Raw genomic sequence first — 115,343 nt, 5'->3', positions numbered from 1 at the left:
AAAGTATCTGCTCGCAGGCCGAATCGATACGACGAACCGATACGCTTATCCAAAGCTCAGGGCAACCATGACCAGACCGACTGCCGCCGCACCCGCCGCCACCGCCTACACCGCCCACCTCGACCATTTCGCGCGCGAGCATTTGCCGCCGCCCGGGCAATGGCCGCAGATCCGCTTCGACCTGCCGTCGCTGCAGTACCCGGCGCGGCTGAACTGCGTCGGCGCGCTGCTCGACGCCGCCGTGGCCGACGGCGGCGGCGGGCGCGTCGCCATCTACGCCGACGCCGAGCAGTGGAGCTACGCCACCTTGCAGCGCAAGGTCAACCAGATCGCCCAGGTGCTGCGCGACGAGCTCGGCCTGGTGCCGGGCAACCGCGTGCTGCTGCGCGGCGCCAACAACCCGATGATGGCGGCCTGCCTGCTGGCGGTGCTGAAAAGCGGTTGCGTCGCGGTGCCGACCATGCCGCTGCTGCGCGCCAAGGAACTCGCCGCGATCATCGGCAAGGCGCGGGTCGACGCGGTGCTGTGCGCGGCCGGCCTGCGCGCCGAGATCGACGCCCTCGACGCCGCCCCGCCGACCGTCTGGTTCAACGACGCCGGCGCGGACGCGCTGGAGGCGCGCATGGCGGCGCACGACGGCCGCTTCGAGGCGCTCGACACCGCCGCCGACGACGTTTGCCTGATCAGCTTCACCTCCGGCACCACCGGCGTGCCCAAGGGCACCATGCACTTCCACCGCGACGTGCTGGCCATCTGCGACTGCTTTCCGCGCTCGACGCTGGAGTCGCAGGCCGACGACGTCTTCATCGGCACGCCGCCGCTGGCCTTCACCTTCGGCCTGGGCGGCCTGCTGCTGTTCCCGCTGCGCGTCGGCGCCGCCGCCGTGCTGCTGGAAAAGCTGACGCCGGAGACGCTGCTGCGGGCGATCGCGCGCTACCGCGCCACCATCTGCTTCACCGCGCCGACGTTTTACCGCCAGATGGCGCCGCTGGCGGCCAACTATGACCTGGCCAGCCTGCGCAAGAGCGTCTCGGCCGGCGAGGCGCTGCCGCTGGCCACGCGCGACAGCTGGCAGGGCGCCACCGGCCTGGCCATGATCGACGGCATCGGCGCCACCGAGCTGCTGCACATCTTCATTTCCGCCGCCGGCGCGCAAATCCGCCGCGGCGCCACCGGCAAACCGATCCCCGGCTACCAGGCCTGCATCCTCGACGCCGACGGCAAGCCGGTCGGCCCGGGCGTGGTCGGACGGCTCGCGGTCAAGGGCCCGACCGGCTGCCGCTACCTCGACGACGCGCGCCAGAACGACTATGTGCTGGACGGCTGGAACCTGACCGGCGACGCCTACGAGATGGACGCCGACGGCTATTTTTTCTACCGCTCGCGCACCGACGACATGATCATCTCGGCCGGCTACAACATCGCCGGGCCGGAGGTCGAGGAGGCCTTGCTGCGCCACCCGGCGGTGGCCGAATGCGGCGTCATCGGACGCGCCGACGAGGAGCGCGGCCAGGTCGTCGAGGCGCACGTGGTGCTGAAAAGCGGCTTCGACGCCTCCGAGCAGCAGGCCAGGGCGCTGCAGGAATTCGTCAAACAGCAGATCGCGCCGTACAAATACCCGCGCTCGATCAAATTCCAGGCGGCCCTGCCGCGCACCGAAACCGGCAAGCTGCAGCGCTTCAAGCTGCGCGCCGAATGAAAATGAGTCCAATATGAATATCGTTTGCATAGGCGGCGGCCCGGCCGGCCTGTATTTCAGCCTGCTGATGAAGAAGCAGAACCCGGCCCACCGCATCGTCGTCGTCGAGCGCAACCGCCCCTACGACACCTTTGGCTGGGGCGTGGTGTTCTCCGACCAGACGCTGGGCAACCTGGTTGGCGCCGACGAGCAGAGCGCCCGCGCGATCTTGCAATCGTTCAACCACTGGGACGACATCGACGTGCATGTCAAGGGCGCCAAGGTGCGTTCCGGCGGCCACGGCTTCTGCGGCATCGGCCGCAAGCGCCTGCTCAACATCCTGCAACAGCGCTGCGAGGAACTCGGCGTCGAACTGGTGTTCGAGACCGAGGTCCAGGACGACCAGGACATCGCCAAGGCCTACGGCGCCGACCTGGTGATCGCCTCGGACGGCTTGAACAGCCGCATCCGCACCCGCTACGCGGCCAGCTACCAGCCCGACATCGAGGCGCGCCAATGCCGCTTCGTCTGGCTCGGCACACGCAAGAAGTTCGACGCCTTCACCTTCGCCTTCAAGGAAACCGCGCACGGCTGGTTCCAGGCGCATATTTATCAATACGACGGCGACACCTCGACCTTCATCGTCGAGGCGCCGGAAGCCGTGTGGCGCGGCGCCGGCCTGGCCGACATGAGCGCCGAGCAGAGCGTCGCCTTCTGCGAGCAGTTGTTCGCCGACCAGCTCGACGGCCACGCGTTGATGTCGAATTCGCCGCACCTGCGCGGTTCGGCCATGTGGATCACCTTCCCGCGCATCGTCTGCGGCCAGTGGGTGCACTGGAACGGCGCCGTGCCGGTGGTGCTGATGGGCGACGCCGCCCACACCGCGCACTATTCGATCGGCTCCGGCACCAAGCTGGCGCTGGAGGACGCCATCGAGCTGGCGCGCTGCTTCGGCCGGCACGCCGGCGCGGCGCAGGCGCCAACCTTGGCGCTGGCCGACTACCAGGCGGCGCGGGCGATCGAGGTCATCAAGATCCAGAGCGCGGCGCGCAATTCGATGGAGTGGTTCGAGAACGTCGCGCGCTACAGCGCCATGGAGGCGCCGCAGTTCGCCTATTCGATGCTGACGCGCAGCCAGCGCCTGTCGCACGAAAACCTGCGCCTGCGCGACCCGGACTACGTCGCCGGCTACGAGCTGTGGCTGGCCGGGCGCGCCTGCGCCCAGGCCGGCGTGGCGCTGCCGGCCGGCGCGCGCGTGCCGCCGATGTTCACTCCCTTCAAGGCGCGCGGCCTGACGCTGAAAAACCGCATCGTGGTCTCGCCGATGGCGCAGTACAGCGCCGTCGACGGCGTCGCCGGCGACTACCACCTGGTGCACCTGGGCGCGCGCGCGCTGGGCGGCGCCGCCATGGTGTTCGCCGAAATGACCTGCGTCTCGGCCGACGCGCGCATCACGCCGGCCTGTCCCGGCATGTACGCGCCCGCGCACACCCAGGCCTGGAAGCGCATCGTCGACTTCGTCCACGCCGGCAGCGACGCGAAGATCGCCATCCAGCTGGGCCACGCCGGCGCCAAGGGTTCGACCCGCGCCATGTGGGACGGCATCGACCAGCCCCTGGAAGAGGGCAACTGGCCGCTGCTGGCGGCGTCCGAGCAGCAATACCTGGCCGGCGTGTCGCAGACCGCGCGCGCCGCCGACAGCGCCGACATGGCGCGCATCGAGGCCGACTTCGTGCGCGCCACGCTGGCCTCGGACCTGGCCGGCTTCGACTGGCTCGAACTGCACTGCGCGCACGGCTACCTGCTGTCGAGCTTTATCTCGCCGCTGACCAACTTGCGCGGCGACGAATACGGCGGCAGCCTGGAAAACCGCTGCCGCTTCCCGCTGCGGGTGTTCGCCGCGATGCGCGCGGCGTGGCCGCGGCACAAGCCGATGAGCGTGCGCATTTCGGCGCACGACTGGGTCGAAGGCGGCATCACGCCGGACGACGCGGTGCGCATCGCGCGCCTGTTCAAGGCGGCCGGCGCGGACCTGATCGACTGCTCGTCGGGCCAGGTCAGCAAGGCCGAGCGGCCGCTGTACGGGCGCATGTTCCAGACCCCGTTCGCCGACCGCGTGCGCAACGAGGCCGGCGTGGCGACGATGGCGGTCGGCTCGATCTTCGAGGCCGACCACGCCAACAGCATCATCGCCGCCGGCCGCGCCGACCTGTGCGCGGTGGGCCGGCCGCATCTGGCCAACCCGGCCTGGACCCTGAGCGAGGCGGCGAAAATCGGCTTCCACGCGCTGCCGTGGCCGAAGCAGTACCAGCCGGGCAAGCTACAGCTCGAGCGCAACCTCGAACGCGAGCGCCAGCTGGCCGCCGCCAACACCGGCTTGAGCCCGCAGCAAGTCGCGGCCAAGCTGCTGGAGGGTTGACATGGCGCCCCTCGCATTGGCCGGCAAGCACGCGCTGGTGACCGGGGCCGGGCGCGGCATCGGCCTGGCCTGCGCCCGCGCGCTGCTGGAACGCGGCGCCCGCGTCACGCTGGCCGGGCGCGACGGCGCCACACTGGCGGCCGCCGCGGCCGAACTGGCACCCCTGGGCGAGCTCGCCTGCGAGCGGCTCGACATCACCGACGAGGACGCGGTGCGGGCCGCCTTCGGGCGCGCCGCCGCGCGCTTCGGCCGCATCGACATCCTGGTCAACAACGCCGGCCAGGCCAGCTCCGCGCCGTTCGGCAAGACCGACGCGGCGCTGTGGCAGCAGATGTTGGCGGTGAACCTGACCGGCGCCTTCCACTGCATGCAGGCGGCGCTGCCGGGCATGCTGGAGGCGCGCTGGGGCCGCATCGTCAACGTCGCCTCGACCGCCGGCCTGGTCGGCTACCGCTACGTGAGCGCTTACGTCGCCGCCAAGCACGGCCTGGTGGGGCTGACGCGGGCGCTGGCGTTGGAGGTGGCGGCCAAGGGCGTGACGGTGAACGCGGTTTGCCCCGGTTACACCGACACCGACATCGTGCAGCAGGCGCTGGCCAACATCAGCGGCAAAACCGGCCGCAGCGAGGCCGAGGCGCTGGCCGAACTGGCCGCCGGCAATCCGCAAAAACGCCTGGTGCAAAGCGTTGAAGTGGCCGCCGCGGTGGCGTGGTTGTGCCTGCCCGAGTCGGCCGCCATGAACGGCCAATCGATCGCCGTCGCCGGCGGCGAAGTCATGTGAATAGATGAAGGTAAGCGCCCTTATGCCAGCCACACCCAACGACAATGAAGTGAGCGCCGGCTTACCCGACGACGACGGCGGCGCCGTGCTCGACCTGGCCAGCCGCCTGACGCAGGACCACCACCAGTCGCTCAAGCTGTGGCTGCGCATGCTCTCTTGCACGGTGAAGATTGAAAACGAGATCCGCAGCCGGCTGCGCTCGAGCTTCGACATCACGCTGCCGCGTTTTGATTTGATGGCGCAGCTGGAGCGCCACCCGGACGGGCTGCGCATGGGCGAGCTGTCGAAGCGCATGATGGTCACAGGCGGCAACATCACCGGCATCACCGACCAGCTTGAGACGGAGGGGCTGGTGCTGCGCGTGCCCGCCCCGAAGGACCGGCGCGTCTACAGCGTCAAGCTGACGGCGGCCGGGCGCGCCGCCTTCGCCACGATGGCCCAGGTGCACGAAGGCTGGATCGCCGAGCTGCTGCACGGCGTCTCGCCGCAGGACAAAACCCAGTTGATCGGGCTGCTGTCGCAGATGAAGCGCCAGCTCGACGACAACTAAGCAACATACATAAAGGACCACACCATGCGCTACCTCCCTGGCCAAGCCCAGCAACTGCCCGGCAACCGCGCCAGCGTGGCCGACTACCAGGCCGGCCATTTCCGCTTCGAGGTGGCCGGCGGCGTCGCTACGCTGACCTTGAACCGGCCCGAACGCAAGAACCCGTTGACCTTCGACTCCTACGCCGAGCTGCGCGAGCTGTTCCGCGCGCTGGCCTACGCCGACGACGTCAAGGCCGTCGTCGTCACCGGCTCCGGCGAGAACTTTTGCTCCGGCGGCGACGTGCACGACATCATCGGCCCGCTGACCACACTGGACATGCCGGGCCTGCTGGCCTTCACGCGCATGACCGGCGACCTGGTCAAGGCCATGCGCGCCTGTCCGCAACCGATCGTCGCGGCCATCGACGGCATCTGCGCCGGCGCCGGGGCGATGCTGGCGCTGGCCTCCGACATCCGCCTGGGCAGCGCGCGCAGCAAGACCGCCTTCCTGTTTACCCGGGTCGGCCTGGCCGGCTGCGACATGGGCGCCTGCGCGCTGCTGCCGCGGGTGATCGGCCAGGGCCGCGCCGCCGAGCTGCTCTACACCGGCCGCTCGATGTCGGGCGTGGAAGGGGAGCGCTGGGGCTTTTTCAACAGCCTGCACGAGCCCGGGGCGCTGCTGGCCGCGGCCCGGGCCTTCGCCGCCGGACTGGCCAACGGCCCCACCTTCGCCCACGGCATGACCAAGAAAATGCTGCAGCAGGAGTGGAACATGGGCATCGACGAGGCGATCGAGGCGGAAGCCCAGGCGCAGGCCATTTGCATGGCGACCAACGACTTCCACCGCGCCTACCACGCTTTCGTGGCGAAGGAAAAACCGCAATTCGAGGGGGATTGAGCATGAGCGATAAAACTTATCTGGACTGGCCGTTTTTCGAGCCGAAGCACGCCCAGCTCGAACGCGAGTTGGACGCCTGGGCCGCGCGGCACATCCACGACGTCCACGGCGCCGACGTCGACGCCGCCTGCCGCGCGCTGGTGCGCCAGCTGGGCCAGGCCGGCTGGCTCAAGCACGCCATCGGCGAGATCGACACGCGCGCCATTTGCCTGATCCGCGAAACGCTGGCGCGCCACGCCGGCCTGGCCGACTTCAGCTTCGCCATGCAGGGGCTGGGCTCGTGCGCCATCAGCCTGTTCGGCAGCGCCGCCAACAAAGACGCCTACCTGCCGCGGGTTGAACGCGGCGAGGCCATCGCCGCGTTCGCGCTGTCGGAGCCGCAGGCCGGCTCCGACGTCGCCGCGATGGCGTGCGCGGCGGTGGCCGACGGCGACGACTACGTGCTCAACGGCGAGAAGACCTGGATTTCCAACGGCGGTATCGCCGACTTCTACGTGGTGTTCGCGCGCACCGGCGAGGCGCCGGGCGCGCGCGGCATCAGCGCCTTCATCGTCGACGCCGCCACGCCCGGCTGCGAAGTGGCGGAGCGCATCCACCTGATCGCGCCGCATCCGCTGGCGCGGCTGCGCTTCGACCATTGCCGGATCCCGGCCAGCGCCCGCCTGGGCGCGCCGGGGCAGGGCTTCAAGGTGGCGATGGCGACGCTGGACGTGTTCCGCACCTCGGTGGCGGCGGCCGCGCTGGGCTTCGCCCGGCGCGCCTTCGACGCGGCGCTGGCGCACGCGACGCAGCGCAAGATGTTCGGCCAGACGCTGGCCGACTTCCAGCTGACCCAGGCCAAGCTGGCGCAGATGGCGACCGGCATCGACGCCGCCGCGCTGCTGACCTACCGCGCCGCCTGGCAGCGCGACCAGGGCCGCAAAGTCACCAAGGAGGCGGCGATGGCGAAGATGACGGCGACCGAGACGGCGCAACAGGTGATCGACGCGGCGGTGCAGCTGTTCGGCGGCCTGGGCGTGGTCAGCGGCCACCCGGTCGAATGCCTGTACCGCGAAATCCGCGCGCTGCGCATCTACGAGGGCGCCACCGAGGTGCAGCAACTGATCATCGCGCGCGAACTGCTGCGCGAGGCGCCGGCCAGCGAGCCGTCGTAGCGCCGGCGTGTGTCAGCGCCGCGCCGCGGTAGGAAAAGCGCCGGCTCTGCGCCGCTGGTTTAAGCTAGCGCGCAACATCCATATATAAGTAACACTGGAAAGGTTTGACATGGAATTTTTACAACCGCCCGGATGGGCCAGGCCGCGCGGCTACTCGAACGGCGTCGCCGCCAGCGGGCGCACGGTGTGCGTCAGCGGCATGATAGGCTGGGACGGGCAGGGCGTGTTCCACACCGACGACTTCGCCGGCCAGGTGCGCCAGGCGCTGCAGAACGTGGTCGAGGTGCTGGCCGAGGCCGGCGCCAAGCCGTCCGATATTGTGCGCATGACCTGGTACGTCGTCGACAAGCGCGAATACGTGGCCGCCTACCGCGACATCGGCGTCGCCTACCGCGAGTTGATCGGCCTGCATTTCCCGGCCATGACGGCGGTGCAGGTGGTGGCGCTGGTGGAGGACCGGGCCAAGGTGGAGATCGAAGTCACCGCCGTGGTGCCCGACCGGGCGGCGAAACGGCAAAACCGCGCGCCGTTTCCCCCTTGAGTAAATGTCAATGCCGGCGCCGCGCCACGCACTCTGTTGGCATTTTTCGTTAGCCTGTACAATAGCGACTCTTCAAGTGTGCCGCCATCGCACAATGGATAGTGCAACCCCCTCCTAAGGGGTAGATGTGGGTTCGATTCCCGCTGGCGGTACCACCGTTGTCCGCGGCCGCGATGCCGATATATGGCGCAGCAGGCGCGAGTGTCGGTACAATGCTCGCTTCATTCAACTAATCGGCCGGTATTTCGTCCCCAACGGAACGCGCCCGAGCACCTCTCACTTACTATGGCTGTCATCTCTCTTTCATCGGCGCAACTCGCGTTCGGTCATGTCGCGCTGCTCGATCACGCGGAATTCTCACTGGAAACGACCGAGCGCGTCGGCCTGATCGGGCGCAACGGCACCGGCAAGTCCTCGCTGCTGAAGGTCATCTCGGGCACGTTCAAGCTCGACGACGGTTTGTTGGTTATGCAGCAGGGCATCAAAATCGCCTATGTCGAGCAAGAACCGCAATTCGACCAGGAAATGTCGGTGTACAACGCCGTCGCCTCCGGCATGGGCGAGTTGCCGGCGCTGTTGCAGGAATACGACGCGTTGACCGGCCAGTTCGGCCAGGGCGACGACGAGGCGCTGATGGAGCGCATGCACGACATCCAGGTCAAGCTCGACGCCGGCGACGGCTGGAGCCTGCCGAACAAGGTCGAGACCGTGCTGGGCCGCCTGAACCTGCGCGGCGACATGCTGATGAAAACCCTGTCCGGCGGCATGCAGAAGCGCGTCGCGCTGGCGCGCGCGCTGGTGTCGGCGCCGGACGTGTTGCTGCTGGACGAGCCGACCAACCATCTGGATTTCACCTCGATCCTGTGGCTCGAAGGCTTGTTGCGCGACTACAAGGGCAGCGTGCTGTTCATTACCCACGACCGCAGCTTCCTCGACAACGTGGCGACCCGCATCATCGAACTCGACCGCGGCCGCCTGCTGTCGTACCCGGGCAACTTCACCGCCTACCAGGTGCGTAAGAGCGAGCAACTGGAGATCGAGGAAGTCGAGAACGCCAAGTTCGACAAGTTCCTGGCGCAGGAAGAGGTGTGGATACGCAAGGGCGTCAAGGCGCGCCGGGTGCGCGACGAGGGCCGCGTGCGGCGCCTGGAAGCCTTGCGCGTGACGCGCAGCGTGCGCCGCGAGCAGCAGGGCCAGGTCAAGCTGGACGTGTCGGCCGGCGAACGCTCCGGCAAGATCGTGGCGGAACTGGAAAACGTCTCGAAGTCCTACGGCGACAAGGTTATCGTCAAGGAATTCACCGGTACCATCCTGCGCGGCGACAAGGTCGGCCTGATCGGCGCCAACGGCGCCGGCAAGACCACGCTGCTGAAAATGATCCTCGGCCAGGAAGAGGCCGACAGCGGCACGATCCGCCTGGGCACCAAGCTGCAGGTGGCGTATTTCGACCAGATGCGCACCCAGCTCAACGAGGAGGCGAACCTGATGGAAACGATCGCCCCGGGCAGCGACTGGGTCGAAATCAACGGCCAGCGCAAGCATGTGATGACCTATCTGAACGATTTCCTGTTCGCGCCGGAGCGCGCCCGCTCGCCGGTGAAGTCGCTGTCCGGCGGCGAGCGCAACCGCCTGCTGCTGGCGCGCCTGTTCGCCAAGCCGGCCAACGTGCTGGTGCTCGACGAGCCGACCAACGACCTCGACATCGACACGCTGGAATTGCTCGAGGAATTGCTGGAAGACTACACCGGCACCGTCTTCCTGGTCAGCCATGACCGCACCTTCCTCGACAACGTCGTGACCCAGGTGGTGGTCTCGGAGGGCGAGGGCAAGTGGCGCGAATTCGTCGGCGGCTACACCGACTGGGAGCGCGTGCGCACCATCGCGCCGGCCGCGCCGGCCAAGGCCGCCGCCAAGGCCGAGCCGGCCGCGACCCAGCCGGCCGCCGCCAAGCAGAAAAAGCTCAGCTACAAGGAGCAGCGCGAACTTGACGAGCTGCCGCTGCTGATCGCCAAGCTGGAAGACGAGCAGGCCGTCATCGCCGGCCAGCTGGCGCATCCGGATTTCTACAAGAAGACCCCGGCCGAGGGCAAGCGCTTGAACGCGCGCGTCGCCGAAATCGACGCCGCGCTGCTGGAAGCGCTGGAAAAGTGGGAAGTGATCGAGGCCCGCGCCAAGGGCTGAGGCGTGGGCGGGCTGCGCGCACGCCGTCCCATGATTGGCGGAAATATATATGCCGTGCGGGCTTGATTGAGTTTGTTGTATCAATCACAATGGCGCTTTCATGTTGAAAGAGACCGCCATGCCTGTACCATACCGCGCCGACGCCGGGCGCCTGCGCTGGGCGCAGCGCGCCACCACCCCCGGCGGGGACGCCGATGTTTGACCGCGACGCCTTGCCACGGGTGTTGCCCTTCCTCGTCTACATCGCCTTCATTTTCATCGCCGACATGCTGGTGCGCAGCGGATTCGCCGCGCACGAGCTGCGTTGGTTGTACGCCGTCAAGATCGGCGCCGTGCTGGCGGTGCTGCTGGCGTTCCGCCGCCGCTACACCGAGTTGGCCTGGACCCGCATGGGCGCGCGCACGCTGGCTGCCGCGCTGGCCACCGGCGTGGTGGTGCTGGTGTTGTGGATTAACCTCAACGCTGGCTGGATGACGGTTGGCACGCCGCTCGGCTTCGATCCGCGCACCAACGGCGAGGTCGACTGGCTGATGGTGGCCGTGCGCATCGGCGGCGCCGCCCTGGTGGTGCCGGTGATGGAGGAATTGTTTTGGCGCTCCTTCCTGATGCGCTGGATCGAGTCGCCGAAATTTCTTGAAATTAAGCCCGCGCGCGTTAAAACCAAGGCTCTTGTTGTCACGGTGATATTATTCGGGTTTGAACATAACTTGTGGCTTGCCGGCATGGTCGCCGGCGCCGCCTACAGTATCCTTTATATGCGCAGCCAAAACCTCTGGTCGCCCATTCTCGCGCACGGCGTGACCAATGGTTTACTGGGGGTATGGATAATTTCTACTGGTCACTGGACTTACTGGTAATATTGCCCGTCAGTGGTTTGATCTTTCAAAAGACGAATAAAAATGTTGAGCTCCTCGCGAAAAAACATCGATTCCCGCCCGAATCGCCCATCTCTACCGCGCCGCGCCGCGCCCGGTGCGCTCGGCGCGCTGGCCGGTCTGTTCGGGGTGCTGTGCTGCGGTCCGGCCGCGGCCGCCGTCAGCGATACCGTGCACCCCTTCGTGGCGGTGGTGTATACCCACGACGACAACTTGTTGCGCCGCGGCGACGAGCCGTCGGGCGCCGACCCGCGCGGCGACAACCTCAAGCAAGTCCAGGCCGGCCTGTTGTTCGAGCGGCCGATCGGCCGGCAGATCTTGACCGGCCAGGCGAAGGTGTCGAAAGTCACCTTCGACCACTACGACCAGTTCAACTACAACGGCAAAGATTTCCTCGCCGCGCTGGAATGGCATGTCGCCAACCATCTCGAGGGTCATCTCGGCGCCAGCTACAACCAGACGCTGACGCCGTTTGCCGACTCGCAGGAAACCGAACGCAACCTGCGCGTGCAGCACCGCGCATACTTCGACGGCGGCTGGCGCTTCCATCCGAGCTGGCGGGTGCGCGGCGGCGTCAGCCGCGACCGCACCAGTTACGACCTGTCGTCGCAGCGCTTCAATGAGCGCACCGAGCTGGCCACCGAAGCCGGGCTCGACTACCTGGCCGCCAGCGGCAGCCGGGTCGGCCTGCAGTTGCGCAAGGTCAAGGGCACCTATCCGAACCGCCGCACCGTCGGCTCGCTGCTGGTCGACAACGATTACGATCAAAACGAAATCAAGGCCAACGTCTACTGGAACTACAGCGGCGCCACCCAGTTCCAGTTGCTGGGCGGATGGGTCGAGCGCAAGCACGCCTTTTTTACGCTGCGCGACGCCACCGGCGTCAACGGCCGGGCCATCGCCTACTGGGCGCCGACCGGCAAGCTGCGCTTCACCGCCACCGGCTGGCGCGAATTCGGCGTGGTCGAGAGCGCGCTGGTGAACAACAGCCTGAACAAGGGCGCCAGCCTGGCCGCCGTCTACGCCGCCAGCGCCAAGACCAGCGTTAACGCCTCGCTGCGGCGCGAGCGGCGCGACTTCTCCGGCCTCAACGGCGTGGTGCTGCCCGACGACTCCAGCGACTCGACGCGCTCCTCCTCGCTCGGTCTGAGCTATCAGCCGCACCGCGTCCTCACGCTCGGCGCCTCGCTGTCGCATGACGTGCGCGGCGGCTCCGCCATCATCGGCAGCGGCGGCTATAGCGCCAACGTCGTGTCGTTCAACGCCAGTGCACAGTTTTAAAGCAAAACATGACGGTCAATGATATCCCCTTAATTTCGTTTTTCCAGCGCATCCTCGATCCGATCATCATCATGGGGACGCTGTACCTGTTCTCGCTGGTGTTCGCCGAACCCTTCACCGGCTATTCGCTGGTGCTGATGATACTGGCGTTCTTCGTTTCCTCGTCGGTCTACCAGCGGGTCGACCCGTACCGCGCCTGGCGCAGCGGGCGCATGCTGGCCTACGCCTGCGACATCTTCATCGGCTGGGCCATCACCGCCGTGATCCTGGTGTTCCTCGGCTCGGCCAGCGGCCTGTCCTACCACTACGACGACACGGTGGTGCTGACCTGGTTCGCGGCGACGCCGTTCGCGCTGCTGCTGAGCCACCTGGCCGCGCGCAAGCTCGGCGCGGACCCGGCCCACGACAGCGAAATGCGCTCGGTGGTGATCATCGGCGCCAACGACGCCAGCCTGAAGTTCGCCGCCACCATCGGCCGCAACCCCAACCTGTTCATGGCCGTGCGCGGCTTTTTCGACGACCGCACCGACGACCGCTGGCCGGCCGAGATGCGCGAACCGATGCTGGGGCGGATGGCCGACATCGCCTCCTACGTGCGCGAGCACAGCATCAAGATGATCTTTATCAGCCAGCCGATCTCGGCCCAGCCGCGCATCCGCAAGCTGCTCGACGAACTGCAGGACACCACCGCGTCGGTGTATTTCCTGCCCGACATCTACGTCTTCGACCTGATGCAGGCGCGCTTCGACAACGTCGGCGGCATGCCCGTCATCGCCATTTGCGAGTCGCCGTTTACCGGCTTTAACAGCATGATCAAGCGCGGCAGCGACATCATCCTGGGCGGCTTGATCCAGGTCATGCTGCTGCCGGTCATGCTGGTGATCGCCATCGCGGTCAAGGCGACCTCCAGCGGCCCGGTGATTTTCCGCCAGCGCCGCTACGGCCTGTACGGCGAGGAAATCATCGTCTACAAGTTCCGCTCGATGACGGTGGCCGAGGACGGCGCCAAGGTGGTGCAGGCAACCAAGAACGACCAGCGCGTCACGCGCATCGGCGCCTTCCTGCGGCGCAGCTCGCTCGACGAATTGCCGCAGTTTATCAACGTGCTGCAGGGGCGCATGAGCATTGTCGGGCCGCGCCCACACGCGGTGGCGCACAACGAGCAATACCGCAAGCTGATCAAGGGTTACATGCTGCGCCACAAGGTCAAGCCCGGCATCACCGGCTGGGCCCAGGTCAACGGCCTGCGCGGCGAAACCGAAACGCTCGACAAGATGGAGGCGCGCGTCGAATACGACCTCGACTACCTGCGCAACTGGTCGCTGTGGCTGGACATCCGCATCATCGTGCGCACCGTCAAAGTGGTGTTGAAGCGTGACAACGCGCACTAGAATATTGCTTCATGGCAAAATAATAACTAAAAAACTGCTCGGCTTGATAATCCGGGCTAAAATAAGTCATGCTGGGGGCGGGGAGCGGGGGCGGACGCCGCCGCCGCCCCCGGTCGCCGGCCTGTGTTCCCGCCCGCCTGTCGTTCTCTACAGAACGGGCGCTTCGGGGCGCGTTGGTTTATGATGCCGCTCCGCCGCTCCGCCGCTCCGCGCCGGCCCGCTTTTTGCGCCCGCGCAAGGGGGCGTGGCGGTTTTTTGTCAAGCCGTTTAAGGTTGTTCTAATGTAATCTGACTTGTCATTCTTTATAATGTTGACAGGCATGCGGGGCGGGTTGCATACTCGCCACGCGCAGGATCCCGCCTCGCCCTTGTCGCCCAGCCGCGGCGCGGGCGGCGGTTTGGCCATCGGGGCGCGGCGGCGAAGCGCCGCGTACTTAACGTGAATCATGAAGGAACTATTTTGAACCATTTCGACCTTGCAGCTTTGATCAGGAATTCCAAGAAAAACGCGCCGGTGCGCCTGGCGTGCGCGGGCTTGGTGGTGCTCGTGGCGGCCGGGTTGAGCGCGTGCGGCGGCGAAAAGGCGAAGAAGCCGGGCCAGGCCCTGGCCAGCGTCAACGGCGAAGAGGTGACGATTCTGCAGTTGAACGAGGAGTTGCAGCGCTCCGGCGCGCAGCCGGCGCAGCAGGCCACCGCCAGCAAGCAGTTGCTCGAGGCGCTGATCGACCGCCAGTTGCTGCAAAGCGAGGCGGCCAAGGATAAAACCGACCGCGACCCGAAAGTGATGCAGGCGATAGAAAGGGCCAAGGCGCTGATCGTCGCCCAGGCCTATATGCAGAAGCGGGTCGGCAACGTGGCCAAGCCGGCCGCCGCCGAAGTCGAGGATTATTTCAACAAGAACCCGGGCTTTTTCAGCCAGCGCAAGCAATTCGACATGCGCGAGCTGATCGTCGGTAGCGCCGACGTGAACGACGAGCTGAAGGCGGCGATGGACGCCGCCAAGTCGCTAGAGGAAGTGGCGGCCTGGCTCGACGCGCACAAGGTCAAGTTCACCCGCACCCAGCTCTCGCGCACCAGCGCCGACCTGGCCCCGGAGCTGAGCGGCAAACTGCTGGCGATGCCGAAGGGGCAGTTGTTCATCATCAAGGAGGGCGAGCGCAGCATGTTAATCTCGATCGCCGAGATCAAGGACGCGCCGGTGACGCTGGAAGTGGCCAAGGGCCAGATCGAACAGTTCCTGTTCAACAAGCGCAACAAGGAAGCGGCCGACGCCGAACTGGCGCGCCTGCGCGCCGCCGCCAAGATCGAGTACTTCAACAAGGGCGAAGCGGCGCCGGCGCCGGCCGCTGCGGCCGCCAAGCCGGCCGCCCCGGCGGCCGACAGCAACGCCCGCGGCGTGGCCGGCTTGAAGTGAAGCCCCGGCGTTTTTTATTGATATTCACACATTACTGACAGGATTGAGCCCATCATGAAACGACTCGTACTTTGGATAGCGTCCGCGCTGTGTGCTTTTACCCTGGGCAACGCGGTCGCGGCCGACGTGCTGATCGGCGCCGGCGATGTGCTCAAACTGACCGTCTACGGCAATCCCGACCTGGCCACCGAAACCCGCGTCAGCGAAGCGGGCACCATCACCTTCCCGCTGCTGGGCCAGGTGCCGCTGGCCGGGCTGTCGGTGCCGGCCGCCGAGAAGAAGGTCGGCGCCGCCCTCGAGACGGGCGGCTTCCTGCGCCGCGCCCAGGTTAACATCATCGTCACCGTGCTGCAAAGCCAGCAGGTGTCGGTGCTGGGCCAGGTTAACCGCCCGGGCCGCTATCCGATCGACGGCCGGCGCAGCGTGCTGGACCTGCTGGCGCTGGCCGGCGGCATTTCCGGCGAAGGCGGCGACACGCTCAGCCTGATCCGCAAGCGCGACGGCAAGACCACCAAGGAAGTCGTCGACATCATTGAAATGGTGCGCAGCGGCGACCTGAACCGCGACATGGACGTCATCAGCAACGATGTCATCTACGTCGAGCGCGCGCCCCGCTTCTACATCTACGGCGAAGTGCAGCGCCCCGGCCCCTTGCGCCTCGAGCGCAGCATGACGGTGCTGCAGGCCTTGTCGGCCGGCGGCGGCCTGACCGCCCGCGGTACCGAGCGTAGCATCCGCATCAAGCGCCGCGACGCCGGCGGCGTGTTGCGCATCCTCGACGCCAAGCACGACGACATGGTGCAGGTCGACGATGTGGTGTACGTCAAGGAAAGCTGGTTCTGAGGCCGATCTCCTTGCTACACGGCCGGCGCGAGCCGGCCTCCCTCAGTCGTGATATGAAAGACCGTTTATGAATTTCTCCCAATTCCTGCTCATTTTGCGCGCGCGCAAGTGGATCATCCTGAGCGTCATGTTCGGCATCGTCGTGCTGACGCTGGCGGTGAACCTGATGCTGCCGAAGAGCTACAAGGCCACCACCTCGATACTGCTGAACTACAAGGGCGTCGACCCGTTGACCGGCCTGACCATGCCGGGGCAACTGCTGCCGGGCTATATGGCCACGCAGATCGACATCATCAGCAGCAAGAACGTCGCCCTGCGCGTCGTCGACGAACTCAAGCTGGCCACCGACCCGGCCGTGATCGCCCAGTTCAACGAAGCCACCCAGGGCCGCGGCACGGTGCGCGACTGGCTCGCCGACCTGCTGCTGAAAAAACTCGACATCGCGCCTTCGCGCGAGAGCAGCGTGATCGACATCAGCTTCAAGGGCGCCGACCCGGCGTTTACCGCCCTGGTCGCCAACTCCTTCGCCAACCAATACCAGCAGATCAGCATCCAGTTGCGCACCGATCCGCTGCGCAAGGCCTCCGGCTTCTTCGACGAGCAGACCAAGCTGCTGCGCGACAGCGTCGAGGCGGCCCAGAGCCGGCTCTCGAAATATCAGCAGGATAAGGGCATTGTCAGCATCGACAACCGCCTCGACGTCGAGTCGAACCGCCTCAACGACCTGTCCGGGCAACTGGTGCTGGCCGAAGGGCAGTTGATGGAGGCCAGCTCACGCCAGCGCATGGCGCAGGGCGGCTCCTCGGCCGAATCGCCGGACGTCGCCTCGAACCCGCTGATCCAGAGCCTGAAACTGGCGCTGGGCGCGGCCGAGGCGCACTTCGCCGACGTCTCGCAGCGGCTCGAGAAGAACCATCCGCAATACCAGAGCGCCAAGGCGGAACTCGACAAGCTGCGCTCGCAGTTCAACGAGCAGATCAAGCTGATTTCCAATAGCGTCGGCAACAACGCCCAGATCTTGCAGCAGCGTACCGAGTCGGTGCGCGCGGCCTTGTTGGCGCAGAAGAACAAGGTCCTCGAGCTGAACCGCACCCGCGACGAAATGAACGTGCTCAACAAGGACGTCGAAGGGGCCCAGCGCGCCTTCGACGCCGCCTCGCAGCGTTTTTCGCAAACCAAGATCGAAGGCCACGCCGAACAGTCCGACATCGCCGTGCTCAACCCCGCGGTGGCGCCGACCGAGACGGCCGGACCGCGGGTGGTCATCAACACGCTGCTGGCGGTGTTCCTGGGCGCGCTGTTGGGGGTGGCGGTCGGCATGTTGGCCGAGCGTATGAACCGGCGCGTGCGTTCGGAAACCGATTTGTACGATATGTTGCAAATTCCAGTGTTCGGCGCGATCGACTGGAACGCCTCCCGGAGCGGCCGCGGCCGCGCGGCGGACATGTTCTTGCCGCGCCGTTTGAAACTGAAATAATCGATGGAACAGACCATGAATCATCCAGCAATTGCCACCGCCACCGCCAGCGCGCGCCGGGGCGAATCGAGCATCGGCGCTCTTCTGCTCGAGTCCGGTAAAATCACGCCCGAAAGCGCCGAGCGCGTCTTGCGCATGCAAAAGGAATTGGGCATCCGCTTCGGCGAGGCGGCGGTGCGCCTGGGCCTGATTACCGAGGCCGACATCCAGCAGGTGCTGGCGCGCCAGTTCGACTACCCTTATCTGCAGCACGGCGAGGCCGGCTACTCGAAACAACTGGTGGCCGCCTACGAACCGTTCAGCCCGCAGGTGGAAACCCTGCGCGCCATCCGCAGCCAGTTGATGCTGCGCTGGTTCGCCCGCGGCCACAAGGCCTTGGCGATCGTCGGCATGAACCCCGGCGACGGCGCCAGCATGTTCGCCGCCAACCTGGCCGTGGTGTTTTCCCAGTTGGGCGAGCAGACCCTGCTGGTCGACGCCAATTTGCGCAAGCCCGGCCAGCACGCGATCTTCGACTTGAAGGGCGCGCAGGGCCTGTCGGACCTGCTGGCCGGACGCGCCGAGCTCGACGCCGTCGCCAGGATCGCCTCCTTCGTCGACCTGTCGGTGTTGCCGGCCGGTACGTTGCCGCCGAATCCGCAGGAATTGCTGAGCCGTGAATCGTTCGGCGCCCTCAACACCCAGTTCGCCTCGCGCTACGACGTCGTGCTCTACGACGTGCCGGCCGCCGTCACCGCCTCCGACATGTACGCGGTGGCGGCGCGCGCCGGCGGCGTGTTCGTCGTGGCGCGCAAGGACAAAACCGTGGTCGCCGACGTCCACGCCATGCAGGAGCAACTGCGCCAGAGCGGCGCCGAAATCGTCGGCTCCGTCATGGTCGACTTTTAATCGGATTGACCGTGATGACCACCATTTCACCCAAATTGCGCCAGTTCCAAGCCTCGCTGCCGGAGTGGGGCGCGATCCTCTTCGGCATGCTGGTGCTGTTCGTGCCGACGCTGTATGACTTGATGACGGGCTTGTGGGCCAAGGAAGAGCAGGCCCACGGACCAATCATCCTGGCCTTGTCGCTGTGGCTGCTGGCGCGGCGCTGGAGCGAAATGCGCGCGAAAAGCGCCGCGCCGCGGCACTGCGGCTGGGGCTGGCCGGTGCTGGCGGCGGCGCTGTTGTTTTACGTCGTCGGCCGGGCCATCAAAATCGCGCCGCTGGAAATCGGCTCCTTCATTTTGCTGATGGCGGCGATCTTGCTGCTGAAGTACGGGGTGGACGGCTTGAAGTTGCAATGGTTTCCATTTTTCTTCATGCTCTTCATGATTCCCTTGCCGGGGCCGCTGGTGGCGGCCGTGACGCTGCCGATGAAGCAGGCGGTGTCGTATGTCGCCGAACACCTGCTGTTCCTGTTCGACTATCCGGTCGCCCGCTCCGGCGTGACGTTGCAGATCGGCCAGTACCAGTTGCTCGTCGCCGACGCCTGCGCCGGCTTGCAGACGCTGCTGACGCTGGAAGCGCTGGGCCTGTTTTATTTGAACGTGGTGCGCCACACCTCGGCCTTCCGCAACATTGCGCTGGCGCTGCTGATCGTTCCCATTTCGTTTACCGCGAACGTGATACGGGTGTGCGTGCTGACCCTGGTGACCTATTACCTGGGCGACGCCGCCGGGCAGGGCTTCTTGCACGGCTTCGCCGGCATGGTGCTGTTCCTGAGCGCGCTGACCCTGATCCTCGGGGTGGACACGCTGTTGCAGTTCATTGTCAACTTCGGCGGCCGCAAGGCGGCGCCGCCACATCGTTCGGGGAACGCAGCATGATGAAGAAAATAACCTTGAGCCTGGTGCTGGGGGCGCTGATGGTGTCGTCGGCGCTGGCCACCCACGTCTTGAGCCCGACCCAAAAAGTGGTGGACCTGCATGACCGCATCGATCTCGCAAGCATGATCCCGGCCGCTTTCGGCGAATGGAAAATCGACAGTTCTATCATGCCGGTGCAAGTCGATCCGGAACTGCAGCGCCGTCTGGACGCGATTTATAACCAAACGCTGTCGCGCACCTACATCAACCCCCAGGGGCAGCGGGTGATGCTGTCGATGGCCTACGGCGGCGACCAGACCGGCAGCCTGGAGATGCACAGGCCGGACCAGTGTTACGGCGCCCAGGGCTTCGAGATCAGCAATATCAGGCGCGACAAGATGGCTTCGCCGTTCGGCAGTTTTGCCCTGACCCGGCTGATCGCCGCCACCGACGGCCGCCACGAACCGATTTCCTACTGGATGACGGTGGGCGACCGGGCGGTTAAAGACGGCCTGGAGCAAAAAATCCAGAAATTCCGCTATATGCTGACCGGCAAGATCCCCGATGGCATGCTGGTGCGCGTGTCGACCATCAATCAAGACGACGCCGAGGCGTTTCGCCAACAAGACCGGTTTGTCAACGACTTGCTGGGCGTACTCGGCGCCAAGGACAGGGTCCGGCTCATCGGTTCCGTCGACGCGGCGCAAGATAAACATTGAGCAATATTGATATCATGGACATGACGGCGATACCAGCCGAGGCCATCGACGCCGGCGCCGGCGCGGCCAAGTTGTCCATCCTTTACCTGGGACCGGCAAGCGGCACCTGTCAGGACCGCGCCGACGCCTTGCGCCGCCTCGGCCACCAAGTCACGCACGTCGATCCGCGCGCCCTGTTGCCGCGATCGGTCTGGGTCGACCGCCTGACGTGGCGGCTGGGCGGCGGCCTGTTCAGCGGCATGCTGCGCGGCGCGCTGGCGCGCACCTTGGACGGCGCGCGCTTCGACTTGTGCTACGTCGACGGCGGCGTCTGGGTGACGCCGAAGGTCGTGGCGGCCCTGCGCCGGTACGCCGCGCGCGTTATCAACTACAACATCGACGATCCTCTGGGGCCGCGCGACGGCCGCCGCTTCAGCGCCTATCGCCAGAGCCTGGCGCATTACGACCTCAGCGTCGTGATGCGCGCCCACAACGTGGCCGAGGCCGAGGCGCGCGGCGCCCGCGCCGTGCTGCGCGTGTTCATGTCGGCCGACGAGGTGTCCCACGCGCCGCGCCCGCTCAGCGCCGAGGACCATGCGCGCTGGGATTGCGAGGTGCTGTTCCTGGGCACCTGGATGCCGGAGCGCGGCCCCTTCCTGCTTGAGTTGGTGCGCCGCGGCGTGCCGCTGGCGATACGCGGCCCGAACTGGCAGAAGGCGCCGGAATGGGCCGCGCTGCGGCCGTACTGGCGCGGCGGCGCGGTGAAGGGCGACGACTACGCCAAAGCCATCCAGTGCGCCAAGGTCAACCTTGGTTTGCTGTCGAAGGGCAACCGCGACGAACACACCACGCGCTCGCTTGAAATCCCCGCGCTGGGCGCGCTGCTGTGCGCCCAGCGCACCCCGGAACACCTGGCCATGTATGTGGAAAAACAGGAAGCGCTGTTCTGGGACGACCCCGTCGAATGCGCGGCGATGTGCCGCTTCGCCCTGCTCGACGAGGAGCGGCGCCTGGCGTTGGCGCGCGCCGGACAGGCGCGCCTGCGCCGCAACGGGCATATGAACCAGTCGGTGCTGGCGCAGATCCTGCGCCAGGCCGTGCTGTAGCAGTGTTGTATGCCATTCAAGCAATATTTACCCGGGTAGACCAGTATGCGTAACAAGGCGGTGTTAACTAGTTCGTCGGCGATTAATTCGTTGCTGGTACTGATGGTGCTGGCGGCGTCGGTGGCGCAACTGTTGATCGATATCGACACCGTCAATATCGCCTGCGTCTGCGTGTTGGCCTGGATCTCGCTGGTCACGCTGCTGTATGTGCGCTGGACCGATTCCTGGCGTACCCATCCGCTGTCGACGTTCTCGCTGTTCGGGCTGTGCATGACGACCCAGTGCGGCGCCTTGCTGATCCAGACGGCCGCCTGGACCCCGGTCGCCTACGCGCTGCGCCAGCCGTTCACCACCTTCGCCACGCTGGCGCTGTTTCAACTGGTGGCCCTGGGCGCGCACGCGACCTACCGCTTCATCCCGGCGCTGCAGTTCGGCGACCGCTCGAGCGTGCGCGCGCTGCTCAAGCGCACTGCCATCTATGCGCTGCCCAGCGTGGGCATGCTGTGGATTTTCGGCGCCATCGGTTTCATCTGCCATTTCGGCGGCGGCGGCGTCGACGGCGACCCCGGCAGCAAAGTCATCGTCGGCTTCCGCTTCCTGATTTTCGCGCCCTTCCTGATCCCCCTGTATGTGCAGGACGAGGGGGCGGCGTATTGCCGCTTCCCGCGCAAGCACTATTTGTGGCTGGTGCTGTACGCCATCATGGTGGCGCTACTGGGGGTGGCGGCCAACACGCGCGGCCTGATGCTCACCGGTATCGTCACGGTCGGGCTGGTGGTGGTGCTGTGGCTGATGCGCAACCCGGTCGGCATCACCAGCGCCCATCTCTACAAGGCGGGCGGCACCGTCGCCGTGCTGGCGACGCTGATGCTGCCGCTGTCCTACCTGTCGACGGCCATGGTCGTGGCGCGGCAATACAACGGCCCGATCGGCGCGGCGCGGATGACGCCGGTGGAGATGATCGGTAAAACCTACCAGGTGATGCAGCAGCCGGCCTTGATCGCGGCCTACCGCCTGCGCGCCAAACTGGCCACCGCCAGCAGCCGTTACGACGAGAACTACATCGCCAACCCGATGCTCGCGCGCTTCGTCGAAACCAAGTTCCACGACAACGCCCTGTTTTTCGCCTCCAACCTGTCGGCCCGCTCCGAGGACAGCCTGGAACGGATGACGGTCAACTTCATGTGGGGCATCCTGCCCGAGCCGCTGTTGAAGGGCATGGGCGTGAAGGTGAAGAAGGCCGACTTGAATTTTTCCATGGGCGACTACCTGCTGTACTTGAACAATGGCTACGCGCTGGGCGGCAGGAAAACCGGCTCCGTCTTCGCCCAAGGCTTGGCCCTGTTCGGCGTGCTCTTTCCGGTGGTATATTTTTTCATCGCCATCATCCTGTTCGCGCTGCTTGACTTGTTGGCGTTCAAGAACGCCTACGGCAGAATCGTGCTGACGGTGCCGGCCATGATCAATATGTTCCGCTACTTCATCGCCGGCATCACCGGGGAGTCGCTGCACCAAGTGGTGACGACGGCCACCCGCGGCCTGCTGCAAACGGTGTTGATTTATTTGCTGGTGTACTACGTCGCCAAAGGCTTGTTGCGTCTGTTTTCCGGCAATTCCGCCAAACCCGCCGCCGCCCCGGCCTGAGGCGGCGCCAATCCGGCCGCGCGCAGGGCGCGGCCACAGCGCGGCGCGCGCTTTTCCGCGTCTGTCGATTTTAATAGGTGGTTTATGTCTTGTGAGTTAGTCGGAACTGGTTGGTATTCATCGAACGCGGCAAGAAACTACATCGCCTTCGGCGACGACGCGATCCGCGGCGTCGAGTTCCGCCCGCTGTGGTGGCGCTCGCTCGATACCTTCGTCAAACCGCAGCACGTGCTGGTGGTCGATTCCGCCTCGCCGCTGAAGCCGGACGACCAGGCCCACACCGCCACCAGGTTCAGCCGTCTTGAATTGTTGGTCAATCCGGGCCACGCCCAGAACGGCGCGACCCATTACTGCGGGGCGATGGCGGCGATCATCATGGGGCTCGAGTTCGCGCTGCACAACGATGTCGACATGTTCGTCTACGTCGAGCAGGACGCGCTGGTGTTCGGCGACAGGATCGTCGAACGGACCAAGAACGCGCTGCGCCGCCACGACCTGGTGTTCGGCGCCCACGGCCGCGGCGGCCAGATCATCCAGCACAGTTATTTCGCCGCCAACAAGCGCGGCATCCGCCAGTTCCTGCGCGGCCTGCACGCGATGCAGTGCAGCGACCGGCAGATCGCGCCCGAACACAAGTTCATGTTCGCCGCGTCGACCTACTTTCCCGAGTTCCTCAGCAGGGCCATTTCCTTCGACAACCCGGCGCTGGTGCGGCGCGCCTGCGTGCGACTGTTTACCGCCATCATGAGTATGTCGAAGAATTACGCGCTGCTACCGTTCGGTTATGGACGCGACCGGCCGATCAATTTCAGCGACGACGCCTTCTATTTCCAGCAGGCCAGCGCCGACGAAATCGCCCAATATACCAAACGCGCCGGCTTTTAAGCCGGCCCGCCGCGCCGGCGCCCGCCGCCGGCGCCCGCTGCCCCCCCATCGCCATCCTCCGAGTCCCCGCCGTCCTATGAGTGTCTTACATCGTTTCCTGTCCGCCAGCGCGGCGTCTTGGGTGAAAATCCTGCTTACCGTGGTCAGCCAGGTGTTGCTGGTGCCGGTCTTCCTGAGCCACTGGACGGTCGAGCAGTACGGCTGCTGGCTGATCGTCCAGACCATCGTCGGCATCTCCTCCATCCTCAGCGTCGGCTACCAGAACTACGTCGGCTTCGAATTCCTCAAGGCCGGCAGCGGCGCGCCGCTGCTGATCCGCCGCCTGTTTTATTCGGCCTTGCCGGTGGTGCTGTTAATTTCCCTGTTCGAGCTGCTGCTGGTGGCGCTGCTGGCCTACTGGGGCGTGCTGGCGCTGGCCTTCGATGCCGACGGTAGCATGCCGCCGGCGCTGTTGCGCGAGGCGATGTGGTCGCTGGTGCTGTATTCGCTGTCCTGGCTGGTGAGCAGCAGCGCCGGCGGCATGGCCGGGCGGGTGGTGGCGCCCTACGGCCAGTTTCCGCGCATGGCCTGGTGGAACACCATCCTGGCGCTGGGCGTGGCGCTGACCTCGGGCATCGCGGTGGCGCTGGGCGCCGGCCTGCTCGGCACGGTCGCCTGCATCGCCGCCGCCAACCTGCTGGTCAACCTGCCGCTGCACCTGGACATGTGGAGCATGTTCCGCCGCTACGGCCTGTTCCCCGTCGCGCCGGACTGGCGCCTGGGCTGGCGCGGCGCCTGGCAGTCGCTGGCCATCTCGCTGAGCACGGTGCTCGACCTGTCGCGCCAGCAGGGCGTGCGCATCTTCCTGGGCGCCATCATCGGCGTGGCGCCGATGACCGCCTTTTCCACCATGCGCACGATGAGCAACATCTCGCTGCAGGGCATCGGCACCATCACCAATCCGATCATGCCGGAAATTATGCGCTTCCTGCGCGAGCGCGACGCCGAGCGCACCGACGCCACCATGGGCTTCGTCTGGTTCTTTTCCGTCATGCTGCTGGTGCCGGTGCTGATCGCCTTCCAATGGGTCATGCCGGCGCTGTTCGCTATCTGGACCCGCGGCAAGATCGCCTTCGACCCGGCCCTGTTCGGCCTGTTCTCGATCGCCCTGCTGGTGTTTGCCATCGCCAGGCCGGCGATGGCCGTCTTGCAGGGCAATAACCTGCTGCGCGTCCAGCTGTATATTTCCATCGCCGTCAGCGCGCTGGCGGTGGCCGGCATCGTCCTGCTGACCGGGCGCTTCGGCGTGGTCGGCGCCGGCGCCGTGCTGCTGCTGGCCGAATGCGGCGGCAGCGTGCTGGCGGTGTTTTTCGCCGCCCGCTGGCTGCGCGAAAACGGTATGGTGTTTCCGTGGCAACTGTTGCGCATCGCGGCGGCCGCCATCGGCGTGGCCGGCGCCGGCATCGGCGCCATGGTGCTGTGGCCAACGGCGGCGGCGGCGGCGGCGGCGCTGTCGGCCGCCTGCGCCGTGCTGTGCTGCGTCTGGTTCGTGCGGCGCCTGCCGGCGCCGGCGCTCGAGAAGGTGGCGGCGATGGCGCGCCGCCTGCCGGGCCTGCGCCGCGCCGGCTAGGGCGCGGCGGAGCCGCGTCCGCTTGGATTGCACGGATGAAATATCGTTCGTGTTATGATTAAGTCATGAATCGCGCCGGCGCCCGCCGGCGCCGCCATTTGACAACCATGGCGCGCCGCCGGAACCTCCGGCGCGCGCATCAATTATTTTACAGATGATAACTATGCCGATTTCTCCCTCCCCATTCCCGGCGCCGCGCGCGCGCCGCGCCGGGCGCGCCCGTCCGAGCTTCCGGCGGGGGGCGCGCGCGTGAGGATATTGCACATTCTGCCCACGATCGACCCCAAGGCCGGCGGCCCGATGACCGGCGTCGGCAACTACGGCGTGCGCGCGGTGCAGGCCGGCCACACCATCGAAGTGGTCACGCTGGACCCGCCGGACGCCCCCTACCTGGCGCAATTCCCGCTGCCCTCGCACGCGCTGGGGCCGGCCGCCGGCCACTACCGCTACAGCGCCCGGCTCACGCCGTGGCTGCTGCGCCACGCCGCCGAATACGACCTGGTGGTCATCAACGGCTTGTGGCAATACCATTCCTTCGGCGCCTGGCGCGCGCTGCGCCGCCTGAAGGTGCCCTATGTGGTGTTTACCCACGGCATGCTGGACCCGTGGTTCAAGCACACCTATCCCTTGAAGCACCTGAAAAAATGGCTGGCCTGGCCGTGGTCCGACTACCGCGTGCTGCGCGACGCCGCCGCCGTGCTGTTTACCTGCGAGGAGGAGCGCCTGCTGGCGCCGCAGTCGTTCTGGTTGTACCGCGCCAACGGCCGGGTCGTCAACTACGGCGCGGCCAGCGCGCCGACCGGGCGGGCGCAGTTGCAGGAAGTGTTTTTCGAGCGCTATCCCGAGCTGCGCGGCAAGCGCCTGCTGGTGTTCCTCAGCCGCATCCAGGAAAAGAAGGGCTGCGACATGCTGCTGACCGCCTTCGCCGAGGCGGCCGCGCGCGAGCCCGAGCTGCACCTGGTCATGGCCGGGCCGGACCAGAGCGGCCTGGTGGCCGGCCTGCAGGCGCAGGCGCAGGCGCTGGGCGTGGCCGGGCGCGTCACCTGGACCGGCATGCTCACGGGCGACATGAAATGGGGCGCCTTCTACGCCGGCGAAGCCTTCGTGCTGCCCTCGCACCAGGAGAACTTCGGCATCGCCGTGGCCGAGGCGCTGGCCTGCGGCTTGCCGGTGCTGATCTCGGACAAGGTCAACATCTGGCGCGAGCTCGACGCCGACGGCGCCGCCTTCGTTGCCCCCGACACGGTGGTCGGCACCCGCGCCACGCTGCAGCGCTGGCTGGCCCTGGACGCCGGCGCGCGCCAGCGCATGGCGCGCCAGGCCCGCGCCACGTTCGAGCGGCGCTACACGGTGGAGGCGATGACCACCAGCCTGCTCGACGAATTCCGGCGCGCGGCGGCCTGATTCGTTTGGCGCCGGGTTCCGGCGTTGTGCTTTGATTATCAAGTAAAATTGATGTCTGACACTGTTTCCGGCCGGCCCGGCGCTGGCCGGCGCCGTCGGCCATATTTATAGGTTCCCCGATCCCGCTCTATGAAGATTATTCTTTTTTGCCACCCGCGCTTCCTGCCGTCGCAGAGCATGCCGCGCTTCGCCAATATGCTCAAGGCGGCCTACGACGCGCGCGGCCACCAGGTCGAGATGTGGTCGCCGCAGCCGCGCGCCTACCACTGGGTGCCGCGCGGGCGCCTGTCGAAGTGGGCCGGCTACATCGACCAGTTCATTTTTTTCCCGCGCTGGGTGGCCGCCGCGCTCAAGGGCCAGCCGGACGACGTGCTGTACGTGTTTTGCGACCAGGCGCTGGGCCCCTGGGTGCCGCTGGTCAAGGACCGGCCGCACGTGGTGCACTGCCACGACCTGCTGGCGCTGCGTTCGGCGCTGGGCCTGATCCCGGAAAACCCGACCGGCTGGAGCGGCCGGCTGTACCAGCGCTACATCCGCCGCGGCTTCCGCCAGGCGCGCCACTTCATCTCGGTGTCGACCAAGAGCAAGGTCGACCTGCGCGAGATCGGCGGCGCCGCGCCGCTGACCTCGGAGGTGGTGTACAACGGCCTGAGCTTCCCGTTCGCCCGGCAAGGCCGGGAGGACGCGGCGGCGCTGCTGCGCGCGCGCGGCCTGCCGGTCGAAGCCGGCGGCATGTTGTTCCACGTCGGCGGCGGCCAGTGGTATAAGAACCGCGCCGGCATGATCCGCATGTACGCCAGTTACGCCGCCTCGGTGGCCGAGCCGCTGCCGCTGTGGTGCCTGAGCCCCGAGCCGAACGAGGCGGTGCGGGCGGCGCTGGCCGAGGTGCCGCCGCGCGGCAAGGTGCTGTTCTTCCAGGGCTTCGACAACGAGACGCTGCAGGCGGCCTATTCGTACGCGCGGGCGTTCCTGTTCCCCAGCCACGCCGAGGGCTTCGGCTGGCCGCTGGTGGAGGCGCAGGCTTGCGGCTGCCCGGTGTTGACCACCGACGACGCGCCGATGAACGAGGTGGCCGGCCCGCATTCGCACTATGTGCCGCCGCTGCGCGGCGACGCCGACGTCGCGGCCTGGGCCGCGCACAGCGGCGCGGTGCTGCGGGCGATGCTCGAGCTGGCGCCGGCGGCGCGCGCGCGCGACGTCGCGCTCGGCCTGGACTGGGCGGCGCGCTTTAGCGCCGAGCTGGCCATCGACGGCTACCTGCGGGTCTACCAGGACGTGCTGGCGCGCCCGCACGCCGCCGCCAGCGCCGCCGCGCCGGCGCTGGCGGGCGCCGCCAAATGAGTTTCCACCCTTTTTTTTTGCCAGACTGCACACTGATATATGACCACACACATGACTGACGCCAACCGCTACCTTGTCACCGGGGGCTCCGGCTTCATCGGCACCAACCTGGTCGAACGCCTGCTGCAGGACGGTTGCACCGTGCTCAGCGTCGACGCCAAGGCGCCGGCCAACCCGGCCCACGGCGCGGTGTTCCGCAACGTCGACCTGCTCGACTACCCGGCCATGGAGGCGGTGTTGCGCGAATTCCAGCCGACCCACGTCTACCACCTGGGCGCGCGCACCGACCTGCTGGGCGCCACGCTGGCCGACTACGCCGCCAACACCGACGGCGTGGCCAACGTGATCCGTGCCACGCGCGCCTGCCCGAGCGTGCGGCGGGTGCTGTTCTGCTCGTCCCGGCTGGTCTGCAAGATCGGCTACCCGCCGTCCGGGCCGCTCGATTTCTGCCCCACCACGCCCTACGGCGAAAGCAAGGTCAAGGGCGAAATGCTGGTGCGCGAAGCCGGCATCACCGAATACAGCTGGGCGCTGGTGCGCCCGACCTCGCTGTGGGGGCCGTGGTTCGGCGTGCCCTACCGCACCTTTTTCGAGCAGGTCAAGCGCCGCCGCTACGTCCACCCGGCCGGCAAGGTGGTGCGCAAGTCGTTCGGCTACGTCGGCAACTCGGTGTTCCAGCTGCGCGCCCTGATGGCCGGCGCCGCCGCCGTCGTGCAGGGCCAGGTGTTCTACATCGGCGACTACGAGCCGATCGAGGTGAACACCTTCGCCAACGCCATTTCGGCCGCCTTCGACGGCCCCGCCGTGCGCCAGGTGCCGCCGCTGCTGCTGTCGGGCGCGGCGCTGCTGGGCGACGCGCTGGCCAAGTGCGGGTATACCCACCCGCCCTTGACGACTTTCCGCCTGAACAACATCCTCACCGAAATGATCCACGATTTCGACAACCTGAAGGCGATCACCGGGCCGCTGCCGTTCTCCAACGGCGAGGCGATCCGCACCACGGTGGCGTGGATCAAGGCGCACGGCTGATGGGCGCGGCGGGTAAGCGTTACCAGGACCTGTCGCGCTTTTCGGTGCCGCCGGGCTTTCGCGGGCGCAACGCGCTGTGGGTGCAACTGTGGTGGGTGGTGCAGGATACGCTGTTCGCCTGGTCGCCGCAGATCTGCTACCGTTTCCGGGTCGCGTTGCTGCGCCTGTTCGGCGCGAAGATCGGCAAGAACGTGCTGATACGCGCCTCGGCCCGCGTCACCTATCCGTGGAAGCTGGAGATCGGCGACCATGTCTGGGTCGGCGACGACACCGTGCTCTACAACCTGGCAGAGATCCACATCGGCGACCACGTCGCGCTGGCGCACCGGGTCTACCTGTGCACCGGCCTGCACGACATCGGCCGCGCCAGCTTCGACATCGGCGCCAAGCCGATCCGACTGGAAGAGCAGGTCTGGTTGCCCAACGACGTGTTCGTCGCGCCGGGCGTGACGATAGGCGCCGGCAGCGTCATCGGCGCGCGCAGTTCGGTGTTCCACGATATGCCGGCCGGCATGATCTGCCACGGTTCGCCGTGCCGCCCGGTCAAGCCGCGCCCCTGCCAAGACGGTCAATAAGGGCGGCGCGGCCGCGAGCCGCGCCCCCGCCCCACACTGCGACACCATGAAAATACTACTGTATAGCGCGAACTTCGCGCCCGAACCGACCGGTATCGGCAAATATTCCGGCGAGATGGCCAGCTGGCTGGCCTCCCAGGGGCACGAGGTGCGGGTGGTCGCCGCGCCGCCGTACTACCCGGCCTGGAAGCTGGCCGAGGGCTACGCCTGGCCGCCCTACCGGCGCGAACAATGGCAGGGCGTGAGCGTATTCCGCGCGCCGCTGTGGGTGCCGGCCAGCCCCGGCGGCCTGGCGCGCGTGCTGCACCTACTGACGTTCGCGGCGGCGTCGCTGCCGTCGATGCTGCGCCAGGCGTTCTGGCGCCCGGACGTCGTCTTCACGGTGGCGCCGGCCTTCGTCTGCGCCCCGGCCGGCTGGTTGACGGCGCGCCTGTGCGGCGCCCAGGCCTGGTTGCACATCCAGGACTTCGAGGTCGACGTGGCCTTCCAGATGGGCCTGTTGAAAGGCAAGCTGTTGCGCCGCCTGGTGTTCGGCTGCGAGAGTTGGATGCTGCGCCGCTTCGACCGGGTCTCGTCGATTTCGGGACGCATGCTCGAGCTGTTGCGCAACAAGGGCGTGGCGCCGAAGGCGGTGACCTTTTTTCCGAACTGGGTCGACATCGCCCACGTCAGCCCGCTGGCCGCACCGAGCAGCTACCGCGCCGAGCTGGACATCGCCGACGACGCCGTGGTGGCGCTGTTTTCGGGCACGCTGAGCAACAAGCAGGGCTTGATGATCATCCCGGATGCCGCCAAGCGCCTGCTGGCGCGGCCCGACATCGTCTTCGTCGTCTGCGGCGACGGCGTGATGAAGCCGCAGCTGGAGGCGGCCCGGGCCAGCCTGCCCAACTTGCGTCTGCTGCCGCTGCAGCCGTTCGAACGCCTCGGCGAGCTGCTCGGCCTGGCCGACATCCACCTGCTGCCGCAAAGCCCGGAGGCCGAGGACCTGGTGCTGCCGTCCAAGCTGACCGGCATGCTGGCGAGCGGGCGGCCGGTGATCGCCACCTGCCGCGCCGAATCGGAGATCGCTGCGGTGGTGTCGGGCTGCGGCATGATCGTGCCGCCGGAGGACGGCGCCGCGCTGGCTGCGGCGATCGCCGCGCTGGCCGACGACGCCTCCGGCCGCGCCCGGCTGGGCCTGCTGGCGCGCGCCTACGCGCTGGAAAACCTGGCGCGCGACGCCGTGCTCGGCCGGGTCGCCGAGCAGATGGCCGGCGCCGACTAGGCGCCGCCCTACTTGCCGTTGATCTGGTAGCCGACCGCCGTTTCCACCGTCCGGACCCGGTAAAACAGCACGTCCGTGGCGCCCGCCGGCACCTGCAACGGGGTCCGGTCCCAGGTCTGGCTGCGCGCCTGCGCCAGGCCGGCCAGCAGCGCCGCCTTGTCGGTGGCGCCGAAGTTGCCTTGCTGGACGGTGCGGTTGGTTTTCATCATGGAGAAACCGACCGCCGCCGTGGAGGCGCTGTTGTTGTTGCTGCGCTTGTAGTAAAAATCAATCGGATTGCCCGACACGCCGACGAACAGCGCCTTGGTGCCGGACGCCTCGTTTTTCACCACGATGCCCTGGTCCGCATGCTTCATGTTGTAGGACAGCCCCATCACGGTGAACTGGCCGGCGAAGTTGTCGACGATGATGGACGGGCCGGCCGTGAACCCCTGGGCGTCGATGTCGGGCGGGGCGATGTGGCCGCCCAGGTAGGTGAAGGTGCCGGAGTCGCCCTTGATCATCGGATCGCTCTTGGTGCCCTCGTACCAGGAATCCATCATCAACACGTTGCTGTTGGCGTTGATGGCGACCGGGCCGATGACGCCCGAGCCGACCAGCAGCACGCTGGCGGCGGCGTTGGCGTTGAGTTTCTTGATGTTGGTGGTGAGCTGGAACTCGACCCTGGTGCCGCCCAGGTTGTTGATGTTGGTCACGCCGTTCATGGCGCCGTCGAAGAGGATGCGCCCGCCGGACTGGTCGGCCTTGTCGAGCGCCACAGCGGTGGTGCTGTAGTCGGTCGAGTACAGGCGCATCTCGCGCACCGTCGCCAGGCTGGGCCCGTTCAATTGCAGCAGCGGCTTGGCGCCCATGTTCACCCCGGCCTTGAGGATGGTGGCGATACCGTCGCCTGCCAGTTGGATGCGCCGCCGGGCCGGTATCACCAGGGAGGCGTTCAGCGTGAAGGTGCCGCGCGGAAAGTGCACGACCGGGTTCGGGTCGGCGCTGGCGGCGGCCTGGTTGATGACGGCCTGGATCGTGTCGGTGCTGGTCACGTTGAACAGCGTCACCGGGTCGGTGTTCACCGGCACCTCGAAGACCTTGCGCGCCAGGTTCCTGGGCGTCGCCGGCAGCGTCGGCAGCGCCGCCGGGATGATGTTGCGCGCCACCGTCGTGGTGTCGTAGAGCAGGAAGCGGTTCAGCGGGTTGTTGCCGGTGACGTGGTTGGGGATGGTGAACTGGTTGCCCACCAATACCATGTCGCTGCCGGGGACGTCGCTATTGTTAAATTGCTGGATCAGCGGTCCGGTGCTGCCGGCGGCGCTGAGGATCTGGTTGTCGATCATGATCAGCGGCCCCAGGTTGCCCATGTAGATCGGGGTCGGGTTGGTCGGTTCGATGATGCGGTTGTTCTTCAGGATCAGGGCGCGGCCGTTGTTGCCGGCCAGCGTGGCCTCGAGGAAGCGGCGCGAGCCGACCGAGACGTTGCCGTGCATCGCGTGCCACTGCACGTAGTTGACGTGGACGTCGGCGAACTGCGAGCGCTGGAACAGGTTGCGGTAGGTTTGCACATTGCCCGCGCCGAGCGCGTTGGTGACGCCGCGGTAGCAATCGATGAAATGCGAATCGATCACCCACCAGTCGAGCGCGTTGGCGCTTTCGGTGCTGACGCCGGCCACCGTGTTGCGGATGAACTTGGTGCGCCGCACCGCGCCCTCGGAATCCATGTTGCCGTAATCGGCGGCCAGCCAGTCGCTGCCGGGATGGCTGGCCTTGGTGTTGCTGGCGCCGCAGCAGCCGGCGACGATGCCCACGCCCATGTCGACGAAGACCTCGTCGACGTGCTCGGGGCTGGCGCCGTACTGCGGGGTGTTCTTGTTCCACCAGTGGGCCACGCCGATGCCTGCTTTGCGCTTGCCGTCCCAGGTCAGGCGGGCGAACTTGCCGCCGTAGACGCCGTCGGCGATCAGCATGGTGCCGCCGGCCACGCCGTCCCAGACGATCCTGGTGTTGGCCGGGTCGGCGCCGACCATGCCGGCGCCGAACTGGTTCTTCGACACCAGCGTGCGGGTGATGCGGTAGGTGCCGGCCGGGAAGTACAGCACCGCCGGCGATCCGGGCTTCTCGATTTTCGAGCCGTGCTTGTTGACCACCCGCAGGTTCATGTCGTCGAGGGCGCGCTGCAGCGCCGCCGTGTCGTCGGCGATGCCGTCGCCGACGGCGCCGTACTTGCTCTGCACGTTGCCCCAGCTGGGGAAGGGGCCGATCGATTCCTCGACCGCGATGCTGGCGGCCAGGGGTGGCTTCCAGGGGGCGAGGGAGGTGGCGGCGCCGGCGGCGCCGGCGAGCCACGTTGACGCCAGCGTCAAGCAGACAAATGGTGTGAATTTCATGCTCAAATTCCCGGAAAAATAAACTCGATAAAACACCCGCGGGCACGCGCCCGCGCCACCCGGAACAGCCGGCGCCGCGGCGCCAACGGCCCGGGCCGAACGGATCGGGCCGGGGCCGCCGCCTGGCGCCGCGGCAAAGGGGTAAGGGGGTGATGGGCCAGCGCAGCCGCCTGATCGGGGGGGGGGGGGGCGCGGCCGGTTCCGGCCGGCGCCGTCACGGCACCCCTCAATTCCAGCGAGACCTAAAGCGTACTCTAATAATGGATTTCGTGATTTTCTTGACGCAATAGTTGGCGGCGCGCGCGGCAAGGGCGGCCGGGCGGCGGGAAACGGCGGGGGGAGGACGAAAAAATGCCGGGCGCGGGGCCCGGCATGCGGTGCTACTCGATCCGGCCCGCGCGGGCCGGAACCCTTTTATTGGCCGTTGATGAGGGTGCCGACGCCCGATTCGACGGTGCGGATGCGGTACAGCAGCACGTCGGTGGCGCCGGCCGGTATCACCGCCGGCACGCTGTCCCAGGTCTGGCCGCGCGCCTGGGCCAGGCCGGCCAGCAGCGCCGCCTTGTCGGTGGCGCCGTAGTTGCCTTGCTGGACGGTGCGGTTGGTTTTCATCAAGCCGAAACCGACCGCGGTGCCGGCGGCGGTGGCGTTGTTGCTGCGCTTGTAGTAAAAATCAATCGGATTGCCCGACACGCCGACGAACAGGGCCTTGGTGCCGGCCACCTCGCCCTTCACCAGGATGCCCTGGCCCGGATTCTTCATGTTGTAGGACAGGCCCATGACGGTGAACTGGCCGTTGAAGTTGTCGACGATGATGGACGGGCCGGCCGCGAGCCCCTGGGCGTCGATGTCGGGCGGGGCGATGTGGCCGCCGAGGTAGGTGAAGGTGCCGGAGTCGCCCTTGATCATCGGATCGCTCTTGGCGCCCTCGTACCAGGAATCGAGCATCAGTACGTTGCTGTTGGCGTTCACGGCGACCGGGCCGATGACGCCCGAGCCGACCGTCAGCACGCTGGCGGCGGCGTTGGCGTTGAGTTTCTTGATGCCGGTTGTGAGCTGGAACTCGACGCGCGTCGAGGCCAGGTTGTTGAGGTTGGTGACGCCGTTCATGGTGCCGTCGAACAGGATGCGTCCGCCGGGCTGGTCGGCCTTGTCGATCTGCAAGGTGGTGGCGGTGAAATCGGTCGAATACAGGCGCAGCTCGCGCAGCGTGGCCAGGCTCGGGCCGGCCAGGCGGATCAGCGGCTTGGTGCCAAGGCTAGGGCCGGCTTTGAGGATGGTGGCGATGCCGTCGCCGGCCAACTGGATGCGCCGTCCGGCCGGGATTAGCAGCGTGTTGTTGATGGTGAAGGTGGCGCGCGGGAAGTGCACCACCGGGTTGGCGTCGAGGCTGGCGGCGGCCTGGTTGATGATGGCCTGGATCGCGTCCGAGCCGGTGTCGTTGGCGAGGGTGGTGGAATTGGTGGTCACCGGCACCTCGAAGACCTTGCGCGCCAGGTTTTTGGCCGTCGCCGGCAGCGTCGGCAGCAGCTCCGAGATGGCGGTGCGCGCCACCACGGTGGAGTCGTACTGGACGAAGCGGTTCAGCGGGTTGTTGCCGACCACGTGGTTAGCGATGGTAAACTTGTTGCCGAGTAAAATGACGTCGCTGCCGGGGACTTCGGCGTTGTTGAATTGCTGGATCAGCGGTCCGGTGCCGCCGGCCGGGCTGAGGATCTGGTTGTCGATCAGGATCAGCGGCCCCAGGTTGCCCATGTAGATGGGGTTCGGATGCAGCGGATTGATGATGCGGTTGTTCTTCAGGATCAGGGCGCGGCCGTTATTGCCGGCCAGCGTGGCCTCGAGGAAGCGGCGCGAGCCGACCGAGACGTTGCCTTGCATCGAGTGCCACTGCACGTAGTTGATGTGGACGTCGGCGAACTTCGAGCGCTGGAACAGGTTGCGGTAGGTATGCACGTTGCCGGCCCCGAGGGCGTTGGTGACGCCGCGGTAGCAATCGATAAACTCCGAATCCATCACCCACCAGTCGAGCGCGTTGCCGCTTTCGGTGCTGACGCCGGCCACCTTGTTGCGGATGAACTTGGTGCGCCGCACCGAGCCCTCGGAATCGAGGTTGCCATAGTCGGAGGCCAGCCAGTCGGTGCCGGGATGGCTGGCCGCGGTGTTGCTGGCGCCGCAGCAGCCGGCGACGATGCCCACGCCCAGGTCGACGAAGACTTCGTCGACGTGCTCGGGGCTGGCGCCGTACTGCGGGGTTTTCTTGTTCCACCAGTGGGCGATGCCGATGCCGGCCCTGTTCTTGCCGTCCCAGGTCAGGCGGGCGAACTTGCCGCCGTAGACGCCGTCGGCGATCAGCATGGTGCCGCCGAGCGGGCCGTCCCAGACGATCTTGGTGGTGGCCGGGTCGGCGCCGACCAGGCCGTAGCCGAACTGGTTCTTCGACACCAGCGTCTTGGTGATGCGGTAGGTGCCGGCCGGGAAGTACAGCACCGCCGGCGAGCCGGGTTTTTCGATTTTCCAGCCGTACGCGTTGACGATTTTCAAGTTCATGTCGTTCAGGGCGCGCTGCAGCGCCGCCGTGTCGTCGGCGACGCCGTCGCCGACGACGCCGTACTTGGTCTTCACGTTGCCCCAGCTGGGGAAGGGGCCGATCGATTCCTCGACGGTGACGCTGACCCGCAACGGCGGCGCGGCCAGCGCGCTGCCGGCGGCGCCCGCCAGTAGCGTCGCCGCCAGCGATAAGCATATAAACGGTGTAATCTTCATAATCAGGCCTATGTGAAAGAGTATTTCGGTAAAGTTCGGAAAAATCGCGCCCAGCTCGTATCGGCGGCTGGCGTCGCGCGCCATGGCGGTGCCGATGGGGGGGGGCGGCCCATCGATAGTCCTTGCGCGCCGTATGGCTTTGTTGGATCACTTAAAATGAGGTGGAAACCGATTGCCTTGAACATGCGCCGTTGCGGCCCGCGCCCCTGTGCGGCAGGTCAGAAAAGTCGACCGAAAGTGATGTTGCGCAACCTTTCGCTCTGCGCTGCCGTTTCCAATGGGAAATTTTTTTATTGAACACAAGCTTGCCATAGACCACCATTCGGGTCAAGCGACATGCACTGACTTTGCTCAACACATGGGCCGGCGGCGCTTTCCGGCAAGGGGCGCCGGCGCCCTTGCGCGGGGCGGGGAGGCGGCCCGCCGGGCGCTCCGGATTGTATCTGTGCGGCAACAATTGCTATTTTTCGGCGAGCGGGTCCGGCGCCGGGCGCGATTTTCTTGCCCGGCGCCGGCGGCCGCCGCCGGCGATTCCCCAAGGTTGCCATTCGAACCATGATTATAGACGGTCCGTTGTATAATTTACAGGCGGCGTTATTGCACCGCAAAATATTGCTTTTTACAAATTTTTTAATATGGGACGTCCTTTATGACGAAGCAAACCATCTTGGTGACGGGCGGCGCGGGCTATATCGGCTCGCACACCTGCGTCGAATTGCTGCGTTGCGGCCACGACGTGGTGTTGGTCGACAATTTCAGCAACAGCAAGGCCTCGGTCTTGCCGCGCATCGCGCACATTGCCGGCCGCTCCTGTGCGCTCGCCGACGTCGACGTGCGCGACCGCGCCGCCCTGGGCGCCGTGTTCGCGCAATACCGGATCGACGCGGTGATCCATTTCGCCGGCCTGAAGGCGGTCGGCGAGTCGGTCGAGCAGCCGCTGCGCTACTACGACAACAACGTCGCCGGCACGCTGGTGTTGCTGGAGGCCATGGCCGAGTTCGGCGTCAAGTCGCTGGTGTTCAGCTCGTCGGCGACGGTCTACGGCGACCCGGCCAGCCTGCCGATCCTGGAACACTTCCCGCTGTCGGCCACCAACCCCTACGGGCGCAGCAAGCTGATGACCGAGGAAATCCTGCGCGACGTCCAGCGCGCCGACCCGACCTGGCGCATCGCGCTGCTGCGCTACTTCAACCCGGTCGGCGCGCACGAGAGCGGCCTGATCGGCGAAGACCCGAACGGCGTGCCGAACAACCTGATGCCCTTCATCGCCCAGGTCGCCGGCGGCCGGCGCGCCGAACTGGCGGTCTACGGCGGCGACTACCCGACGCCCGACGGCACCGGCGTGCGCGACTATATCCACGTGGTCGACCTGGCGCGGGGCCATTCAAAGACGCTCGACAAGCTGGCGCAGGGCGCCGGCGTGTACACTTATAACCTGGGTACCGGCCGCGGCCACAGCGTGCTCGAGGTGGTGCGCGCGTTCGAACAGGCCAGCGGCCGGCCGGTGCCCTTGCAGGTGGTGGCGCGGCGCCCCGGCGATATCGCCGCGTGCTACGCCGACGCCGCGCTGGCCGCGCGCGAGCTGGGCTGGCGCGCCGAGCGCGATCTGCGGCAGATGTGCGAAGATTCCTGGCGCTGGCAGACCTATTCAAACAACGTTAACCTGGCAGTGGAGCAAGAATGAAAGCAATGATCTTGGCAGCGGGCAAGGGCACGCGCGTGCGTCCCTTGACCTACGACCTACCGAAACCGATGATCCCCATCCTGGGCAAGCCGGTGATGGCCTACCTGATCGAGTACCTGGCCAAGTACGGCGTAACCGAGATCATGGTCAACGTCAGCTACCTGCACGAGAAAATCGAGGATTATTTCGGCGAGGGCCACCAGTACGACGTGCAGATCGGTTATTCCTTCGAGGGCTACACCAACGACGCCGGCGACGTGGTGCCCCAGCCGATCGGCTCGGCCGGCGGCATGAAGAAAATCCAGCAATTCGGCGGCTTCTTCGACGAAACCACGATCGTGCTGTGCGGCGACGCGCTGATCGACATCGACCTCAAGTCGGCGCTGTTCGAGCACCGCCGCAAGGGCGCGCTGGCCTCGGTGATCACCAAGGAGGTGCCGTGGGACAAGGTGTCGAGCTACGGCGTGGTGGTGTCCGACAAGGACGGGCGCATCCAGTCCTTCCAGGAAAAGCCCAGCCAGGAGGAGGCGCTGTCGAACTTCATCAGCACCGGCATCTATATTTTCGAGCCGGCGGTGCTCGATCTGATCCCGCCCAACCAATCGTTCGACATCGGCGCGGACCTGTTCCCGCTGCTCGTCGCGCAGGGCTTGCCGTTCTTCGCGCAAAAGCGCAGCTTCAAGTGGATCGACATCGGCAGCGTCAAGGATTACTGGGAGGTGCTGCAAAGCGTTATGATGGGCGACGTCGCCCACATGGACGTGCCCGGCACCCAGGTCGAGGAGGGCGTTTGGGTCGGCTTGAACACCTCGATCGACTGGGAGGGTACGCGCATCGAGGGGCCGGTGTATATCGGCTCGGGCACACGCATCGAGGCCGGCTCGACCATCATCGGGCCGACCTGGATCGGCCACAACAGCCATATCTGCTCCGGCGCCGAGGTGGTGCGCTGCGTGCTGTTTGAATACACCCGCGTGTTGCCCGACGTCAGCCTCGACGAGATGATCGTCTTTAAGGACTACAGCGTCAACCGCGCCGGCGACATGCGCCACGTGTCCGACTACGACCCGGACGAGTGGGCCAACGCGCGCGACCGGCGCAGCAAGCGCCGCACTGAGAACAATATCGATTTAAAATTGGAAAGAAACGCATGAAAATTTATCCAGTCATCCTTTCCGGCGGCTCCGGCACGCGCCTGTGGCCGCTCTCGCGCGCCGTGCTGCCCAAACAACTGCTGCCCCTGGTGTCGGACAAAACCATGTTGCAGGAAACCGCGCTGCGCCTGGGCGGCCTGGCCCAGTTGATGGCGCCGCTGGTGGTGTGCGGCGAGGAACACCGCTTCCTGGTGGCCGAGCAGATGCGCGAAATCGGCGTCGCGCCGCTGGCCATCCTGCTCGAGTCGGCCGGGCGCAACACCGCGCCGGCGGTGGCGGCGGCGGCGCACTACCTGGCCGCGGTCGACCCCGACGCGGTGATGCTGGTGCTGCCGGCCGACCACGTCATCGTCGACGTCGCGGCCTTCCACGAAGCCATCGGCCGCGCCGCGCTGCTGGCGCGCGAGGGCGCGCTGGCGACCTTCGGCATCGTCCCGACCGGGCCGGAAACGGGTTATGGCTATATCCAGCGCGGCGCCGCGCTCGACGGCGCCGGCGCCGGCTACCGGGTCGACCGCTTCGTTGAAAAACCGGACCGCGCCAAGGCCCAGGGCTTCGTCGACGCCGGCACCTATTACTGGAACAGCGGCATGTTCCTGTTCCGCGCGGCGCGCTACCTGAGCGAGTTGGCGCAATTCCAGCCGGCCATCGTCGACGCTTGCGCCAAGGCGGTCCAACTGGCCCACCGCGACCTCGAATTCTGCCGCCTGGACGCCACCGCGTTCGCCGCCTGCCCGTCCGATTCGATCGACTACGCGCTGATGGAGCACACCGCGCACGCGGTGGTGGTGCCGGCCGACATAGGCTGGAGCGACGTCGGCTCCTGGGCCGCGCTGTGGGAGGTGCAACGCGCCGACGCCGACGGCAACGTCGCCCGCGGCGACGTCTACCTGGACGGCGTGACGAACTCGCTGGTGCGAGCCGAAAGCCGCATCGTCGCCGTGATCGGGGTGCAAGACCTGATCGTCGTCGAAACCAACGACGCCGTGCTGGTCGCGCACAAGGACCACGTGCAACGCGTCAAGCAGGTGGTCGACCACCTCAAGGCCAGCGCGCGCACCGAACACCTGCACCACACCAAGGTCTACCGTCCGTGGGGCTATTACGAGGGCATCGACGCCGGCGAGCGCTTCCAGGTCAAGCGCATCACCGTCAACCCGGGCGGCAAGCTGTCGCTGCAGATGCACCACCACCGCGCCGAACACTGGGTGGTGGTCAGCGGCACCGCCCGCGTCACCTGCGGCGAGAGCGTCAAGCTGCTCAGTGAAAACGAATCGACCTATATCCCGATCGGCATGAACCACCGCCTGGAAAACCCCGGCATGATGCCCTTGCACATTATCGAGGTGCAGTCGGGCAGCTACCTGGGCGAGGACGACATCGTGCGCTTCGAGGACGTCTACAAGCGCGCCTAAGGCGGCCGGGGTGGCGGCCCGCGCGCGCGGCCGGCACCCCGTCCTCTTTTGTGGTCGCCAGTCAACTTTAATTTATTTTTATTATTTATTGACAGCCGGCGGCGAAGGCTCCAAAATCGGCGGGTAAACGCGCCTGCGAACTTTTTGCACGGGCGAAATGACGTGCTGGAGTGGATATGTCGAGCAGTGCAGTGGGGCGGCGTCCGGAATTGGACTTCCTGCGGGGAGTGGCGATTATTTTCGTGATGTTCTTTCATTTTCGGGTCGCCGACGACGCCCATCCCTTGCTGGAGGCCTTGGTCTACCCCTTGCAGGCGTTCGGCGGCGCCGGCGTCGACATGTTCTTCACCCTGAGCGGCTTCCTGGTCGGCGGCTTGCTGTTCAGCGAGTGGAAAAAGACCGGCGCGATCAACGCGACACGCTTCCTGGTACGGCGCGCGTTCAAGATCTGGCCGCTTTACTATGTGCTCATTTTCTTCCACCTGCTGGTCGGCCGGCACCCCGCCGACACTTTTTTCTGGCAAAACCTCACCCACACGCAAAACTACACCGGGTCGGCGATCTTGCAAACCTGGAGCCTGGCCGTCGAGGAGCATTTCTACCTGGTCGCGGCCTTCCTGATGTCGCTGGCGGCGCCAAGGTTGAGCCTGCGGCCGCTGATAGCGACCTCGCTGCTGCTGTGCGCCCTGGTCCTGGCCGCGCGCTCGGCCTACGTCCACACCGGCGACCTGGACGGCGCTTTTCGCTATACCCATTTACGCATCGACAGCATGATCTACGGCGTGATGCTGGCCGCGCTGTACTGGCTGGCGCCGGGCCACTTCGCCAGATTGGCCGCGCACCGCGGCTGGCTGATCGCGGCGGCGCTGGCCTTGCTGGCATGGCTGGCGCTGGTGGGAACGAGCTCGCCACTGGCGCGCAGCATCGGTTATACCGTCGAGGCGCTCGGTTTTTGCTGCGTCGTCGTGCTCGCGCTCGGCACGCCCGCCGGCATCAGCGGCAACCTGCTGTTTCGCGGCGTTGCGTGGATCGGCATGTATTCGTATGGCATCTATCTTTGGCACAGCCTGGCGTTGGCGCCGGGCCAATATCTGATCGACCACCTGGAGGCAAGGGAGGTCGACGCGTCGGTCGTTTTCGTGTTCACGCTGGCGTTCCAGGCGCTGCTTGCCGTTGGTCTCGGCTATTGCGCGACTAGGCTGGTGGAGTGGCCCTTCCTTCGCCTCAGGGACCGCTTCTTTCCCAAGGCGGAGGAGGCGGCCGGCAAAGGCCGCGCCGAGCCCCTCGTTGTCGCGAAATAATTCCTAGCCGGCGCGGGGAGGGCAAGCGCAGGGCGATTGCATGAAGGCGAAGGTGTAGCCGATGGCGAAGTTGGCAAATATTGCTTGTAAACTCGTTGAGAAAGGCGTTTACTCTCAATATTTGGATGAGCAAATGACTAACGAACCGATAGCGCTGGTAGCTGCATTCAATGATTTGACCGATCCGCGTGCGCGTCAATGCGCCTATCAACTCGATGAATTGCTGTTGGCCGCCATCTGCGCCGTCATCAGTGGCGCGGAAACTTGGATCTCGGTTGTGGAATGGGGCGAAATGAAGCTTGACTGGCTGCGCCAGCACCTGCCCTTTGTCAACGGTATTGCCTCGCATGACACTTTTGGACGGGTCTTTTCGCTGCTCGATGCGGCGCAATTCGAGCTCTGCTTTACACGATGGATGAGTTCGATGTGCCCCTCTCTTGAGGGGCAGCACATTGCTATCGATGGCAAGTGTGTACGCGGTTCCCATGATGGAAAGCACGGCGCGATTCATCTTGTATCGGCATGGAGTAGCGCAAGCGGGCTGACCCTGGGGCAGATCAGGACCGCCGACAAGAGCAATGAAATCACCGCCATACCGGAATTGTTGGCGACACTCGATATCAAAGGCGCCGTCATCACGATCGACGCGATGGGATGTCAGCACGATATTGCTGCAAAGATCGTCGCCAGCGGCGCCGACTATGTGCTGGGCGTGAAGAGCAATCAACCGGGCTTGGCTGAAGCGATCAAACTGTGGTTCGATGCGGCTGATGCGGGCAAGATCGATCGTCCTTTCTGGGATCATACCCAGACTGAAAAAGATCATGGACGTATCGAAACGCGGCGCTGCCTAGTCACCAATGACGTTGCCTGGCTTGGCGAGCAACAGCAGCACTGGGTGGGCGTACGTAGCCTGATCATGATCGAATCGACGCGCGAAATCATCGGCAGGAACAGCAGTGGAACTGCCAGCGTCGAACGACGATACTACCTGAGCAGCCTGCCTGTCCAAGCGGCCCATCTTGCGCAGACTGTGCGGGCGCACTGGGGCATCGAAAACTGCATGCACTGGGTGCTCGACGTCGCCTTTCGCGAGGACGATTGCCGCATACGCATCGGCGATGCGGCACAAAACTTCGCCATCTTGCGTCGAATTGCGCTCAACTTGCTAAAAAACGAGAAGACCACCAAGCTCGGAATCGCCAGTAAACGCTTAAAGGCAGGATGGAGCGCCGACTATCTTGCCAAGGTCTCGGGGCTGCCGGCCTGATTCTTCATGCAATCGCCCTGAGGGCAAGCGCGCGGGGCTTGTGGTTCTTCCTGCAATCATGTATATTCCCTACGGTTGATCTCGTTCCGGGCCGCCGTATCGCGTTGCGGGCTGGCGCATCCAGCCCGCCGACCCCGGCCCGGCGTTTGCCTTTCCCCCGCGACGACAGCGCGGCGCCCGCCCTGCGGCCTTCGCGCGGGCGTGCCGCCGTCGCCTGGCGCGCCGTTTTAAAGGCCTTGCCGATCGCCGGCGGCGGCGTCCGCCACTTTCCTCGCCCCTTTGGACCACAGCGCGAGCGTCGGCGTTTTCGACCGCCCGCCGCGCGCGAAAGAGATAATCACATGACATTGACGGCATCCGGTAACGCCAGCAAGAAACACTTTCCGGTATTGGACTGGCTGCGGGCGTTGGCCGCCATCAGCGTGTTCGCCCACCATTTTTTCCAGCAGTTTTCGAGCGGTACCGAGGACACCTGGTTTGGCCGCTTGATGCTGCACCTGGGGCCGTGGGGCGTGGCGGTGTTCTTCGTGCTCAGCGGCTTCTGCATTCACTGGGCCAGAATTGGCGACGCGCGCAGCGCCGCCAGCTTCAACCTGGCCGAATACGGCGCCCGGCGCTTCTTCAGGATCTACCCGGCTTTTTTTGCCTGCACGATTATCTGTTTTATCGTCGGCCAGTTTTACACCTCCAACTTGATGCAGCAAGCGCGATGGGAGTCCGTCCTCGCCCACCTGACCTTGACCAGCAGCTTTTTTGTCGACCACCGGGTCGCGGTCAACAGTGTTTTATGGTCGGTCGTGGTGGAATGTCATTTTTACATCCTCTACGGGGTCTTGTGGCACCAATTCCGTCATGTCAACGGGGTTGCCAGGATGACGGCCGTGGCCGTCGCCGTGTGCGCCCTGACGTTCGCGGCCTCGGTGCTGTTGTTGCCGAAGGGGCCGGGCCGGGTCATGCTGCAATCGCTGTTCCTGGCCAGTTGGTGGTCCTGGTGCCTAGGCGCCATTGTTGCTCAAATGCTGCATAGCAGAAAACCGGCCCTGCGCCAGGGCGGACTCGGCCGAGTCGCCTGCGTCGCATTTTTTGCCCTGTCGCTGCTGATGGCCTTCCTGCCGCCGCCCTTTGATTTGTTCGCGCGGCGCTTTGCGCTGCCGCTGGTGGCGGCCGCCTTCTTGTATTTCTTACTTCAAGAAAAATGGGACTTCGGCCGCGCGACATGGGTAGTCCGGTTGGGACTGCTTTCCTACTCCTTGTACCTGTTCCATCCCCTGGCCATACTCGTCGGCGTGCAATTCCACCTGGGTCCGCTGGCGTCGGCTTTGCTGATTTTCCCGCTCGGCATCGTACTCGCCCATCTCAGCTACGAGTGGATTGAGTTGCCGTTTATCGGCCTGGGCCGTAAATTCCTCGGGCGCAAGTTGCCTGGCCGCGCCGCTGCCGCCGGCGTATAAGCAGGTGCCGCCGCGGCCGGCTCGCGAGCCGCCGCGGCCGGCGCCAAGCCGTACCCGCCTCCCGACGCCGGTCAAAAAACCCCGCCCCCCGTCAACAGCAAGCGCCAGCCTTACGTTGAGCCGTGGCCGCGGGCTTTCCCGCGGCCGTGCGCGCCGCCCATTGCATAAATATTGCGAATTAGTAAACTGTCTAATGAAAAAAGGAACAATGCTTTCCCTTTTGTTATGATATTATTTAGCCGGCTTGAGCTGTTCAATCCGTGCGGCTGGTGGTCGACCTTATCTTGGTGGAAAAAAATGAAGAAACCCGCAATTTTTTCCGCGCTGCTCTTTGCCGGAAGCGTTCTGTTCACCCCGCTCGGGCACGCGGCACTCGACATCAGTTCGCCAGCGAGAAGCATCGTGCTCGCTGCCAACGGCTCGGTGGACTTTGGCGACAAGTTCAAGAAAAACCAGAAAGACGCGGTGTTCGCGGACCGTTTCGATTTTACGACCACGGTCTTTAGCGACATCGACATGGTTGTCACCTCGGTCAGCACGAGCGCCTCGAACGGCATGAGCTTGACCGGCTTCGGCTTGTACAACGCCCAGGGCGCGCTAGTGCAGAACGGCCATCAGTTGCTAAGCGGAATCCAGGACAAGTGGACCCTGTCGAGCGATATGCTGGCCGCCGGCGCCTATTATTTCCAGGTCAGCGGCACCCTGTTGTCGGCCGGCGGCGCCGCCTTTGGCGCCAACGGTTACATCTCGGCAGTGCCCGAGCCGCAGACCTACGCGATGCTGCTGGCCGGCCTGGCCGGCCTGGGCTTGCGCGCGCGTCGCCGCGGGGACGTCGAGGGCGTCCCGGCGGCGGCGTCCCTTTCATAAGTAAGACTAAGGCGGCGCCAGCCGCCGATTCAATTTCGGTGAAAAACATGAAAAAAATAGTCCACTCCGTTTTACTGGCGGTTCTGTTCGCCGCCACCAGCCTGGCCCGGGCCGGCTTGGTCGACCTGAGCCAGGACCCGGTGTTCATTACCCAGGACTTGCTGAATTTCTCCAGCGCCAACCTGGGCCACACGGTGGCCTTGGACAAGGGCGCCAAGGCTGGCGCGAGCGGCAACTATTTCAGCGACAAGTATTACTTCACGACCGGCGAGGTCTATGACTTGTCGAGTCTGATCACCTCGCTGCGGCCCGGCGCCTCCCAGGGCTTGACCTTGACGGGTTTCGAGTTGCGCAACGCCAATGGCATCGTTTTCCACGGCACGCAAGACATCTCGGCGGGGCATCCGGCCGACGAGCAGGCTTGGAGCTTTTCCTCGGTGCATCCTTTGGAAGTTGGTTTTTACTTTATTGAAATTAACGGCTACGTGGCGTCGGCGAACGGCGGCAGCTATGGCGGCAACGTCGCGGTCGCCTCGGTGCCCGAGGCCGACACCTATGCGATGTTGCTGGCAGGCCTGGGCCTGCTGGGTTTCACGGCGCGCCGGCGGCGCGCCGCCTTGCGCGGCTAGGCTGCGCGGCGCAAAGGAACGGGGGCCGCGGCCCCCGTTTTTTTTCGTCCGCGCGCCGCTTGGGCGGCGGCGGGGCGGCCCAAGCCGCTATAATGGGAAAGCGGAATTGTTGTATTGCAGCAATAATACGCGTTTTTTCTCATCGCCCTTGTCCAACTTTGCACCCTTTAACCGATGGCTACCCTTGCGTAAACTCTTATCTTTCGCGGCCGCCGGCGCCTGTCTGCACGGCGCCGCGCTGGCCCAAGCGGGCCCGGCCGCCCCCGGCTTGCGGGCCGCGCAGATGGCGCTGGTCATCAACGACAGCGAACCGAACAGTGTTGAAATCGGCGCATACTACCGCCAGGCGCGCGACATCCCCGCCAAGAACGTGGTCCACGTGCGCATCCCGAACCGGCCGCGCAAGCTCGACGCCGAGCAGTTCCGCCAGCTCAAGGAGCAGATCGACGCCGCCCTCGGTCCCGAGATCCAGGCCGTGGTGATGGTCTGGACGGCGCCGTACGCGGTCGAGTGCAACTCGATCACCTCGGCGTACACGCTGGGATACGACGCCGAACAATGCCAAAAACCCTGCGGGCCGGGCCGCCCTAGCCCTTACTACAATACCCAGTCGACGCGGCCCATGCAGGATTTCGGCATGCGCCTGTCAATGCTGCTGCCGAGCGAATCGGTGGAGCAGGCCAAGGCCCTGATCGACCGCGGCGCCCTGAGCAGTTTCCGCCTGCCGAACGCCAGCGCGTATTACCTGGCCAGCAGTGAAACGCCGCGCAACAGCCGCGCGCAGTTTTTTCCTCCCTCGGGCGTGGTGCCGCAGCGCAAATTGACGATCAAGACCGCCAAGGGCGACAGCCTGGAGGGGGCGCGCGACATCATGATCTACCAGACCGGCATGGCGCGCGTGGACAAGCTCGATACCCTGCACTTCCTGCCCGGCGCGCTGGCCGACCATCTGACCTCGGTCGGCGGCGACTTGCTGGGCACCGGACAGATGAGCAGCCTGCGCTGGTTGGAGGCGGGCGCGACGGCAAGCTACGGTTCGGTGTCGGAACCGTGCAATTATTGGCAGAAATTTCCGCAGCCAACCGTGTTGCTGCGCCACTACCTGTCCGGCGCCAGCGCCATCGAGGCGTATTGGCGCAGCGTGGCCTGGCCGACGCAAGGGGTGTTCATCGGCGAGGCGCTCGCCGCGCCGTACCGGCGTTGACCCCGCGCCTGGCTTAGGTTCGCGTGCGCCGCCGCGCGCGTGCGGGCGGCGCCACCATGCCGGCGTCTATTGCCGGCTAAAACCCGGCCCCTTGCCATTCCAATTCCCCGCACTTTCCGTTGATCCTGGCATCGGCTGCGCGCAAGGCTGCCGCCGCCGCCGCGCCTTGGCGCGCGCCGCCACCCGGCTTGTCATCAAGCGGTCACGCGCCACCGTTAATATGCAAACAATAATGGCAAGATTATTAAGTTTGTAATATTCTTATGGGCGGCGCGGCGTCTGCGCGCGCCGCCGTGGCCTTCCCCTTTCAACGACCAGGACTTTTCATGAAAAATCGCTTTCTCACGATCCCGGCCCCGGCGGCCCGCCCGTCCGGCAGGCTGAGCGCCATGGCGGCGCTGGCGGCGGGCCTGTGCGGCCCCGCGCTGGCCGCCTCCGACGTCGTGATCAGCCAGGTCTACGGCGGCGGCGGCAACGCCGGCGCGCTCTACCGCAACGATTTCATCGAAGTGTTCAACCGCGGCGCCGGCGTCGTCGACGTCGCCAACTGGAGCGTGCAGTACGCCTCCGCGGCCGGCGCCAACTGGGCCGTCACGGCGTTGCCGGGCATGCTGTTGCAACCCGGCCAGTATCTGCTGGTGCAGCAGGCCAAGGGCGGCGGCGGCAGCGTCGACTTGCCGGCGGCCGACGCCAGCGGCGCCACCGCCCTCTCCGGCAGCGCCGGTAAAGTCTTGTTGAGCAATTCCAGAAGCGCGCTTAGCGGCACCAACCCGTCCGGCCCGGCGGTGCTCGACCTGGTCGGCTTCGGCACGGCGGGCGGTTTCGAGACGGCGGCCGCGCCGGCGCCGTCGAACACCACGGCGATCCTGCGCGGCGCCGGTGGTTGCGCCGACAGCGACAACAACGGCGCCGATTTCAGCGCCGCCGCGCCGCAGCCGCGCAACAGCGCATCGCCGCGCAAGGTCTGCGGCGCGCCGCCGGCGCCGCAAGTGCTAGCCAGCTGTCCGGCCAGCCTGGCGCTGGCCAGCGGCAGCGGCGGCGGCGCCGCCCTGTCGGCGCGCGACGCCGACGGCGTGGTCCGCTCCGCCGCGTTCAGCTCGGCGCCGGCGGCCGGCGTCACGCTGGCCGATTTCGCCGCCGCCGCCGGCGCCGGCCAGAGCGCCAGCGTCAGGCTGGCGGTGGCCGCCGGCGTGGCCGACGGCAACTACGCGCTGGAGGTGAAGTTCGACAGCGACCAGGGCCGCAGCGGCAGTTGCCGTATCGCCCTGAGCGTGCAGGGCGCCGCCGGCGTAACCCACACGATTCCGCAAATCCAGGGCGCCGGCCCGGCCAGCCCATACGCCAACAGCGTGCAAACCAGCGAAGGCGTGGTCACGCTGCTGGTCGGCACCGGCTTCTTCATGCAGGACGCCGACGGCGACGGCGACCCTGCCACCTCCGACGGCATCTTCGTCTACACCGGCGCGGCCGCCGCCGGCGTCGCCGTCGGCGAGCGCGTGCGCGTCACCGGCACCGTGGTCGAGTACACGCCCAGCGGCGCGGCCCGCTCCTACACCGAGTTCAAGGACGTCACGGCGCTGCTCGGACGCGGCGCCGGCCCCGCCGTCGCGCCGCTCAACCTGGATTTGCCGAACGCCCGCCTGGACCAGGTCGAGGGCATGCTGGTGCGCTTCACCCGGCCGCTGACGGTGGCGCAAACCGGCTTCCTGGGCACGCGCGGCGAGCTGACGCTGGCCGCCGGCCGGCTGGAGGTGCCGACCAACCGCCATCCGCCCGGTTCCGCCGAGGCGCTGGCGCTGGCGGCGGCCAACGCCGTCAATATGCTCGTGCTCGACGACGGCCTGTTCGTCACGCCGACGCTGATCCCCTACATCGGCCAGGACGGCACCGTGCGCGCCGGCGACAGCGTGCTCGGCCTGACCGGCGTGGTCGACTTCGGCGCCATCGGCGGCGGCGGCGCGGCCTTCAAGCTGCAGCCGACGGCGGCGCCGCAGTTTTCGCGCGACAATCCGCGCACGGCGGCGCCGCAGTTCGCGCCCGGCAACGTCAAGGTGGCCAGCGCCAACGTGCTCAATTTCTTCACCACCTTCACCAACGGCGCCAACGTCTCCGGCCAGACCGGCCAGGGATGCACGCTGGGCGCGACGACGTCAAGCGCCAACTGCCGCGGCGCCGACAACCTGGCCGAGTTCCGGCGCCAGCGCGACAAGATCGTCGCGGCGCTAAAGGCCATCGACGCCGACGTCGTTGGCCTGATGGAAATCCAGAACAACGGCGAACTCGCCGTGTCCTACCTGGTCGAGCAGCTCAACGCCGCCATCGGCGCGCCGGCCTACGCCTACGTGCCGAAGCCGGCCGCCACCGGCAGCGACGCGATCCGCGTGGCGATGATCTACAAGCCGGGCAAGCTGGAGCTGGTCGGCGCCGCGCTGGCCGACGCCGACGCCGTCAACAACCGGCCGCCGATGGCGCAGACCTTCCGCGCCGGCAACGGCGAGAAGTTTTCGCTGATCGTCAACCACCTGAAATCGAAGGGCGGCTGCCCGGGCGCCGGCGCCGACGCCGACCAGGGCGACGGCCAGGCCTGCTGGAACGCGCTGCGCGTGCGCCAGGCCCGCCGCCTGCTCGAGCACTTCGTGCCGCAGGTAGTCGCGGCAGCCGGCGACGCCGACGTACTGCTGATCGGCGACCTGAATTCGCACGGCTTCGAAGACCCGGTCAACGTGCTCACCGGCGGCGGCTTCGCCAACCAGCTGGAACGCTTCGTGCGCCCGCTCGGCATGCCGTATTCCTACGTGTTCGACGGCGAGAGCGGCTACCTGGACCACGCGCTGGCCAGCGCGGCGCTGCAGCGCCAGGTGGCCGGCGCCGGCGAGTGGCATATCAACGCCGACGAGCCCAGCGTCATCGACTACAACACCGACGGCAAGCCGCAAGACCTGTACAACGCGCTGCCGTACCGCGCCTCCGACCACGACCCGGTCGTCGTCAGCCTGGACCTGCGGCCGGCCGTGCTCGACGTCAGCGCCAGTGTCGCCAGCTTCAGTTCGGGCCTGGCTTACAACCGCGTCACGCACCAATACAGCGGCACCCTGAGCTTGAGCAATACCAGCGGCGCGGCCGTGTCCGGCCCTCTGCACGTCGCGCTGGCCGGCTTGCCGGCCGGCGTAACCCTGCTCAACGCCAGCGGCAACCACGCCGGCGCGCCCTACGTGACGCTAGCCGCGGCCGCGTTGGCGCCGGGCGCCACGGCCAGCGTGGCGCTGCGCTTTGCGAACCCGGCGAAAACCCCGATCAGCTACACCAGCGCTATCTTCAGCGGCAATTTTTAAGGAAAAAAAATGCATCCAACGACCTTCACGCGCGTGCTGCGCCAGCTGACCTTGGCGCTGCTGCTGGCCGGCGCCGGCGCGAGCGCCGCGGCCGCCGCGCCGGCGGCGTATTACCACGTTGACATCGATACCCGCGGCCTGAGCGGCGCCGGCTACCTCGACTTCACTTTTTTGGCCGGCAACAGCACGGCGCCCGCCAGCGCCACACTGAGCCGCTTCAGCGGCGCGCTCGGCGGCGTCGTCGCGCAAGAGGGCGACGTCCAAGGCAGCCTGGCGGGCGGCCTGGACTTCGGCAGCGCCAGCTTCCACAACGAACTGTTCCAATCGATCGCGCTGGGCGGAAAATTCAGCTTCGACGTCCGCTTCGGCGGGGCCTTCCTGCTTAGCGAGGGCAACGCCGCCACCACCTTCGGCGTGGGCTTGCTGGACGACAGCGCTTACCTCGGCAATCCGGACGGCGACATGGTGCGCTTTGAACTGCTGCCGCGGGTGGGCGCCAGCCCGGCCGGCGTCGGCGCCACCAGCTACGCCGCCCTGGCGACAATTTCGGCGGTGCCGGAGGCGGACACTTGGCTGATGCTGTCGGCCGGCCTGGGCCTGCTAGCCTGGAGCTGGCGCCGCCGCCGCGCCGCGGTCGCCTGACAGGGGCCGCCTGACAGGGGCCGCCTGACAGGGGCCGCGCACACCCGGCGCACGCGACGCGCCGGAGTATTGGCGTGGAAGTAGCGATATGTTAATATTCTGCTTGAATTGGAATGTATTTCCGTATAGGAAGTTTAGTGCGGTCCGGCAGCGTGGTGCGCTGGGCCGGGCGCTAGCTTAATATAGGTAGAAACGTTCACCCCCCCAAAAAACATCATTGCAACAATATAAGCACATTCCCCATGAAAAAAGCGTTAATTACCGGTATTACCGGACAAGATGGTTCCTATCTGGCCGAATTTTTGTTGGCGAAGGGCTATGAGGTGCACGGCATCAAGCGCCGCGCCTCGCTCTTCAATACCGAGCGCATCGACCACATCTACCAAGATCCGCATACCCCGAACCCGCACCTGTTCCTGCACTACGGCGACCTCAGCGACACCTCGAACCTGACCCGCATCCTGCAACAAGTCCAGCCCGACGAAGTCTACAACCTGGGCGCGATGAGCCACGTCGCCGTCTCGTTCGAGTCGCCCGAGTACACCGCCGACGTCGACGGCATCGGCACCCTGCGCCTGCTCGAGGCGATCCGTTTCCTCGGCCTGGAAAAGAAGACCCGTTTCTACCAGGCCTCGACATCGGAATTGTATGGCCTGGTGCAAGAGACGCCGCAGCGCGAAAGCACGCCGTTCTATCCGCGCAGCCCGTACGCCGTCGCCAAGATGTACGCCTACTGGATCACCGTCAACTATCGCGAAGCCTACGGCATGTATGCCTGCAACGGCATCCTGTTTAACCACGAGTCGCCGCGCCGCGGCGAAACCTTCGTCACCCGTAAAATCACGCGCGCGCTGGCCAACATTTCCCAGGGCCTGGAGCAAAACCTCTACCTCGGCAACATGGACGCGCTGCGCGACTGGGGCCACGCGCGCGACTACGTCGAAATGCAATGGCTGATGCTGCAACAAGACAAGCCGGAAGACTTCGTCATCGCCACCGGCGTGCAGTTTTCGGTGCGCCAGTTCGTCGAAGTCGCGGCGCAGGAACTGGGCATTGAAATCGAGTGGCAAGGGCAGGGCGTGGAAGAGCGCGGCGTGATTTCCGCCATCACCGGCGACAAGGCCGGCGGCGCCAAGGTCGGCCAGATGATCGTCGCCGTCGACCCCAAGTATTTCCGCCCGACCGAAGTCGAGACGCTGCTGGGCGACCCGACCAATGCCCGCGTCAAGCTGGGCTGGGTGCCGCAAACGACGTTCGCCGAAATGGTGCGCGAAATGGTGGCGCACGACCTGGACAAGGCGCGCCGCCACGCCTTGCTGAAATCGCACGGTTACGACGTCGCCATCTCTTTGGAGAATTAAGTGTCCGAATCGACCCAACCCCGCATTTACGTCGCCGGTCACCGCGGCCTGGTCGGCTCGGCCATCGTGCGCGCGCTGGCCGCGCGCGGCCAGACCAACCTGGTCACGCGCACCCACGCGCAACTTGAGTTGACCGACCAGGCCGCCGTGCGCACCTTTTTCGACGAGGAAAAGATCGACCAGGTCTACCTGGCCTCGGCCCGCGTCGGCGGCATCCACGCCAACAACACCTATCCGGCCGATTTCATCTATGACAACATGATGATCCAGGCCAACGTGGTGCGCGAAGCCTGGGGCCACGGCGTGCGCCAATTGCTGTTCCTCGGCTCGTCGTGCATCTATCCGCGCATGGCCACCCAGCCGATCAAGGAAGAGTATTTGATGACCGGGCCGCTGGAGCCGACCAATGAACCGTATGCGATCGCCAAGATCGCCGGGATCAAGTTGTGCGAGAGTTACAACCGGCAGTACGGCACCGACTACCGCAGCGTCATGCCGACCAATCTGTACGGCCCCGGCGACAACTACCACCCGGAAAACAGCCATGTGATCCCGGCCTTGATCCGCCGCTTCCACGAAGCCAAGATCACCAACGCCGAACAGGTCGTCATCTGGGGTAGCGGCACGCCGATGCGCGAGTTCCTGTACGTCGACGACATGGCCGCCGCCTGCCTGCACGTGATGAACCTGGACGGCGCCACCTACCGCGGCAACACCGGTCCGATGAACTCGCACATCAACGTCGGCACCGGCCGCGACACCACCATCGCCGAGTTGGCCGGTCTGATCGGCAAGGTGGTCGGCTTCGCCGGGCGCATCGTGTTTGACGCCGACAAGCCGGACGGCGCGCCGCGAAAATTGCTCGACGTCTCGAAGCTGACGGCGCTGGGTTGGAACGCCGGCGTCGAGCTGGAAGCGGGCCTGCGGCAAACCTACCAGGCCTACCTGGCCGACGGCAAGCACTAAGCGCCGCCGGCTTGATGCCACACCCCGTCGCGGCGCCCGTCGCGACGGGCGCTTGACGGCGCCGGGAGGTGGGGCCATGATGGCCCGGTCCCCCAATTTCCCGGCGCGCGCCGCCGCCATTGCCATGCACCGTTTCTCCATTCTATTCCTGCTCGGCTGCGCCGCCTGCGGCGCCACCACGTCCGCCCCGCCCGCGGTGCCGGCGGCGCACGCCCAAGACACCCTGCGGCAGATCCGCGCCATGGTCGGCGCCGCGCCCTGCGGCGCGTCGACCCAGTGCCATACCCTGGCGCTGGGGGCGAAAGCCTGCGGCGGCCCGGAGGCCTACCTGGCCTGGTCGAGCGCGGCCACGCGCGAGGGCGCGCTGCTGGCGCTGGCGGCGCGCTACCGGGCCCAGCGCGAGGCCGAGAACGTCGCTTCCCCGTTGTTGTCCGATTGCCGCCTGGTCGAGGACCCGGGAGCGCTGTGCCGCGTAGCCGTCGGCGCGGCACAGCGCGCCTGCGCGCTGCGCGGGCCGGCCGAGCGCTTTGCCGACTGAACGACTGAGCGACTGAGGCGGCCGGCGCGGCCGGCCGGCATGGAAAAAAAGCCGCGGGCTTTTCAGCGCGCAGCCTTTTTTTTTCAAGCCGGTCCGGGCGGACCGGCCTGCCATGCCAGCCTTACAGGCCGCGGTCGCCTTTCGGTGCGCGCTCCGGCGTCAGCGCCAGCGGCAGCGGATTGTTGGTTTCCACCGACAGCAGCGTGGTCGCCGCCGTCGCGCCGCTCGGGTCGACGAACTGCACCGCGCCCAGGTAGCGCTCGCCGCTCGGCAGGCCCGACCAGCTGAGCGTCGCGGTGGCGCTGCCGGCCGCGTAGACCTTGCTCGGTACCGCTACGCGCAGGTTGCCGCCGACGTCGGCCCTGCCCACCACCGCGGTGGACAGGGTGAAGTCGGTCGAGGCGCCGTTGGCGGCCGCGTAGCCGATGACGCAAGCCTTGTAGGCGCCGGCGGCCGGCGTGACCAGCGTCACCGATTCGTTGGAACCGTCGTGCAGGCTGGAGCCGGCGATGGCGCCGCTGCCGTTCAGGACGATCAGGTCGAGGTCGTGGCCGCCGCCGCCGTTGGTGTCGCGGTCGAAGGTTTCCACCCGCAGCGCCATGCTGTTGGCCGGCACGTTCAACGACGTCAAGCGCGCGCCGATACCGCCGGCGCGGCACAGCGCCGCCGCGTCTTCCAGGCTGTTGACGGTGCCGTCGACGGCCTGCGGCACGCTTTGCGCGCTGCGGCTGACCGCTTTCAGGCCGCCGCTCGCCGTGCCCAGCCGACCGGTGAAGCCGGTCGACAGCGACAGCAGGCGGGTGGCGCCGGTTTTTTCGGACTCCACCAGCACCGGTGCGATCACCGAGCGGCCGGAGCGTGCGATGACCGGGCTGCGCACGTTGTGCACGCCGTCGCTCCACACCAGGGCGCCGTACTGCCAGACGTTGTCGGCGGCGTTGGTGCGCGTCAGCGTCACGTCGAACGACTTGGTTTCGCCCGGCGCCAGGGTCAGGCTGGGCGGATTCACCGCGATATTGTAGCCGGTGATCGAGGCCGCCGCCGTGTAGGTGGCGGCGGTGGCGCCGACGTTGGTGACGCGGCGGCTGACCGTTTGCGCGCCCAGCACGTTGCCGACGCTGATGGACGGCAGGTTCAGGTTGTAGCCGGGCATGCTGCCGGTGGCGCATTCGCCGGCCATGCCGGCGCCGCACATGTATTTCTTGTAGTCGAGCAGGCTGGCGTCGTACACCAGGCCGGGGTCGGTGGCCTTGTTCGGCGTGATCTGGCCGGCGCCCTGGGCGAACGGCAGCACGCCGCGCAGGTCGCCGGCCTGGTTGTCGGCCAGAGTGGCGCTGCCGGTGGTCATCAGGGCCGACTTGATCGCCGCCGGGCTCCAGGTTGGATGGGCCTGGCGCAACAGGGCCGCCAGGCCGGCCACGTGCGGGCTGGCCATCGAGGTGCCCTGGTACAGGCCCCAGAACGGTGGCGGCACCAGGGCGCCGCTGATGACGGCGGCCTGCTGTTCCTTCGACAGGGCCGGCGTCAGGCCGGCCAGGATGTCGACGCCGGGCGCGGCGACGTCCGGTTTGAGCGTGTTCGGATCGTAGCGGTTCGGGCCGCGCGAGGAGAAGTTGGCCACCACCGGCGCCGGCAGCGGGCCGGGCACGACGACGAATTTGGAAATCGCGCCGAGCGCGCCGGCGCTCTGGGCGTAGCTGCGGATCAGCGCGCCGTCGGCGGCGCTCACGTGCACGCTCGGGACGACGTGGACGTCGGCCGCCAGGCCGGCGCCGTTGTCGACCAAGACCATGCCGACGCCGCCGGCGTCCTGCACCGCCTGGCTCTTGTCGGTGCGGCCGTTGCTGCCGCGGGTGCAGGTGACGATCTTGCCGGCCACCTTGGCCGGGTCGAGCAGCGCCACCTGGCCGTTGGCCGCGGCGCTGTAGCACAGCGCCAGCCTGCCGGCGTCGGCGCCGGCCAGGCCGGCGTCTTCGGCGCGGATCATCGGGCTGTTCGGCAGCGCCTTGCCGGTCATCGAGCCGCCGGTGTAGCGCTGGCCGTTGGCAAGCAGGATGCTCGCTTCGCCGTAGCGGTTGTGGGTCGACGCGGCCACCGTGGTCAGCCACGGGCTGACGTGGGCCACGCTGTTGGCCGGGCCGGCGTTGCCGGCCGAGACGGCGACGAACACGCCGGCGTTGGAGGCGTGCAGGAAGGCTTGTTCGACCGGGTCGTTGATGGCGCTGCCGCCGCTGATCGAATAGTTGATCACGTGGACGCCGTCCTTGACGGCTTTTTCAATCGCCGCCACGTTGTCGCCGCTCCAGCAGGTGTTCTTCGCGCCGGTCGCCTCGCTCGGGTCGTTGAACGACCAGCAGGTTTTGTAGGTCGCCAGGCGGGCGCGCGGCGCCATGCCGGAGGTGGCGCCGAGCGGGTTGCCGTTGATCGTCGCCTGGACCCCGGCGTTGCCGCCGGCGGTGCTCGAGACGTGGGTGCCGTGGCCGCCCTGGCCGTTGACGCTGCCGATCGAGTCGCGCGGCGAGACGAATTCCGACCAGTGCGGGACGCGCGCGGTGTCGGTCAGGCGGCTGGCGTTGAAATATTGCGCGCCGATCAGTTTGTTGTTGCAATGGCTGCTCGTGAACCCCTCGCCGGTCTGGCAGTCGCCCTTCCAGCGTTCCGGCGCCGGGCCGTAGGCCAGCGTGCCGCTCGGGTCGAACGTCGGCGCGCCGTTGGCGTCGACGCGGTCGGCGTAGGACGGGTTTTCCGGCCAGACGCCGCCGTCGACGATGCCGATGATGATGTCTTCGCCGGCGCCGGCCAGGCCGCCCAGCTGGCTCCACAGCCCGCCCGGCAGGTCGAGGCCGAGGAAGCGCGGGGTGTAGCTGGTCTGCAGGCGGTTCGGCACGTCGGCGGCGATGCTGGCGACGGCGCCGCTGGCTTTCAACTGGCGCACTTCGGCGTCGGTCAGCAGCGCGGCGAAGCCGTTCATGACCACCGTGTACTGGTGGTGTACCGGGGCGTTGGCGATGATCGCCTGGACGTCGCTCTGCTTGGCGCTCAGATACTCGGAGTAGCGCTGGACGTCGTCGCTGGCCAGGTCGAGGCGGGCGCCGTTGGCGGGCTGGGTCGCGTTCAGGCCGGTGACGCCGCCGGCGTAGGAGGCCACCGGCTGGTCGGCCAGTTGCACGATGTAGGGACGACGGATGTCGTCGGCGGCGGCGGCGAAGCTCAGGCTCGACAGCAGCGCCAGCACGGCGAGGGAGACGGGACGCAATACGGGACGTAATTTCATCTTGAATAATTCCTGGAATAGGGTGGGGCGCCGCGCTTCAACGCAACGCGGTTCAACGCGGTTCGGATCGGACCGGACCGGCTCAGGCGCGGCGGCGGCGCGCGAACGCGGCCAGCGCGCCCAGGCCGAGCATCAGCATCAGCGCGCTGGACGGTTCCGGCACCGAGGCGATCACGTTGTCCAGCGCGAATTGGCCCTTGTTGCTGTTGAACGCAGAGCACGCGCCGGTGGCGCCGCAGTTGAAGCCGAAGAAGGCGACTTCGGCGAATTCCTTGCCGGCGAACGCGGCGCTGGCGGTGAAGTGCTGGAAGCCGAAGCCGTGGGCGCCGCCCGGGAACAGGTAGTCCTCGTAGAACGAGCCGCCGCCGGCGTAGAAGCCCTGCACGCGCAGGAAGCCGGCCAGCGCCGGGTAGGTGGCGCCGGCAACCGAGCCGATGAAGCTGGCGTCGAAGCCGCTCACGCGCAGTCTCTGGCCGGCGTGGGCGCTGCTCATGAACAGGACACTGTCGTTCAGGCCGGCGTAGTAGTTGCCGCTGCCGTTGGTCGGGCAAGCCAGGTTGACGCACACGCCGGGGTCGGCGCCCTCCACCACGACACCGGCGGCGTCGCCGTCCCAGGCGTCGGGGTCGTTCGAATAGCCGGTCAGCACGAAGTTGCCGTATGTCAGTTGCTGGTTGTGGCCGAGCTGGACGTTGGCGTAGCCTTCGAAGTCGAGCACGTCGGCGTGCGCCGCCGGCAGTGCCGCCGTCAGCAGCGTGGCGGCGAGCGCGGCGCCGACGGCGGAGCGGCGGAATGGCGTGTCAAACAGAGCGGTGCGTGTCATGAATCTTCCCTTGCTAGCGATGGTTGTGCAAATATGCTTTTGCGTTTTTTTACCTGAACTTGCGATGACACCCGGACAACAGTCGGGGTCCGACGACTATAGCAAAATGCATAAATGGCATGAAATATTTTCAAACGTTCTATATTTGCTAGTTACATAACAAAAGCAAATAAAGTTTGCTCACTGCTATTAAAATTTAACCAATAGTTACCGACTCGGATGTTGAAAATATGTCACGGCTTTGCGAAAACGTAAGGTTCGCGCCACGCCCGGCCGCGCCGGAAAATAAAACATTGTCGTTCCGGTAATCGGCATGGTAGCCTTGCACCCCAAAACCGCTTTTTTGTCGAACCGCCCCGGCCGTTCGGCGGCGGCTGTTTACGTGGTGAGTTGAGGAGTCGAACGGATGCATGCAGCACGGAAGCAAGGCAGGGGCGGGCGGCGCGGCGCGGGTGGCTTCACGCTGTTGGAGTTGCTCGTTGTGATCGTCATTATCGGCTTGCTGGCGGCCTATGTCGGGCCGAAGTACTTCGCCCAACTGGGCAAGTCGGAAGTGACCGTGGCCAAGGCGCAGATCGAGTCGTTCGAGAAGTCGCTCGACACCTACCGGCTCGACGTCGGCCGCTACCCGAACACCGACGAGGGCCTGGCCGCGCTGCTGGCCGCGCCGGCCAGCGCCGGCGCCAAATGGAACGGGCCGTACCTGAAAAAGGCCGTGCCGCAAGACCCGTGGGGCCACCCGTACGCCTACCGTTCGCCGGGCGCCAAGGGCGAGTATGACATCGTCTCGACCGGCAAGGACGGCCAGCCCGGCGGCAGCGGCGAAGCCGCCGACATCAGCTCGCAGTAAGGGCGGCCGTGCGTTTTGAGGTACGCGCGCTGGCGCCGGGCCAGGCCGTGGCGAAGCTGGTGCTGGACGCCACCGACGAGGCCGACGCCCGCCGCCAGGTCGAGGCGCGCGGCCTGTTCGTCGGCGCCATCCGGCCGCTGGCCGGCGCGGCGTTCGGCGCCGGCGCGCGCAAGTCCGGCCGGGCGCTGCCGCTGGTGCTGTTCAGCCAGGAATTGCTGGCGCTGCTGACGGCCGGCCTGGGCATCGTCGAGGCGCTTGAGGCGCTGCTGGAAAAAGAGGCCAACCCGGCCACCCGCGGCGTGCTCGAGCGCATGCTCGGCGGCCTGCGCGAGGGCAAGCGCCTGTCGGCCGTGCTGGCCGAGCAACCCGAACTGTTCCCGCCGCTGTACACCGGCATCGTCAAGGCGGCCGAGGGCACCAGCGACCTGCCGCGCGCGCTGGGCCGCTTCATCGACTACCAGCAGCGCATCGACCTGGTGCGCGCCAAGATCGTCAGCGCCGCCATCTATCCGTGCATCCTGCTGGCCGTCGGCGGCGGCGTCAGCGGTTTCCTGATCACCTACGTGGTGCCGCGCTTCGCCGAGGTCTACCAGGGCGCCGGGCGCAACCTGCCGTGGATGTCGCAAATGATGCTCGGTTGGGGCCAGTTCGCCGGCGCCCACACCGGCTTGCTGCTGGCCGGCCTGGGCGGGCTGGCCGCGGCGCTGGGCTGGGGCTGGCGCCGCGTCGCCGGCAACGGCGGCGTCGCGCGCCTGCTGGCGAAGCTGCCCGGCATCGGCGAGCGCGTGCGCGTCTACGAGCTGTCGCGCCTGTACCTGACGCTGGGCATGCTCTCCGAGGGCGGCGTCACCATCGTCCAAGCCATCTCGACGGTGCGCGGCATGGTCTCGCCGGCGCTGCAACGCGCGCTGGTGGCGGCGCGCGCCGGCGTCGAGGCCGGCCTGCCGCTGTCCACTGCGTTCGAGCAGAACGGCCTGACCACGCCGATTTCGCTGCGCATGCTGCGCGTCGGCGAGCGCACCGGCGACATGGGGCCGATGCTGACCCAGTCGGCGGCCTTTTACGACGGCGAGATCAGCCGCTGGATCGACCGCTTCACGCGCACCTTCGAGCCGCTGCTGATGGCCGCTATCGGGCTGGTGGTGGGCGCCATCGTGGTGCTGTTGTACATGCCTATTTTCGACCTGGCCGGAGACATTTCATGAGCGCCAACGCCACCATTCCAACCGCCGCGGCCGCCATCCACGGCGCGCTGGAGCCGGCGCTGCTGCTGCGCGCGCGCGCCCTCGGCGAGCTGTCGAAACGCTCGCTGGTCGAGGAACTCGAAGCGCTGAGCGGGCTGGAGCCGCGCCTGGTGGTGCGCGCGCTGGCGCTGCCGTTCGGCCTGGCCGTGCTGGAGACGGTCGACATGCTGGCGTTCGCGCCGGCCTTCGACCTGCTGCCGCTGGCGCAGGCGCTGGCGCGCCGCAGCGTGCTGCTGCGCGCCGGCGACGGCCAGGTGCTCGGCGTGGTGGCCGACCCGTTCGACCTCGACCTGCAAACCTGGCTGGGGGCGCGGGCGCGCTGCTCGGCCCACGCGCCGCTGCAGATCCGCCTGGCGCTGCAGTCCGACATCCAGGCCTACCTGTCCAAGCAGGAGGAGTCGGCGCGCGCCGTCGACACGCTGGCGCCCGGCGCCGCCGACGGCCGGCGCGACGGCAAGACCGCCGCCGTGCTGTCGTTCGCCTCGGTCTCCGAGGCCGGCAGCCCGGCCGTCAAGCTGGTCAACTCGACGCTGTACGACGCCCTCAAGGCCGGCGCCTCCGACATCCACCTGGAGAGCACGGCCGGCGGCCTGGCCGTCAAATACCGCGTCGACGGCGTGCTCGACCACGCCACCGCGGTCAACGGCGCCGAGCTGGCCGAGCGCGTGATCTCGCGCCTGAAGGTGCTGGCCGAACTCGACATCGCCGAGCGCCGCGTGCCGCAGGACGGCAGCTTCCGGGTCGAGGCGGGCGGGCGCGAAATCGACTTGCGCGTCTCGATCATGCCCAGTATCCACGGCGAAGACGCGGTCATCCGCATCCTCGACAAGCGCGCCATGATCGAGGCCTACGGCGCGCTGACGCTGGAGGCGCTCGGCTTCGACGCGCCCTCGCTGGTGTCGCTGCGCACGCTGGCGCAGGAAGCCTACGGCATGCTGCTGGTGACCGGGCCGACCGGCTCGGGCAAGACCACCACGCTGTACGCGGCGCTGACGGAAATCCACAACGGCCGCGAAAAGATCATTACCATCGAAGACCCGGTCGAATACCAGCTGCCCGGCATCCTGCAAATCCCGGTCAACGAAAAAAAGGGCCTGACCTTCGCCAAGGGCCTGCGCTCGATCCTGCGGCACGACCCCGACAAAATCATGGTCGGCGAAATCCGCGACCGCGAGACCGCCGAGATCGCGGTGCAGTCGGCGTTGACGGGCCACCTGGTGCTGACGACGGTGCACGCCAACAACGTCTTCGACGTCTTCGGCCGCTTCACCCACATGGGCATCGACCCCTACGCCTTCGTCTCGGCGCTCAACGGCATCTGGGCGCAGCGCCTAATCCGCACCAACTGCCCGCACTGCGCGGCGCCGTACACGCCGGGCGAACAGGAACTGGCCGGGGTCGGCCTGAGCCGGGCCGACGTCTACGACTTCCAGTTCATGCAGGGCAAGGGCTGCGGCGACTGCCGCGGCACCGGCTACAAGGGGCGCCGCTCGATCGCCGAGATCCTCACGCTGAACGACGAAATCCGCGAGATGATCGTCGACAAGCGGCCGATCCGCCAGATCAAGGCGGCGGCCTACGACAACGGCACCCGCAGCCTGCGCCTGGCGGCGCTGGAACTGGTCAAGCGCGGCGCCACCACATTAACGGAGATCAAACGGGTGACATTGCATGCGTAGGGGCCTGGGACAAGCGTTGCGCATCGGCGTCTCGCGCGAGGCGGTCAGCCTGCTGCGCAGCAGCCGCTGGCACGGGCCGGCGCTGGCCGTGCTGGCCGAGTGCGCGTGCGCGCCGGCCGCCGACGGCGCCGACGCGGTCGGCGCCATCGGCGCGGCGCTGGAACAACTGCTGGCCGGCGGCGGCTACGCCGGCTGGCCGGCCAGCGTGGTGCTCGACGACGAGTTGACCCGCCTGTGGCAGGTGGCGCCGCCGCCGGGCGCGAGCCGCCCGGCCGACCTCGACGCCGCCGCCGCGATGCGCTTCCAGGCCTTGTACGGCGAGCCGCTGGACGGCTGGCGCGTCGGCGCCGACTGGCAGGCGCGCGCGCCGTTTTACGCCGCCGCGCCGGGGCCGCTGCTGGCCCGGCTCGACAGCGTGGCCGGCGCGCACGGCCTGGCCATCGTCGCCGTGGTGCCGCATTTCATCGCCGCCTGGAACCGCTGGCAGGGCGCGCTGGCGCCGGGCGCCTGGTTCGCCCTGCTGCACCGGCAACTGCTGAGCATAGGCGCCGTCGACGGCGCCCGCCTGCGCGCGGTGCGCACGCTGCCGGTGCCGCACGGCGCCGAGCATTACTGGCTGGGGCAGACGCTGGCGCGCGAAGCCTTGCTGCTGAACTTGGCCGCGCCGACGCTGCTGCAAGTGTGCGGCGCGGCGCCGCCGGCGTGGGGCCGGCCGCCGGCCCAGCCCCTCGCCGGCGGCGCCCTGGCCGTGGCGCTGCTGGAGCCGGCCGCGCCGGGCGGCGCCGCCGCCTGTTCGGCGGCCGTCGCGCTGGCCGGCTGCGGGGTGCGCGGATGACGCGCCTGCGGATCGATTTCGCCGCGCCCAGCCTGCGCCGCACGCTGTTCCACCTGCATCCGGCGCTGTGGGCCGGCGCCGCGCTCGGGCTGGCGCTGTGCGTCGGCGCGACGCTGGCCGGCCTCGAGGCGCGCGAGGCCGGGCGCGCGCGCCTCGCCGACGCCGAGGCGCTGGCGCGGCGCAGCGCGCGCCTGGGCCGGCCGGCGCCGCCGGCGCCGACGCTGATCGCGCCGGCGCGCGCGGCCGCCGTCAACGCCGCCGTGCTGCAATTGAACCTGCCGTGGCGCGAGCTGCAGGACGCGGTCGCGGCGGCCACGCCGGCGACGGTGGCGCTGCTGACGCTGGAACCGGACGCCGCCAAGCGCGTGCTCAAGTTGGGCGCCGAAGCCAAGACCAGCGAACAGATGATCGCCTATATCGAAGAACTCAAGCGCCAGGAGTTGTTTACCGGGGTCGCGCTGACCCGCCATGAAATCAATGAACAAGACCCGAACAAACCGATCCGCTTCCAGCTCGAAGCGCACTGGGCGGCCCGATGACGGCGCCTGACTTCGCCGCCGCTTTGCTGGGCGCGCGCCTGCGCCTGCGCCGCCTCGGAGCGCTCGCCGGCGGCGTCGCCGCGCTGTGCCTGCTGGGCGTGGCGGCCTCGGGCTGGGCCTGGCAGCAGCGCGCCGCGCTGGCCCGGCTCGACGCCGCCGCCGTCGCGCGCGCCACCGCCGTCCGGGCCGCGCCGCCGGCGCTGGCGTTAGCGCCCGTTCCGGCCAGCGCCAAGCAGAACCTGGCGCTGTTCTACGACAACCTGGGCCAGCGCCGCTACGCCGAGCAACAGGTCGGCACGCTGTTCGCGCTGGCCGCCAAGGCTGGCCTGACGCTGAGCCACGGCGAATACAAGTTCGCTTACGAGCGCGCCAGCGGCGTCCACACCTACCAGGTGCTGCTGCCGGTGAAGGGGCCGTACCGGGCGATCTGGCAATTCTGCCTGCAGCTGCTGCTGACGGTGCCGTTCGCCTCGCTCGACGAGATCAACTTCAAGCGCGAGCTGATCGCCGACCCGGCGCCGGAGGCGCGCCTGCGCCTGACGTTCTACCTGAAGGATACGGACGCGGCGGTGGCGCCGTGACGCCGCGCCAACTGGCGCTGGCGGCGGCGCTGGTCGGCGCCGCCGCGTTGCTGGCGTTCGGCGACAACCGCCCGGACGCCGGCGTGGCCGAGGCGGTGGTGCGCGGCGCCGCGCCGGCGGCGGCGCCAGCCGCGCGCCGTCGCGCCGCCGCAGCAGCCGCCGCCGCAGCAGCAGCCGCCGGCGAACCGCTGGTCCTGGCGCTGCGCCCGCGCGCCGAACTGGTCGGCAATTCCGGCGAGCCCGGCGAATTCGGCGGCGCCGCCGCGCCCTTCCTGAGCCAGGACTGGACGCCGCCGCCGCCCAAACCGGTGGTGCTGGCGGCGCCGCCGCCGCCGCCGAGCGCGCCGCCGCTACCGTTCACCGTCATCGGCAAGGCCGTCGGCGAGGGCAGCTGGGAAGTGTTCCTGGCGCGCGCCGACAAAACCTATGTCGTGCGCATCAAAACCGTGGTCGACGGCCAGTACCGGGTCGACAACATCGCGCCGCCGTTCATGACGCTCACTTATTTGCCGTTGAACCAGGTTCAACAGCTCAACATTGGAGTACCCGACTGATGTCAAGTCACCCCACGATGTCCCCGGCCGGCCGCGCCGCCGCGCCGGCCCGCCCGGCCCGGCTGGCGCTGGCGGCGCTGTTGCTGGCGCTGGGCGGCTGCGCGGCGCAGCTGGCCTACCGCGACGGCAACGAGCTGGTCGCCAAGGACCAGGTCGACGCCGGCCTGCTGAAATTCCAGGACGCCATGGCGCGCGAGCCGGGCAACGCCCGCTACAAGGCGGCCTACCTGGGCGCGCGCGAGCGCGCCGTCGCGCAGCAGCTCGAGCTGGCCGAACGGGCCGGCCCGGCCCGGCCCGAACAGGCCGCCGCGGCGCTGCGGCGGGTGCTGGCGTTGGAGCCGCAGAACGAACGCGGCCGCGCCGGTTTACGCACCCTCGAGGCGGCGGCGCGGCACGAACAGATGCTGGCCGAGGCCGCCGGCGCCGTCGAGAACAAACTCTACGAGCCGGCCCGCGGCAAACTCGGCGCCATCCTCGGCGAGCGTCCCGACCACGCGGGCGCGCGCGCGCTGCTGCGCGAGATCGGCGACAAGACGGCGCAGCCGCTGGCCGAGACCGGCCTGGCGCGCGCCTTCAAGCAGCCGATCTCGATCGAGTTCCGCGACGCCCCGCTAAAGCAGGTGTTCGAGGTGATCGCGCGCCGCTCCGGCCTGAACTTCATCTTCGACAAGGACGTCAAGACCGACGCCAAGGCCTCGATCTTCCTGAAGAACAGCACGGTCGAGTCGGCCGTCTACTTCCTGCTGATGACCAACCAGCTCGAGCAGCAGGTGATGGACGCCAACACCATCCTGATCTACCCGAACGTCGCGCTCAAGCTCAAGGAATACCAGGAAATGGTGGTCAAGACCTTCTTCCTGGCCAACGCCGACGCCAAGCAGATCGCCAACACCCTGAAAACCATCCTGAAGACGCGCGACGTGGTGGTCGACGAAAAGCTCAACCTGGTGATCGTGCGCGACAGCCCCGAGGCGATCCGCCTGGCCGAGCGCCTGGTCAACCTGCAAGACATCCCCGAGCCGGAGGTCATGCTCGAGGTCGAGATCCTGGAAATCAAGCGCAGCCGCCTGATGGAGTTGGGCGTGGCCTGGCCGACCGGCATCAGCCTGTCGCCGCTGAGCACCTCCGGCGGCCAGACGCTGACGCTGAACGACTTGAACAACCTGAACCAGCGCAGCATCGGCATTTCCGACCTGACCGCCCGGCTCAACGCCAACAAGACCGACGGCGACACCAACATCCTGGCCAACCCGCGCATCCGCGTGCGCAACAAGGAAAAGGCCAAGGTGCTGATCGGCGACAAGGTGCCGGTGATCACCACCACCATCTCGCCCGGCACCGGCGGCTTCGCCTCCGAGTCGGTCAGCTACGTCGACGTCGGCCTGACGCTGAACGCCGAGCCGACCATCTACCTCAACAACGAGGTGGCGATCCGCATCTCGCTCGAGGTCAGCAACCTGGTCAGCCAGATGACCACCAAGACCGGCACCGTGGCCTACCAGATCGGCACGCGCCAGGCCTCCACCATGTTGCAGCTGAAGGACGGCGAGAACCAGGTGCTGGCGGGGCTGATCAACAACGAAGACCGCAGTTCCGGCAGCAAGGTGCCCGGCTTCGGCGACATTCCGCTGCTCGGGCGCCTGTTCGGCAGCACCAAGGACGACCGCCAGAAAACCGAAATCGTGCTGTCGATTACGCCGCGGCTGGTGCGCAACATCCAGCGTCCCGAGGCGCAGGCGTCGGAGTTTTCCGCCGGCACCGAGGGCAGCTTCCGGCGCCGCCCCGACCTGAGCGTGAAGGCGCCGACCCAATTGCCGGGCATGGTGATGGTGCGCCCGCCGGGCCAGCCGGGGCAGTTGCAGGCCGCGCCGCCGCAGGCGCCGGCGGCGCCGGTGACGCCGATGATGGCGCCGCCGCCGCCGGCCCAGGCCGAGCCGGCCGACGGCGCGCCGGAGGCGGCCGCGACGACGGCGATACCGTTGTCGGCCAGCCAGCCGCGGCCGCTGCAGTCGGCGCCGCCGCCGATGTCGTCCGGCCAGCCGGTGCCGGTGCAAGCGCCGTCGACGCCGCGATGACGCGCGCGCGCGCGCGCGGCCCGGGCGCCGGCTTCACGCTGATCGAATTGCTGGTGACGCTGGCGATCCTCGGCGTGCTCGGCACCCTGGTGGTGCCGGCCGCGCAGGTGACGCTGCAACGCCGCAACGAGCAGGAGCTGCGCCGCTCGCTGCGCGAGATCCGCCAGGGCATCGACGCCTACAAGCGCGCCTACGACGAGGGCCGCGTCGCCAAAACGCTGGCCGGCAGCGGTTATCCGAAGTCCCTGGAGCTGCTGGTCGAGGGCGTGGCCGACCAGCGCAACCCGAAGCGCAGCAAGGTGTTCTTCCTGCGCCGCGTGCCGCGCGACCCGTTCAACGCCGACCCGGCGCTGAGCGACGCGCAAACCTGGGGCAAGCGCAGTTACGCTAGCGAGGCCGACGCGCCGCGCGAGGGCGAGGACGTGTACGACGTCTATTCGAGTTCCGGCAAAACCGGCCTGAACGATGTACCCTACCGTCAGTGGTGAGGGCATGGCCGAACCAGGAGACGCCGCAATGAGAACCACCGAGCGCGCCGGCACCGGCTTCACGCTGATCGAACTGTTGGTGGTGCTGGCCATCGTCGCGCTGCTGCTGACGCTGGCGGTACCGCGCTACTTTCCCAGCATCGACGCGGCCAAGGAAACCATCCTGGCCGACAACCTGCGCAATCTGCGCGCCACCATCGACCAGTACTACGGCGACACCGGGCGCTACCCGGACTCGCTGGAGCAACTGGTGGAGAAAAAATACCTGCGCGCGCTGCCGGTCGACCCGATCACCGACAGCACCGCGACCTGGATACTGGTCGCGCCACAGGACGACGCCAAGGGCAACGTGCACGACATCCACAGCGGCGCGCCGGGCAACGACCGCGCCGGCAAACCCTACGCCGACTGGTAGGGCGATGCCGTCCGTGCCGCGCCGCCAACAAGGCTTCACCTACCTGGGGCTGGTGATCCTGATCGCCATCATCGGCCTGGTGGGGGCGGCCGGCTTGAAAATGGGCGCGCTGCTGCAGCGCAGCGCCGCCGAGCAGGAATTGCTCGACATCGGCGCCGCCTTCGGCGACGCCCTGCACAGTTACGCGCTGGCGACGCCGGCCGGCCAGCCGACGCAGCCGGCCGCGCTGAAGGACTTGCTGAAGGACCCGCGCTATCCGGGTATCCGGCGCCATTTGCGCAAGCTCTACGTCGACCCGATCACCGCCAGGGCCGAGTGGGGCCTGCTGTACCAGCCCGGCGGCAGCGGCGTCATCGGCGTCTACAGCCTGTCGAACGCCAAGCCGGTCAAGGTCGGCAATTTCGATGCGCGCTTCGCCCAGTTCGCCGGCAAGAGCCGTTTGTCCGACTGGAAATTCACGGCGGCCGACGCGGCGCCGCTGGTCGTGCCGGCCGCGCCATTACCGTCGCTTGTTCCGCAAATACAACAGCCGGGCACGCCGGCGTCGCCGGCGGGCTTGGCCCCGACGCCGCGACAGGCCGCCAGGGTGGACCAGCTGCCGCCGGAGCCGGCCGAGCCAGTCGAACAGCCGGAACCCCTAGAGGAGCAGCCACAAGAGCCGCAGGAGCCGCCACCAGGCGCGCGCGAAGAGCGTTGAAGCGGTCTGTTTCGCTGTTTCATTGCCGTTAAGAATTTAAAAACACTGATTCTTTTTTGACATTAAAAAAGTTGTCAAAAAGAAATCCAAACTAAACTTAAGATAATACTTTTCCTTTTTGTAATGTCGTATTATTATGTGTTTTTTAGTCCAACTCCGGTGCTTGGCACCTTACTTCCGCGGATCATTTATGAAAATGAATACTAAGTCTATTTTGGCAGCAATGTTGGTCGCAGGCGCTGGTTTCATGGCTCAAAGCGCCCACGCGGCCGTGCCGACCTTTACAACCCAGTTGAACCTGATTGATTCGTCTTCGCCTTTTGGCAACGACATCTGGGGCAAAAACACCCATTTTGTCGACCATTTCGTGTTCAACGTCAACGCCGCTGGTGACCTGGACGCTGGTTTCTACGCCAACCAAGGTAGAGTCGATGGCGCCAAGATCACCGCCTTCAATCTGCTGAACGCGCTGGGCAACATCGTCGTGTCCGGCACCGGCGCCGGCGGCGGCTGGAACATCAGCTCGTTGGCAATCGGCTCCGGCGACTACACGCTGGAAGTCATCGGCGACGTCACCGGTAACCTGCACGGTAGCTACGCCGGCACGCTGAACGTCAGCGCCGTACCTGAGCCGGAAACCTACGGCATGCTGCTGGCGGGCTTGGGCCTGGTCGGTTTCGCCGCACGTCGCAAAGCCAAAAAAGCGGCTTAAGCGCTGCTTGGCTTGAAAAAAAACCCGCCTCGGCGGGTTTTTTTTCGTCCGCGCCGCGCCTTAACGCGTGCTGCGCTTGAAGTCGCGGAAGCGGAAGCCCATCGCCAGCAGCGTGGCGAAGTAGCACAGCGCGCACACGGCGATGATCAGGAACAGGGCGCCGCCGCGCAGCAGCGGCGTGGCCTGCAGGGCGATCCAGTCGATCCTGGCGGCGCCCTGCACGGCCACCGTGCCCATCGCGCACAGCGCCACGGTCAGGCGCAGGTAGAATTTGCCCCAGCCCGGCTTGGGCTGGTAGATGCCGCGCCGGCGCAGGCCGCGGTACAGCAGGGCGGCGTTCAGGCAGGCGCCCAGGCCGATCGACAGGGCCAGGCCGGCCACGGCCAGGTAGGGCACGAACAGCAGGTTCATCAGCTGGACCGCCACCAGCACGCCCAGCGCGATGCGCACCGGCGTGCGGATGTCTTGCCGCGCGTAAAACGCCGGCGCCAGCGTTTTGACCAAAATGATGCCGATCAGCCCGGCGCTGTAGGCGACCAGCGGCTGTGTCGACATGGACACCGCCAGCGCGCTGAATTGACCGTAATGGAACAGCGTGGCGATCAAGGGTTCGGCCAGCGCCGCCATGCCGACGGCGGCGGGCAGGGCCAGCAGGAAGGTCAGGCGCAAGCCCCAGTCCAGCAGCGCGGAATATTCGTCGCCGTCGCCGTCGCTGTTCGCCTTGGCCAGGCTGGGCAGCAAAATCGTCCCCAGCGCGACGCCCAGCATGGCGGTGGGGAATTCCATCAGGCGGTCGGCGTAGGACAGCCAGGAAATGCTGCCCTCGACCAGCCGCGAGGCGATGCCGGTGTTGATCATCAGGCTGATTTGCGCGGCCGAGACGGCGAACACCGCCGGCCCCATTTTTTTCAGCACCCGTTTGACGCCCTCGTCGCGCAGACCGATGGCGGGATTGAGCGCGATGCGCGGCAGCATGCCGATCTTCATCAACGCCGGAATCTGGATGGCCACCTGTAGCAGGCCGCCGACGAAGACGGCGACCGCCATCGCGTAGATCGGCTGGGCCAGGTGCTGCGCCAGCAGCAGCGAGGCGGCGATGAAGGACAGGTTCAGCAGCACCGGCGTGAAGGCCGGTATCTTGAACTGGCGCCAGGTGTTGAGGATGCCGCCGGCCAGCGCGACGAAGGACATGCAACTAATATAAGGGAACATCAGGCGCGTCATCCAGACCGCCGCGTCGAAGGCGCCCGGTTTGTCGTCCAGGCCGGTGGCGATCAGGTAGACGAAGGCCGGCGCGCCGACGATGCCCAGCGCGCTCACCAGCAGCGTGGCCCAGACCAGCGTGGTGGCGACATGGTCGGCCAGTTGCTTGCTGGCCTGCGCGCCGTGCTCGGCCTTGTACTCCGACAGGATCGGCACGAACGCTTGCGAAAAGGCGCCCTCGGCGAACAGGCGGCGCAGCAGGTTGGGAATGCGGAAGGCGACAATGAAGGCGTCGGTGTAGGCGCCGGCGCCAAAGGCCCGGGCGAATAGGCTTTCACGCAATAATCCGGTGACACGGGACAGCATGGTCATGCTGGAGATGGCGGCGAGGGTTTTGAGCAAGTTCATGGGGCAATATTATAGCCGGCACAACAGTGCGCGTCGTCGCGCCGGCGAATTTTAGAGCGGATACGCGCCGGTTTCACGTGCGCCGGGGCTATAAATCTGATTTTAGGTTTGCCCCGGATTGAAAAGATCGCTATAATCGAAGGCTGTACAGAATTCTGTTACGCAGACACTAATGTTTGACAGGCACTGGTTTGGCACACATGGTTCGGCAGACGCACAGAACGCACCGGTTGGCAAACACTAATGTTTGCAAACGCACTTTGACCCTGTTTTAGGAAATTCCATGGCAAATACCGCACAAGCGCGCAAACGCGCTCGTCAAGCAGTTAAGCAGAACGCACACAATTCGTCCCAACGTTCGACCTTGCGCACAGCGATCAAAGCTGTTCGTAAAGCGATCCAAGGCGGCGACAAAGCAGCAGCAGCTGCAATCTTCCAAGCTTCCGTGTCGACGATCGACCGTATTGCTGACAAGAAAATCATCCACAAAAACAAGGCAGCTCGTCATAAGAGCCGTCTGGCAGCCGCTTTGAAAGCACTGTCGGCTTAATCGCCGTTTGTGTGGGGCCGCCCAGGCGGCAACATTCGCAAGCCGGGTCGCGTCGTTCGCAGGAATGGCGTAGCCCGGCTTGCGTGCCGTCCGGCCGCCGTTTTGGTGGCGCGCGCGGCACGCTGAAAAAAGCCCGCCGACTCGCGTCGCGCGGGTTTTTTCGCGTCTGGACGCGCGCTTAGCGCAGGCGCGGCAGGTTGCCGATGACGGTGCCCGGCTTGATGTTCTTTTGCTTGAACCAGCCCAGGTTCATTTCCAGCGCGTAGCGCACCGGCACGGCTTTTTTCGAGCAGTGGCTGTCGAGCGTCTGCGGCTGCATGTCCTCGATGTTGACGATCTTGCCCTCGGCGTCGATGAAGGCGACCGACAGCGGCAGCAGCGTGTTCTTCATCCACATGCATTGGGTCGCCGGGCTGGTGAACACGAACACCATGCCGGCGTTGTTGGCCATTTTGTCGCGGAACATCAGGCCCTGCTCGCGTTGGGCGTCGGAGGCGGCCACTTCGGCCTGGATCAGGTGCATGCCGGCCGATAATTGCGCGGTGCCGAATGCTTGGTTCTGCGCGGTCGCTGCGCCGGCCGAGGCCAGCAGCGCGGTCGCGCTCAAAATTGCCAGGAGAGTTTTCATGGGAGTCGAGTGGGCGGCGGAAGGGCGATTAAGCCATGGGAGCGGCGCCGGCGTCAAGGCCGGCATCGCCGGCTTGCCGCTGTGGAAAAAGCGGGCGTGAAAAAAGGCAGGACCAGCCTGCCTTTTTCGACGCCAAAATGCTTACTTGGCCGATGCGGAAGCGGAGCTTGCCGACGCCGAATCCATGGCTTTCGCTTTTTTCGCTTTTTTCACTTTTTTTGCTTTCGGTGCCGGTGCTTCAGCCGATGCGGCTGGCGCCGAGGCGGCGGCCGAAGCCGACGCTGCGACCGACGCGGCGGGGGCGGCGGCGAAGGCCGAAGCGGCAAACAGGGAGGCAACCAGAGCGGCGATGATTTTGGACATGTTGAATTCCTTTAGCTTGTTTGGGGAACGGCGAGATTCACATGAATCTGTGTCAATAACGCGGGCAAAAGCTTGTCGGTTGACATCTTTTTGAAAAAAAAGCGCGTCGTATATACACTATTTCCGCCGCCGGGGAGGCGGGCTAGCTTGCCCGCAGTTGCGCCGGCGGCACCTCGCGCCATTCGCCCGGCATCAAAGGATGGCTGGCCAGTGTAAAGCCGCCGATCGCGCTGCGCACCAGGCGCAGCGTAGGCAGGCCGACGGCCGCCGTCATGCGCCGCACTTGGCGGTTCTTGCCCTCCTCGATGGTGATGGCGAGCCAGGCGGTGGGCAGCTCGACGCGGCTGCGGATAGGCGGCGTGCGCGGCCATAGCCACTCCGGCTCGGCGATCTGCACCGCCTGGCACGCCTGGGTGGTGAAGTCGCCCAGGTTCAGCGGCGCGCGCAGGCGCGCCAGCGTGGCCGCGTCCGGCACGCCGTCGACCTGCACCAGGTAGGTTTTCGGCTGCTTCAGGTCGGGGTGGCTGATGTCGTGCTGCAGCCGGCCGTCGTCGGTCAGCAGCATCAGGCCCTCGCTGTCGGCGTCGAGCCGGCCGGCCGGGTAAATGTTTGGAATGCTCAGGTAGTCGGCCAGCGTGGTGCGCTCCGGCTGGGGGGAGAACTGGCACAGCACTTGGAAGGGCTTATTAAATAGTATGAGTGGCATGCGGGTATCGGGTGCAAAATGGGGAGGGCGGGACCTGCCTGTGTAAAGTCGTGGCGGCTTGTAAAATACTAGTGCATAATGTGAAACGCCTGTCTTATGTCTTATAGAAGACTGGGAGCGCAAAGTAGTCTTTTGTAACAATTCAGATTGCAGATCGCGTCACCAAGCGCCGTCACCGACCGCTTGCAGCGCACACTTCGGAGATCACGATGTATCAACATATCACTGTACCCGCTGACGGCAAAAAAATCACCGTTAACGCCGATTTTTCGCTGAATGTACCGCACAATCCCATCATTCCCTACATCGAAGGCGATGGCACGGGCGTCGATATCAGCCCCGTCATGATGAAAGTGGTCGACGCGGCGGTGGCCAAGGCCTACGGCGGCGAGCGCAAAATTAGCTGGATGGAAATCTACGCCGGCGAAAAGTCGACCAACGTCTACGGTCCCGACGTGTGGCTGCCGGAGGAAACGCTGCAAGTGCTGCAAGACTACGTCGTCTCGATCAAGGGGCCGTTGACGACCCCGGTTGGCGGCGGCATCCGTTCGCTCAACGTCGCCCTGCGCCAGCAGCTCGACCTGTACGTCTGCCTGCGCCCGGTGCGCTACTTCACGGGCGTGCCTTCGCCGGTGAAAGAGCCGGAAAAAACCGATATGGTGATCTTCCGCGAGAATTCCGAAGACATCTACGCCGGTATCGAATACCAGCAGGGTTCGGAAGGCGCCAAGAAGCTGATGGACTTCCTGATCAAGGAAATGGGCGTCACCAAGATCCGCTTCCCGGAAACCTCCGGCCTGGGCATCAAGCCGGTCTCGATCGAGGGTACCGAGCGCCTGGTGCGCAAGGCGCTGCAGTACGCGGTCGACAACGACAAGCCGTCGGTGACGATCGTCCACAAGGGCAACATCATGAAGTACACCGAAGGCGGCTTCCGCGACTGGGCGTACGCGCTGGCGCAGAAGGAATTCGGCGCCGAGCTGGTCGACGGCGGGCCATGGTGCAAGTTCAAGAACCCGAAGACCGGCAAGGACATCGTCGTCAAGGATTCGATCGCCGACGCCTTCCTGCAACAGATCCTGTTGCGCCCGGCCGAGTACAGCGTCATCGCCACACTGAACTTGAACGGCGACTATATCTCCGACGCCCTGGCGGCGCAGGTCGGCGGCATCGGCATCGCGCCGGGCGCCAACCTGTCCGACTCGGTGGCGATGTTCGAGGCGACCCACGGCACCGCGCCGAAGTACGCCGGCAAGGACTATGTGAACCCGGGTTCGCTGATCCTGTCGGCCGAAATGATGCTGCGCCACATGGGCTGGCTGGAAGCGGCCGACCTGATCATCTCGTCGATGCAGAAGTCGATCGCCTGCAAGCGCGTCACCTACGATTTCGCCCGCCTGATGGAAGACGCGACCCAGGTGTCGTGCTCCGGTTTCGGCGACGTCATGGTCGAGCACATGTAAGGCGCCGCCTGGTTTGCAGGGACGAAAAAAAACCCCGCATGCGGGGTTTTTCACGTCCTGGAGCTGATAAAAAATCAGGCTGCCTGGATGTTGGAAGCTTGCTTGCCTTTAGGGCCTTGCGTGACTTCGAACTGAACTTTTTGACCTTCTTTGAGGGTCTTGAAACCGTTCATGTTGATTGCGGAGAAATGAGCAAACAAATCTTCGCCGCCATCATCTGGGGTGATGAAGCCAAAACCTTTGGAATCATTGAACCACTTAACTGTACCTGTTGCCATAAAAAGAACTTTCAAATAAAAACAAATCACACGAGCCATAAAAGCAAGAAGCTTTTTGCCCCCTCCTCGACGCCTCACTTCTTACCAACCTGTACATTTCTGCACTAGTCGATAACGCATTGTTGGCGGAAAAAAAGTTGAAGTCAAGCGCTTTTCTCGCATCTTTGCTAATTTTTTCACAACATGCTGAAACGCAACTCTTGATTTTATAGATGGTGTCGCCATCTGCGCAGAGTCGAGAAAGCGCGTAAGATTAAAAACTATCGGAATGGCGCTGATTTTGCGCTTTGCATCCACCCTGAAAGCATTAGAATAAGCGTATGGCAACCAAGCATGACACCGAAACCCTGCTGGAGCGGCAGACGCTGAAACCGCCGCCCCTGTACCAGGTGGCCCTGCTCAACGATGACTACACGCCGATGGAGTTCGTGGTGGCGGTCATCCAGGAGTACTTCAACAAAGATCGCGAGACGGCGACGCAAATCATGCTCAGCGTGCATCGCTACGGCAAAGGAGTGTGCGGCGTGTTCTCTAAAGATATAGCGTGTACCAAAGTGGAGTTCGTTTTAACGCATGCGCGCAAGGCGGGGCATCCCCTGCAGTGCGTGATGGAGGAAGTATGATTGCGCAGGAATTAGAAGTAAGTTTGCACATGGCGTTTGTCGAGGCGAGGCAGGCACGGCACGAGTTCATCACGGTCGAGCATTTACTGCTTGCGCTGCTGGATAATCCATCGGCGGCCGAAGTGTTGCGTGCGTGCGCGGTCAACATCGAAGACCTACGCAAAACCCTCACCAATTTCATCGGCGACAACACCCCGACCGTGCCCGGCACGGGCGAGGTCGATACCCAGCCGACGCTGGGTTTCCAGCGCGTGATCCAGCGCGCCATCATGCACGTGCAGTCGGCGTCGAACGGCAAGAAGGAAGTGACGGGCGCCAACGTGCTCGTGGCCATCTTCGGCGAGAAGGATTCGCACGCCGTCTACTACCTGCACCAGCAGGGCGTGACGCGCCTGGACGTGGTCAATTTCATTTCCCACGGCGTGCGCAAGGACCAGCAGGTCGACATGCAGAAGGCTTCCGACGGCGTCGAAGAGGCGCCGGTCGACGGCCAGCAGAAGGAAAGCCCGCTCGACCAGTTCACGCAAAACCTGAACAAGGCCGCCGCCGAGGGCAAGATCGATCCGCTGATCGGCCGCGAGGACGAGGTCGACCGGGTCATCCAGATCCTGTGCCGCCGGCGCAAGAACAATCCGCTGCTGGTCGGCGAGGCCGGCGTCGGCAAGACCGCCATCGCCGAGGGCCTGGCCTGGCGCGTGACGCAGGGCGAAGTGCCGGAAATCCTGGCCAACGCCGTCGTCTATTCGCTCGACATGGGCGCGCTGCTGGCCGGCACCAAGTACCGCGGCGACTTCGAGCAGCGCCTCAAGGCCGTCCTCAAGCAATTGAAGGACAACCCGAACGGCATCCTGTTCATTGACGAGATCCACACCATCATCGGCGCCGGTTCGGCCTCGGGCGGTACGCTCGACGCCTCCAACCTGCTCAAGCCGGCGCTGGCGAACGGCCAGCTCAAGTGCATCGGCGCCACCACCTACACCGAGTTCCGCGGCGTGTTCGAGAAGGACCACGCGCTGTCGCGGCGCTTCCAGAAGGTTGACGTCAACGAGCCGACCGTCGAGCAGACCGTGCAGATCCTGCGCGGCCTCAAGTCGCGCTTCGAGGAACACCACGGCGTCAAGTATTCGTCGTCGGCGCTGACCACCGCGGCCGAATTGGCGGCGCGCTTCATCAACGACCGCCACCTGCCCGACAAGGCCATCGACGTCATCGACGAGGCCGGCGCGGCGCAGCGCATCCTGCCCAAGTCGAAGCAAAAGAAAACCATCGGCAAGGCCGAGATCGAGGACATCATTGCCAAGATCGCCCGCATCCCGCCGCAAACGGTCAACCAGGACGACCGCAGCAAGCTGCAGACCATCGACCGCGACCTGCGCAACGTGGTGTTCGGCCAGGAACCGGCCATCGAGGCGCTGTCGTCGGCCATCAAGATGGCGCGCGCCGGCCTGGGCAAGACCGACAAGCCGATCGGCTCCTTCCTGTTCTCCGGTCCGACCGGGGTCGGCAAGACCGAGGTGGCCAAGCAACTGGCGTTCATCCTCGGCATCGAACTGATCCGCTTCGACATGTCCGAATACATGGAGCGCCACGCGGTCAGCCGCCTGATCGGCGCGCCGCCGGGCTATGTCGGTTTCGACCAGGGCGGGCTGCTGACCGAGGCGATCACCAAGAAGCCGCACGCGGTGCTGCTGCTCGACGAGATCGAGAAGGCGCATCCGGACATCTTCAACATCCTGCTGCAGGTGATGGACCACGGCACCCTGACCGACAACAACGGCCGCAAGGCCGACTTCCGCAACGTGATCATCATCATGACCACCAACGCCGGCGCGGAAAGCTTGCAGAAGCACTCGATGGGCTTCACCAACTCGAAAGAGGCGGGCGACGAGATGGCCGACATCAAGCGCATGTTCACGCCGGAGTTCCGCAACCGCATCGACGCGACCATCAGCTTCCGCGCGCTGGACGAGGAAATCATCCTGCGCGTGGTCGACAAGTTCCTGATGCAGCTCGAAGAGCAGTTGCACGAGAAGAAAGTCGAGTCGATCTTCACCGAGAGGCTGCGCAAGTTCCTGGCCAAGAAGGGTTTCGACCCCTTGATGGGCGCGCGGCCGATGGCGCGCCTGATCCAGGACATGATCCGCAAGGCGCTGGCCGACGAGCTGCTGTTCGGCCGCCTGGTCAGCGGCGGCAAGGTCACCGTCGACCTCGACGAGAAGGACCAGGTCAAGCTGGAGTTCCCCGAGTCCGACGCGGCGCCGCCGGCCAGCGCGCCGGAGACGGTCGAAGTCGAATAAAGCGCAGGACGCAACAAAAAACCCGCACCACCGACGTGGCGCGGGTTTTTTTTCGTCCATGGACAGCCCTTGCGTCCCGGCCGGGGCGTGGAAAAGAGGGCGAAAAAAAGCCCGGCGCTAGGCGCCGGGCCGCCCCCCCGCATTGCGGGGAATTACTTCAGCGATTCAAACGCGCCGTCGACGTAGTTGATGATGCCGGTGCCGACATTGATGACGGCAACCTTGGCGTTTGCCTTCATGACATTCACCGTTTGCATGCCGGCGCTGTACTCGAACGCCACGCCGTCCGTGCTGGCGACCCGGGTCACGCGCGGCGACGCGTCGCTGACGCTGACGTTGATCGTCGCGCTGCCGTCGCTGTATTGCCCGACGGCGCTGCTGCGCTGGAAGGCGGTCTGGTTGGCGCTGACGCTGAGCGACAATTGCGGCCGGTTCTGCATGCTCAACTTGCCCGACAGCGTGACGTTTTTCTTGGTGAAGTTGCTGGCCGATTCGGCTTGCCGCACGTCGTACCTGTTGTAGCCGGCCAGGTCGTAGCTCAAGGTGCCGTTGAAAAACTCGGCCTTGTTGGTGGCCAGGCTGCCGCTGAACGCCAGGCTGGTCGGCTGGTAAGCCCGGCCGTTTTTGTCCCCCATCGGCTTGGTCAAGGCCAATGCGCCGTCGACTTTGCTGCCGCCCGATTCGGCCGACAGCAAGAGCGCCACTTCCTTGACGTTGCGACGGTCGCTGTCGCCCTCCACATGCTCCATGATGCGGGCGAAGGAGCCCGGCTTGATACTGACTTTGCCGACCTGGACGCCGCCCTTGACAGAAGCGAGTTCGCCGGACAAGGCGTATTTGTAGACGTCGCCGCCTTCGGCGCTGCGGGTGGCCGTCACATCCCACAATTCGTGGTCCGTGATAGCGACACCGGATGCGTCATGGCGGGCGGGCAGTTGGCCCGACACCGACAGTTTGCTGACGAGCGCGCCAAATTTGGCATAGTCGATGGTACCGATGGCGGCACCGTCGGCGTTGTTATAGTTGCCGAGGGGAATTGCGGTGTTCTCCTGCCAGTCGGTCAATTTGATCAACCGTGAACGGTAGGTATACGCGGTACTGGAGCCTGGAACCGGTGTAAGCGCCATGGATCTGAGAAGGGTTTGATAATGATAGCCGGAGTCATCCCAGAGCCCGGCCAGGTATAGGTAGGGCGTGTAGCACTTGATGTGATGGGCTTCCTCCGGCCCCCGCGCGTAATAGAGTTCGCTGGCCGAGCTGAGGACTTGGCACTCACCGAGGTAGGTGTTGTGGCCGCCGTTCCGCTCGTACAGCGAGAAATAGGGGCTGTAGACCTCGCCCGCCTTGAACGCGCGCAGATAATCCAAGCCCTTGCTGCTTACTTGTAACAAGTCGATGATATTTTTATCCAGCGGCGCGATGGCTTTGTCGAAATCGGCCTTCATGGCGTCGCCGCGTAGCTCCAAGTCCGATTCAACGCCCGCGGTGCCGAACAGATTCACATTGGTGCGCAAACTGGCGAACAGTTTTTTTGCCAGCTGAACATCCGTCGATGGCGGCGTGACTGGCGGTACCGGTGGCAGAGGTGTGACCGGCGGTACCGGCGTAACCGGCGGCACCGGCGTGGCCGGCGTGACCGGAGTGACCGGCGGGAACGACGGCAAGCCGTTGGCCGAGGCGTTGCCGGTCTGGTTGATGGTGCCGTCGCCGGCGACATCGGTCAAGGCCTGGCGCAGCTCGCCTTGAATGTTGGCGTCCAGTTCCAGCTTGCCGTTCTTGAGCGTGCCGAGCGCGCCAATGCCTTTGGCGACGCAGGCGAGGCGCTCGCTCAGTTCGGCGGCGGAGCAGCCGAGCTTGCCGTCCAGGGCCATTTTGGAAATCGCCGCCAGCAACAGGCTTTGCAGTTTTTCCGTTTCCGACGCGCTTGCCGCTGCGGCACTGTTCGAATTGACCGGCTTGACCTGTTCCGCATCGAAACCAAAGGCCGCCGCGAAGCCGCGCTTGGCGTTGTCGATGTTGTCGGCGGAGAGGCCGCCGGCTTTTTCGGCGGCCTGGACGATCATTTCCGTCAACGGGCTGACCGAACTGGTGATGCTCGTTTGCGCCGATTGCGCCAGTTTCACGACGCTGCGCAGCTTGAAGCCGGCGGGCAGCGCGACATCCTTGCCGCTGGCCTCGTCGGCCATCATCGCGCCGGCGCCACCGATGACTTCGACGCTAAAGACCAGCACGTCGGCCGGCAATGCCACGGTGTAACTACCGTCCGCGGCCGTTACGCCGCTGGCGATCGGCAGGGCGCCCTTGTTGCCGGCCGCGTCGATGGCAAACACCTGCACTTGCGCACCCTTGATAATGCCTTTCGCCGCCGTGCCCTGCAGCGTGCGCTGGGCTGCTACAACGGTCGGGGGAGCCGCAGCCTCGCCACCGCCGCTGCCGCATCCGCTCAATGTCGTCAGGGCGAGCGATAGCGCGCTCAGGGCCAACAGGCCGGCTTGATTTTTTTTCATTGTAATTTCTTTAATTAGATATTTATTGCAATAATTTAACGGCGTGTAAATATACAATACTCCATGCTTAATGGAAATATTATAATCTGATATGTTTGATAACTGTTGTATTTGGGTGCAATGGGGGCGAACGACGGCCGATGGCCGCCGCGCATCGGCGCCCGCCGTTTAAAACTGGTAACGGTAGCCCAGGTTCAGCCCGATCGATTTGGCCTCGCTCAGCTTGAGCCGGTCGGCCTGCAGCGCGACATGGAAGTCGCCCCGTTCAACGGCCAATCCCAGGGTCCGGAAGCGGGTTTCGACGCTGGCGCTGAGCTTGCCCCAGCCGAACTGGTGCGAGCCGGTGACGGTTGGGATGGTGGTGCCGGCGTAGCGCTCGATCTGCAAGGCCGCGCCCCAGGCGCCGAAGCGCGACTCGAGCGCGGTCGCGCCGGAGCGGCGGATGGCCGCGGTTTTGCTCACCTGGCTGTTTTGGCCGCTCAGTAGCGGGCGGTAATTGATATAGCCCTGCTCGTCGTAGTGGGCCACCGCCGAGTCGACGCTCTGCTGCGTCCGCGGCACGTTGCGCCATGTCATGCGGCTCCACAAGTCGTCCAGCTTCAGCTTCAGGCGCGTGTCGTCGCTGAGCGGCCACTCCAGCGCGGCGGACACGCTGGCGCCCGAGCCGCCGAACTTCTCGCTCATAAAGGGATAGCGGTAGCGGCTGTTCACGTCGGTCTGCGCCACCCGGAAGGTGTACTCGTCGGCGGGACCGCCGGCGACCTGGCCCGACAAGGTGTTGTCGCGCACCCGCGGGGTGCCGTACAGCGCCAGCGCCAGGTTCAGGCGCGGCGCCCGCGCGCCCGGGGCGGGCAGCTCGAACCAGCGGCTGGCGCGCAGGCCCTTGGCCGACCAGCCCTCGGCCGCGGCGTCCACGTCGAAGGTGGTCGGCGTGGCCAGCTTGATGCGCTGCTTGTAGCGGTGCACCAGTTGCATGGTCTCGCCGGTGGTGCGCAGGGCCGCCTCCTGGCGGAATTCAAAGGCCAGCCGCCACGGGCCTTTTTCGACCCCGGCCTCGATCCGGTTGCGCTGGAACATGACGTTGCGCCCGGCGCGCGGCGCGAAGCCGACCGCCCAGTCGCTCTCGAATTGTTGAATCGGAATGCCGTCGTAGGCTTCCCACAGGCGCGCCTCGACATACGGCGCCCAGCCGGCCAGCACGCTGGCCTGCGTTGGCGCGGTGTGGGCCTGGCCCGGCAGGCAGCTGGCGCCGCCCAGCAGTAATACGGCGAATACATCGTTGCGCATACACATTCCAAGAATAAAAAAACCTGGCGGGGGAGGCCGCCAGGTTCGGTTGAATCAAAAAAAGACCTATTTCAGCGAGAAGAAGCTGCCGTCGGTGAAATTGATCAGGCCGGTTTTGGTGTTCAGCACGGCCACCTTGACGCCGTCCTTGAGCACGTCGGCGGTGTCGGCGCCGGTCAGCGTCAGCGCGACGCCGTCGACGCTGGAGATCGTCAACACGCTTTGGTCGCCGCCGCCGCTGCCGCCGCCAACGACGCTGAGGCCGAGGTTGACCAGGTTGGTGCCGTCATTATACTGCCCGGTCAGGTTCAATTTCTCGGTGGCGCCGCGGCTGCGGGTGCCGCTGAACTGGACGATCAGCGCCGGACGGTCCGGGATGCTCAGTTTGCCGACCAGCGTCGCGCTTTCCATCGCGACGTTGCCGTCCGACGCAGGCTGGGTCGAGTCGTACAGATTAAAATTGGGCTGGGCGAACGTCAGGGCGCCGGTGAAGAACTCGGCGTTGCTTGTGCTCAGCTTGCCGGTGAAGGCGATCTTGGTGGGCTGGTAGTCGAAGCCGCTCTTGTCGGCCTTCGCTTCGGACAGCACCAGTTTGCCGGCGACCTTGCTGCCGCCGGCTTCGGCCTCCAAGCCCAGCGAGAATTCCTTGACGCCGGTGGTGACGATGCTACCCTCGACCTGTTCCTCGGTGCGCAGGAAGGAGTCGTCGGCGATACTCACTTTGCCGGCCGGCTGGCCGTCCTTGATCGAGGTGATCGAGCCGGCCAGCGCGTATTTGAACAGCTTGTTGCCCTCGGCGGTGCGGCTCGCCGCGATGCTCCACAGGCCGTGGTCGCTGAGGGCGGCGCCGTAGGCGTCGGTGCGCGCCGGCATCATGCCGCTGAAGGTGATGTTGTTGACGATGTCGCCGGTCTTCACGTACTGGATGTCGCCGAGCGCGCGGTTCTGCGCGTTGCCGTAGGCGCCCACGGGGACGTCCTTGGCCGGGTCGCGCACGCCGTCGAACAGGGTTTCGATGCGCGCGCGGCTGGAGTAGGTGTAGGCGGTGCTGCTGCCGGCGACGGGGTTGATGATAAACACCGCCGTGACCTGCTTGAAGGTGCTGTGGCCGCCGCCGCTGCTGAAGGAACCGGGGACGTTCTTGCGCACGATCGAGCACGCCACCGAGACGGCGTTGCCGGCCGCCGTGGCCGCGACGCTGGCGTTGCCGTCCTGGTACACGCCGCAACCGCCGATGCGCTTGCCGCCGGCGTACATCGGCATGTTGGTCGTGGCGGCGTGGCCGGCCTGGTAGTCGCGCAGGAAGTCGATGCCGCGCGTGGTCAGCTGGACCCATTTGGCCAGGTCGTCGTCGAGCGGCGCGGTGGCCTTGTCGAAGTCGGCGCGCATGCCGTCGGCGCGCAGGTCGATGATGCCGCTCTTGTCGGCCTTGCTCAGCGCGCCGATATTGCTGCGCAGGCTGTTGAACAGGCGCGTGGCCGCGGCAATCGGGTTGGCCGCCGGCGCGACGATCGGTACGGTGCCCTTCGGCAGTTGCGCGACGGTGGTGGTGCCGGTCTTGTTGATGGCCGGGTCGCCGACGACTTCGGCGGCGGCCGCGTCGATGGCGCCCGTCAGCGTGTCGTTGACGGTCAGGCCGCCGGCGCCGATCGCGCCGATCGCGCCGATCTTGCCGACCACGCAGCTGAGTTTCTCGGCCGGCGTCGGCTTGGCGCAGTCGAGCGAGCCGTCCTTGGCCATTTTCGAAATCGCCGCCAGCATCACGCTTTGCAGCTTCTCGGCGGCGCTCGCCGTGGCGGCGCCGGGGCTGTTCGAGTTGACCGGCTTGACCGTCTCCGGGTCGAAGCCGAAGAAGGCCGTGAAGCCGGCTTTGGCGCTGGCGATGTTGGCCGCCGACAGGCCGCCGGCGGCGCCCGCGGCCGCCTTGGCGACCATGTCCGTCAGCGGGCTGACCGAACCGGAGTACGGCGTTTCGCCGGCGCCGCCCAGCTTGACCACGCTCTTCAGCTTGAACACCTCGCCGATCGGCAGGTCCTCGCCGGTGGCCTCGTCGGCCGTGGTGGCGCTGGCGTTGCCGCTGACCTCGACGACGAAGGTCAGCAGGTCGGCGGCGATTTTGATGGAGAAGGTGCCGTCGGCGCCGGTGGTGCCGGAGGCCAAGGCCGTGGTGCCCAGGGTGCCGTCGGCGTTGACCGCGAACACCTTCACCGTGCCGCCCTTGATGATGCCCTTCGCGGCCGTGCCGGCGACGGTGCGCGAGGCGCTCACCACCGGGTCCGGCGTCACGCTTGAGGAGCCGCCGCCGCCGCAGGCGGCCAGCGCCAAGGCGAGCGAGATGGTGCTGAGTTTGAAAAGGCGGGCGCGTTGCTGGTGCATGTGGGGTCTCCCTGTGAGCGGTGTCGTGTTGGTCGTTGTGTTGCCAGATTCCAATATACGACGTTTGCCGGCGCTTGACCATTGACCGATCGACGGACGCGGAAAGTGTCTGTTTTTGGCAACCATGGAGCCGCCGGCCCCTGCTCAGGCGCCGCCGGCCTCGGCGCGCAGCTTGCGCCACAACGTGGTGCGGCTGACGCCGAGATAGTCGGCGGCGGCGTCGCGCCGCCCGCCGAAGCGCGCCAGCGTGGCGCTGGCCGTTTCCGGCGCCGCCCTGGCGGCCGGCGCGCCGGGCCACGCGCCCGCCAGGGCCGCGGCGGGCTGCGCCAGCTCGGGCGCCACGCCCAGCACAAAGCTTGGCGTCAGCGCCTGCAGCGGTTGCGCCGCCAGGAACAGCGCCAGGCGCTCCATCAGGTTGCGCAGTTCGCGCACGTTGCCGGGCCAGCCGTGGCGCGCCAGCAGCGGCGCGCAGGCCAGCAACTCGGCGTGCAGGTTCGGCTGCGGCCGCGCGCCCAGCGCCGCCAGCGCGCTTTTCAGCGTCCATTCGGCCAGGCCGAGCACGTCGCCGGGGCGCTCGCGCAGCGGTGGCAGGCTCAGGCGCAGCACCGCCAGGCGGTAGAACAGGTCGGCGCGGAAGCGGCCGTCGCGCACCCGCTGTTCCAGGTCGCAATGGGTGGCGCTGATGATGCGCACGTTGATAGCGATCGGCCGCGTGCCGCCGACCCGCACCACCTCGCGCTCCTCCAGCACGCGCAGCAGGCGGGTTTGCAGCGCCAGGGGCATTTCGCCGATCTCGTCGAGGAACAGGGTGCCGCGGTGGGCCGCCTCGAACAGGCCGGCGTGGCCGCCGCGGCGCGCGCCGGTGAAGGCGCCGTCCTCGTGGCCGAACAACTCCGACTCCAGCAGCGACTCGGCGATGGCGCCGCAGTTGACGGCCACGAAGGGCCGGTTCGGCCCCAGCTTGCGCGGGCTTTCGCGGTGGATCGCCTGCGCCACCAGCTCCTTGCCGGTGCCGGTTTCGCCCTGGATCAGCACCGTCGCCGGCGACGTCGCGTACAGCAGCACCGACTGGCGCAGCGCCTCCATCGCCGGCGAGTCGCCGCGCAGGTCGTTCAGGCCGTGCTTGGCGCGCAGGGTGTCGGCGACCACCGCGCGGCGGCCGCGGTGCGATTCGAGCTGGCTCAGGCGGGCCATTTCCAGCGCGTCGTCGAAGGCCTGGCGGATCGAGCCGGCCGAGTAGACGAACACCCCGGTCAGGCCGGCCTCCTCGGCCAAGTCGGTGATCAGGCCGGCGCCGACGATGACGGCGATGCCGGCCGCCTTCAGGTCGTTGATCTGCGCCCGCGCGTCCTCCTCGGTGGCGTAGGTGCGCTGGGCGATCTCGAAGCCGAAGGTGGCGGCGAATTCGGCCAGCTCCGGCATCTGCTCCTGGTAGCTGATGACGCCGATGCGCGTCGACACGCGCCGCGCCCGCGCCAGCGCCTGCATCACGTCGAAGCCGCTGGCCTTGGCCACCACCACCGGCACCGCCAGGCGGCCCTTCAAATAGGCGGCGTTGGAACCGGCCGCGATCACCGCGTCGCAGCGCTCGCTGGCCATGCGCTCGCGGATGTGGCGGGCGGCGTCGTCGAAACCGAGGTTGATCGGCTCGATCGTCGCCAGGTCGTCGTATTCCAGCGTGATGTCGCGGAACAGGTCGAACAGGCGCGAGACCGAGACGGTCCAGATCACGGGTTTGTCGAGCGGGTCGGGGGAGGAGTGGGGGACGGGTCGGCGCATGGTGCAATTTTATGCCAGATGCGTTCCGGTGTTGCGCCATGAAACAAAAAACGAAACAAAACCGCGACGCCTGGCCCGGATATCGACGTGGCCACGACGGCGCCGCGGGCCAGGGGGGGGGGCGGCGCCGGCCCCGGGCGCCGGGCATTGCGGTCGCCAATAGTTGATTCTGACAAAATTGGCGCAATGTGGTTTATGATCTGGAGTCGTCGCGGCGCCGGGGCCTCAGGCCGCATTTTTCAACTGCTGCAGTGGTGTACATGAACCGAGCTCCGACCCATCCAGATTTGATCGCCGCGGCCCTCGACCTGATCGGCCCGCCGGCCTGCGCCTGCGACAGCGGCGGCACGGTGCTGGCCGTCAACCCCGCGCTGACGCGCCTGCTCGGCGTCGACCTGGGCGGGCGCGCGCTGGCCGACTTCTTCGCCACCGAGTGCCAGGCGTTCAGCGTGCGCCAGCTGGGCGCGGCGGCGGCCGCCGCCGGCGCCGCCGAGCAGCGCTGGGACAGCAGCCTGCTGACCGGCGCCGGCACCGCCGTCGCGGTGCAGGTCTGGGCCAAGCCGCTGCCGGCCAGCGCCGGCCTGCGCGGCGCCACCGTGCTGTTCAACGACGTCAGCGTGCACCAGCGCGACCAGATGGCGCTGCGCAAGACCCTGCTCGAGCAGCGGGCGATCCTGGAAAACGCCGCCGTCGGCATCCTGTTCTCCCGGCTTGGCGTGATCCAGGAATGCAATATCCGCGCCGCCGAGATGTTCGGTTACGGCCGCGACGAACTCGAGGGCCGCGACGGCGTCGTCGTCTATCCGTCGCGGCAAGACTACGTTGCGCTGGGGCGGTTGGCCGGGCCGCCGCTGTCGAAAGGGCAGTCGTTCAGCACCGAACTCGAACTCAGGCGCAAGGACGGCTCGCTGTTCTGGAGCCGCCTGTACGGGCGCGCGATCGACCCGCTCAACACCGCCGGCGGCACCGTCTGGATACTCGAGGACATCAGCGAGCACCGCCGCGACGAGGACCGCCTGCGCCGCGCCCTGCTGGAGATGCAGGCGATCATGGACAACGCGCCGCTGGCCATCGGCTTCCAGCGCGACAAGCGCATCCTGCGCTACAACCGCCGCTTCGCCGAATGCTTCGGCCTGGCCGGCGACGACGGCGTCGGCCAGCCGGTGCAGTCGCTGTACCCGTCGCCGTCGCACTACCTGGAGGTGGTGCGCAAGGCCGGCCCGCTGCTGGCCGCGGGCAAGGCCTACCAGGCCGAGATGGAGATGCGGCGGCGCGACGGCGGCACCTTCTGGGCGCACGCCTTCGGCTACGCCATCAACCCCGGCGCCACGCACCGCGACGCGATTTGGATCTTCGACGACCGCAGCGCGCAAAAAGCCACCGAGGAGTCGGGCAAGCAGCTGCTGCTGGAGCAGAAGGCGATCCTCGACAACGCCTCGGTCGGCATCCTGTTCAGCAAGGCGCGGCGGATTCTGAGCTGCAATCCGCGTATCGCCGAGATGTTCGGCTGCAGCCGCGCCGATCTCATCGGCCGGCCCGCCTGCGTGCTGTTCCCCTCGGACGAGGTGTACCGCCAGTTCGGCCTGGAGGCGGCGCCGCTGCTGGGCAGCGGCCAGCCCTTTGAAAAGGACGAGTACCTGTTCAAGCGCAAGGACGGCTCGCTGTTCTGGTGCCGCGTGCGCGCCAAGGCGGTCGACCAGGAGCACAGCGACGAGGGCACCATCTGGATCATCGAGGACATCAGCGAGAGCCGCCAGACCCGCATGGAGGTCGAGGCGATCATGACCAACGCCTCGATGAGCATCCTGTTTACCAAGAACCGCCTGATCACGCGCTACAACCGCGGCTTCGGCGACATGTTCGGCTACGCCGGCGACAGCGGCCTGGGCCTGCCCGGGCTGGCGCTGTATCCGTCGCAGCAGGCCTACGACCGCCTCGGCGCGGCCGCCTTCCCGCTGCTCTCGGTCGGCAAGCCGTTCCAGATCGAGACGCTGATGCAGCGCAGCGACGGCAGCACGCTGTGGGCCCAGCTGATCGGCTACGTGGTCAACCCGAACGAGCCGGCGCAGGGCACCATCTGGGTCATCGAGGACCGCACCGAGCAAAAGCGCGCCGAGGAGTCGCTGCGCAACGCGCTGCTGGAAAACCAGGCCATCCTCGACAGCGCGGTGCTCGGCATCGCCGTCGTCGAGGACGGCTACAACCTGCGCTGCAACAGCAAGATGGAGGAGCTGTTCGGCTACCCGCCCGGCGGCATCGCCGGCCTGTCGGTGCAGGCGCTGTATCCGGACCGGGCGGCCTGGGAGGCGGCCCGGCTCGAGACCGCGCGCGACTTCCGCGCCGGCCGCGTGCACATGTCGGAATACCGGCTGATGCGCCACGACGGCAGCCAATTCTGGGCGCGCCTGTCGGGCCGGCCCTTCGACCTGGCCCAGGCCAACGGCCGCTCGGTCTGGCTGGTCGACGACGTCACGGCGCGCCGCGAGGCGGCCGAGGCGGTGCTGCGCGCGCGCGACGAGCTGGAGGTGCGGGTGCTCGAACGCACCGCCGAGCTGGCCGGCGCCAACGCCTTGCTGCAGGGCGAGATCGTCGAGCGGCGCCAGGCCGAGGCGCGGGTGCACCACATGGCCTACCACGACAGCCTGACCGGCCTGCCCAACCGCGCGCTGCTGTCGGACCGGCTGGACCGGGCCATGCTGGCGGCGCAGCGCCAGGAGCGCCGCCTGGCGGTGATGTTCATCGACCTGGACCGCTTCAAGACCATCAACGATTCGCTCGGCCACATGACCGGCGACAGCCTGCTCAAGGAGGTCGCCAGCCGGCTGTGCCGCGCGGTGCGCGTCAGCGACACGGTGGCGCGCCTTGGCGGCGACGAGTTCGTCGTGCTGGTGCCGGGCATCCGCAGCGTCGACGAGTCCAGCCACGTCGCCGAGAAGATCATCGACGCGCTGGCCGCGCCGTTCCCGCTGGACGGCCACACTCTGCACATCACGCCGTCGATCGGCATCTGCGTCTACCCCGACGACGGCGCCGACGTCGACACCTTGATGCGCCACGCCGACGCGGCGATGTACCACGCCAAGGCCAGCGGGCGCAACAACTACCAGTTCTTCACGCAGAAGATGAACCAGGCCGCGGCCCAGCATTTCGAGTTGGAGAGCAGCCTGCGCGGCGCGCTGGCGCAGCGGCAGTTCGAGCTGTTTTACCAACCCATCGTCGACGCCGGCACGCGCCGGCTGCACACGATGGAGGTGCTGCTGCGCTGGCGCCGCCCGGGGCTGGGGTTGGTGATGCCGGACAGCTTCATCCCGATCATCGAGGAGAACGGCCTGATCGTGCCGATCGGCGAATGGGTGATCCGCCGCGCCTGCGAGCAGAGCATGGAATGGCTGGCGAGGGGGCTGCAGCCGGTGCCGCTGGCGGTCAACCTGTCGCCGCGCCAGTTCATGCACCGCGGCCTGGTCGGCTCGATCCGCCGCATCCTCGACGAAACCGGCATCGACCCGGCGCTGCTCGAATTCGAGATCACCGAGACGGCGCTGATGCAGCACGGCGAGCACACGCTGGCGATCCTCGGGCAGATCAACGCGATGGGCATCCGCCTGTCGATCGACGACTTCGGCACCGGCTACTCCAGCCTGGCCTACCTGAAGCGCTTCCCGGTGAAAAAGATCAAGATCGACCGCGCCTTCATCAAGGACCTGGAGGACAGCGCCGAGGACCGGGCCATCGTCGCGGCCATCATCGCCTTGTCGGACAGCCTGCAGCTGTCGGCGGTGGCCGAAGGGGTCGAGACCGAAGGCCAGTTCGCGCTGCTGCAGCGGCAAGGCTGCCAGTACGCCCAGGGCTACCTGTTCTCGCAGCCGGTGCCGCAGGCGCTGGCCGAGCGGAAGCTGGCACCGCTGGCTTGAACGGGGTCACGCCCTTGGTGTTGATGAACTCAGCGCCGAGCCGCTGCCGACGCCAGTCGGCTTACGCCCTGGCGGGCTAACCCGGCCTACGGCATCGCGCTACGGCATCGCGCTAGAGCGCCTCAAACGATGGTGGCGATCACCGGCGCGTGGTCCGACGGCTGTTCCCATTTGCGCGGCGCGCGGTCGATCACGCAGGCGGTGCAGCGCGTCGCCAGCGGCGCCGACAGCAAAATGTGGTCGATGCGCAGGCCCTTGTTCAGGCGGAAGCCGAGCTGGCGGTAGTCCCACCAGCTAAACGATTTCTCGGCCTGCTCGAACAGCCGGAAGGCGTCCTGCAGGCCGAGGTCGATCAGCCGCGTCAGCGCGGCGCGTTCCTGGTCCGACACCAGCACCTGGCCGGCCCACGCCACCGGGTCGTGCACGTCGCGGTCGTCGGGGGCGATGTTGTAGTCGCCGACCACGGCCAGGTTGCTGTGCAGCAGCGCCTGCTCCGCCAGCCATTCGTGCAGCGCCGCCAGCCAGCCCAGCTTGTATGCGTACTTGTCGGAGTCGACGCTCTGGCCGTTGGGCACGTAGGCGCAGACCACGCGCACGCCGTCGATGGTCGCCGCCAGGATGCGCTGCTGGGCGTCCTCGTAGCGCGGATTGTTCTTGACGACGTCGGTGATGGGCAGCTTCGACAGGATCGCCACGCCGTTGTAGGTCTTCTGGCCGCTGAAGACGACCTGGTAGCCGGCCGCCTCGATCTCGGCGACGGGGAATTTGTCGTCGGTGAGCTTGGTTTCTTGCAGGCACAGCACATCGACGGGGTTGTCGCTGAGCCACTGCAATACTTGCGGCAGGCGCACTTTGAGGGAGTTGACGTTCCAGGTTGCTAATTTCATTGCTTGAACATCCTTATAAAGAGGGGCGGGCGCCGCGCGCCCGGGCGTCGGCGCCGCGCGGCGGCGCGCCCGATGGGGCGAATCTTACCGCAAGCGGCGCCCGCCCGCGTGTCACATCGGTCGCGAACCCGGCGCACGATTGAAACTACAGTTCCAGTAGGGAGTTATTTGTTGTATAAAATACTGACATTGACAAGTTGGCGACAGGAAGTTTTGCATGTTGCGCATCAATGCGGTAAAAACCGCTCCGACAGTGTGCTTGAGGTCGCTTGTAGGGGCGGCGGGCGGGATTGCCGTGAAGTTTCTCGCAGGGGGACGCCGAAAACCACTAAAATATCATCTTATGTTATATAGCGTAATCGCAGGCCGCGACGGTTTTTTTTGAAGTTGCAAAAGCGGCATGTAAATTACATTACCATCGGATCAAAAGCGAAATATACTGATTATGGATCGCGGTTGGTGCCGCATGTTTTCTATACTAAACGCAACACTACATGACAGAAAGTGTTTTGTAGGGCCAATAAATGGTAATATTTTGAAATGTTGCGGTTTTAATAGTGAGACATGCGCGTAGCATTTGTAAAGGAAGAAAATGCGAACAGCATTTGAAGCGTGGGCGCAGCGTGATGGCCACATTGTGCGGCGGCGTGAAGACAAGCCGGACGAGTACCTGATATTTGAAACGCAGCGGCGCTGGGTGATCTGGCAGGCCGCGTTGACGCACGGTAAAACCGCCGGCAAAACCGCCAAGGCTACCGCGAGCGCGAAGGCGCGCGCGCCGCAGGGCGCGCCCGACATGACGTCGGACGAGGCGGCCGTGCGCAACAAGGTGCTCAACGAAGTGTTGGACGCTTTCACCGACATCGACGGCGCTGCCGGCATGGAGGGTATCTTGAAAGTCATCCAGGGCTTGAAGAAGAAGCAGAAGGCCTTGGCGGACGACGGCAACGACGCCAATGCCGACGGCTGAAGGCTAGCGCCATGCGATACCGGCATTACAAGGGCGGGATCTACGAGTTCGTCTGCGAGGCGACGCTCGAATCGGACTTGACGCCGATGATCGTCTATCGCGCCCCCGACGGCTCGATCTGGACCCGTCCCCAGGACGTCTTCTTTCAATGGATCGACGTCGACGGCGTCGTCGTCCAGCGTTTTTCGCCGATCAATTGAGCGTCGCCCCCGGGCGAGAATAAAAGGAACTGTATGCGCGTAGCACAAGCGGTATGCGCGGTGGCGCTGTTGGCCGTCGCACGCCTGGCCTCGGCCGAGACGGTAGGGTCGGTCGACACCGCCTTCAAGCTGATCGGACCGGACCACAAGGTCGTCGTCGAAGTGTTCGACGATCCGCGGGTGGGCGGCGTCAGCTGCTACCTGTCGCGCGCGAAAACCGGCGGCATCAAGGGCGCCGTCGGCCTGGCCGAGGACAAGGCCGAGTCGTCGGTGGCGTGCCGCCAGGTCGGCCCGCTGCAGTTCAACGGCAAACTGCCGCGCCAGGAAGAGGTGTTCTCCGAACGCGCCTCGATTTTCTTCAAGCACGTGCGGGTGGTGCGCATGGTCGACGCCAAGCGCAACGCGCTGGTGTACCTGGTGTACTCCGACCGCCTGATCGACGGCAGCCCGAAAAACAGCGTGACCGCCGTGCCCGTGCCGGCCAACCAGCCGGTGCCGGTCAAGTAGCGTCGGCCGCCGGCGCAGCGCGAAAGGCCCCCCCATGTTCCGCTACGCCGCATTCGCGGCCCTGGCCATGGCCGGCGGCTGCTCGACCTTGACCGAATCCACCCAGCAACAGGTGGCGGTGCAAACCATCCTCGACAACCGGCCTCTTTCCGGCGCCGGCTGCATTCTGGTCAACGGCGCCGGCAAGTGGTTTGTCACCACGCCCGGGCGCGTCCTGATCCACAAGCACGCCGGACCGCTGCGCGTCGACTGCCGCAAGGAGGGCGTCGGCCAGGCCGACGAGCTGATCGGCTCGAAGGCGCACGGCAACCTGTGGGGCAACGTGCTGACCCTCGGCGTCGGCTACCTGGTCGACCGCGATACCGGCGCCGGCTACGACTATCCGGCCACGCTGACGATTGAAATGAAAAAAACCGGCGCCGCTTCCTCGTCTGAGGGGCCGGGCGCCGGTTCGGTGGTGTACTAGGCGCACGCGGGGTTGCGCGATTGTCGTCGGCCGGGTTGGCCGGCACGGCGTAACCCGACGATACGCCAGCGCCGTTTTACACGCGGTTAATCAGGAAATTGGTCAGCAGCGGCACCGGACGGCCGGTCGCGCCCTTCGCGCCGCCCGACTTCCAGGCCGTGCCGGCGATGTCCAGATGCGCCCAGGTGTACTTCTTGGTGAAGTTTTCCAGGAAGGCCGCCGCGGTGATCGAGCCGCCGCCCGGGCTGCCGATGTTGGCCAGGTCGGCGAAGTTCGACTTGAGCTGCTCGTTGTAGGCTTCCTCGATCGGCATGCGCCAGGCGGTGTCGCCGGCGCTCTTGCCGGCCGCCAGCAATTCCCCGGCCAGCTTGTCGTGCGCCGCGTCGCCGCGCGTGAACAGGCCGGTGTTGTGGTGGCCCAGCGCGACCACGCAGGCGCCGGTCAGCGTGGCGATGTCGACCACGACGGCCGGGTTGAAGCGTTCGGCGTAGGTCAGCGCGTCGCACAGCACCAGGCGGCCTTCGGCGTCGGTGTTGAGCACTTCGATGGTCAAGCCGTTCATCGAGGTGACGATGTCGCCCGGTTTGGTGGCGCGGCCCGACGGCATGTTTTCGCAGGTGGCGATGACGCCGATCACGTTGAGCTTCAAGTTCATCTCGCCGATGGCGCGGAAGGTGCCCAACACCGAGGCGGCGCCGCACATGTCGTATTTCATCTCGTCCATGCCGGGGCCGGGCTTGATTGAAATGCCGCCGGTGTCGAAGGTGATGCCCTTGCCGACCAGCACCACCGGCGCGTCCTTGGCCTTGCCGCCCATGTGCTTGAGCACGATGAACTTCGGCGGCTGCTCGCTGCCGTTGGTGACCGACAGGAAACTGCCCATCTTCAGCGCCTCAAGCTGCTTGCGGTCCAGCACCTCGACGTCGAACTTGTAGTCCTTCGCCAGTTTCTTGGCGGTGTTGGCCAGGTGCGTCGGGGTGCAGACGTTGGCCGGCAGGTCGCCCAGGTTCTTGGTCAGGTCCACGCCGTTGGCGATGGCGATGCTCTGCGCCAGCGCGGCCTTGGCGGCGACGCTGGACGGCAGCGCCAGGGCGATTTTGCGCACGCCGGCCGGGGCCGGGTCTTTCTTGCTCTTCTGGGTGTCGGCGCGGTATTCGCCCTCGTGCGCGGCCTGCACCACGCAACGGATCGCCCAATTCACATCGCGCTCTTTCACTTCGGTCATTGGTAGTGCGATAATGGCGTCCGCGGCACCGAGTGCGCCGAACGCCTTGAGCGTCGCTTGCACCGCGGTCGCGAAATTTTTCTCGCTGACGGCCTCGTCGCCGCCCAGTCCCACCAACAGCACGCGTTCGGCGTTGACGCCGCCAACGCCGCGCAGCAGCAGGGTGGTGCCGGCTTTGCCGGTGATGTCGCCGGACTTCAGCGCCGCCGTGATCTCGCCCGCGCCGTCGAGCGCCTTGGCCGCCGGCGAGAGCTGTTTGTTTTCAAATACCGCCACCGCGACACAGCCGGTTTTGGTCGACACAATGGTGTTTTTTGTGTCGAATGCTTTTATGCTAAAGTCCATTTGCTTCTCCGTTTTTATTTGCTTAGTAAACATGTTACTTAACTCACCGACACGAAGCCCATACATCGAATGATCTTTCATCGCGCCCTACAACGTGAACTGACCAGTGCCGCAGGGGGCATCTTCACGGTGTTGTTTTCCATCTTTGTTACTTGGACGCTGATCAAGATCCTCGGCGAGGCCGCGGGCGGAAAGGTTGACTCAAGCGATGTGATTGCATTAATCATCTTCGCAGCCCTGAATTATCTGCCAACTATCCTAATACTCACTAGTTTTATTTCAGTGTTGATGGTGGTGACGCGCAGTTACCGCGATTCCGAAATGGTGGTGTGGTTCGCTTCCGGCATGAGCCTGGTGCGCTGGATCCGCCCGGTGCTGACCTTCGGCCTGCCGCTGGTGGCGTTGACGGCGGTGCTGAGCCTGTACGCGACGCCGTGGGCCAAGCACAAGAGCAATGAATACGTCGAGCGCTTCCAGAAGCGCGAAGACTTGCAAAAAGTCTCGCCCGGCCAGTTCAATGAATCGGCGTCGAGCAACCGCATCTTCTTCGTCGAGGGCGTCTCCGGCGAGAAGGCCAACGTGCAAAACGTCTTCGTCAATACGCTCGACGCCAAGGGCACCACGGTGGTGGTGGCCAAGGAAGGCGTGATTTCGACCGACGCCAAGGGCGAGCGCTTCTTGGTGCTGAAGAACGGCCGGCGCTACCAGGGCAAGCCGGGCCAGTCCGACTTCCAGACCATGGAGTTCGACCGCTACAGCATGCGCGTGGCCAGCAAGGCGCAAGAGCCGGGCGGCGAACTGAACGTCGACTCGATGACCACGATGGCCCTGCTCAAGGAGCGCAACCAGTACACCATGGCCGAGGTGTTGTGGCGCGTCAGCGCGCCGATCACCACGCTGGTGCTGATTTTGCTGGCCATTCCGCTGGGCTTCGTCAATCCGCGCGCCGGCAGTTCGGTCAACCTGATCATCGCGCTGCTGGTGTTTTTCACCTATAACAATCTGATCAAGCTGGTCGAGGCCAGCGTGAAACAGGGCCGCTTGTCGTTCGGCGCGTCCTGGTGGCCGCTGCACCTGGTGGTGGCGCTGGTGGCGCTGCTGCTGTTTACCTGGCGCCTGAACGTCAACCACCGCTACCATCCCCTGGTCCTGCTGGGCGCGGTGAAACGCGCCCGCCGCCTGAACAAACCGGCATCGACATGAAGATTTTACAGCGTTATTTCGCGGTCTCGATCGCCCAGGCGGTGGGCTTCGTGCTGCTCGCCTTCCTGGCGCTGCTGGCCTTCATGGACCTGACCGGCGAGCTGCCGCTGGTCGGCAAGAACGGCTACGGCAGCACCCAGGCCTTCCTGTATGTGCTGATCCTGATCCCCGGCCACGTCTACCAGGTGATGCCGATCGCGGCGCTGATCGGCACCATTTACACGATGGCGCAGTTCGCCTCGACGTCGGAATTCACGGTCATGCGCGCGGCCAGCATGTCGACCGCGATGGCGGCCTGGTTCCTGTTTCGCATCGGCGTGGTGTTCGTCATCATCACCTTCATTTTCGGCGAGTTGATCGCGCCGCGCACCGCGCCCATCGCCGAGCGCATCAAGCTGAGCGCGCGCGGCACCACCGTCTCCAGCGAATTTCGCTCCGGCATGTGGACCAAGGACATCGTCAAGAGCGAGGGCCTGAGCGGCGCCGCCACCGGCGCGCGCTTTTTCAACGTGCGCGAGGCGCGTCCCGACGGCCGGCTGAAGGACGTCAAGCTGTACGAGTTCGACAATAGCTTCCGCCTGCGCTCGATCACCGTCGCCGCCGCCGCGACCTACCAGGGCAGCAACGTCTGGCGCCTGCTGGACGTGACGGAGACGCGCTTCTCCAACAGCACCGTGCTCACGCCCGGGGTCGAGGCCAACCTGAAGAACAACTTCATCCAGGAAACCAGCGCCGTCGCCACCCAGAAGAGCGCCAGCAAGGACGTGGTCTCGGAGATCACGCCGAGGATACTGACGGTCTCCTCGTCCGATCCGGCGCGCATGTCGGCCGCCGAACTGCGGGTCTACACCGCCCACCTGGCCGAGAACAAGCAGGAAACCGACCGCTTCAAGATCGCCTTCTGGAAGAAGCTGATCGACCCGATGGCCATTTTCGTGCTGATGGCGCTGGCGTTGCCGTTCGCCTACCTGCACACGCGCAGCGGCGGCGTCAGCCTGAAGATCTTCATCGGCATCATGATCGGCGTCAGCTTCATCCTGATCAACACCCTGTTCTCGCATTTGGGTTTGCTGAGCACCTGGCCGGCCTTGTTGACCGCCATCGCGCCGAGTGCGCTGTACCTGCTGCTGGCGCTGGGCGCCTTGTGGTGGGTGGAAAGACACTGATGACGCACCGACGCGCGATGATCCTGTTCGCCCACGGCGCCCGCGCCGCATCCTGGGCGGCGCCGTTCGAGCGCCTGCGCGCGCTGACGCAGGCGCGCCTGCCCGGCGTCGACGTCTCGCTGGCCTTCCTCGAACTGATGACGCCGCGCCTGCCGGAGAAGGTGGCCGAACTGGTCGGCGCCGGCGTGGCCGAGCTGACCCTGGTGCCGGTGTTCCTGGGGCAGGGCGGCCACGTGCTGCGCGACCTGCCGCTGATGGTCGAGCAACTGCGGCGCGACTATCCGCAGCTTGACCTCAAGGTAGTCGAGGCGGTCGGCGAACACGCCAGCGTGCTGGCCGCCATCGCCGACTACTGCGTCGGCGCCAACGACGCCACCTGATGGGCTGCGCGCTGCCCGACGCCGGCCCGACCGCGGCCGGAGCCGCCCTTGCGCCCGCGCGCATCGACATCGTCTACCTGTGGGTCGACGGCGCCGACCCGGCCTGGAGCGAGCGGCGCAGCCGCGCCTACGCCGACTGGACGGCGCGCCATCCGCGGCAACTGGCGGTGCACGGCAACGTTTCGGGGCGCTACCGCGACAATGGCGAGTTGCGCTACAACCTGCGCGCGCTGGAAAAATTCTTTCCCGAACACGGGCACGTCTACATCGTCACCGACCGCCAGGCGCCGGCCTGGCTGCGCCCGTCCGAGCGCCTGACGCTGGTCGACCACCGCGACTTGATCCCGGCGGCGGCCATGCCGGTGTTCGATTCCGGCCACATCGAATCGTATCTGCACCACATTCCCGGCCTGGCCGAGCGCTTCATCTACTTGAACGACGACGTCTTTTTCGGCCAGCCGGTGGACCCGGCGAACTGGTTCGGCGAGCGCCTGACGGTGTTCGCCGAAACCGCCACCGTGCCCGAGCGCGACGCGCTGCAGGAGGACGGCACGGCGCTGGTCAACGCGGCGATCCTGTCGAAGCACTGGCTGGCGCGGCGCTATCCGCACTACCGCCACGAGCCGCGGCTGTATTCGCACGCGCCGCGGCCGATGCTGAAGAGCGCGATGCGCGAGCTGGAGGCGCTCGCCGGCGAGCTGTTCGAGCAGGTGCGTTCGACGGTGTTCCGCTCGTGGCGCGTGCCGCCGCTGCTGCCCGACCTGGTGCCGCGCTGGATGGTGCAGATGGGCTACGCGCGCCAGGCCATCCTCGACCCCTTGCACATCAGCAGCGGGGCGCAGGGCGCCGAGCTGCAACTGGCGGCGCTGCAGGCCGATTTCGGCCGTCTGCTGTTCTTTTGCATCAACGACACCTGCGACGAAGCCGAGGCCGGCGACCCGCGCCTGCTGCGCGTGGCGGCGACGTTGCAGCGCCTGCTGCCGCAAGCGTCCTCGTTTGAAACCGCGGACGTGGGCGCGCTGGCGAAGCCAAACAAACAAGGGCGGCGCGCGCCGGCTGAGCCGGCTTACTTCAGCGCGCTCAAATCGATAGGCGTCAAATAGCCATATTTCCCCGGCACCACCTGGTAGACGTGGCGGTAAGGCTGGTAACCGGCGACCTTGATCGTCAATTCATAACTGCCCTCGTTCAAGCCGACAAACGAAAAAAACGTATTGAAAACGTAGTCGCGGCCCGCCATATAGCTTTCGACGGTGCGGTCCCTGGTTTCGTCGAGCGGCCTGAGCTCGCGCCGGTCCTCGCCATTGGTCAGCACGATGGACTCGATCTGAATGTCGCGGCGGTGCCGGCGAAAGCTACCGGCGGGATTGTCGGCGGGCGTGGCGTCGGCGCCGATGTAACCGGAAAGCGTGCCCTGCGGGGTGAGCAGGAAGCGCAGATCGGCGACGCCGTCGGCGCCTATGCTTACCGGCATGCTGGCCGGCGTGGCCCGGAACGCATGCGCCAGCAAGCCCACGTTGTAGTCGCCGGGCGGGAAGGGACCGAGTGCGCGGCCGTTGTCGCGCGCGCTGATCGGCAAGACAATACGCTCGCGCGCCGGGTCGGTGGGCGTGAGCACCAGAACCGGCGGCGATGCCGGGTGCTCGTCCGGCCGGGCGTAGGAGAACGCCACGCGCACGTTGCCGTTGCGCGCGGCGTCGCCGCCGCCGTCGCGCTTGTCGGCCGCCTTGAGCAGCGCGGCGTATTGGGCGAACACCTCGGGCGACGACAGGATGCCGATGTGGTCGGCGTCGTAGCCGAAGACGCGCGTGGCCTCGGACTGGGCGGCCGGGCGCAACTGGCTGGCCAGGGTAATGGCGCCGTCGTTGCTGGCCGGGCGCAAGGGGCTGTAACGCCCGGCGTGGCCGAAGAACAGGTAATAGTCGAGCTCGCGCGGTAGCGGTTTTTGAAACAGCGTTTGCACGAAGCGGCCGCTGGCCCGCACATCGTTCCACGAGGGTATGACGGCGGGCGAGTACGCCACGCCGCTGTCGGCCAGCGCGTCGCCGCCCCACGGCGTCGACAGGCTGACGAACAATTTGGCGGCGGGGAACTGCTCGCCGTAGTTGGCCAGGAAAGAGCGCACCACCAAACCGCCCATGCTGTGCGCGGTCAGATAGAGCCTGTCGTAATGGTAGCGCCGCTGCAGATTGCCCAGTTTCCAGTACAGCAGGTAGGACATGGAGTCGAGCGAGGCACCGGACGGATAATAGAAAACCCATGGCTGGTACCGGCTCCGGTCCAGACGCTGGAGGAAGTATTTCCAGTCCTGTGGCGAACCGGCCGCGCCGTGGACGAACAGAATCGGCGTCTTGCGCGGATCGTATTCCTCCAGGAAGTAGATATTGCCGCCCACCTCCTTGAAAAAATCCACCGGCGCCCAATAACCGCGGCGCCCGGATTCGGACGAAAACAACGCGTCGTCGAGCTTGGCGATGGCGCCGACCTGGGTACTGTGCTGGTTCCCGGACGCGGCGGCGGCGACGGAGGTGCCGGGCGGAATGGCGCCTTGCGCCTTGGCCGATATCACGAAATCGAGGTTCACCACGGCGCCGGTGCCGCTGGCGGGCACCGGCGCGGGCGCATAGTCGCCGACCGGTTCGCCGGCGTCCAGCCGCAGGTTGCCGTTGGCGTCGCCGAACGCAAACAAGCCGTACTCTCCCTTTTGCACAATCAGCTCGTATCCGCCGGCCTCGTGCAGCACGGTGTGGTGCGCGATTTCCAGGCGGCCATTGCGTGTCGAGTAGGCGGCGACAACAATGGGTTTGTCCCATGGGACCGCGCTGGAGACATATCCCGCCAACACCGTGGAGGAATAGAAGGTCTTCGACTCTTCCTTGAGTTTGACAAGCGAACATCCGCTCAGGCAGACACAGAGAAGCGCCGACACAAAGATAGATCGGTTTTGCGACTGACTCATATTTCGGAAACTAGGCAAGCTGAAAGAGCTAATCTTATACACAACTATCGCCTGTCCCGGTAGTCAAAATACGGGAACGCGCGCGCGAATAGACATTAGCGGGCCGGCAACGCAGAAAAACCCAGCAAGGGCAAAGAGCCGGCGCCAAGGCGACGAGGCCCGGCCTTCAGGCCTGACCCCGGTTTTACGCTTCTGGTTTAAATGAACGCTAAGGCGCGCACCGGCGCCCGGGAATCAGGCGCTGAGGCAGGCGCTGAGGCGGCCCGCCGCCGGTGCGCCGGATTCGGCGCCCACCTGTTGGTGTTCGCGCATCGCCATGGCGTCGCCCAGCATCACCAGCACCGGGCCGTGGGTCGCGCCCAGTCCCTGCGCCAGCGTGGCCAGCTCCAGGCGCAGCACGCGCTGGTCCGGCCGGCTGCAATTTTCAATCACCAGCACCGGCGTGTCGGCGCGGCGGCCCTGTTCGAGCATGCGCTTGGCCGTGGCGATGGCCTCGCGTCCGCCCATGTACTGCACCAGCGTGTCGCTGTCGGGAATGGCGACGTGGTCGGGCTGGTCGGGCGCGGTGCTGGACGTGAAAAACGCCACGCTGCGCGCCACGCCGCGCTTGGTCAAAGGCTGCTTGCTGGCCGCCGCCGCCGCCAGCGCGGTGGTGATGCCGGGCACCACCTCGACGTCGATGCCGGCTTCCTCCAGCGCGCGCAATTCCTCGTCGGCGCGGCCGAACAGCATCGGATCGCCGCCCTTCAAACGCACCACCAGGGCGAATTTCTTCGCGTTGTCGACCAGTTGCTTGTTGATGAAGGCTTGCGCCGTCGACAACTGGCCGCAGCGCTTGCCGACCAAAATCTTCAAGGCCTGCGGGCACAGCTCCAGCATCTCGCCGGTGACCAGCGCGTCGTGCAGCACGACGTCGGCTTGCGCCAGCAGGCGCGCGCCGCGCATGGTCATCAAGTCCTGGGCGCCGGGGCCGGCGCCGATCAGGAAGACTTTACCGAAGTGGGATGCGGGTGCCATGCCGTTCTCCTTAGCCGAGCCGGATCATGCCGGCGGCGACGGTTTGATGCGTCACTTCGTCGATCAGGATGAAGGCGCCGGTGGCGCGGATATCGTCGTAGGCGTCGGCCGCCAGCGCTTGCTGCACGGTCAGCGCGATGCGCGCGATGTCGTTCAGCTTCAGCCCCTCGGCCGGGTGGCGCTGCTGGGTGTTGATGTCGAGCAGGGTCTCGATCGCCGTCACCTTGGCGGCGGTCTGCTTGGTGCCGTGCTTGATCCAGTACTTGCGGCGCAGGTCGAGTCCGTCCTCGGACAGCCAGCAGACGTCGGCGACGACGTTCTTGAGCAAGGTGGCCGGGCGGTCGGCGCCGGCCAGCATGTCGCCGCGCGAGATGTCGAGGTATTCATTGAGCAGCAGCGTGACCGACTGGCCGACCACGGCGCTGGCCAGCGAGCCGTCCATGGTGACGATGTCTTTGACGGTCGCGCTCTGGCCGGACGGTTGCACCACCAGCTTGTCGCCGACGCTGACCTTGCCCGCTTCGATGCGCCCCATGTAGCCGCGGAAGTCGTTGGCTTCGTGGCCGTTGTGGCGCGCCACCAGTTGCACCGGGAAGCGGAACGGCGCGTCGTGCGAGTCGTCGTAGACCGACAGCGATTCGAGCAGCTCGATCAGGGTCGGGCCGGTGTACCAGCCCAGTTTGTCGCCGCGCTCGACGACGTTGTCGCCGGTCAGCGCCGACAGGGGAATCGGCGTGATGTCCTTCAGGCCCAGGCTGACGGCGAATTCGCGGTAGGCCGCGACGATGCGCTCGTAGACGGTTTCGTCGTAGCCGACCAGGTCCATCTTGTTGACGGCGACGACCACGTGCTCGATTTGCAGCAGGTGGGCGATGGTCGAGTGGCGCTTGGTCTGGATCAGCAGTTCGACGCTGCCGTCGTCGCCCAGCTTGACCTTGGAGACGTCGATGAGGATGATGACGGCGTCGGCGGTCGAGGCGCCGGTGACCATGTTGCGGGTGTATTGCTCGTGGCCGGGGGTGTCGGCGATGATGAACTTGCGTTTCGGCGTGGCGAAGTAGCGGTAGGCCACGTCGATGGTGATGCCTTGCTCGCGTTCGGCTTCCAGGCCGTCGGTCAGCAGCGACAGGTCGACGGCGTCGCCGACGGTGCGCTTGTGCTTGGAGCGCGACATGGCGTCGAGCTGGTCGGCGAAGATGCCCTTGCTGTCGAACAGCAGGCGGCCGATCAGCGTGCTCTTGCCGTCGTCGACCGAACCGGCCGTGATGAAGCGCAGCATGCCGCGTTCGGAAATGTTGTCGTTGATTGCGTTCATCAGAAGTACCCTGCTTTCTTACGTTTTTCCATCGACGCTTCGGAGGTTTGGTCGTCCATCCGGGTGGCGCCGCGTTCGGTGATCTGGGTGACGGCCGTTTCGGCGATGATCTGCTCGACCGTCGAGGCGCTAGACGACACCGGGCAGGTGCAGGAGATGTCGCCGACGGTGCGAAAGCGCACCACTTGCGTTTCGACGGTCTCGCCCGGCAGCGCCGGCGTCAGGTCGGTCAGCGGCACCAGCAGGCCGTTGCGCGGGATCACCTGGCGCTCGTGCGCGAAGTAGATCGGCGGCAGTTCCAGTTTTTCGCGGGCGATGTATTGCCACACGTCCAGCTCGGTCCAGTTGGAGATCGGGAACACGCGCATGTTTTCGCCCGGATGCACGCGGGTGTTGTACAAGTCCCACAGCTCGGGGCGCTGGGCTTTCGGGTCCCACTGGCCGAACTCGTCGCGGAAGGAGAAGATGCGCTCCTTGGCGCGGGCTTTTTCCTCGTCGCGGCGGGCGCCGCCGATGCAGGCGTCGAATTTATGTTCGGCGATGGTTTCAAGCAAGGTCACCGCTTGCGCGGCGTTGCGCGAGTCGGTCGCCGGGTTGCGCAGGCGCACGGTGCCGCGGCGGATCGATTCCTCGACCGAACCGACGATCAGGCGTTCGCCCAGTTCGGCCACTTTCTTGTCGCGGAAGGTGATGACCTCGGCGAAGTTGTGGCCGGTGTCGATGTGCACCAGCGGGAAGGGGAACTTGCCAGGGCGGAAGGCTTTTTCGGCCAGGCGCAGCATGACGACGGAATCCTTGCCGCCGGAGAACAGCAGCGCCGGATTGGCGCACTCGGCCGCCACTTCGCGCATGATGTGGATCGCTTCTGACTCGAGGCTATCGAGGTGACGCTCGTTTAATATGGTATTCATAGGCCTGATGTTATTGATAGTGTGTTGATTCAAGCTGCAACGGATTTGATGCGTATGAGTTTGCCGTCCACCATGTGCAGGCCGCATTCCTTCGAGTCCGGGTTTTCCCACCACCAGCGGCCGGCGCGCACGTCCTCGCCCGGTTCGACGGCGCGGGTGCACGGCTGGCAGCCGATCGACGGATAGCCCTGGTCGTGCAAGGCATTGTAAGGCACATTGTTATCGCGAATGTATTGCCATACGTCCTCTTCGCTCCAATCGGCCAGCGGATTGAACTTGGTCATGCCGTGGTCGGGATCGTCTTGCTCGACGTGCAACTCGGCGCGCGTGCTCGACTGGGCGCGGCGCTGGCCGGTGACCCAGGCCTTGTTGCCGGCCAGGGCGCGCCCGAGCGGCTCGACCTTGCGCACGCGGCAGCATTCGCGGCGCATCTCGACGCTGTCGTAGAAGGCGTTCAAGCCGTGTTGCGCGACGTAGGCGTCGACCGCCTCCGGCTGCGGGCGGTACAGCGCGACGTCGGCGCCGTAGCGCGCCTTGATCTTGTCGAGCACGGCCAGGGTTTCGGCGTGCAGGCGGCCCGTTTCCAGCGAGAAGATGCCGATGGGCAGCTTCGCCTTCAGGATCAGGTCGGTCAGCACCATGTCCTCGGCGGCCAGGCTGGACGCGAACACGGCCGGCGTGAAGTCACTGGCGATGCGCTCTAAGGTCTGGCGGGTGCTGGCGACGAGGGCGGTCAGGTCGTTCATGGAGTCGTTTCCTTAAATGCCGAAGCCGACGTCGGCGTCCGGTGTAGGGGCTTCGCGGTGGTGGCGCCGGAACAGTGGCGTTTTGTCGTCCCACGACGCCTGGTAGGTTTCGGAAAACACCGACAGGCCCTTGAGCGCGTCGTGGATGCTGCGGTCCGGCCGCGTCGCGTAGGCGTCGAAGCCGACCCGGTGCATCGAGAACAACTGGTCGCGCAGCACGTCGCCGATGGCCCGCAGCTCGCCCTTGAAGCCGAGGCGGGCGCGCAGGTTGTAGGCGATCGAGTAGCCGCGGCCGTCGGTGAATTTCGGGAAGTCGACGGCGATGACGGCCAGCAGCGCGACGTCGGCGCCCAGCGCCTCCGGGCGCTCGTCGCTGGCCAGCCAGACGCCGATGTCGGGCAGGCGCGCGGCCAGCTCGGCGCGCCGCGCCAGCCAGACCGCCAGCGGCACGATGGCCTTGCCGGCCGGAACGGTTACGCTGTCGGCGCTGTCGCCCTCGTCCAGGCGCAGCAGGCCCCAGTGGTTCGCCACCACGGCCGCGTTCTTAATGATTTCTTCGCGTACTTCAAACATAGTCGTCTTCCCCAACCAGATGGCCGACCTTGATCGGCGTTGCATATACGTGTTCCTTGAACGGCGCCACGCCCAGGCGCTGGGCGGTGTCGACGAAGCGTTCGTCCTCGTAGCGCTCGCGCACATAGACTTGCAGCAGGCGGTCGATGACCTCCGGCATTTGCAGCGAGGAGAACGACGGTCCGATGATCTTGCCGATGGCGGCGTGGTTGCCTTGCGAACCGCCGATCGACACTTGATACCATTCGCTGCCGTCCTTGTCGACGCCCAGCACGCCGATGGCGCCGACGTGGTGGTGGCCGCAGGCGTTGATGCAGCCCGAGATGTTCAGTTCGATCTCGCCGATGTCGTGCTGGAAATCGATGTTGTCGAAGCGCTCGGCGATGGCGGCGGCGATCGGCAGCGACTTGGCGTTGGCAAGCGAGCAGAAGTCGCCGCCCGGGCAGCAGATCATGTCGGTCAGCAAGCCGATGTTCGGCGTGGCCAGGCCGTGCGCCTTGACTTCCTGCCACAGCTTGAACAACTGCGACTGCTCGACGTCGGCCAGCACCAGGTTTTGCTCGTGGGTGACGCGCAGTTCGCCGAAGCTGTAGCGGTCGGCCAGCTCGGCGACGAAGTCGATCTGCTCGGCGGTGGCGTCGCCCGGCGGCACGCCGGTTTTCTTCAGCGACAGCACGGCGATGGCGTAGCCCGGCACCTTGTGCGGCTTGACGTTGCGTTGCAGCCAGTTGGCGAAGGCCTTGTTGTCGGCGTGCTCAAGCAGCGGGTCCAGCGCCGGCAGGGTGGCGTAGGCGTGCGGCTTGAAGTAGTCCACCACGCGCGACATTTCCTCGGTCGTCAGGGTTTCCGGGCCGTCCTTCAGGTCGACCCATTCGGCCTCGACTTGGCGGGCGAATTCCTCGGCGCCGATGGCCTTGAGCAAAATCTTGATGCGCGCCTTGTATTTGTTGTCGCGCCGGCCGTACTGGTTGTAGACGCGCATCACCGCCTGGGTGTAGGTCAGCAGGTGCTGCCACGGCAGGAAGTCGCGGATCACGCTGCCCAGGATGGGCGTGCGGCCCATGCCGCCGCCGACCATGACCTTGAAGCCGATTTCGCCGGCCTCGTTGTAGACGGCGGTCAGGCCGATGTCGTGCACGGCGATGGCGGCGCGGTCGTCCTTGGCGCCGTTGATGGCGACCTTGAACTTGCGCGGCAGGGCGATGAATTCGGGGTGGAAGGTGCTCCACTGGCGCAACACTTCGGCGTACGGGCGCGGATCGATGATCTCGTCGTGGGCGACGCCGGCGTACGGGTCCGAGGTGGTGTTGCGGATGCAGTTGCCCGAAGTCTGGATGGCGTGCATCTCGACCGAGGCCAGGTCGCTGAGGATCTGCGGCGTCTGTTCCAGTTCAATCCAGTTGAACTGGATGTTTTGGCGCGTGGTGAAGTGGCCATAGCCGCGGTCGTACTTGCGGGCGATGGTGGCGAACATGCGCATCTGTTTCGACGACAGCAGGCCGTACGGCACGGCGATGCGCAGCATGTAGGCGTGGCGCTGCATGTACAGGCCGTTTTGCAGGCGCAGGGGAATGAATTCCTCCTCCGTCAGTTCGTTCGCAATCCGGCGCTCTACCTGGTTGCGGTATTGGGCAATGCGTTCCTTGACGATGAGGTGGTCGTATTGATCGTATTGATACATGGCAAGAATCCTAAAAAAAGCTGAACGACTACTGTAATGATAGTGGATGCGGTTAACTATACTAAAGTTGTTGGGGCGCTGGCCGCCGCTTACTGCGACATCAGTTTGACGGCGACGCCGGTCAGCGTCATGGCCAGCAACACGCGCAGGAAGCGCTCGGGCACCGCGCGCGCCACCCAGGAACCGAGGGTGATGCCGGGCAGCGAGCCGATCAGTAGCGAACCCAGCAGCACCCAGTCGATCGAGCCGAGCCACCAGTGGCCGAAGGCGGCGATGGCCGTCAGCGGCACGGCGTAGGCGATGTCGGTGCCGGCCACTTCGGCCGCGCTCATGCGTGGATACATCATCACCAGCAGCGTCGCGCCGATGGCGCCGGCGCCGATCGACGACACCGTGACGAGCACGCCGAGGGCGGCGCCGCAGATGACGGTGGCGCGGGCCAGCGCCTTGCCCTGCAATTGTTTTTCCGGGTGGGCGTTGACCCAGTTCAGCATCTTGCCCTTGAAGATCAGCGCGACCACGGTCAGCAGTACCGAGCAGGCGATCGAGTAGCGGATCACGACGCCGATTTCCTTGTCCAGCGCGCCGAAGGACTTGAGCGCCAGCGTGGCGGCCACGGCGGCCGGCAGCGCGCCCATGCACAGCAGCTTGACGATGTCCCAGCGCACGGTGCCACGCAGGCGGTGCGTCAGCGTGCCGGCGCTCTTGGTCACGGCCGCGAACGCCAGGTCGGTGCCGACGGCAACCGACGGCGGCACGCCGAACAGCAAGGTTAGCAGCGGCGTCATCAAAGACCCGCCGCCCACACCGGTCATGCCGACCAGCAATCCCACCCCAAACCCCGACACTATATAAGTTAAAGTCATGTACGCGCCCCCAAAGTACCTGCAATAGTAATAAACTTCGTCTTCATTCCCTACTACTTCCTACTCATTTGCTTATATGCGGATTGCGTATAAGCATGAGCGCAAAATGGGGGAAGGGAAGTGCAAGTAAGCAAAAAACCATCGGAAATGACGTGATCAAGGGCAAAAAACCGTAATGAATCTCCACCAACTGCGCTTCGTGCGTGAAGCTGTGCGCCAAAACTACAACCTGACCGACGCCGCCAAGGCCTTGTTCACGTCGCAGCCGGGTGTGTCGAAGGCCATCATCGAGCTTGAGGAGGAGTTGGGCGTCGATATCTTCACCCGCCACGGCAAGCGTATCCGCGGCTTGACCGAACCGGGTCGCCTGGTGCTGGAGTCGGTCGAACTGATTATGCAAGAAATTGACAGTCTGAAACGTATCGGCAAGGAATTCGCGGCCCAGGACAGCGGCAGTTTTACCATTGCCACCACCCACACCCAGGCCCGCTACACGTTGCCGAAGGTGGTACAGGCGTTTATGCTGAAGTTTCCCAAGGTGCGGCTGTCTTTGTTGCAGGGCAATCCTCGGCAGATCGCCGAAATGGTCCAGCGCGACCAGGCCGACCTGGCCATCGCCACCGAGTCGATCGCCGCCATCGACGGCCTGATCACGCTGCCCTGCTACCAATGGGAGCACGTGGTGGTGGTGCCGCCCGAGCATGCGCTGCTGAAAGGGAAGTCGGTGACCCTGGAAGACATCGCGGCGTTTCCGCTGATTACTTACGACGGCGCCTTCGCCGGGCGCAGCAAGATCGACCACGCGTTCGCGTTGCGCGGGCTCAAGCCGGACGTGCTGCTCGAGGCCATCGACGCCGACGTCATCAAGACTTATGTCGAGTTGGGGATGGGAGTTGGTATCATAGCGGGTATGGCGTTTGACGCCGAGCGCGACAAGAACCTGCGCGCGATCTCCGTCGGCCATTTGTTCGGCATGAACGTGTCGCGCGTGGCGGTCAAGCAGGGGGCCTATTTGCGCAGCTATATCTACACCTTCATCGAGTTGCTGACGCCGACGCTGAACCGGAAGTTGATCGAACAGGCGATGAGCGGCGAGAAGGAACACTACGAACTATAAGCCGGGCCGATGGCGCGGCGCGTACCACTCATTTAGATAAATATATGACAGAGAAGAAACACATGATTACCGAGCAACTAGCACAATTCTACGCCGTGGAAGCGCAGGAGTACGACCGCGTCTACGCCAACCCGGACGTCGAGGACGACCTCGACGAGTTGCACGACAAGATAGACGAGGTCCTGAGCGGCCACAAGGTGCTGGAGATTGCCTGCGGCACCGGCTACTGGACCCAGACCCTCGACGAGGTGGCGGAGTCGGTACTGGCGACCGACATCAACGTCGAAATGCTGGAGCTGGCGAAGACGCGCGGTTTCGAACGCGTCGAGTTCAGCCTGGCGGACGCCTTCGACCTGCCGGCCGACATCGGCAGCTTCACCGCCTGCTTCGCCGGTTTCTGGTGGTCGCACGTCAAGCGCGAAGACCAGGAGCGTTTCCTGGGCCAATTGCGCGCCAAGCTGGGCAAGGACACCGTCCTGGTGCTGGTCGACGACACCTACGTCGACGGGCATAGCGACGTCATCGCCCGCACCGACGCCGAAGGCAACACCTACCAGTTCCTGACAGCGATCGACGGCCAGCGCTACGAGATCATCAAGAACTTCCCGTCCGACAGCACGCTGCGCAAGCGCCTGGCCGCGCAGGTGCGCGAAATCCGCATCCTGCGCCTGGAACACTACTGGCTGCTGAGCTGCCGCCTGAAATAAGTTGGCCCCGCGTTGTTAAGTTGGCGCGGTTTTCGTAGATACTATGAATGAAGGCGGGTCGGCAAAAGACGCAAATTAATCCTAAAGTGAAGGTTCGAAGAATCAACTTAGGAGAAAATCATGCAACCGACCCGCGCCAACGATTTTACGCCTGAAGTCGAAGTTTTTGCAGTGGCATTAGAGTTGTCGAGCAAGAGCTGGAAAATTGCCTTGCACGACGGAAAGAGAGAGAAGCCGGCGATTCAGACGGTTTCCGGCGAGACAGCGGCGGGGCGCCTCAACGAAACGGTGCAGGAGATTGAGAAGTTCAAGGCAAAGTGGGGCCTGGCCGCCGAGGTACGCACCGTCGTGCTGTACGAGGCTGGTCAGGATGGCTTCTGGATTGAGCGCGCCCTCTCGAAGCTGGGCTACGAGGTGGTGATCTGCGACCCTGCCAGCATTCCCGTCGAGCGGCACAAACGGCGGGCCAAGACCGACCGGCTCGACGCGATCAAGCTCGTGCTGACATTGCGGGGCTGGTTGCGTGGCGAGTACGACCGGATGCACGTGATCCGTGTTCCGACGGTGGAGGCCGAGGCGCAGCGGCACGTGGTACGGGACCGCGGCGAGTTGCAAAAGGAAACGCAGCAGCACCGCGACCGGATCCGCAAGCTGCTGCGCACCGTCGGCTGCTGGGATGGCGTCGGCGGCGATGTGGGGGCGCGGCTGAACAAGCGGGAATTGTGTTGCTACGACGGCGATCCGCTGTCGGCGCAGCTGCAGCAGCGGCTGGAACAGGAGTGCAAACGTTTGGAGTTGGCGCAGCAACAACTGGCCGCGCTGGAAAAAGGGATGGCGGAGCAATTGCCGCCGGAGGTGCGCCAGCGCATTGCCGACCTGGAACGGTTGAAGGCGGTGGGGCCGGTGGGCGCGACGAGGTTGGTGCTGGAGCTGTTCTGGCGCAAATTCGAGAACCGCAGGCAGGTGGGCGCCTGCGTCGGTTTGGTGCCGCAGCCCTACGACAGCGGCGAGAGCCGGGTTGACCAGGGCATCAGCAAGCAGGGCAACCGGCGCGTGCGCGCGCTGTTGATCGAGATGTCTTGGTTCTGGCTGCGCTACCAACCCGACAGCGTGATGACGAAATGGTTCGCCCGGCGCACGCAGGGAGGCCAGAACAAGCGCGGCAAGCGCATCGCCATCGTCGCGGTGGCGCGCAAGCTGGTGGTCGCCCTGTGGCGCTACCTGGAGCATGGGATCGTCCCCGAAGGGGCGCAGTTGAAACGAGCGGCATAAGGGAGTAAGGCGGCACGTTCAGTACCAGCAGTTGGCATTACGTTGAACTACGCAGCAGCAAGGAGTAGGCAGGCCCGTAACCCGACCTGGTTGCCCATGGCAACCGACCCTAGTAGATGGGGCTTGCACGCATCAAGGTCACTAAGCGCAACGCGCATGCAGAATTAGGCTGGGGTAGCAAAACCAGCGGATAGAAGGTGGTGGGACGTGAAGTCTCACGCAATGATGACCGAGAGCTTCGAACTGGGCTGTACGAACGACGAAAGCAAAGCGCTGGCAATGAACGAAGGCCAAAACGAAACAGGTCGGCATGGCGCCAAGCCGCAATATGCGTCATGGCGCCATGGACCAGCATATTTCGGTATCGGCGGCGTCAAGGGTTCGCTTCGCCGGGCTTCGCCCGCCCTTGACCCCGCCGATACCGAAACAAGGGATAGGATAAATTTGCGAAAAACCAGTTGACTTGGAATTCATCATAGAAGGTCGGGTTAGTCCTCCGCTGTCTGACGACATGGGTAACCCGACCGGCGCCAACAGCGGCCCGGCGCCGGATGACGCTCTGCCAATCCGAGCTACGACACGCTCACCTCCCGGCTGTGCCGTCCCCGCGCATCGCCCCCCGTCCGTCCCTCCAGAAAAACACCACGACACGCAATTCCCTGCCCAGCGGAATGATTTGATGCAAAAAAACAACAAATTGCCGATGTCATATTGTTGAAGCATTTGATAGGCATGATTCGGTTCGGTAGCGCGGATGCAGACGGACTGGACGGGAATCGCGACGATTCCCCGGTCCGCCGGCCTCCTCTGCAATGCTCAATTTCGTCAACTCAATGTAGAGAATATCAAGTGAAAAAACTTACTCTGGCAGCACTGGTTATCGGCAGTTTCGCAGCATCGGCGCAGGCGCAATCGAACGTCACCATCTACGGCGTCGTCGATCTGGGTCTGGCCAAGACAACTGGCGCGTCCACTGTCGAACGCGAAAACCACGCTTCGCGCCTGGGTTTCAAAGGCTCGGAAGACCTGGGCAACGGCCTGACGGCGATCTTCAACCTGGAAAGCGAAGTGCTGGCCGACACCGGCATGCAAAAGGGCGGGCTGTTTGACCGCCAAGCCACAGTCGGCTTGAAGGGCAGCTTCGGTACCGTCTACCTGGGCCGCACCAAGGACTTGGTCGACGGCGCGCAAAACCGCGTCGAGCCGTTCGGCGCCGACGGCGTGGTCGGCAAGGTCAATGAAACGATGATGCGCGTTGGCGTGTCGACCTCGCGGGTCAGCAACGCGCTGACCTACAACAGCCCGAACATGGGCGGTTTCGTCGCCAGCGGCCAAGTCGTGCTGAGCGAAGTGTCGGGCGCCGACGCCGGCTACGCCGCCTTGCTGACCTACGACAACGGTCCGATCAGCCTGCACGCCGGCTACGAGCGTACCGCGCAACTGCTGGCCAACGCCGCCAAGCCAAACATGTACGTGGTTGGCGGCGGCTATAAATTCGGCGATGTAAAAGTCACCGGCGCCTACGCCAAGGGCGACACCAAGGTCGCGAAAACCGGCGAGTTCGAGGGCTTCCTGGTCGGCGTAAATTACAGCATCGGCTCGGGCGACGCCAAAGCGGTGTTCGGCAAAGGCCAGCAAAGCGTTGTCGGCAAGAAGGACGTCGACACCGTCAAGGAATTCGGCCTTGGCTACGACCACCACCTGTCGAAGCGCACCGACCTGTACGTCTACGCCGGCCGCGAGCGCGTCAAGTCGCTGACCTCCTACCAGCTGGGCATTTCGCACAAGTTCTAACTAAGTGCGGGCCAGGTAGTCGAAAGGCGCTCTGCGGAGCGCCTTTTTTCATGCCGCGTCGGCCGGCAGCGGCAGCACGACGTCGATGCGGGTGCCGCGGGTGGCGCCGTCGTTGGCGCTGATGTTGATGACGCCGTGCAAATTCCAAACCCGTTCGCGCATGCCCAGCAAGCCGAAGGACGAGGCCTTGTCCATGTCGCTTTCCTGGATGCCGCGGCCGTCGTCCTGGATCGCCAGCGCCAGTTCGGAGTCGATCCGGTGTAGTGACACCGTTACATTGCGCGCCTGCGCGTGGCGGGCGATATTGGTCAGCGACTCTTGCACGATGCGGTAGATGGCGGTGCTGTAGACGTCGTCGAGGGTCAGCTCGGCCTCGTCGGCCAGCAGTTCGACGTTGATGCCGTGGCGCTGGACAAACTCCTGGCGCAGGCTTTGCAGCGCGAAGTACAGGCCGCCCTCGTCGAGCGCGCGCGGCCGAAGGTTGCCGGCGATGCGGCGCAGCGAAGTGATCGCCGTGACGATCAGCCCGTCCATATTGCTCAGGATGCGCGCGCTGGCCGGGGTCGGGTCGGCGTGCTGTTGCAGCAGGGTCAGGTCTAGCCTCAGCGTCGCCAGCAACTGTCCCAGGTCGTCGTGCAACTCGCGGGCGATGTGCTTGCGCTCCTCTTCGCGGATGGTTTGCAGCGTCGCCGACAATTGGCGCAGCTGGGAAAAGGAGCGTTCCAGTTGCTCGTGCATCTGCTTGCGCTCGGTGATATCGCGCAAGATGATGGTGTAGACGGTGGCGCCGTCCTCGCTCTGGCTGGCGATCGACCCCTCCAGCGGGAAGCGCTCGCCGCTTGCCTTCAGGCCGGTGACGGCGTGGTCGATGGCGCGCCGGCCCATCATGCGCAGGTGGATGCCGGTGTCGCCGAAGTGGCCGACGGTTTGCTGCTCGCCCAGGGTGCGCAGGTCGCGCGGGATGAATTTGTCGAGCGTCGCGCCATGCATTGCCGACACGGTGGTGCCGAACATGGCGGCCGCGGCGGGGTTCGCTTGCAGGATGGTCTGGGCGGCGTCGGTGCTGATGATGGCGTCGCCGGCGTTGTGGATGATGCCGTGGTTGCGCGCGTGCTCGCGCCCGCCGGCGGCCTTCAGCAAGCGGTAGGCCAGCGGCAGCGTCAGCAGCAGGGCGGCCAGCAGCGGCGCGGCGCGGCGCGGGCCGGCGTGATCCGGTTTGCTCATAGTGCGCTCCAAACAGGGGGAGGGATGGAGAGCCGGAAACGCCAACCGTCATCCAGTGGCGGCAAATTCGGGGTCAAACCCTCGGGGTCTGACCCCGGATTCACGCTGTTGGTCTACACCGCGCGAGGGCCTGTTACACACTAATGCAAGGCGAGCCAGGCAGGATTGACGCGACGCAAAGTCGCGTCGATCGCGCCGGCGGGGGTATCTACATCTGCTTAAATAGATGCAAAAAGCTGCGGCTCACTTCCAACTTGTCGGCCTTACCCTTGATCAACACCAAATGACGGCCGCGGATATCGCGCGTGACACCCTCGATAGCGTTAACGTTGACCAGGGTGGCGCGGTGGATTTGCCAGAAAAGCGATGGATCGAGTTCCTCGGCCAGATCGCGCACCGGCTTGCGGATCAGCGCCTCGTACTTCGCCGTCTGCACGCAGGTGTATTTTTCATCGGAACGGAAGAACAGAATCTCCTCGACGGGAATCATGCGCAAATCCTGGCCGATGCTGGCCTGTATCCATTGCAAGTAGGTGGGCTTGGCGACAATTTTCTCGGCCAGTTGCGACAGCATCGCGGTGACGCTGCTGTTCATGTCCACGGCCGGCTTGCTCAGATGCGTTTTGAGCCGCTCGACCGTCACCCGCAGGCGCTCGAGTTCGGACGGCTTGAGCACATAGTCGACCGCGCCGCGCTCGAAAGCCTCGACCGCATACGCGTCGTAGGCGGTAACGAAGACGATGCGGCTCTTGTTGCCGATGACCTGGGCCGCCTCCATGCCGGTCTTGCCGGGCATGCGGATGTCGAGAAAGGTGAAGTCCGGCTTGAGCTGGTCGACCAGCTCGATCGCCTCGTCGCCGTTCTTGGCCTCGCCGAGGATCTCCAACTCAGGCCAGGCCTGGGCCAGGCGCATGCGCAGTTGGTCGCGCATCAATCTTTCGTCGTCGGCAATGATAGCTGTAGGCATAGGTATAGAGTGTGAACTGGGCGAGCGCCAATTATTCAATGAAATGGTTATTAAATCAATCACCTTCGCAGCGGCGCCGCGTTGAAGGGACCGGCCGCCGGTCGGCGACCAGCGCTTTACTTCGACAACTGGTACGGCACCTCGATGGTGACGCACACGCCGCTTGGTGTATTGGGCGCGATCAGCAATTGCGCCTGATCGCCGTGCAATAATTTGAGCCGCTCGCGGATGGTCGGCAGGCCCAGGCCGGTGCCATCGCTCGGCACGGCGCCAAAGCCGAGGCCGTCATCGGTAACCGAGAGCCGCAGCTTGCTGTGCGCGACTTCGGCCCGCACCGTTAAGGTGCCGCCTTCGGGCTTGCATTCGAGGCCGTGCTTGATGGCGTTTTCCACCATCGATTGCAGCATCATCGGCGGAAAGGCGGCCGTGCGCAGGCCGTCGGGAATGTCGAACACCACGGTCAGGCGTTCTTCCATGCGCATTTTCAATAGATTCAGATAGGCCTGGACCATGTCGGCTTCACGGCCGAGGTTGGTGATCACGGCGTTTTCGCGTATCTGTGGCAGTACCGCGCGCAGGTACTGAATCAGACTGCGCTGCATTGCCGACGCGCGCGGCGGATTCGTTTCGATCAAGTGTTCGACCGAGGCCAGCGTATTAAACAGGAAGTGCGGCTCGACCTGGGCCTGCATCGTCTGCATTTTCGCTTCGCTCAGCTGGCGCTGCATGGACTCCCGCTCGGCGGCGGCGTTCGCCGTCATCGTTTCGGCTTCGGCGCGCTTTTTTCCCCCGACCAAAGCCTTGGTCGCGAACAGCGTCAACACCAGCAGCCAGACAAAACTGGTGAACCAGGTCGAGGCCTGCTTGTGATAACGCGTTACCTTTTGCTCGGCAGCATCCTCGACGGCCTCTTCGATGGCGTTCGACAGCTCCTCGCCAACTCGTGGCGGCAGGCCGATGTGCACCTCATCGCCGGACACGTCAACGCTCACCGGAAAGGACGGCTTGGGGGGCTTGGGCGGCAGCGGCGGCTTGGCCGGCCGCGGTGGAATCGGCGGTTCTGCCGGTTCGCCCGGCTCGGCCGGTTCAGCCGGCTCGGCCGGCTCCACTGTCGCTGCACTGGCCGAATGGCGCCGGTTGATGCTTTTGCGCGGGTTGAAGTGGATGCCCGTGTCATCGATCAGGATATTCGTTTCGACGGTGGTCTTCTTGTTCGGGCGCTTGTCCGACTTGATCACCACTTCCTCGTCGGGACCGGATGAAAACAATTCGTCCTGCAAAATCGAGCCGGCAATTAAGGCCAGCGCCGCGAACAGAAAAAATTTCCACCAAGACAGCTGGGTAACCCAAGTCGCCGTCGTGTCAAAGCCGCGCTGCAGCCAGAGCAGGCCGGTCTTCAGGATCTGTTGTAGTGTGGACTGAGAAAACATATAGGGCTTTCGGGGGCAAAAAGTAGTCTGTACAAATAGCCAGTGTAACTGAGCGACGAGGTGGGGTAGCTGGCGCAGAGCGTGTTGGAATGATGCAACTCTACGCAGGCCAGGGTCGTCGTGCCACGCCGTTGCGACAGTCTGCTAAAAACGCGGTATGGAGGGGCGCCAAGTGGCTTGAACGGCGCCGCGAGAATTGCCGACACAAAACACTTGCCAATGATGCGAGCGCTTTGCTATAGTTCGCCTCCCCGCTGAAACAGTAGCGAAATCAAGTAGTTGCAGCGCAACGGGGAGCGCCGGAAACGGGGTTGCAGGAAAATCAGGGGGTTGACGAAACAAGCGAAACGCTGCATACTCTTCCTTCTCTGCTGACGACAAACAAAACGCTTTGTCGGTGACGCAGAAGGCACTACAGAACAAGTTCTTTAACAATTAACAGTCGATAAATGTGGGCATTTGATGAAGGTGCCGGCGGACTTCGGTCCGCCGCATACTTAAATTATCAAATG

96 protein-coding genes and 1 tRNA gene are annotated in these 115,343 nt (G+C 65.8%); 71 read left to right on the top strand and 26 right to left on the bottom strand.

Features of this window, described 5'->3' with window-relative positions:
• The first annotated feature begins 67 nt into the window (after window positions 1–67).
• The 27 genes from JANGC3_RS0112940 to JANGC3_RS0112810 all read left to right on the top strand — a co-directional run bounded on the left by JANGC3_RS0112940 (window position 68) and on the right by JANGC3_RS0112810 (window position 30,806).
• Window positions 68–1,699, top strand: a complete 1,632-nt coding sequence (locus JANGC3_RS0112940; protein WP_017876914.1) for an AMP-binding protein — start codon at window positions 68–70, stop codon at window positions 1,697–1,699.
• A gap of 13 nt (window positions 1,700–1,712) precedes the next feature.
• Window positions 1,713–4,097: a bifunctional salicylyl-CoA 5-hydroxylase/oxidoreductase gene (locus JANGC3_RS0112935; protein ID WP_017876913.1), complete on the top strand. Its 2,385-nt coding sequence runs from the start codon at window positions 1,713–1,715 to the stop codon at window positions 4,095–4,097.
• A gap of 1 nt (window position 4,098) precedes the next feature.
• Window positions 4,099–4,878, top strand: coding sequence for an SDR family NAD(P)-dependent oxidoreductase (locus tag JANGC3_RS0112930; protein ID WP_026132923.1), 780 nt, complete (start codon window positions 4,099–4,101; stop codon window positions 4,876–4,878).
• 22 nt (window positions 4,879–4,900) lie between these two features.
• On the top strand, window positions 4,901–5,428 hold the full coding sequence (locus JANGC3_RS0112925) for a MarR family winged helix-turn-helix transcriptional regulator (RefSeq protein WP_081611850.1): 528 nt from the start codon (window positions 4,901–4,903) through the stop codon (window positions 5,426–5,428).
• Between the two features lie 24 nt (window positions 5,429–5,452).
• On the top strand, window positions 5,453–6,307 hold the full coding sequence (locus JANGC3_RS0112920) for an enoyl-CoA hydratase family protein (protein ID WP_017876910.1): 855 nt from the start codon (window positions 5,453–5,455) through the stop codon (window positions 6,305–6,307).
• A gap of 2 nt (window positions 6,308–6,309) precedes the next feature.
• Window positions 6,310–7,461: an acyl-CoA dehydrogenase family protein gene (locus tag JANGC3_RS0112915; protein WP_017876909.1), complete on the top strand. Its 1,152-nt coding sequence runs from the start codon at window positions 6,310–6,312 to the stop codon at window positions 7,459–7,461.
• Window positions 7,462–7,570: 109 nt separating this feature from the next.
• Window positions 7,571–8,002 (top strand): RidA family protein, encoded by a 432-nt coding sequence (locus JANGC3_RS0112910; protein ID WP_017876908.1) that lies wholly within the window; start codon window positions 7,571–7,573, stop codon window positions 8,000–8,002.
• 80 nt (window positions 8,003–8,082) lie between these two features.
• Window positions 8,083–8,157 (top strand) — tRNA-Arg (locus JANGC3_RS0112905).
• A 130-nt stretch (window positions 8,158–8,287) separates the two neighbouring features.
• Window positions 8,288–10,183, top strand: a complete 1,896-nt coding sequence (locus JANGC3_RS0112900; protein WP_017876907.1) for an ATP-binding cassette domain-containing protein — start codon at window positions 8,288–8,290, stop codon at window positions 10,181–10,183.
• A gap of 194 nt (window positions 10,184–10,377) precedes the next feature.
• Complete coding sequence (locus JANGC3_RS0112895; RefSeq protein ID WP_026132922.1) at window positions 10,378–11,040, top strand: CAAX prenyl protease-related protein; 663 nt, start codon at window positions 10,378–10,380, stop codon at window positions 11,038–11,040.
• Window positions 11,041–11,082: 42 nt separating this feature from the next.
• A complete protein-coding gene (gene epsL, locus JANGC3_RS0112890) occupies window positions 11,083–12,339 on the top strand; it encodes an XrtB/PEP-CTERM-associated polysaccharide biosynthesis outer membrane protein EpsL (protein ID WP_017876905.1) in 1,257 nt (418 codons plus the stop codon).
• Between the two features lie 8 nt (window positions 12,340–12,347).
• The gene (locus JANGC3_RS0112885; protein ID WP_017876904.1) at window positions 12,348–13,730 is read left to right on the top strand and encodes an undecaprenyl-phosphate glucose phosphotransferase; all 1,383 of its coding nucleotides are present in this window, start codon (window positions 12,348–12,350) and stop codon (window positions 13,728–13,730) included.
• Between the two features lie 460 nt (window positions 13,731–14,190).
• Window positions 14,191–15,144 carry an EpsD family peptidyl-prolyl cis-trans isomerase gene (locus tag JANGC3_RS0112880; protein ID WP_026132921.1) on the top strand — a complete coding sequence of 318 codons (954 nt, stop codon included), beginning with the start codon at window positions 14,191–14,193 and terminating at the stop codon, window positions 15,142–15,144.
• Between the two features lie 54 nt (window positions 15,145–15,198).
• The gene (gene epsE / locus JANGC3_RS0112875) at window positions 15,199–15,987 is read left to right on the top strand and encodes a polysaccharide export protein EpsE (RefSeq protein WP_026132920.1); all 789 of its coding nucleotides are present in this window, start codon (window positions 15,199–15,201) and stop codon (window positions 15,985–15,987) included.
• Between the two features lie 67 nt (window positions 15,988–16,054).
• On the top strand, window positions 16,055–17,464 hold the full coding sequence (gene epsF, locus JANGC3_RS0112870; protein WP_017876901.1) for a chain length determinant protein EpsF: 1,410 nt from the start codon (window positions 16,055–16,057) through the stop codon (window positions 17,462–17,464).
• A gap of 15 nt (window positions 17,465–17,479) precedes the next feature.
• The gene (gene epsG, locus JANGC3_RS0112865) at window positions 17,480–18,352 is read left to right on the top strand and encodes a chain length determinant protein tyrosine kinase EpsG (protein ID WP_026132919.1); all 873 of its coding nucleotides are present in this window, start codon (window positions 17,480–17,482) and stop codon (window positions 18,350–18,352) included.
• Between the two features lie 14 nt (window positions 18,353–18,366).
• Window positions 18,367–19,272, top strand: coding sequence for an exosortase B (gene xrtB / locus JANGC3_RS0112860; RefSeq protein WP_017876899.1), 906 nt, complete (start codon window positions 18,367–18,369; stop codon window positions 19,270–19,272).
• Window positions 19,269–19,970, top strand: coding sequence for an exosortase-associated protein EpsI, B-type (gene epsI, locus JANGC3_RS0112855; protein WP_017876898.1), 702 nt, complete (start codon window positions 19,269–19,271; stop codon window positions 19,968–19,970). The genes xrtB and epsI overlap by 4 nt, the downstream gene beginning before the upstream one ends.
• Window positions 19,967–21,055, top strand: coding sequence for a CgeB family protein (locus JANGC3_RS0112850; RefSeq protein ID WP_232429700.1), 1,089 nt, complete (start codon window positions 19,967–19,969; stop codon window positions 21,053–21,055). Before epsI ends, JANGC3_RS0112850 begins: the two co-directional genes overlap by 4 nt.
• Window positions 21,056–21,145: 90 nt before the next feature.
• Window positions 21,146–22,699 carry a hypothetical protein gene (locus JANGC3_RS0112845; RefSeq protein ID WP_017876896.1) on the top strand — a complete coding sequence of 518 codons (1,554 nt, stop codon included), beginning with the start codon at window positions 21,146–21,148 and terminating at the stop codon, window positions 22,697–22,699.
• Between the two features lie 84 nt (window positions 22,700–22,783).
• Window positions 22,784–23,584 carry a hypothetical protein gene (locus tag JANGC3_RS0112840; protein ID WP_017876895.1) on the top strand — a complete coding sequence of 267 codons (801 nt, stop codon included), beginning with the start codon at window positions 22,784–22,786 and terminating at the stop codon, window positions 23,582–23,584.
• Window positions 23,585–23,705: 121 nt separating this feature from the next.
• Entirely contained in the window at window positions 23,706–25,193 is a 1,488-nt protein-coding gene (locus JANGC3_RS0112835; protein ID WP_017876894.1) for a lipopolysaccharide biosynthesis protein, read from the top strand.
• A 249-nt stretch (window positions 25,194–25,442) separates the two neighbouring features.
• Entirely contained in the window at window positions 25,443–26,597 is a 1,155-nt protein-coding gene (locus JANGC3_RS29235; protein WP_035787663.1) for a glycosyltransferase, read from the top strand.
• Between the two features lie 129 nt (window positions 26,598–26,726).
• A complete protein-coding gene (locus JANGC3_RS0112825; RefSeq protein ID WP_017876892.1) occupies window positions 26,727–27,938 on the top strand; it encodes a glycosyltransferase in 1,212 nt (403 codons plus the stop codon).
• Between the two features lie 51 nt (window positions 27,939–27,989).
• A complete protein-coding gene (locus tag JANGC3_RS0112820) occupies window positions 27,990–28,967 on the top strand; it encodes an NAD-dependent epimerase/dehydratase family protein (RefSeq protein WP_017876891.1) in 978 nt (325 codons plus the stop codon).
• Window positions 28,967–29,542 (top strand): putative colanic acid biosynthesis acetyltransferase, encoded by a 576-nt coding sequence (locus JANGC3_RS0112815; RefSeq protein WP_017876890.1) that lies wholly within the window; start codon window positions 28,967–28,969, stop codon window positions 29,540–29,542. Before JANGC3_RS0112820 ends, JANGC3_RS0112815 begins: the two co-directional genes overlap by 1 nt.
• A gap of 46 nt (window positions 29,543–29,588) precedes the next feature.
• The gene (locus JANGC3_RS0112810) at window positions 29,589–30,806 is read left to right on the top strand and encodes a WcaI family glycosyltransferase (RefSeq protein WP_017876889.1); all 1,218 of its coding nucleotides are present in this window, start codon (window positions 29,589–29,591) and stop codon (window positions 30,804–30,806) included.
• 8 nt (window positions 30,807–30,814) lie between these two features.
• Here JANGC3_RS0112810 and JANGC3_RS0112805 read toward each other — a convergent pair whose 3' ends face one another.
• Entirely contained in the window at window positions 30,815–33,178 is a 2,364-nt protein-coding gene (locus tag JANGC3_RS0112805) for a glycosyl hydrolase family 28-related protein (RefSeq protein ID WP_081611849.1), read from the bottom strand.
• Between the two features lie 414 nt (window positions 33,179–33,592).
• Window positions 33,593–35,944, bottom strand: coding sequence for a glycosyl hydrolase family 28-related protein (locus JANGC3_RS0112800; RefSeq protein ID WP_157406593.1), 2,352 nt, complete (start codon window positions 35,942–35,944; stop codon window positions 33,593–33,595).
• A gap of 649 nt (window positions 35,945–36,593) precedes the next feature.
• Here JANGC3_RS0112800 and galE point away from each other — a divergent pair.
• The 14 genes from galE (at window position 36,594) to JANGC3_RS29225 (ending at window position 53,758) form a co-directional block, all read left to right on the top strand.
• Window positions 36,594–37,628, top strand: a complete 1,035-nt coding sequence (gene galE / locus JANGC3_RS0112795; protein WP_017876886.1) for a UDP-glucose 4-epimerase GalE — start codon at window positions 36,594–36,596, stop codon at window positions 37,626–37,628.
• On the top strand, window positions 37,625–38,782 hold the full coding sequence (locus JANGC3_RS0112790) for a sugar phosphate nucleotidyltransferase (RefSeq protein ID WP_017876885.1): 1,158 nt from the start codon (window positions 37,625–37,627) through the stop codon (window positions 38,780–38,782). The genes galE and JANGC3_RS0112790 overlap by 4 nt, the downstream gene beginning before the upstream one ends.
• Window positions 38,779–40,197, top strand: coding sequence for a mannose-1-phosphate guanylyltransferase/mannose-6-phosphate isomerase (locus JANGC3_RS0112785; RefSeq protein WP_017876884.1), 1,419 nt, complete (start codon window positions 38,779–38,781; stop codon window positions 40,195–40,197). Before JANGC3_RS0112790 ends, JANGC3_RS0112785 begins: the two co-directional genes overlap by 4 nt.
• A gap of 176 nt (window positions 40,198–40,373) precedes the next feature.
• Window positions 40,374–41,498 carry an acyltransferase family protein gene (locus tag JANGC3_RS0112780; protein WP_026132916.1) on the top strand — a complete coding sequence of 375 codons (1,125 nt, stop codon included), beginning with the start codon at window positions 40,374–40,376 and terminating at the stop codon, window positions 41,496–41,498.
• 61 nt (window positions 41,499–41,559) lie between these two features.
• Complete coding sequence (locus tag JANGC3_RS0112775) at window positions 41,560–42,768, top strand: ISAs1 family transposase (protein ID WP_017876882.1); 1,209 nt, start codon at window positions 41,560–41,562, stop codon at window positions 42,766–42,768.
• A 341-nt stretch (window positions 42,769–43,109) separates the two neighbouring features.
• Window positions 43,110–44,219: an acyltransferase family protein gene (locus tag JANGC3_RS0112770; protein WP_017876881.1), complete on the top strand. Its 1,110-nt coding sequence runs from the start codon at window positions 43,110–43,112 to the stop codon at window positions 44,217–44,219.
• A 297-nt stretch (window positions 44,220–44,516) separates the two neighbouring features.
• Window positions 44,517–45,086, top strand: a complete 570-nt coding sequence (locus JANGC3_RS0112765; RefSeq protein ID WP_017876880.1) for an FxDxF family PEP-CTERM protein — start codon at window positions 44,517–44,519, stop codon at window positions 45,084–45,086.
• Between the two features lie 47 nt (window positions 45,087–45,133).
• Complete coding sequence (locus JANGC3_RS29230; protein WP_157406591.1) at window positions 45,134–45,715, top strand: FxDxF family PEP-CTERM protein; 582 nt, start codon at window positions 45,134–45,136, stop codon at window positions 45,713–45,715.
• Window positions 45,716–45,899: 184 nt separating this feature from the next.
• The gene (locus JANGC3_RS0112755) at window positions 45,900–46,919 is read left to right on the top strand and encodes a TIGR03790 family protein (RefSeq protein ID WP_017876878.1); all 1,020 of its coding nucleotides are present in this window, start codon (window positions 45,900–45,902) and stop codon (window positions 46,917–46,919) included.
• A 326-nt stretch (window positions 46,920–47,245) separates the two neighbouring features.
• Window positions 47,246–50,251, top strand: coding sequence for an ExeM/NucH family extracellular endonuclease (locus JANGC3_RS0112750; protein ID WP_017876877.1), 3,006 nt, complete (start codon window positions 47,246–47,248; stop codon window positions 50,249–50,251).
• 9 nt (window positions 50,252–50,260) lie between these two features.
• The gene (locus JANGC3_RS0112745) at window positions 50,261–50,893 is read left to right on the top strand and encodes an NF038129 family PEP-CTERM protein (protein ID WP_017876876.1); all 633 of its coding nucleotides are present in this window, start codon (window positions 50,261–50,263) and stop codon (window positions 50,891–50,893) included.
• 242 nt (window positions 50,894–51,135) lie between these two features.
• Complete coding sequence (gmd, locus tag JANGC3_RS0112740) at window positions 51,136–52,254, top strand: GDP-mannose 4,6-dehydratase (protein ID WP_017876875.1); 1,119 nt, start codon at window positions 51,136–51,138, stop codon at window positions 52,252–52,254.
• Window positions 52,255–53,220: a GDP-L-fucose synthase gene (gene fcl / locus JANGC3_RS0112735; protein WP_017876874.1), complete on the top strand. Its 966-nt coding sequence runs from the start codon at window positions 52,255–52,257 to the stop codon at window positions 53,218–53,220. It begins immediately after the preceding gene.
• Between the two features lie 76 nt (window positions 53,221–53,296).
• Window positions 53,297–53,758 (top strand): hypothetical protein, encoded by a 462-nt coding sequence (locus JANGC3_RS29225; protein WP_017876873.1) that lies wholly within the window; start codon window positions 53,297–53,299, stop codon window positions 53,756–53,758.
• A gap of 121 nt (window positions 53,759–53,879) precedes the next feature.
• Here the strand turns inward: JANGC3_RS29225 and JANGC3_RS34105 are convergent, their stop codons facing one another.
• Together JANGC3_RS34105 and JANGC3_RS33265 are read right to left on the bottom strand one after the other, a co-directional pair.
• Window positions 53,880–57,032, bottom strand: coding sequence for a S8 family serine peptidase (locus tag JANGC3_RS34105; RefSeq protein ID WP_035787662.1), 3,153 nt, complete (start codon window positions 57,030–57,032; stop codon window positions 53,880–53,882).
• An 82-nt stretch (window positions 57,033–57,114) separates the two neighbouring features.
• Window positions 57,115–57,855: an NF038120 family PEP-CTERM protein gene (locus tag JANGC3_RS33265; protein ID WP_017876871.1), complete on the bottom strand. Its 741-nt coding sequence runs from the start codon at window positions 57,853–57,855 to the stop codon at window positions 57,115–57,117.
• A 406-nt stretch (window positions 57,856–58,261) separates the two neighbouring features.
• Between JANGC3_RS33265 and gspG the strand changes: the two genes are divergently transcribed.
• The 12 genes from gspG to JANGC3_RS30820 all read left to right on the top strand — a co-directional run bounded on the left by gspG (window position 58,262) and on the right by JANGC3_RS30820 (window position 68,524).
• Entirely contained in the window at window positions 58,262–58,705 is a 444-nt protein-coding gene (gene gspG, locus JANGC3_RS0112715; RefSeq protein WP_026132914.1) for a type II secretion system major pseudopilin GspG, read from the top strand.
• 8 nt (window positions 58,706–58,713) lie between these two features.
• Window positions 58,714–59,910: a type II secretion system F family protein gene (locus tag JANGC3_RS0112710; protein ID WP_017876869.1), complete on the top strand. Its 1,197-nt coding sequence runs from the start codon at window positions 58,714–58,716 to the stop codon at window positions 59,908–59,910.
• Window positions 59,907–61,628: a GspE/PulE family protein gene (locus JANGC3_RS0112705; protein ID WP_017876868.1), complete on the top strand. Its 1,722-nt coding sequence runs from the start codon at window positions 59,907–59,909 to the stop codon at window positions 61,626–61,628. The genes JANGC3_RS0112710 and JANGC3_RS0112705 overlap by 4 nt, the downstream gene beginning before the upstream one ends.
• On the top strand, window positions 61,621–62,463 hold the full coding sequence (locus JANGC3_RS29215) for a hypothetical protein (RefSeq protein ID WP_157406589.1): 843 nt from the start codon (window positions 61,621–61,623) through the stop codon (window positions 62,461–62,463). The genes JANGC3_RS0112705 and JANGC3_RS29215 overlap by 8 nt, the downstream gene beginning before the upstream one ends.
• Complete coding sequence (locus tag JANGC3_RS0112695; RefSeq protein WP_017876866.1) at window positions 62,460–63,002, top strand: PilN domain-containing protein; 543 nt, start codon at window positions 62,460–62,462, stop codon at window positions 63,000–63,002. The genes JANGC3_RS29215 and JANGC3_RS0112695 overlap by 4 nt, the downstream gene beginning before the upstream one ends.
• Entirely contained in the window at window positions 62,999–63,583 is a 585-nt protein-coding gene (locus JANGC3_RS0112690; RefSeq protein ID WP_017876865.1) for a hypothetical protein, read from the top strand. The genes JANGC3_RS0112695 and JANGC3_RS0112690 overlap by 4 nt, the downstream gene beginning before the upstream one ends.
• Window positions 63,580–64,137, top strand: coding sequence for a hypothetical protein (locus JANGC3_RS0112685; RefSeq protein WP_017876864.1), 558 nt, complete (start codon window positions 63,580–63,582; stop codon window positions 64,135–64,137). Before JANGC3_RS0112690 ends, JANGC3_RS0112685 begins: the two co-directional genes overlap by 4 nt.
• On the top strand, window positions 64,137–66,212 hold the full coding sequence (locus JANGC3_RS29210) for a secretin N-terminal domain-containing protein (RefSeq protein WP_081611846.1): 2,076 nt from the start codon (window positions 64,137–64,139) through the stop codon (window positions 66,210–66,212). The genes JANGC3_RS0112685 and JANGC3_RS29210 overlap by 1 nt, the downstream gene beginning before the upstream one ends.
• Complete coding sequence (locus tag JANGC3_RS0112675) at window positions 66,209–66,700, top strand: type II secretion system protein (RefSeq protein WP_017876863.1); 492 nt, start codon at window positions 66,209–66,211, stop codon at window positions 66,698–66,700. The genes JANGC3_RS29210 and JANGC3_RS0112675 overlap by 4 nt, the downstream gene beginning before the upstream one ends.
• Window positions 66,701–66,728: 28 nt before the next feature.
• Window positions 66,729–67,115, top strand: coding sequence for a type II secretion system protein (locus JANGC3_RS0112670; RefSeq protein WP_017876862.1), 387 nt, complete (start codon window positions 66,729–66,731; stop codon window positions 67,113–67,115).
• 4 nt (window positions 67,116–67,119) lie between these two features.
• Window positions 67,120–67,812, top strand: a complete 693-nt coding sequence (locus tag JANGC3_RS0112665; protein ID WP_017876861.1) for a type II secretion system protein — start codon at window positions 67,120–67,122, stop codon at window positions 67,810–67,812.
• A gap of 136 nt (window positions 67,813–67,948) precedes the next feature.
• Entirely contained in the window at window positions 67,949–68,524 is a 576-nt protein-coding gene (locus JANGC3_RS30820; protein ID WP_081611845.1) for an FxDxF family PEP-CTERM protein, read from the top strand.
• 60 nt (window positions 68,525–68,584) lie between these two features.
• On the opposite strand, the gene murJ is transcribed toward JANGC3_RS30820, so the two are convergent.
• A complete protein-coding gene (gene murJ, locus JANGC3_RS0112655; RefSeq protein ID WP_017876859.1) occupies window positions 68,585–70,135 on the bottom strand; it encodes a murein biosynthesis integral membrane protein MurJ in 1,551 nt (516 codons plus the stop codon).
• A 283-nt stretch (window positions 70,136–70,418) separates the two neighbouring features.
• Between murJ and rpsT the strand changes: the two genes are divergently transcribed.
• Window positions 70,419–70,685 (top strand): 30S ribosomal protein S20, encoded by a 267-nt coding sequence (gene rpsT, locus JANGC3_RS31565; RefSeq protein WP_081611844.1) that lies wholly within the window; start codon window positions 70,419–70,421, stop codon window positions 70,683–70,685.
• A gap of 178 nt (window positions 70,686–70,863) precedes the next feature.
• Here the strand turns inward: rpsT and JANGC3_RS0112650 are convergent, their stop codons facing one another.
• From JANGC3_RS0112650 to JANGC3_RS0112640, 3 genes are all read right to left on the bottom strand, one after another.
• Window positions 70,864–71,313: a DUF192 domain-containing protein gene (locus tag JANGC3_RS0112650; protein WP_026132913.1), complete on the bottom strand. Its 450-nt coding sequence runs from the start codon at window positions 71,311–71,313 to the stop codon at window positions 70,864–70,866.
• 141 nt (window positions 71,314–71,454) lie between these two features.
• A complete protein-coding gene (locus JANGC3_RS31560) occupies window positions 71,455–71,676 on the bottom strand; it encodes a hypothetical protein (RefSeq protein WP_081611843.1) in 222 nt (73 codons plus the stop codon).
• 142 nt (window positions 71,677–71,818) lie between these two features.
• Entirely contained in the window at window positions 71,819–72,382 is a 564-nt protein-coding gene (locus JANGC3_RS0112640) for a pseudouridine synthase (protein WP_026132912.1), read from the bottom strand.
• Between the two features lie 209 nt (window positions 72,383–72,591).
• On the opposite strand from JANGC3_RS0112640, the gene icd reads away from it, so the two are divergent.
• Entirely contained in the window at window positions 72,592–73,845 is a 1,254-nt protein-coding gene (gene icd / locus JANGC3_RS0112635; protein WP_017876855.1) for an NADP-dependent isocitrate dehydrogenase, read from the top strand.
• 74 nt (window positions 73,846–73,919) lie between these two features.
• Here icd and cspE read toward each other — a convergent pair whose 3' ends face one another.
• Window positions 73,920–74,123, bottom strand: coding sequence for a transcription antiterminator/RNA stability regulator CspE (gene cspE / locus JANGC3_RS31555; RefSeq protein WP_010395943.1), 204 nt, complete (start codon window positions 74,121–74,123; stop codon window positions 73,920–73,922).
• Between the two features lie 320 nt (window positions 74,124–74,443).
• On the opposite strand from cspE, the gene clpS reads away from it, so the two are divergent.
• Complete coding sequence (gene clpS, locus JANGC3_RS0112625; RefSeq protein ID WP_017876854.1) at window positions 74,444–74,746, top strand: ATP-dependent Clp protease adapter ClpS; 303 nt, start codon at window positions 74,444–74,446, stop codon at window positions 74,744–74,746.
• A complete protein-coding gene (gene clpA / locus JANGC3_RS0112620; protein WP_026132911.1) occupies window positions 74,743–77,043 on the top strand; it encodes an ATP-dependent Clp protease ATP-binding subunit ClpA in 2,301 nt (766 codons plus the stop codon). Before clpS ends, clpA begins: the two co-directional genes overlap by 4 nt.
• Window positions 77,044–77,195: 152 nt before the next feature.
• Here the strand turns inward: clpA and JANGC3_RS32665 are convergent, their stop codons facing one another.
• From JANGC3_RS32665 to prpR, 4 genes are all read right to left on the bottom strand, one after another.
• A complete protein-coding gene (locus JANGC3_RS32665; RefSeq protein ID WP_051068295.1) occupies window positions 77,196–79,550 on the bottom strand; it encodes a hypothetical protein in 2,355 nt (784 codons plus the stop codon).
• 168 nt (window positions 79,551–79,718) lie between these two features.
• Window positions 79,719–80,837, bottom strand: a complete 1,119-nt coding sequence (locus tag JANGC3_RS29195) for a hypothetical protein (protein WP_017876852.1) — start codon at window positions 80,835–80,837, stop codon at window positions 79,719–79,721.
• A gap of 66 nt (window positions 80,838–80,903) precedes the next feature.
• Complete coding sequence (locus tag JANGC3_RS0112605; RefSeq protein WP_017876851.1) at window positions 80,904–83,213, bottom strand: hypothetical protein; 2,310 nt, start codon at window positions 83,211–83,213, stop codon at window positions 80,904–80,906.
• Between the two features lie 144 nt (window positions 83,214–83,357).
• Entirely contained in the window at window positions 83,358–84,992 is a 1,635-nt protein-coding gene (prpR, locus tag JANGC3_RS0112600) for a propionate catabolism operon regulatory protein PrpR (protein WP_026132910.1), read from the bottom strand.
• Window positions 84,993–85,252: 260 nt separating this feature from the next.
• Here prpR and JANGC3_RS34100 point away from each other — a divergent pair, with 260 nt between their 5' ends.
• Window positions 85,253–88,903 carry a bifunctional diguanylate cyclase/phosphodiesterase gene (locus JANGC3_RS34100; protein ID WP_035787660.1) on the top strand — a complete coding sequence of 1,217 codons (3,651 nt, stop codon included), beginning with the start codon at window positions 85,253–85,255 and terminating at the stop codon, window positions 88,901–88,903.
• Window positions 88,904–89,025: 122 nt separating this feature from the next.
• Here the strand turns inward: JANGC3_RS34100 and xth are convergent, their stop codons facing one another.
• On the bottom strand, window positions 89,026–89,790 hold the full coding sequence (gene xth / locus JANGC3_RS0112590; protein WP_017876848.1) for an exodeoxyribonuclease III: 765 nt from the start codon (window positions 89,788–89,790) through the stop codon (window positions 89,026–89,028).
• A 592-nt stretch (window positions 89,791–90,382) separates the two neighbouring features.
• Here xth and JANGC3_RS0112585 point away from each other — a divergent pair.
• From JANGC3_RS0112585 to JANGC3_RS0112570, 4 genes are read left to right on the top strand one after another with little or no spacing between them, the layout of a single operon-like run.
• Window positions 90,383–90,760: a hypothetical protein gene (locus JANGC3_RS0112585; RefSeq protein WP_026132909.1), complete on the top strand. Its 378-nt coding sequence runs from the start codon at window positions 90,383–90,385 to the stop codon at window positions 90,758–90,760.
• An 11-nt stretch (window positions 90,761–90,771) separates the two neighbouring features.
• Window positions 90,772–90,960: a DUF1653 domain-containing protein gene (locus tag JANGC3_RS0112580; protein ID WP_017876846.1), complete on the top strand. Its 189-nt coding sequence runs from the start codon at window positions 90,772–90,774 to the stop codon at window positions 90,958–90,960.
• Between the two features lie 33 nt (window positions 90,961–90,993).
• Window positions 90,994–91,467: a CreA family protein gene (locus JANGC3_RS0112575; protein ID WP_017876845.1), complete on the top strand. Its 474-nt coding sequence runs from the start codon at window positions 90,994–90,996 to the stop codon at window positions 91,465–91,467.
• Window positions 91,468–91,501: 34 nt separating this feature from the next.
• On the top strand, window positions 91,502–91,933 hold the full coding sequence (locus tag JANGC3_RS0112570) for a hypothetical protein (protein WP_017876844.1): 432 nt from the start codon (window positions 91,502–91,504) through the stop codon (window positions 91,931–91,933).
• Between the two features lie 76 nt (window positions 91,934–92,009).
• On the opposite strand, the gene JANGC3_RS0112565 is transcribed toward JANGC3_RS0112570, so the two are convergent.
• Window positions 92,010–93,503 (bottom strand): leucyl aminopeptidase, encoded by a 1,494-nt coding sequence (locus JANGC3_RS0112565; protein ID WP_017876843.1) that lies wholly within the window; start codon window positions 93,501–93,503, stop codon window positions 92,010–92,012.
• A gap of 69 nt (window positions 93,504–93,572) precedes the next feature.
• Between JANGC3_RS0112565 and lptF the strand changes: the two genes are divergently transcribed.
• From lptF to JANGC3_RS0112545, 4 genes are read left to right on the top strand one after another with little or no spacing between them, the layout of a single operon-like run.
• On the top strand, window positions 93,573–94,706 hold the full coding sequence (lptF, locus tag JANGC3_RS0112560) for an LPS export ABC transporter permease LptF (RefSeq protein WP_026132908.1): 1,134 nt from the start codon (window positions 93,573–93,575) through the stop codon (window positions 94,704–94,706).
• The gene (gene lptG / locus JANGC3_RS0112555) at window positions 94,703–95,872 is read left to right on the top strand and encodes an LPS export ABC transporter permease LptG (protein ID WP_017876841.1); all 1,170 of its coding nucleotides are present in this window, start codon (window positions 94,703–94,705) and stop codon (window positions 95,870–95,872) included. The genes lptF and lptG overlap by 4 nt, the downstream gene beginning before the upstream one ends.
• On the top strand, window positions 95,872–96,252 hold the full coding sequence (locus JANGC3_RS0112550) for a sirohydrochlorin chelatase (RefSeq protein ID WP_035787659.1): 381 nt from the start codon (window positions 95,872–95,874) through the stop codon (window positions 96,250–96,252). Before lptG ends, JANGC3_RS0112550 begins: the two co-directional genes overlap by 1 nt.
• A complete protein-coding gene (locus tag JANGC3_RS0112545) occupies window positions 96,252–97,355 on the top strand; it encodes a stealth family protein (RefSeq protein WP_017876839.1) in 1,104 nt (367 codons plus the stop codon). The genes JANGC3_RS0112550 and JANGC3_RS0112545 overlap by 1 nt, the downstream gene beginning before the upstream one ends.
• Here the strand turns inward: JANGC3_RS0112545 and JANGC3_RS0112540 are convergent.
• The 8 genes from JANGC3_RS0112540 to JANGC3_RS0112505 form a co-directional block, all read right to left on the bottom strand.
• Window positions 97,319–99,181: a lipase family alpha/beta hydrolase gene (locus JANGC3_RS0112540; RefSeq protein WP_157406587.1), complete on the bottom strand. Its 1,863-nt coding sequence runs from the start codon at window positions 99,179–99,181 to the stop codon at window positions 97,319–97,321. The genes JANGC3_RS0112545 and JANGC3_RS0112540 overlap by 37 nt on opposite strands.
• Window positions 99,182–99,445: 264 nt before the next feature.
• Window positions 99,446–100,228, bottom strand: a complete 783-nt coding sequence (cobA, locus tag JANGC3_RS0112535; protein ID WP_017876837.1) for a uroporphyrinogen-III C-methyltransferase — start codon at window positions 100,226–100,228, stop codon at window positions 99,446–99,448.
• Between the two features lie 10 nt (window positions 100,229–100,238).
• On the bottom strand, window positions 100,239–101,543 hold the full coding sequence (locus JANGC3_RS0112530) for a sulfate adenylyltransferase subunit 1 (protein ID WP_017876836.1): 1,305 nt from the start codon (window positions 101,541–101,543) through the stop codon (window positions 100,239–100,241).
• A complete protein-coding gene (cysD, locus tag JANGC3_RS0112525) occupies window positions 101,543–102,454 on the bottom strand; it encodes a sulfate adenylyltransferase subunit CysD (RefSeq protein WP_017876835.1) in 912 nt (303 codons plus the stop codon). Before cysD ends, JANGC3_RS0112530 begins: the two co-directional genes overlap by 1 nt.
• A 29-nt stretch (window positions 102,455–102,483) precedes the next feature.
• Entirely contained in the window at window positions 102,484–103,200 is a 717-nt protein-coding gene (locus tag JANGC3_RS0112520; RefSeq protein ID WP_017876834.1) for a phosphoadenylyl-sulfate reductase, read from the bottom strand.
• A gap of 12 nt (window positions 103,201–103,212) precedes the next feature.
• Window positions 103,213–103,773: a DUF934 domain-containing protein gene (locus tag JANGC3_RS0112515; protein ID WP_017876833.1), complete on the bottom strand. Its 561-nt coding sequence runs from the start codon at window positions 103,771–103,773 to the stop codon at window positions 103,213–103,215.
• Window positions 103,766–105,454 (bottom strand): nitrite/sulfite reductase, encoded by a 1,689-nt coding sequence (locus JANGC3_RS0112510; protein ID WP_017876832.1) that lies wholly within the window; start codon window positions 105,452–105,454, stop codon window positions 103,766–103,768. Before JANGC3_RS0112510 ends, JANGC3_RS0112515 begins: the two co-directional genes overlap by 8 nt.
• An 89-nt stretch (window positions 105,455–105,543) precedes the next feature.
• The gene (locus JANGC3_RS0112505; RefSeq protein WP_026132907.1) at window positions 105,544–106,320 is read right to left on the bottom strand and encodes a sulfite exporter TauE/SafE family protein; all 777 of its coding nucleotides are present in this window, start codon (window positions 106,318–106,320) and stop codon (window positions 105,544–105,546) included.
• A gap of 175 nt (window positions 106,321–106,495) precedes the next feature.
• On the opposite strand from JANGC3_RS0112505, the gene JANGC3_RS0112500 reads away from it, so the two are divergent.
• The 5 genes from JANGC3_RS0112500 (at window position 106,496) to JANGC3_RS0112485 (ending at window position 111,210) form a co-directional block, all read left to right on the top strand.
• Window positions 106,496–107,437, top strand: a complete 942-nt coding sequence (locus tag JANGC3_RS0112500; protein WP_017876830.1) for a CysB family HTH-type transcriptional regulator — start codon at window positions 106,496–106,498, stop codon at window positions 107,435–107,437.
• 44 nt (window positions 107,438–107,481) lie between these two features.
• Window positions 107,482–108,144, top strand: a complete 663-nt coding sequence (locus JANGC3_RS0112495) for a class I SAM-dependent methyltransferase (protein WP_232429699.1) — start codon at window positions 107,482–107,484, stop codon at window positions 108,142–108,144.
• Between the two features lie 120 nt (window positions 108,145–108,264).
• Window positions 108,265–109,416 carry an IS110 family transposase gene (locus JANGC3_RS0112490; protein ID WP_017878279.1) on the top strand — a complete coding sequence of 384 codons (1,152 nt, stop codon included), beginning with the start codon at window positions 108,265–108,267 and terminating at the stop codon, window positions 109,414–109,416.
• Window positions 109,417–109,638: 222 nt separating this feature from the next.
• Window positions 109,639–109,878, top strand: coding sequence for a hypothetical protein (locus JANGC3_RS32660; protein ID WP_157406410.1), 240 nt, complete (start codon window positions 109,639–109,641; stop codon window positions 109,876–109,878).
• A 387-nt stretch (window positions 109,879–110,265) separates the two neighbouring features.
• On the top strand, window positions 110,266–111,210 hold the full coding sequence (locus JANGC3_RS0112485) for a porin (protein WP_017876828.1): 945 nt from the start codon (window positions 110,266–110,268) through the stop codon (window positions 111,208–111,210).
• 48 nt (window positions 111,211–111,258) lie between these two features.
• On the opposite strand, the gene JANGC3_RS0112480 is transcribed toward JANGC3_RS0112485, so the two are convergent.
• The 3 genes from JANGC3_RS0112480 to JANGC3_RS0112470 form a co-directional block, all read right to left on the bottom strand.
• On the bottom strand, window positions 111,259–112,434 hold the full coding sequence (locus tag JANGC3_RS0112480; RefSeq protein ID WP_017876827.1) for a sensor histidine kinase: 1,176 nt from the start codon (window positions 112,432–112,434) through the stop codon (window positions 111,259–111,261).
• A gap of 208 nt (window positions 112,435–112,642) precedes the next feature.
• A complete protein-coding gene (locus JANGC3_RS0112475; RefSeq protein ID WP_026132906.1) occupies window positions 112,643–113,401 on the bottom strand; it encodes a LytR/AlgR family response regulator transcription factor in 759 nt (252 codons plus the stop codon).
• A 116-nt stretch (window positions 113,402–113,517) separates the two neighbouring features.
• On the bottom strand, window positions 113,518–114,831 hold the full coding sequence (locus tag JANGC3_RS0112470; RefSeq protein ID WP_017876825.1) for a sensor histidine kinase: 1,314 nt from the start codon (window positions 114,829–114,831) through the stop codon (window positions 113,518–113,520).
• Between the last annotated feature and the right edge of the window lie 512 nt (window positions 114,832–115,343).

Origin of the sequence: Janthinobacterium sp. CG3 (assembly GCF_000344615.1) — a bacterium.
GTDB lineage: Bacteria > Pseudomonadota > Gammaproteobacteria > Burkholderiales > Burkholderiaceae_D > Janthinobacterium.
Note: the sequence above shows the minus strand (reverse complement) of the source record. Positions and strands in the feature narration are given on the sequence as shown.

What these genes read in the sequence shown, in the direction of transcription:
- JANGC3_RS0112825 (WP_017876892.1), top strand. Translation starts at nt 26,727, where the DNA reads ATGAAGATTATTCTTTTTTGCCACCCGCGCTTCCTGCCGTCGCAGAGC.
- cspE (WP_010395943.1), bottom strand. Translation starts at nt 74,123, where the DNA reads ATGGCAACAGGTACAGTTAAGTGGTTCAATGATTCCAAAGGTTTTGGC.
- JANGC3_RS0112935 (WP_017876913.1), top strand. Translation starts at nt 1,713, where the DNA reads ATGAATATCGTTTGCATAGGCGGCGGCCCGGCCGGCCTGTATTTCAGC.
- JANGC3_RS0112705 (WP_017876868.1), top strand. Translation starts at nt 59,907, where the DNA reads ATGAGCGCCAACGCCACCATTCCAACCGCCGCGGCCGCCATCCACGGC.
- epsI (WP_017876898.1), top strand. Translation starts at nt 19,269, where the DNA reads ATGATGAAGAAAATAACCTTGAGCCTGGTGCTGGGGGCGCTGATGGTG.
- JANGC3_RS0112900 (WP_017876907.1), top strand. Translation starts at nt 8,288, where the DNA reads ATGGCTGTCATCTCTCTTTCATCGGCGCAACTCGCGTTCGGTCATGTC.
- JANGC3_RS31560 (WP_081611843.1), bottom strand. Translation starts at nt 71,676, where the DNA reads ATGTCCAAAATCATCGCCGCTCTGGTTGCCTCCCTGTTTGCCGCTTCG.
- JANGC3_RS29230 (WP_157406591.1), top strand. Translation starts at nt 45,134, where the DNA reads ATGAAAAAAATAGTCCACTCCGTTTTACTGGCGGTTCTGTTCGCCGCC.
- JANGC3_RS0112510 (WP_017876832.1), bottom strand. Translation starts at nt 105,454, where the DNA reads ATGTATCAATACGATCAATACGACCACCTCATCGTCAAGGAACGCATT.
- epsG (WP_026132919.1), top strand. Translation starts at nt 17,480, where the DNA reads ATGAATCATCCAGCAATTGCCACCGCCACCGCCAGCGCGCGCCGGGGC.
- prpR (WP_026132910.1), bottom strand. Translation starts at nt 84,992, where the DNA reads ATGCGCCGACCCGTCCCCCACTCCTCCCCCGACCCGCTCGACAAACCC.
- JANGC3_RS32660 (WP_157406410.1), top strand. Translation starts at nt 109,639, where the DNA reads ATGATGACCGAGAGCTTCGAACTGGGCTGTACGAACGACGAAAGCAAA.
- JANGC3_RS0112775 (WP_017876882.1), top strand. Translation starts at nt 41,560, where the DNA reads ATGGCGAAGTTGGCAAATATTGCTTGTAAACTCGTTGAGAAAGGCGTT.
- JANGC3_RS0112650 (WP_026132913.1), bottom strand. Translation starts at nt 71,313, where the DNA reads ATGAAAACTCTCCTGGCAATTTTGAGCGCGACCGCGCTGCTGGCCTCG.
- JANGC3_RS33265 (WP_017876871.1), bottom strand. Translation starts at nt 57,855, where the DNA reads ATGACACGCACCGCTCTGTTTGACACGCCATTCCGCCGCTCCGCCGTC.
- JANGC3_RS0112500 (WP_017876830.1), top strand. Translation starts at nt 106,496, where the DNA reads ATGAATCTCCACCAACTGCGCTTCGTGCGTGAAGCTGTGCGCCAAAAC.
- JANGC3_RS0112895 (WP_026132922.1), top strand. Translation starts at nt 10,378, where the DNA reads ATGTTTGACCGCGACGCCTTGCCACGGGTGTTGCCCTTCCTCGTCTAC.
- clpS (WP_017876854.1), top strand. Translation starts at nt 74,444, where the DNA reads ATGGCAACCAAGCATGACACCGAAACCCTGCTGGAGCGGCAGACGCTG.
- cobA (WP_017876837.1), bottom strand. Translation starts at nt 100,228, where the DNA reads ATGGCACCCGCATCCCACTTCGGTAAAGTCTTCCTGATCGGCGCCGGC.
- JANGC3_RS34100 (WP_035787660.1), top strand. Translation starts at nt 85,253, where the DNA reads ATGAACCGAGCTCCGACCCATCCAGATTTGATCGCCGCGGCCCTCGAC.
- JANGC3_RS0112915 (WP_017876909.1), top strand. Translation starts at nt 6,310, where the DNA reads ATGAGCGATAAAACTTATCTGGACTGGCCGTTTTTCGAGCCGAAGCAC.
- JANGC3_RS32665 (WP_051068295.1), bottom strand. Translation starts at nt 79,550, where the DNA reads ATGAAAAAAAATCAAGCCGGCCTGTTGGCCCTGAGCGCGCTATCGCTC.
- murJ (WP_017876859.1), bottom strand. Translation starts at nt 70,135, where the DNA reads ATGAACTTGCTCAAAACCCTCGCCGCCATCTCCAGCATGACCATGCTG.
- JANGC3_RS0112495 (WP_232429699.1), top strand. Translation starts at nt 107,482, where the DNA reads ATGACAGAGAAGAAACACATGATTACCGAGCAACTAGCACAATTCTAC.
- JANGC3_RS0112750 (WP_017876877.1), top strand. Translation starts at nt 47,246, where the DNA reads ATGAAAAATCGCTTTCTCACGATCCCGGCCCCGGCGGCCCGCCCGTCC.
- JANGC3_RS0112805 (WP_081611849.1), bottom strand. Translation starts at nt 33,178, where the DNA reads ATGAAATTCACACCATTTGTCTGCTTGACGCTGGCGTCAACGTGGCTC.
- JANGC3_RS30820 (WP_081611845.1), top strand. Translation starts at nt 67,949, where the DNA reads ATGTGTTTTTTAGTCCAACTCCGGTGCTTGGCACCTTACTTCCGCGGA.
- JANGC3_RS0112910 (WP_017876908.1), top strand. Translation starts at nt 7,571, where the DNA reads ATGGAATTTTTACAACCGCCCGGATGGGCCAGGCCGCGCGGCTACTCG.
- JANGC3_RS0112470 (WP_017876825.1), bottom strand. Translation starts at nt 114,831, where the DNA reads ATGTTTTCTCAGTCCACACTACAACAGATCCTGAAGACCGGCCTGCTC.
- JANGC3_RS0112575 (WP_017876845.1), top strand. Translation starts at nt 90,994, where the DNA reads ATGCGCGTAGCACAAGCGGTATGCGCGGTGGCGCTGTTGGCCGTCGCA.
- epsL (WP_017876905.1), top strand. Translation starts at nt 11,083, where the DNA reads ATGTTGAGCTCCTCGCGAAAAAACATCGATTCCCGCCCGAATCGCCCA.
- JANGC3_RS0112810 (WP_017876889.1), top strand. Translation starts at nt 29,589, where the DNA reads ATGAAAATACTACTGTATAGCGCGAACTTCGCGCCCGAACCGACCGGT.
- JANGC3_RS0112765 (WP_017876880.1), top strand. Translation starts at nt 44,517, where the DNA reads ATGAAGAAACCCGCAATTTTTTCCGCGCTGCTCTTTGCCGGAAGCGTT.
- JANGC3_RS0112605 (WP_017876851.1), bottom strand. Translation starts at nt 83,213, where the DNA reads ATGCACCAGCAACGCGCCCGCCTTTTCAAACTCAGCACCATCTCGCTC.
- JANGC3_RS0112800 (WP_157406593.1), bottom strand. Translation starts at nt 35,944, where the DNA reads ATGAAGATTACACCGTTTATATGCTTATCGCTGGCGGCGACGCTACTG.
- JANGC3_RS29215 (WP_157406589.1), top strand. Translation starts at nt 61,621, where the DNA reads ATGCGTAGGGGCCTGGGACAAGCGTTGCGCATCGGCGTCTCGCGCGAG.
- JANGC3_RS0112940 (WP_017876914.1), top strand. Translation starts at nt 68, where the DNA reads ATGACCAGACCGACTGCCGCCGCACCCGCCGCCACCGCCTACACCGCC.
- JANGC3_RS0112580 (WP_017876846.1), top strand. Translation starts at nt 90,772, where the DNA reads ATGCGATACCGGCATTACAAGGGCGGGATCTACGAGTTCGTCTGCGAG.
- JANGC3_RS0112840 (WP_017876895.1), top strand. Translation starts at nt 22,784, where the DNA reads ATGTCTTGTGAGTTAGTCGGAACTGGTTGGTATTCATCGAACGCGGCA.
- rpsT (WP_081611844.1), top strand. Translation starts at nt 70,419, where the DNA reads ATGGCAAATACCGCACAAGCGCGCAAACGCGCTCGTCAAGCAGTTAAG.
- JANGC3_RS0112785 (WP_017876884.1), top strand. Translation starts at nt 38,779, where the DNA reads ATGAAAATTTATCCAGTCATCCTTTCCGGCGGCTCCGGCACGCGCCTG.
- JANGC3_RS0112820 (WP_017876891.1), top strand. Translation starts at nt 27,990, where the DNA reads ATGACTGACGCCAACCGCTACCTTGTCACCGGGGGCTCCGGCTTCATC.
- JANGC3_RS0112545 (WP_017876839.1), top strand. Translation starts at nt 96,252, where the DNA reads ATGGGCTGCGCGCTGCCCGACGCCGGCCCGACCGCGGCCGGAGCCGCC.
- clpA (WP_026132911.1), top strand. Translation starts at nt 74,743, where the DNA reads ATGATTGCGCAGGAATTAGAAGTAAGTTTGCACATGGCGTTTGTCGAG.
- JANGC3_RS0112885 (WP_017876904.1), top strand. Translation starts at nt 12,348, where the DNA reads ATGACGGTCAATGATATCCCCTTAATTTCGTTTTTCCAGCGCATCCTC.
- galE (WP_017876886.1), top strand. Translation starts at nt 36,594, where the DNA reads ATGACGAAGCAAACCATCTTGGTGACGGGCGGCGCGGGCTATATCGGC.
- JANGC3_RS0112925 (WP_081611850.1), top strand. Translation starts at nt 4,901, where the DNA reads ATGCCAGCCACACCCAACGACAATGAAGTGAGCGCCGGCTTACCCGAC.
- gspG (WP_026132914.1), top strand. Translation starts at nt 58,262, where the DNA reads ATGCATGCAGCACGGAAGCAAGGCAGGGGCGGGCGGCGCGGCGCGGGT.
- JANGC3_RS0112670 (WP_017876862.1), top strand. Translation starts at nt 66,729, where the DNA reads ATGAGAACCACCGAGCGCGCCGGCACCGGCTTCACGCTGATCGAACTG.
- JANGC3_RS0112920 (WP_017876910.1), top strand. Translation starts at nt 5,453, where the DNA reads ATGCGCTACCTCCCTGGCCAAGCCCAGCAACTGCCCGGCAACCGCGCC.
- JANGC3_RS0112570 (WP_017876844.1), top strand. Translation starts at nt 91,502, where the DNA reads ATGTTCCGCTACGCCGCATTCGCGGCCCTGGCCATGGCCGGCGGCTGC.
- JANGC3_RS0112790 (WP_017876885.1), top strand. Translation starts at nt 37,625, where the DNA reads ATGAAAGCAATGATCTTGGCAGCGGGCAAGGGCACGCGCGTGCGTCCC.
- JANGC3_RS0112675 (WP_017876863.1), top strand. Translation starts at nt 66,209, where the DNA reads ATGACGCGCGCGCGCGCGCGCGGCCCGGGCGCCGGCTTCACGCTGATC.
- JANGC3_RS34105 (WP_035787662.1), bottom strand. Translation starts at nt 57,032, where the DNA reads ATGAAATTACGTCCCGTATTGCGTCCCGTCTCCCTCGCCGTGCTGGCG.
- JANGC3_RS29210 (WP_081611846.1), top strand. Translation starts at nt 64,137, where the DNA reads ATGTCAAGTCACCCCACGATGTCCCCGGCCGGCCGCGCCGCCGCGCCG.
- JANGC3_RS0112930 (WP_026132923.1), top strand. Translation starts at nt 4,099, where the DNA reads ATGGCGCCCCTCGCATTGGCCGGCAAGCACGCGCTGGTGACCGGGGCC.
- gmd (WP_017876875.1), top strand. Translation starts at nt 51,136, where the DNA reads ATGAAAAAAGCGTTAATTACCGGTATTACCGGACAAGATGGTTCCTAT.
- JANGC3_RS0112490 (WP_017878279.1), top strand. Translation starts at nt 108,265, where the DNA reads ATGCAACCGACCCGCGCCAACGATTTTACGCCTGAAGTCGAAGTTTTT.
- JANGC3_RS0112530 (WP_017876836.1), bottom strand. Translation starts at nt 101,543, where the DNA reads ATGAACGCAATCAACGACAACATTTCCGAACGCGGCATGCTGCGCTTC.
- cysD (WP_017876835.1), bottom strand. Translation starts at nt 102,454, where the DNA reads ATGAATACCATATTAAACGAGCGTCACCTCGATAGCCTCGAGTCAGAA.
- xrtB (WP_017876899.1), top strand. Translation starts at nt 18,367, where the DNA reads ATGACCACCATTTCACCCAAATTGCGCCAGTTCCAAGCCTCGCTGCCG.
- JANGC3_RS0112640 (WP_026132912.1), bottom strand. Translation starts at nt 72,382, where the DNA reads ATGCCACTCATACTATTTAATAAGCCCTTCCAAGTGCTGTGCCAGTTC.
- JANGC3_RS29195 (WP_017876852.1), bottom strand. Translation starts at nt 80,837, where the DNA reads ATGCGCAACGATGTATTCGCCGTATTACTGCTGGGCGGCGCCAGCTGC.
- epsF (WP_017876901.1), top strand. Translation starts at nt 16,055, where the DNA reads ATGAATTTCTCCCAATTCCTGCTCATTTTGCGCGCGCGCAAGTGGATC.
- lptG (WP_017876841.1), top strand. Translation starts at nt 94,703, where the DNA reads ATGAAGATTTTACAGCGTTATTTCGCGGTCTCGATCGCCCAGGCGGTG.
- lptF (WP_026132908.1), top strand. Translation starts at nt 93,573, where the DNA reads ATGATCTTTCATCGCGCCCTACAACGTGAACTGACCAGTGCCGCAGGG.
- JANGC3_RS0112480 (WP_017876827.1), bottom strand. Translation starts at nt 112,434, where the DNA reads ATGAGCAAACCGGATCACGCCGGCCCGCGCCGCGCCGCGCCGCTGCTG.
- JANGC3_RS0112520 (WP_017876834.1), bottom strand. Translation starts at nt 103,200, where the DNA reads ATGAACGACCTGACCGCCCTCGTCGCCAGCACCCGCCAGACCTTAGAG.
- JANGC3_RS0112585 (WP_026132909.1), top strand. Translation starts at nt 90,383, where the DNA reads ATGCGAACAGCATTTGAAGCGTGGGCGCAGCGTGATGGCCACATTGTG.
- JANGC3_RS29225 (WP_017876873.1), top strand. Translation starts at nt 53,297, where the DNA reads ATGATGGCCCGGTCCCCCAATTTCCCGGCGCGCGCCGCCGCCATTGCC.
- epsE (WP_026132920.1), top strand. Translation starts at nt 15,199, where the DNA reads ATGAAACGACTCGTACTTTGGATAGCGTCCGCGCTGTGTGCTTTTACC.
- JANGC3_RS0112665 (WP_017876861.1), top strand. Translation starts at nt 67,120, where the DNA reads ATGCCGTCCGTGCCGCGCCGCCAACAAGGCTTCACCTACCTGGGGCTG.
- JANGC3_RS0112815 (WP_017876890.1), top strand. Translation starts at nt 28,967, where the DNA reads ATGGGCGCGGCGGGTAAGCGTTACCAGGACCTGTCGCGCTTTTCGGTG.
- JANGC3_RS0112505 (WP_026132907.1), bottom strand. Translation starts at nt 106,320, where the DNA reads ATGACTTTAACTTATATAGTGTCGGGGTTTGGGGTGGGATTGCTGGTC.
- JANGC3_RS0112515 (WP_017876833.1), bottom strand. Translation starts at nt 103,773, where the DNA reads ATGTTTGAAGTACGCGAAGAAATCATTAAGAACGCGGCCGTGGTGGCG.
- JANGC3_RS0112690 (WP_017876865.1), top strand. Translation starts at nt 62,999, where the DNA reads ATGACGGCGCCTGACTTCGCCGCCGCTTTGCTGGGCGCGCGCCTGCGC.
- JANGC3_RS0112695 (WP_017876866.1), top strand. Translation starts at nt 62,460, where the DNA reads ATGACGCGCCTGCGGATCGATTTCGCCGCGCCCAGCCTGCGCCGCACG.
- xth (WP_017876848.1), bottom strand. Translation starts at nt 89,790, where the DNA reads ATGAAATTAGCAACCTGGAACGTCAACTCCCTCAAAGTGCGCCTGCCG.
- JANGC3_RS0112745 (WP_017876876.1), top strand. Translation starts at nt 50,261, where the DNA reads ATGCATCCAACGACCTTCACGCGCGTGCTGCGCCAGCTGACCTTGGCG.
- JANGC3_RS0112475 (WP_026132906.1), bottom strand. Translation starts at nt 113,401, where the DNA reads ATGCCTACAGCTATCATTGCCGACGACGAAAGATTGATGCGCGACCAA.
- JANGC3_RS0112550 (WP_035787659.1), top strand. Translation starts at nt 95,872, where the DNA reads ATGACGCACCGACGCGCGATGATCCTGTTCGCCCACGGCGCCCGCGCC.
- JANGC3_RS0112770 (WP_017876881.1), top strand. Translation starts at nt 43,110, where the DNA reads ATGACATTGACGGCATCCGGTAACGCCAGCAAGAAACACTTTCCGGTA.
- icd (WP_017876855.1), top strand. Translation starts at nt 72,592, where the DNA reads ATGTATCAACATATCACTGTACCCGCTGACGGCAAAAAAATCACCGTT.
- JANGC3_RS0112565 (WP_017876843.1), bottom strand. Translation starts at nt 93,503, where the DNA reads ATGGACTTTAGCATAAAAGCATTCGACACAAAAAACACCATTGTGTCG.
- JANGC3_RS0112780 (WP_026132916.1), top strand. Translation starts at nt 40,374, where the DNA reads ATGTCGAGCAGTGCAGTGGGGCGGCGTCCGGAATTGGACTTCCTGCGG.